Annotated in this window: 107 protein-coding genes, 1 pseudogene and 1 riboswitch (1 of these 109 running past the window's edge); of the genes and pseudogenes, 48 read left to right on the top strand and 60 right to left on the bottom strand. The window is 68.6% G+C overall.

What is annotated here, in order from left to right; genetic code table 11:
- The 5 genes from ACIBK0_RS24880 to ACIBK0_RS24860 form a co-directional block, all read left to right on the top strand.
- A protein-coding gene (locus ACIBK0_RS24880; protein ID WP_399083911.1) for a hypothetical protein crosses the window boundary here: on the top strand, positions 1-250 show its 3' end. It extends 887 nt beyond the left edge of the window; 250 of the gene's 1,137 nt are visible here — the last part of the coding sequence; its start codon lies beyond the left edge, outside the window; its stop codon occupies positions 248-250.
- 105 nt (positions 251-355) lie between these two features.
- On the top strand, positions 356-1,849 hold the full coding sequence (locus tag ACIBK0_RS24875) for an SCO6880 family protein (protein ID WP_399083908.1): 1,494 nt from the start codon (positions 356-358) through the stop codon (positions 1,847-1,849).
- A 14-nt stretch (positions 1,850-1,863) separates the two neighbouring features.
- Complete coding sequence (locus ACIBK0_RS24870; RefSeq protein WP_399083905.1) at positions 1,864-3,330, top strand: ATP/GTP-binding protein; 1,467 nt, start codon at positions 1,864-1,866, stop codon at positions 3,328-3,330.
- Between the two features lie 190 nt (positions 3,331-3,520).
- The gene (locus ACIBK0_RS24865; RefSeq protein WP_399083902.1) at positions 3,521-5,275 is read left to right on the top strand and encodes a type IV secretory system conjugative DNA transfer family protein; all 1,755 of its coding nucleotides are present in this window, start codon (positions 3,521-3,523) and stop codon (positions 5,273-5,275) included.
- Positions 5,272-5,724 (top strand): DUF4913 domain-containing protein, encoded by a 453-nt coding sequence (locus ACIBK0_RS24860; protein WP_399083899.1) that lies wholly within the window; start codon positions 5,272-5,274, stop codon positions 5,722-5,724. Before ACIBK0_RS24865 ends, ACIBK0_RS24860 begins: the two co-directional genes overlap by 4 nt.
- 17 nt (positions 5,725-5,741) lie before the next feature.
- On the opposite strand, the gene ACIBK0_RS24855 is transcribed toward ACIBK0_RS24860, so the two are convergent.
- Positions 5,742-5,978, bottom strand: coding sequence for a DUF397 domain-containing protein (locus ACIBK0_RS24855; protein ID WP_399083896.1), 237 nt, complete (start codon positions 5,976-5,978; stop codon positions 5,742-5,744).
- A 98-nt stretch (positions 5,979-6,076) separates the two neighbouring features.
- Here ACIBK0_RS24855 and ACIBK0_RS24850 point away from each other — a divergent pair, with 98 nt between their 5' ends.
- From ACIBK0_RS24850 to ACIBK0_RS24820, 7 genes are all read left to right on the top strand, one after another.
- The gene (locus tag ACIBK0_RS24850; RefSeq protein ID WP_399083893.1) at positions 6,077-6,373 is read left to right on the top strand and encodes a hypothetical protein; all 297 of its coding nucleotides are present in this window, start codon (positions 6,077-6,079) and stop codon (positions 6,371-6,373) included.
- Positions 6,370-7,515 (top strand): zeta toxin family protein, encoded by a 1,146-nt coding sequence (locus ACIBK0_RS24845; RefSeq protein ID WP_399083890.1) that lies wholly within the window; start codon positions 6,370-6,372, stop codon positions 7,513-7,515. Before ACIBK0_RS24850 ends, ACIBK0_RS24845 begins: the two co-directional genes overlap by 4 nt.
- Positions 7,516-7,586: 71 nt before the next feature.
- Positions 7,587-8,054: a hypothetical protein gene (locus ACIBK0_RS24840; RefSeq protein WP_399083887.1), complete on the top strand. Its 468-nt coding sequence runs from the start codon at positions 7,587-7,589 to the stop codon at positions 8,052-8,054.
- Positions 8,055-8,061: 7 nt separating this feature from the next.
- Positions 8,062-9,423, top strand: a complete 1,362-nt coding sequence (locus tag ACIBK0_RS24835; RefSeq protein WP_399083883.1) for a tetrahydrofolate dehydrogenase/cyclohydrolase catalytic domain-containing protein — start codon at positions 8,062-8,064, stop codon at positions 9,421-9,423.
- 82 nt (positions 9,424-9,505) lie between these two features.
- Positions 9,506-11,014, top strand: a complete 1,509-nt coding sequence (locus ACIBK0_RS24830; protein WP_399083880.1) for an amidase family protein — start codon at positions 9,506-9,508, stop codon at positions 11,012-11,014.
- Entirely contained in the window at positions 11,014-11,565 is a 552-nt protein-coding gene (locus ACIBK0_RS24825; protein ID WP_399083877.1) for an NUDIX hydrolase, read from the top strand. Before ACIBK0_RS24830 ends, ACIBK0_RS24825 begins: the two co-directional genes overlap by 1 nt.
- Before the next feature lie 130 nt (positions 11,566-11,695).
- The gene (locus ACIBK0_RS24820) at positions 11,696-12,289 is read left to right on the top strand and encodes a flavodoxin family protein (RefSeq protein ID WP_399083875.1); all 594 of its coding nucleotides are present in this window, start codon (positions 11,696-11,698) and stop codon (positions 12,287-12,289) included.
- A gap of 3 nt (positions 12,290-12,292) precedes the next feature.
- Here the strand turns inward: ACIBK0_RS24820 and ACIBK0_RS24815 are convergent, their stop codons facing one another.
- The 4 genes from ACIBK0_RS24815 to ACIBK0_RS24800 all read right to left on the bottom strand — a co-directional run bounded on the left by ACIBK0_RS24815 (position 12,293) and on the right by ACIBK0_RS24800 (position 16,674).
- On the bottom strand, positions 12,293-13,198 hold the full coding sequence (locus tag ACIBK0_RS24815; RefSeq protein ID WP_399083872.1) for an ABC transporter permease: 906 nt from the start codon (positions 13,196-13,198) through the stop codon (positions 12,293-12,295).
- On the bottom strand, positions 13,185-14,177 hold the full coding sequence (locus tag ACIBK0_RS24810; RefSeq protein ID WP_399083869.1) for an ABC transporter ATP-binding protein: 993 nt from the start codon (positions 14,175-14,177) through the stop codon (positions 13,185-13,187). The genes ACIBK0_RS24815 and ACIBK0_RS24810 overlap by 14 nt, the downstream gene beginning before the upstream one ends.
- A 33-nt stretch (positions 14,178-14,210) precedes the next feature.
- Positions 14,211-15,410, bottom strand: a complete 1,200-nt coding sequence (locus tag ACIBK0_RS24805; protein ID WP_399083866.1) for an outer membrane lipoprotein carrier protein LolA — start codon at positions 15,408-15,410, stop codon at positions 14,211-14,213.
- A 238-nt stretch (positions 15,411-15,648) separates the two neighbouring features.
- Entirely contained in the window at positions 15,649-16,674 is a 1,026-nt protein-coding gene (locus ACIBK0_RS24800; protein WP_399083863.1) for a CHRD domain-containing protein, read from the bottom strand.
- A 190-nt stretch (positions 16,675-16,864) separates the two neighbouring features.
- Between ACIBK0_RS24800 and ACIBK0_RS24795 the strand changes: the two genes are divergently transcribed.
- Positions 16,865-17,377, top strand: coding sequence for a hypothetical protein (locus ACIBK0_RS24795; RefSeq protein WP_399083860.1), 513 nt, complete (start codon positions 16,865-16,867; stop codon positions 17,375-17,377).
- Positions 17,378-17,577: 200 nt separating this feature from the next.
- On the opposite strand, the gene ACIBK0_RS24790 is transcribed toward ACIBK0_RS24795, so the two are convergent.
- Positions 17,578-18,588 (bottom strand): polyprenyl synthetase family protein, encoded by a 1,011-nt coding sequence (locus tag ACIBK0_RS24790; protein WP_399083857.1) that lies wholly within the window; start codon positions 18,586-18,588, stop codon positions 17,578-17,580.
- Between the two features lie 267 nt (positions 18,589-18,855).
- On the opposite strand from ACIBK0_RS24790, the pseudogene ACIBK0_RS24785 reads away from it, so the two are divergent.
- The 4 genes and pseudogenes from ACIBK0_RS24785 to ACIBK0_RS24770 all read left to right on the top strand — a co-directional run.
- Positions 18,856-19,342, top strand: a pseudogene (locus ACIBK0_RS24785) (hypothetical protein); the annotation flags it as partial.
- A 127-nt stretch (positions 19,343-19,469) separates the two neighbouring features.
- Positions 19,470-21,467 (top strand): CocE/NonD family hydrolase, encoded by a 1,998-nt coding sequence (locus tag ACIBK0_RS24780; RefSeq protein ID WP_399083854.1) that lies wholly within the window; start codon positions 19,470-19,472, stop codon positions 21,465-21,467.
- Positions 21,468-21,577: 110 nt separating this feature from the next.
- A complete protein-coding gene (locus ACIBK0_RS24775) occupies positions 21,578-21,907 on the top strand; it encodes a hypothetical protein (protein ID WP_399083851.1) in 330 nt (109 codons plus the stop codon).
- Positions 21,908-22,177: 270 nt separating this feature from the next.
- A riboswitch (cyclic di-AMP (ydaO/yuaA leader) is annotated at positions 22,178-22,334 on the top strand.
- Between the two features lie 3 nt (positions 22,335-22,337).
- Positions 22,338-23,087 (top strand): transglycosylase SLT domain-containing protein, encoded by a 750-nt coding sequence (locus tag ACIBK0_RS24770; RefSeq protein ID WP_399083847.1) that lies wholly within the window; start codon positions 22,338-22,340, stop codon positions 23,085-23,087.
- Here ACIBK0_RS24770 and ACIBK0_RS24765 read toward each other — a convergent pair.
- From ACIBK0_RS24765 to ACIBK0_RS24755, 3 genes are all read right to left on the bottom strand, one after another.
- Positions 23,081-23,920 (bottom strand): HAD family hydrolase, encoded by an 840-nt coding sequence (locus ACIBK0_RS24765; protein ID WP_399083844.1) that lies wholly within the window; start codon positions 23,918-23,920, stop codon positions 23,081-23,083. The genes ACIBK0_RS24770 and ACIBK0_RS24765 overlap by 7 nt on opposite strands.
- Before the next feature lie 308 nt (positions 23,921-24,228).
- Positions 24,229-25,443 carry an FAD-dependent oxidoreductase gene (locus ACIBK0_RS24760; RefSeq protein ID WP_399083841.1) on the bottom strand — a complete coding sequence of 405 codons (1,215 nt, stop codon included), beginning with the start codon at positions 25,441-25,443 and terminating at the stop codon, positions 24,229-24,231.
- Between the two features lie 28 nt (positions 25,444-25,471).
- Complete coding sequence (locus ACIBK0_RS24755) at positions 25,472-26,743, bottom strand: ATP-grasp domain-containing protein (protein ID WP_399083838.1); 1,272 nt, start codon at positions 26,741-26,743, stop codon at positions 25,472-25,474.
- A gap of 222 nt (positions 26,744-26,965) precedes the next feature.
- On the opposite strand from ACIBK0_RS24755, the gene fahA reads away from it, so the two are divergent.
- Positions 26,966-28,180, top strand: a complete 1,215-nt coding sequence (gene fahA, locus ACIBK0_RS24750; protein WP_399083974.1) for a fumarylacetoacetase — start codon at positions 26,966-26,968, stop codon at positions 28,178-28,180.
- Between the two features lie 432 nt (positions 28,181-28,612).
- Here the strand turns inward: fahA and recQ are convergent, their stop codons facing one another.
- The 15 genes from recQ to ACIBK0_RS24675 all read right to left on the bottom strand — a co-directional run bounded on the left by recQ (position 28,613) and on the right by ACIBK0_RS24675 (position 46,964).
- Positions 28,613-30,613: a DNA helicase RecQ gene (recQ, locus tag ACIBK0_RS24745; protein WP_399083835.1), complete on the bottom strand. Its 2,001-nt coding sequence runs from the start codon at positions 30,611-30,613 to the stop codon at positions 28,613-28,615.
- 414 nt (positions 30,614-31,027) lie between these two features.
- Positions 31,028-32,677: an NADH-quinone oxidoreductase subunit NuoN gene (nuoN, locus tag ACIBK0_RS24740; protein WP_399083832.1), complete on the bottom strand. Its 1,650-nt coding sequence runs from the start codon at positions 32,675-32,677 to the stop codon at positions 31,028-31,030.
- Positions 32,674-34,245, bottom strand: a complete 1,572-nt coding sequence (locus tag ACIBK0_RS24735) for an NADH-quinone oxidoreductase subunit M (RefSeq protein WP_399083829.1) — start codon at positions 34,243-34,245, stop codon at positions 32,674-32,676. The genes nuoN and ACIBK0_RS24735 overlap by 4 nt, the downstream gene beginning before the upstream one ends.
- 5 nt (positions 34,246-34,250) lie before the next feature.
- Positions 34,251-36,164, bottom strand: coding sequence for an NADH-quinone oxidoreductase subunit L (nuoL, locus tag ACIBK0_RS24730; RefSeq protein WP_399083826.1), 1,914 nt, complete (start codon positions 36,162-36,164; stop codon positions 34,251-34,253).
- Positions 36,165-36,178: 14 nt separating this feature from the next.
- Positions 36,179-36,478: an NADH-quinone oxidoreductase subunit NuoK gene (nuoK, locus tag ACIBK0_RS24725; RefSeq protein WP_399083823.1), complete on the bottom strand. Its 300-nt coding sequence runs from the start codon at positions 36,476-36,478 to the stop codon at positions 36,179-36,181.
- Positions 36,475-37,293 (bottom strand): NADH-quinone oxidoreductase subunit J, encoded by an 819-nt coding sequence (locus ACIBK0_RS24720; protein WP_399083820.1) that lies wholly within the window; start codon positions 37,291-37,293, stop codon positions 36,475-36,477. Before ACIBK0_RS24720 ends, nuoK begins: the two co-directional genes overlap by 4 nt.
- Positions 37,290-37,892 carry an NADH-quinone oxidoreductase subunit NuoI gene (gene nuoI / locus ACIBK0_RS24715; protein ID WP_399083817.1) on the bottom strand — a complete coding sequence of 201 codons (603 nt, stop codon included), beginning with the start codon at positions 37,890-37,892 and terminating at the stop codon, positions 37,290-37,292. The genes ACIBK0_RS24720 and nuoI overlap by 4 nt, the downstream gene beginning before the upstream one ends.
- Positions 37,885-39,258 (bottom strand): NADH-quinone oxidoreductase subunit NuoH, encoded by a 1,374-nt coding sequence (gene nuoH, locus ACIBK0_RS24710; RefSeq protein WP_399083814.1) that lies wholly within the window; start codon positions 39,256-39,258, stop codon positions 37,885-37,887. The genes nuoI and nuoH overlap by 8 nt, the downstream gene beginning before the upstream one ends.
- A complete protein-coding gene (locus tag ACIBK0_RS24705; protein ID WP_399083811.1) occupies positions 39,255-41,759 on the bottom strand; it encodes an NADH-quinone oxidoreductase subunit G in 2,505 nt (834 codons plus the stop codon). The genes nuoH and ACIBK0_RS24705 overlap by 4 nt, the downstream gene beginning before the upstream one ends.
- The gene (gene nuoF / locus ACIBK0_RS24700) at positions 41,756-43,105 is read right to left on the bottom strand and encodes an NADH-quinone oxidoreductase subunit NuoF (RefSeq protein ID WP_399083808.1); all 1,350 of its coding nucleotides are present in this window, start codon (positions 43,103-43,105) and stop codon (positions 41,756-41,758) included. The genes ACIBK0_RS24705 and nuoF overlap by 4 nt, the downstream gene beginning before the upstream one ends.
- Positions 43,102-43,911 carry an NADH-quinone oxidoreductase subunit NuoE gene (gene nuoE / locus ACIBK0_RS24695; protein ID WP_399083971.1) on the bottom strand — a complete coding sequence of 270 codons (810 nt, stop codon included), beginning with the start codon at positions 43,909-43,911 and terminating at the stop codon, positions 43,102-43,104. Before nuoE ends, nuoF begins: the two co-directional genes overlap by 4 nt.
- A 29-nt stretch (positions 43,912-43,940) precedes the next feature.
- Positions 43,941-45,281, bottom strand: a complete 1,341-nt coding sequence (locus tag ACIBK0_RS24690) for an NADH-quinone oxidoreductase subunit D (protein WP_369248454.1) — start codon at positions 45,279-45,281, stop codon at positions 43,941-43,943.
- Positions 45,278-46,039 carry an NADH-quinone oxidoreductase subunit C gene (locus tag ACIBK0_RS24685; RefSeq protein ID WP_399083804.1) on the bottom strand — a complete coding sequence of 254 codons (762 nt, stop codon included), beginning with the start codon at positions 46,037-46,039 and terminating at the stop codon, positions 45,278-45,280. The genes ACIBK0_RS24690 and ACIBK0_RS24685 overlap by 4 nt, the downstream gene beginning before the upstream one ends.
- A complete protein-coding gene (locus tag ACIBK0_RS24680) occupies positions 46,036-46,590 on the bottom strand; it encodes an NADH-quinone oxidoreductase subunit B family protein (RefSeq protein WP_003998928.1) in 555 nt (184 codons plus the stop codon). The genes ACIBK0_RS24685 and ACIBK0_RS24680 overlap by 4 nt, the downstream gene beginning before the upstream one ends.
- A 14-nt stretch (positions 46,591-46,604) precedes the next feature.
- Positions 46,605-46,964, bottom strand: coding sequence for an NADH-quinone oxidoreductase subunit A (locus tag ACIBK0_RS24675; RefSeq protein WP_007383963.1), 360 nt, complete (start codon positions 46,962-46,964; stop codon positions 46,605-46,607).
- 713 nt (positions 46,965-47,677) lie between these two features.
- Here ACIBK0_RS24675 and ACIBK0_RS24670 point away from each other — a divergent pair.
- A complete protein-coding gene (locus tag ACIBK0_RS24670) occupies positions 47,678-48,505 on the top strand; it encodes a C40 family peptidase (protein WP_399083801.1) in 828 nt (275 codons plus the stop codon).
- A gap of 89 nt (positions 48,506-48,594) precedes the next feature.
- Here the strand turns inward: ACIBK0_RS24670 and ACIBK0_RS24665 are convergent, their stop codons facing one another.
- The gene (locus ACIBK0_RS24665; protein WP_399083798.1) at positions 48,595-50,403 is read right to left on the bottom strand and encodes an FAD-dependent oxidoreductase; all 1,809 of its coding nucleotides are present in this window, start codon (positions 50,401-50,403) and stop codon (positions 48,595-48,597) included.
- Positions 50,404-50,495: 92 nt separating this feature from the next.
- Here ACIBK0_RS24665 and def point away from each other — a divergent pair, with 92 nt between their 5' ends.
- Positions 50,496-51,122 (top strand): peptide deformylase, encoded by a 627-nt coding sequence (gene def, locus ACIBK0_RS24660; protein ID WP_399083795.1) that lies wholly within the window; start codon positions 50,496-50,498, stop codon positions 51,120-51,122.
- A gap of 65 nt (positions 51,123-51,187) precedes the next feature.
- Here the strand turns inward: def and ACIBK0_RS24655 are convergent, their stop codons facing one another.
- On the bottom strand, positions 51,188-52,483 hold the full coding sequence (locus ACIBK0_RS24655) for a geranylgeranyl reductase family protein (protein WP_399083792.1): 1,296 nt from the start codon (positions 52,481-52,483) through the stop codon (positions 51,188-51,190).
- Positions 52,484-52,582: 99 nt separating this feature from the next.
- Here ACIBK0_RS24655 and ACIBK0_RS24650 point away from each other — a divergent pair, with 99 nt between their 5' ends.
- The gene (locus tag ACIBK0_RS24650; RefSeq protein WP_399083789.1) at positions 52,583-53,089 is read left to right on the top strand and encodes a GNAT family N-acetyltransferase; all 507 of its coding nucleotides are present in this window, start codon (positions 52,583-52,585) and stop codon (positions 53,087-53,089) included.
- 81 nt (positions 53,090-53,170) lie between these two features.
- Positions 53,171-53,506: a PASTA domain-containing protein gene (locus ACIBK0_RS24645; protein ID WP_399083786.1), complete on the top strand. Its 336-nt coding sequence runs from the start codon at positions 53,171-53,173 to the stop codon at positions 53,504-53,506.
- 226 nt (positions 53,507-53,732) lie between these two features.
- Here ACIBK0_RS24645 and ACIBK0_RS24640 read toward each other — a convergent pair whose 3' ends face one another.
- The 4 genes from ACIBK0_RS24640 to ACIBK0_RS24625 all read right to left on the bottom strand — a co-directional run bounded on the left by ACIBK0_RS24640 (position 53,733) and on the right by ACIBK0_RS24625 (position 58,738).
- On the bottom strand, positions 53,733-54,425 hold the full coding sequence (locus ACIBK0_RS24640) for a demethylmenaquinone methyltransferase (RefSeq protein WP_399083783.1): 693 nt from the start codon (positions 54,423-54,425) through the stop codon (positions 53,733-53,735).
- An 82-nt stretch (positions 54,426-54,507) separates the two neighbouring features.
- The gene (locus ACIBK0_RS24635) at positions 54,508-55,974 is read right to left on the bottom strand and encodes an acyltransferase family protein (protein ID WP_399083780.1); all 1,467 of its coding nucleotides are present in this window, start codon (positions 55,972-55,974) and stop codon (positions 54,508-54,510) included.
- Positions 55,975-58,320 (bottom strand): bifunctional polysaccharide deacetylase/glycosyltransferase family 2 protein, encoded by a 2,346-nt coding sequence (locus ACIBK0_RS24630; protein WP_399083777.1) that lies wholly within the window; start codon positions 58,318-58,320, stop codon positions 55,975-55,977.
- Between the two features lie 19 nt (positions 58,321-58,339).
- A complete protein-coding gene (locus ACIBK0_RS24625) occupies positions 58,340-58,738 on the bottom strand; it encodes a hypothetical protein (protein WP_399083774.1) in 399 nt (132 codons plus the stop codon).
- Between the two features lie 307 nt (positions 58,739-59,045).
- Between ACIBK0_RS24625 and ACIBK0_RS24620 the strand changes: the two genes are divergently transcribed.
- On the top strand, positions 59,046-60,077 hold the full coding sequence (locus tag ACIBK0_RS24620) for a chitinase (protein ID WP_399083771.1): 1,032 nt from the start codon (positions 59,046-59,048) through the stop codon (positions 60,075-60,077).
- Positions 60,078-60,239: 162 nt separating this feature from the next.
- Here ACIBK0_RS24620 and ACIBK0_RS24615 read toward each other — a convergent pair whose 3' ends face one another.
- The 4 genes from ACIBK0_RS24615 to ACIBK0_RS24600 all read right to left on the bottom strand — a co-directional run bounded on the left by ACIBK0_RS24615 (position 60,240) and on the right by ACIBK0_RS24600 (position 66,038).
- Entirely contained in the window at positions 60,240-60,692 is a 453-nt protein-coding gene (locus ACIBK0_RS24615; protein WP_399083768.1) for a hypothetical protein, read from the bottom strand.
- Between the two features lie 17 nt (positions 60,693-60,709).
- Positions 60,710-61,909, bottom strand: coding sequence for a cyclic dehypoxanthinyl futalosine synthase (gene mqnC / locus ACIBK0_RS24610; protein ID WP_399083765.1), 1,200 nt, complete (start codon positions 61,907-61,909; stop codon positions 60,710-60,712).
- A gap of 103 nt (positions 61,910-62,012) precedes the next feature.
- Positions 62,013-62,870 carry a prepilin peptidase gene (locus ACIBK0_RS24605; RefSeq protein ID WP_399083762.1) on the bottom strand — a complete coding sequence of 286 codons (858 nt, stop codon included), beginning with the start codon at positions 62,868-62,870 and terminating at the stop codon, positions 62,013-62,015.
- A gap of 180 nt (positions 62,871-63,050) precedes the next feature.
- Positions 63,051-66,038 (bottom strand): BTAD domain-containing putative transcriptional regulator, encoded by a 2,988-nt coding sequence (locus tag ACIBK0_RS24600; RefSeq protein WP_399083759.1) that lies wholly within the window; start codon positions 66,036-66,038, stop codon positions 63,051-63,053.
- Positions 66,039-66,389: 351 nt separating this feature from the next.
- Here ACIBK0_RS24600 and ACIBK0_RS24595 point away from each other — a divergent pair, with 351 nt between their 5' ends.
- The 5 genes from ACIBK0_RS24595 to ACIBK0_RS24575 all read left to right on the top strand — a co-directional run bounded on the left by ACIBK0_RS24595 (position 66,390) and on the right by ACIBK0_RS24575 (position 69,780).
- Positions 66,390-67,028 carry a hypothetical protein gene (locus tag ACIBK0_RS24595; RefSeq protein ID WP_399083756.1) on the top strand — a complete coding sequence of 213 codons (639 nt, stop codon included), beginning with the start codon at positions 66,390-66,392 and terminating at the stop codon, positions 67,026-67,028.
- Entirely contained in the window at positions 67,028-68,095 is a 1,068-nt protein-coding gene (locus ACIBK0_RS24590) for a hypothetical protein (RefSeq protein WP_399083753.1), read from the top strand. Before ACIBK0_RS24595 ends, ACIBK0_RS24590 begins: the two co-directional genes overlap by 1 nt.
- A gap of 235 nt (positions 68,096-68,330) precedes the next feature.
- Entirely contained in the window at positions 68,331-68,813 is a 483-nt protein-coding gene (locus ACIBK0_RS24585) for a SitI3 family protein (RefSeq protein WP_399083750.1), read from the top strand.
- A gap of 108 nt (positions 68,814-68,921) precedes the next feature.
- The gene (locus ACIBK0_RS24580; RefSeq protein WP_399083747.1) at positions 68,922-69,404 is read left to right on the top strand and encodes a SitI3 family protein; all 483 of its coding nucleotides are present in this window, start codon (positions 68,922-68,924) and stop codon (positions 69,402-69,404) included.
- A 49-nt stretch (positions 69,405-69,453) separates the two neighbouring features.
- On the top strand, positions 69,454-69,780 hold the full coding sequence (locus tag ACIBK0_RS24575) for a DUF6086 family protein (protein ID WP_399083743.1): 327 nt from the start codon (positions 69,454-69,456) through the stop codon (positions 69,778-69,780).
- A 118-nt stretch (positions 69,781-69,898) separates the two neighbouring features.
- On the opposite strand, the gene ACIBK0_RS24570 is transcribed toward ACIBK0_RS24575, so the two are convergent.
- The gene (locus tag ACIBK0_RS24570) at positions 69,899-70,150 is read right to left on the bottom strand and encodes a hypothetical protein (RefSeq protein ID WP_399083740.1); all 252 of its coding nucleotides are present in this window, start codon (positions 70,148-70,150) and stop codon (positions 69,899-69,901) included.
- A gap of 165 nt (positions 70,151-70,315) precedes the next feature.
- Complete coding sequence (locus ACIBK0_RS24565) at positions 70,316-70,705, bottom strand: ATP-binding protein (protein WP_399083737.1); 390 nt, start codon at positions 70,703-70,705, stop codon at positions 70,316-70,318.
- Between the two features lie 236 nt (positions 70,706-70,941).
- Here ACIBK0_RS24565 and ACIBK0_RS24560 point away from each other — a divergent pair, with 236 nt between their 5' ends.
- The 6 genes from ACIBK0_RS24560 to ACIBK0_RS24535 all read left to right on the top strand — a co-directional run bounded on the left by ACIBK0_RS24560 (position 70,942) and on the right by ACIBK0_RS24535 (position 75,166).
- Positions 70,942-71,793, top strand: coding sequence for a helix-turn-helix domain-containing protein (locus ACIBK0_RS24560; protein WP_399083734.1), 852 nt, complete (start codon positions 70,942-70,944; stop codon positions 71,791-71,793).
- 8 nt (positions 71,794-71,801) lie between these two features.
- Positions 71,802-72,005 carry a DUF397 domain-containing protein gene (locus tag ACIBK0_RS24555; RefSeq protein ID WP_399083731.1) on the top strand — a complete coding sequence of 68 codons (204 nt, stop codon included), beginning with the start codon at positions 71,802-71,804 and terminating at the stop codon, positions 72,003-72,005.
- A gap of 192 nt (positions 72,006-72,197) precedes the next feature.
- The gene (locus tag ACIBK0_RS24550; protein WP_399083728.1) at positions 72,198-73,688 is read left to right on the top strand and encodes a putative T7SS-secreted protein; all 1,491 of its coding nucleotides are present in this window, start codon (positions 72,198-72,200) and stop codon (positions 73,686-73,688) included.
- A gap of 2 nt (positions 73,689-73,690) precedes the next feature.
- Positions 73,691-74,065: a hypothetical protein gene (locus tag ACIBK0_RS24545; protein WP_399083725.1), complete on the top strand. Its 375-nt coding sequence runs from the start codon at positions 73,691-73,693 to the stop codon at positions 74,063-74,065.
- 216 nt (positions 74,066-74,281) lie between these two features.
- On the top strand, positions 74,282-74,800 hold the full coding sequence (locus ACIBK0_RS24540) for a hypothetical protein (protein WP_399083968.1): 519 nt from the start codon (positions 74,282-74,284) through the stop codon (positions 74,798-74,800).
- A 27-nt stretch (positions 74,801-74,827) separates the two neighbouring features.
- Positions 74,828-75,166 (top strand): hypothetical protein, encoded by a 339-nt coding sequence (locus ACIBK0_RS24535; protein WP_399083722.1) that lies wholly within the window; start codon positions 74,828-74,830, stop codon positions 75,164-75,166.
- Between the two features lie 164 nt (positions 75,167-75,330).
- Here the strand turns inward: ACIBK0_RS24535 and ACIBK0_RS24530 are convergent, their stop codons facing one another.
- The 12 genes from ACIBK0_RS24530 to ACIBK0_RS24475 form a co-directional block, all read right to left on the bottom strand.
- Positions 75,331-76,059: a hypothetical protein gene (locus tag ACIBK0_RS24530; RefSeq protein WP_399083719.1), complete on the bottom strand. Its 729-nt coding sequence runs from the start codon at positions 76,057-76,059 to the stop codon at positions 75,331-75,333.
- Between the two features lie 3 nt (positions 76,060-76,062).
- Positions 76,063-76,536, bottom strand: a complete 474-nt coding sequence (locus ACIBK0_RS24525; RefSeq protein ID WP_399083965.1) for a TadE/TadG family type IV pilus assembly protein — start codon at positions 76,534-76,536, stop codon at positions 76,063-76,065.
- A gap of 8 nt (positions 76,537-76,544) precedes the next feature.
- Positions 76,545-77,033, bottom strand: coding sequence for a TadE/TadG family type IV pilus assembly protein (locus ACIBK0_RS24520; RefSeq protein WP_399083716.1), 489 nt, complete (start codon positions 77,031-77,033; stop codon positions 76,545-76,547).
- Entirely contained in the window at positions 77,033-77,413 is a 381-nt protein-coding gene (locus tag ACIBK0_RS24515; RefSeq protein ID WP_399083962.1) for a TadE family protein, read from the bottom strand. Before ACIBK0_RS24515 ends, ACIBK0_RS24520 begins: the two co-directional genes overlap by 1 nt.
- A gap of 107 nt (positions 77,414-77,520) precedes the next feature.
- Positions 77,521-77,772, bottom strand: coding sequence for a hypothetical protein (locus ACIBK0_RS24510; protein WP_028805786.1), 252 nt, complete (start codon positions 77,770-77,772; stop codon positions 77,521-77,523).
- A 51-nt stretch (positions 77,773-77,823) separates the two neighbouring features.
- Positions 77,824-78,747, bottom strand: coding sequence for a type II secretion system F family protein (locus ACIBK0_RS24505; RefSeq protein WP_399083713.1), 924 nt, complete (start codon positions 78,745-78,747; stop codon positions 77,824-77,826).
- On the bottom strand, positions 78,744-79,724 hold the full coding sequence (locus ACIBK0_RS24500) for a type II secretion system F family protein (RefSeq protein ID WP_399083710.1): 981 nt from the start codon (positions 79,722-79,724) through the stop codon (positions 78,744-78,746). Before ACIBK0_RS24500 ends, ACIBK0_RS24505 begins: the two co-directional genes overlap by 4 nt.
- 7 nt (positions 79,725-79,731) lie before the next feature.
- Complete coding sequence (locus tag ACIBK0_RS24495; RefSeq protein WP_399083707.1) at positions 79,732-81,045, bottom strand: CpaF family protein; 1,314 nt, start codon at positions 81,043-81,045, stop codon at positions 79,732-79,734.
- Positions 81,042-81,896: a hypothetical protein gene (locus ACIBK0_RS24490; RefSeq protein WP_399083704.1), complete on the bottom strand. Its 855-nt coding sequence runs from the start codon at positions 81,894-81,896 to the stop codon at positions 81,042-81,044. Before ACIBK0_RS24490 ends, ACIBK0_RS24495 begins: the two co-directional genes overlap by 4 nt.
- Before the next feature lie 20 nt (positions 81,897-81,916).
- Positions 81,917-82,630 carry a hypothetical protein gene (locus ACIBK0_RS24485; protein ID WP_399083701.1) on the bottom strand — a complete coding sequence of 238 codons (714 nt, stop codon included), beginning with the start codon at positions 82,628-82,630 and terminating at the stop codon, positions 81,917-81,919.
- Positions 82,631-83,164: 534 nt separating this feature from the next.
- Entirely contained in the window at positions 83,165-83,647 is a 483-nt protein-coding gene (locus ACIBK0_RS24480) for a hypothetical protein (protein ID WP_399083698.1), read from the bottom strand.
- A 307-nt stretch (positions 83,648-83,954) separates the two neighbouring features.
- On the bottom strand, positions 83,955-84,548 hold the full coding sequence (locus ACIBK0_RS24475; RefSeq protein ID WP_399083695.1) for a hypothetical protein: 594 nt from the start codon (positions 84,546-84,548) through the stop codon (positions 83,955-83,957).
- Positions 84,549-84,669: 121 nt separating this feature from the next.
- On the opposite strand from ACIBK0_RS24475, the gene ACIBK0_RS24470 reads away from it, so the two are divergent.
- Together ACIBK0_RS24470 and ACIBK0_RS24465 are read left to right on the top strand one after the other, a co-directional pair.
- The gene (locus ACIBK0_RS24470; RefSeq protein WP_399083692.1) at positions 84,670-84,861 is read left to right on the top strand and encodes a hypothetical protein; all 192 of its coding nucleotides are present in this window, start codon (positions 84,670-84,672) and stop codon (positions 84,859-84,861) included.
- Positions 84,862-84,891: 30 nt separating this feature from the next.
- Positions 84,892-85,209, top strand: a complete 318-nt coding sequence (locus ACIBK0_RS24465) for a hypothetical protein (RefSeq protein WP_399083689.1) — start codon at positions 84,892-84,894, stop codon at positions 85,207-85,209.
- A 277-nt stretch (positions 85,210-85,486) separates the two neighbouring features.
- Here the strand turns inward: ACIBK0_RS24465 and ACIBK0_RS24460 are convergent, their stop codons facing one another.
- The 3 genes from ACIBK0_RS24460 to ACIBK0_RS24450 form a co-directional block, all read right to left on the bottom strand.
- Complete coding sequence (locus tag ACIBK0_RS24460) at positions 85,487-86,002, bottom strand: immunity 26/phosphotriesterase HocA family protein (protein ID WP_399083686.1); 516 nt, start codon at positions 86,000-86,002, stop codon at positions 85,487-85,489.
- A gap of 35 nt (positions 86,003-86,037) precedes the next feature.
- On the bottom strand, positions 86,038-90,525 hold the full coding sequence (locus tag ACIBK0_RS24455; protein WP_399083683.1) for a DUF6531 domain-containing protein: 4,488 nt from the start codon (positions 90,523-90,525) through the stop codon (positions 86,038-86,040).
- Between the two features lie 94 nt (positions 90,526-90,619).
- Complete coding sequence (locus tag ACIBK0_RS24450; protein ID WP_399083680.1) at positions 90,620-91,267, bottom strand: hypothetical protein; 648 nt, start codon at positions 91,265-91,267, stop codon at positions 90,620-90,622.
- Between the two features lie 189 nt (positions 91,268-91,456).
- Between ACIBK0_RS24450 and ACIBK0_RS24445 the strand changes: the two genes are divergently transcribed.
- The 11 genes from ACIBK0_RS24445 to ACIBK0_RS24395 all read left to right on the top strand — a co-directional run bounded on the left by ACIBK0_RS24445 (position 91,457) and on the right by ACIBK0_RS24395 (position 101,722).
- The gene (locus ACIBK0_RS24445) at positions 91,457-91,981 is read left to right on the top strand and encodes a hypothetical protein (protein WP_399083677.1); all 525 of its coding nucleotides are present in this window, start codon (positions 91,457-91,459) and stop codon (positions 91,979-91,981) included.
- The gene (locus tag ACIBK0_RS24440; protein WP_399083674.1) at positions 91,906-92,358 is read left to right on the top strand and encodes a hypothetical protein; all 453 of its coding nucleotides are present in this window, start codon (positions 91,906-91,908) and stop codon (positions 92,356-92,358) included. The genes ACIBK0_RS24445 and ACIBK0_RS24440 overlap by 76 nt, the downstream gene beginning before the upstream one ends.
- Positions 92,359-92,499: 141 nt before the next feature.
- Positions 92,500-92,628: a hypothetical protein gene (locus ACIBK0_RS24435; protein WP_399083671.1), complete on the top strand. Its 129-nt coding sequence runs from the start codon at positions 92,500-92,502 to the stop codon at positions 92,626-92,628.
- Positions 92,629-92,881: 253 nt separating this feature from the next.
- Complete coding sequence (locus tag ACIBK0_RS24430) at positions 92,882-93,538, top strand: hypothetical protein (protein ID WP_399083668.1); 657 nt, start codon at positions 92,882-92,884, stop codon at positions 93,536-93,538.
- 209 nt (positions 93,539-93,747) lie between these two features.
- Positions 93,748-94,569 carry a hypothetical protein gene (locus ACIBK0_RS24425; protein WP_399083665.1) on the top strand — a complete coding sequence of 274 codons (822 nt, stop codon included), beginning with the start codon at positions 93,748-93,750 and terminating at the stop codon, positions 94,567-94,569.
- Between the two features lie 348 nt (positions 94,570-94,917).
- The gene (locus tag ACIBK0_RS24420; protein WP_399083662.1) at positions 94,918-95,220 is read left to right on the top strand and encodes a hypothetical protein; all 303 of its coding nucleotides are present in this window, start codon (positions 94,918-94,920) and stop codon (positions 95,218-95,220) included.
- Positions 95,221-95,227: 7 nt separating this feature from the next.
- A complete protein-coding gene (locus ACIBK0_RS24415; protein WP_399083659.1) occupies positions 95,228-96,421 on the top strand; it encodes an enoyl-CoA hydratase/isomerase family protein in 1,194 nt (397 codons plus the stop codon).
- A 9-nt stretch (positions 96,422-96,430) separates the two neighbouring features.
- Positions 96,431-97,099: a hypothetical protein gene (locus ACIBK0_RS24410; protein WP_399083656.1), complete on the top strand. Its 669-nt coding sequence runs from the start codon at positions 96,431-96,433 to the stop codon at positions 97,097-97,099.
- A gap of 36 nt (positions 97,100-97,135) precedes the next feature.
- Positions 97,136-98,029 (top strand): hypothetical protein, encoded by an 894-nt coding sequence (locus ACIBK0_RS24405; protein WP_399083653.1) that lies wholly within the window; start codon positions 97,136-97,138, stop codon positions 98,027-98,029.
- A 314-nt stretch (positions 98,030-98,343) separates the two neighbouring features.
- The gene (locus ACIBK0_RS24400) at positions 98,344-100,467 is read left to right on the top strand and encodes a hypothetical protein (RefSeq protein ID WP_399083650.1); all 2,124 of its coding nucleotides are present in this window, start codon (positions 98,344-98,346) and stop codon (positions 100,465-100,467) included.
- Positions 100,457-101,722: a hypothetical protein gene (locus ACIBK0_RS24395; RefSeq protein ID WP_399083647.1), complete on the top strand. Its 1,266-nt coding sequence runs from the start codon at positions 100,457-100,459 to the stop codon at positions 101,720-101,722. The genes ACIBK0_RS24400 and ACIBK0_RS24395 overlap by 11 nt, the downstream gene beginning before the upstream one ends.
- 7 nt (positions 101,723-101,729) lie before the next feature.
- Here the strand turns inward: ACIBK0_RS24395 and ACIBK0_RS24390 are convergent, their stop codons facing one another.
- The 8 genes from ACIBK0_RS24390 to ACIBK0_RS24355 all read right to left on the bottom strand — a co-directional run bounded on the left by ACIBK0_RS24390 (position 101,730) and on the right by ACIBK0_RS24355 (position 107,961).
- A complete protein-coding gene (locus ACIBK0_RS24390) occupies positions 101,730-102,320 on the bottom strand; it encodes a hypothetical protein (RefSeq protein ID WP_399083644.1) in 591 nt (196 codons plus the stop codon).
- Positions 102,321-102,326: 6 nt separating this feature from the next.
- Complete coding sequence (locus ACIBK0_RS24385; protein ID WP_399083641.1) at positions 102,327-102,983, bottom strand: hypothetical protein; 657 nt, start codon at positions 102,981-102,983, stop codon at positions 102,327-102,329.
- Positions 102,980-103,801: a hypothetical protein gene (locus ACIBK0_RS24380; protein ID WP_399083638.1), complete on the bottom strand. Its 822-nt coding sequence runs from the start codon at positions 103,799-103,801 to the stop codon at positions 102,980-102,982. The genes ACIBK0_RS24385 and ACIBK0_RS24380 overlap by 4 nt, the downstream gene beginning before the upstream one ends.
- Positions 103,802-103,858: 57 nt before the next feature.
- Positions 103,859-105,268 carry a hypothetical protein gene (locus ACIBK0_RS24375; protein WP_399083635.1) on the bottom strand — a complete coding sequence of 470 codons (1,410 nt, stop codon included), beginning with the start codon at positions 105,266-105,268 and terminating at the stop codon, positions 103,859-103,861.
- Positions 105,265-105,561 (bottom strand): hypothetical protein, encoded by a 297-nt coding sequence (locus ACIBK0_RS24370; RefSeq protein WP_399083632.1) that lies wholly within the window; start codon positions 105,559-105,561, stop codon positions 105,265-105,267. The genes ACIBK0_RS24375 and ACIBK0_RS24370 overlap by 4 nt, the downstream gene beginning before the upstream one ends.
- A gap of 678 nt (positions 105,562-106,239) precedes the next feature.
- Positions 106,240-106,632, bottom strand: coding sequence for a hypothetical protein (locus tag ACIBK0_RS24365; RefSeq protein WP_399083629.1), 393 nt, complete (start codon positions 106,630-106,632; stop codon positions 106,240-106,242).
- Positions 106,629-106,910: an Arc family DNA-binding protein gene (locus ACIBK0_RS24360; protein ID WP_399083626.1), complete on the bottom strand. Its 282-nt coding sequence runs from the start codon at positions 106,908-106,910 to the stop codon at positions 106,629-106,631. The genes ACIBK0_RS24365 and ACIBK0_RS24360 overlap by 4 nt, the downstream gene beginning before the upstream one ends.
- Positions 106,911-107,652: 742 nt before the next feature.
- On the bottom strand, positions 107,653-107,961 hold the full coding sequence (locus ACIBK0_RS24355) for a WXG100 family type VII secretion target (protein ID WP_078629450.1): 309 nt from the start codon (positions 107,959-107,961) through the stop codon (positions 107,653-107,655).
- A gap of 323 nt (positions 107,962-108,284) precedes the next feature.
- On the opposite strand from ACIBK0_RS24355, the gene ACIBK0_RS24350 reads away from it, so the two are divergent.
- On the top strand, positions 108,285-112,847 hold the full coding sequence (locus ACIBK0_RS24350; protein ID WP_399083623.1) for an FtsK/SpoIIIE domain-containing protein: 4,563 nt from the start codon (positions 108,285-108,287) through the stop codon (positions 112,845-112,847).
- A 64-nt stretch (positions 112,848-112,911) separates the two neighbouring features.
- On the opposite strand, the gene ACIBK0_RS24345 is transcribed toward ACIBK0_RS24350, so the two are convergent.
- The coding region (locus tag ACIBK0_RS24345; RefSeq protein WP_399083620.1) for a PQQ-binding-like beta-propeller repeat protein at positions 112,912-114,381 on the bottom strand (1,470 nt) is incomplete at its 5' end.

The following is a 114,381-nucleotide window of genomic DNA, read 5'->3' as shown; positions in this document are numbered from 1 at the left end:
GGGCGGCGGAGGCGGCGCGGCCGGCCCGAAGGGCTCGCCGTCCGCGGGCGCCGGCGCTCCGGCCGGAGGCGCGGGTGGCGCGGGCGGGGCGGCCGCCGGAGGCGGTGCCGCCGCCGCGGGTGCGGCCACGGGTGGCGCGGCCCTCGCGGTCCAGGCCGCCGCGGTCGCCGTACAGACGGGCGTCGCGGCCGCCACGGAAGTCGCCAACTCTCTTGACGACAACGACGGCATGAAGGGCCACAACCAGTAGGCCGACAGGACCGTGCCCGGGGTCGGGGCGGCAACTGCCCGACAGGTGCCGCCCCAACTCCTCTACACCCCAAGCACTTTGAGCCGAGCCGGAAGAAGGAATTCCATGTCCACCGACGCCATGACGCGTCCCACGTACGGGAATTGGCGCAGGCCCCGCCGTCCCGGACTCGGTCCGCTGGGTCTGCTCGGCACCGTCGTCGCCTTCGGCGGTCTGCTGGTGGCGCTGCTTGCGTCGCTGGTCTCGCTGATGGCGGCGATCGCGGTGCTGGTGCCGGTCGGGCTGTTCCTCGCCCCGCTGGCCCTGCGCACGGTGGACGGGCGCAACGTCTACCAGGTCCTCGCGGTCCGGATCGGCTGGATGAAGCGCAAGGCGAACGGCTCGCACACCTATGTCTCCGGGCCGCTGTCCAAGCGCCCCGGCGGCCGCTTCCAGCCACCCGGCCTGCTCGCGCGCACCAAGATGTACGAGGGCCGCGACGCCTACAACCGCTCGTTCGGTGTGCTGCACCACCCGGGCCGCGGCCTGTACACGGTGGTCCTGGCCTGCGAGCCGGACGGTGGTTCGCTGGTCGACCCGCAGCAGGTCGACATCTGGGTGGCGTCCTGGGGCGACTGGCTCGCGCGGCTCTCGCACGAGCCGGGCCTGCGCGGCGCCCAGGTGGTCGTGGAAACCGCCCCGGACACGGGCACGCGCCTCGCGGCCGAGGTACTCCCCCGCATCTCGCCGGACGCTCCGGCCGCGGCCCGCGCCGTGATGGAGGAGGTCGTCGAGCGCTATCCGTCGGCGTCCTCCGAGATGCACACGTACATCGCGTTGACGTACGGCCCGACGGGCGGCCCCAAGCGCGACGTCGACGACATCATCACCGACCTGTCGATGCGCCTGCCCGGGCTGCTCTCGGGCCTGGTCGCCGCGGGCGGCGGCAGCGCCTACCCCCTCGCCGCCCAGCGGCTCGCCGAGATCGTACGAGTCGCGTACGACCCCGCCATCGCGCCCGACGTGCTCAGTGCCCGCGCCGAACACGCCACCACCGGCCTGGAGTGGAACGACGCGGGCCCGGCGGCCGCCGTCGAGACCGCCACGTCGTACCAGCACGACTCGGGGGTCTCGCGCACCTGGATGCTGACGCTGGCGCCGCGCGGCACGGTCAGGTCGAGCGTGCTGCGCGGCCTCCTCGAACCCGCGCCGGGCACCCGGCGCAAGCGGGTCTCGCTCATCTACCGGCCCATCGACCCGGCGACCTCCGCCCGCATCGTCGAGTCCGACCGGCGCTCGGCCCACTTCATGGCGGGCTCGCGGCGCGGTCTCGTCCAGGCGCGGGCGAGTTCGGAGATGCAGGCCGCCGAGCAGACCGCGGCCGAGGAGGCGGCGGGCGCCGGGCTCGTGGAGTTCTCGCTGATGGTGACCGTCACCGTCGACGACCAGGAGCAGTTGCAGGACGCGGGCATCGCCGTACGCAATCTCCAGGCGTCATCCCGCGTCCTGATGCGCCCCGCGGACCGCATGCAGGCCTCGGCCTTCACCTGCACGCTGCCGGTCGGCCTGCTGCCGTGGGAGCACACGCTCGTTCCGTACCAGATCAGGGAGGCGCTGTGAGTGCCGTGAAACCCATGCCCACTGCCCCGCCGCGCGGCTGGTACGGGCCCGGCGGCGGCCAGGTCGGGCACGTGGACCCGCCCTCGATGTGGCGCGCGACCACGGTTCAGGCGTGCGGGCTGTGGCCTTTCGCGGCGGGCTCCGGCGCGCCCATGACCGGGGTCCCGCTCGGCCAGCATCTGCACACCGGCGCGACCGTCTGCGGCGATCCCATCTCCTGGTTCACCCGCGCCCGTTACATCTCCAACCCGTCCCTGTTCATGCTGGGCATGCCGGGCCTGGGCAAGTCGACGCTGGTCAACCGCATGCTGATCGGCATGTCCGCCACGGGCATCACCCCGCTGGTCCTCGGCGACCTGAAGCCCGACTACGCCGACACCGTACGGGCGTTGGGCGGCCAGGTGATCTCGATCGGGCGGGGCGTCGGGGGCATCAACGTCCTCGACCCGGGCGCGATGGGCGAGGCAGCGGTACGGATCGGGGGCGAGCGGGGCCGCATCCTCGCGGCGGAGGCGCACGGCCGGGTCCTGAACATGGTCGCCGCGCTGATCACGATCGTGCGCGGCCGCCCGATGGACGACCACGAACAGTCCGTGCTGTCCGCCTGCCTCCACCATCTCGCGGAGCGTACGAAGCCGGGGCGGGCGCCGTTGCTGCCGGATCTGCTGAAGGTGCTGGACGAGGGTCCGGACCGGGTCCGGGCGGTGACGCTGGACCGCGGGAACGTCGCTCGCTACCAGGAGGCCGTGGACCCTCTCCACCGATCGCTCCTGGGTGTGCTGGACGGACCGCTCGGCGACACGTTCGCGTCCGAGACGTCGACGCGGATCAACCCGGCCTCGCCGGCGGTCTGCGTGGACATCTCGCGTATCGGCGAGGCGGATACCCAGCTGACCGCGGCCGCGATGCTCGCCGCGTGGTCGGACGGACTGGGCACGGTGGCTGCCGCCCATGCGCTCGCGGACGCGGGGCTGGCCCCCCAGCGGTGGTTCTTCACGGTCCTGGACGAGCTGTGGCGACCGCTGCGGGCAGCCTCCGGCATCGTCGAGCGGATCGACGCGCTGACCCGGCTGAACCGGTCGCTGGGACTGGGCGACGCGAAGATCACGCACACGCTGAAGGACGCGGAGGCGTTGGGCAGCGAGTCCGACCGCGCGAAGGCGCGCGGGTTCGTGGAGCGGGCCGGGATGGTCGTCTGCGCCGGGCTTCCCCGTACCGAGATGAAGGAACTCGGCGAGATCGTCGGCATGTCCGAGCGGGAGATCGAGCTCGTGTCGTCCTGGTCGTCGCCGCCCGGGTGGGCGAGCACGGGCGGGAACGAGGAGCCGCCGGGGCGCGGCCGCTTCCTGATCAAGGTGGGCGGGCGTCCCGGGATCCCGATCAAGGTGTCCATCACGGATACCGAGCGGGCGTTGCACAACACGAACACGCGCTGGTCGGAGGCGGGGAAGCCGAGCCTTTCCAAGGGGGCGGGGCTGTGAGCGCCGGCCCTGGACGGCCTTTTCTCGCCCTCTCCGCCCCTGCCCGTCCCGTACCCGGAGGGCTGCGCCCCCCGGACCCCCCGGGTGGTTCTTCGACCGCGGGTGGGTGGGGGCCGGTCGCGCCGTTCCCCGCGCCCCTGGCGGGGCGCACCACTCAGCCCGTCCGGCGTCACCTCGGGGGAAACCACAGATGAGCAGCACACGTAGGAGTCACAGCAGCGGGGAGGATCTCCTGCCCTGGATCGTGCCGGGCGCCGCCCTCCTCATCGGGACGCTCTTCTTCGGCGCCTGGCTGGGCGGCACCCTCGGGGCAGCGGCCGGCGGAGCAGGCTGGGACCCGCCCCCGTTCGGGCTGTCGACCCTGTCCACGCTGGTCAAGGACGGCCCGGCCACGGTATGGCCGAAGGCGTCGACGACCGCGGTCGCAGCAGGCATGGCCACGGTCTTCGGCGCAGTCGTGGCCCTTGTCGTCGTACTCATCACCCTCGTACGACGACGGACCGCCAAGCCCGGCGGACTCGCGGGCCGTAAGGAGCTCGCGGGCCTCCTCCCCAAGGGCGCCGCCCAGCGCGCACGTCAACTCCGTCCCTCGCTGGCCAAGTTGGGCAGGATCACCCCGGACGACACCGGGAACCTGCTCGGCAACCTGGAACCGGGCGGCCCGGAGCTCCGCTCCAGTTACGAGGACGTGGAGCTGGACCTGATGGCCCCCAGGGCCGGCAAGTCCACGAGCATCGCGGTGCCGCGCGTCCTGCGGGCCCGCGGCAGCGTGCTGCTGACGTCGAACAAGGCGGACGTCTACAGCGTGACCCGAGCGGAGCGCGAACGCATCGGCCGGGTGTGGACGTTCGACCCCCAGGGCATCGCCCACACCCCCCGCACCCTGTGGTGGGACATGCTCGCCGACGCCGCCACCATCGAGGGCGCCCGCCGGCTGGCAGGGCACTTCGTCGGAGCCGTCAACGACGACGCGTCCAAGCGCGACTTCTGGATCTCGGCCGCGCAGAACACCCTCACCGCCCTCTTCCACGCGGCCCATCGCGGCGAGCGGCAGATCGGCGAGGTGCTCGCCTGGCTGGCCGACCCGGCCGACCGCACCCCCGTCGACCTGCTGCGGGATGCCGGAATGGCGGCCCTCGCCGACCAGCTGCAGGGCACCACGCAGGGCGCCGTGGAGACCCGGGACGGCATCTACGAGACGGCCCGCCAGTGCGTGGCCTGTCTGCTGGACCCGAGCATCGCCGCATGGGTGACGCCCGACCCGGAGCTGCCGCAGTTCCTCCCGGAGCGGCACGTCCTGTCCACGGACACGCTGTACCTGCTCTCCAAGGACGGCGGCGGCTCGGCGGCCGGTGTCATCGCGGCGGCCGCGGACTCCGTGCTGCGTGCGGGAGTCGTGGCCGCGGAGCGGATGGGCGGACGCCTCGATCCGCCCATGACGGCCGTCCTCGACGAGGCCGCCAACGTCTGCCGCATCTCCGATCTCCCCGACCTGTACTCGCACTTCGGCTCACGCGGCATCAACATCGTGACGCTGCTGCAGAGTTACCGGCAGGGCGTCCGGGTGTGGGGCGAGGCCGGCATGGACGCGCTCTGGGGAGCCGCCACCGTCAAGCTGCTCGGCGCGGGCCTGGACGACGCGGACTTCGTGGAGAAGATCTCCCGGCTGGTCGGCGAGCACGACGTGTCCACGGTCAGCTGGTCCAAGAGCAAGGACGGGCGGTCCCGTTCGACCTCGTACCGCCTGGAGCGCATCCTGCCCGCCGACCGCATCCGCGCCCTGCCCAAGGGCACCGCGCTGCTCCTGGCCACCGGCATCAAGCCGGCGTTGGTCAGGCTGCGCCCCTGGTACGCCGAACCCGGCGCCGACCGTATCGCGACCGCGGCGCAGGCCGAGGTCAAGGCCATCACCGCCCGAGCCGCCGAAGGGATCATCAAACGATGACGATCATCACCGCAGAGCAGGTCCAGGAGGGGCCCGCCGCCCCGCCGTTCATCCTCTACCTCGACGGCGCGGAGTACGCCGAGGAGATGCGCCAACTCGCCGTCTGGGTGGCCGACCTGCTGCTTCCGGTGTACGGCCGTGAGGTCACCTCGCAGCAGCCGTGGTGCCCGCGCTGGTGGGAGCACCTGGAGGCGGTCGCCCGGCTGCACGGGCTGTGGCTGGCCTGGCAGGAGCACACCGACCCGGCCATGGGCGCGTCCGGGCCCGCCGTCTGGCACCGCGACCACCTCGGACCCGTGCTCACCGAACTCCGCTCCCCCACCGGCCCGTTCGCGGGCTGCAAGGCGGGCAGCCACCGCGCGAAGGCGGCGCCGACGGTCGAGGCGTACGAGGGTGCCGACGCGTCGGGGCGGCCGGGCCCCGATCCCTACGAGACGAGCCCGTGGTGAGCGGGACCCGTCCGGCCTCAGCCGGCAGCCCGCTCCGACTTCACACCGGCGAGGAATCCGCCCCAGGCCCGCGGCGAGAAGAACAGCACCGGGCCCTGCCGGTTCTTGGAGTCCCGCAGTCCGACCTTGACGGCGATGCGGGCCATCTCCACACAGGTGGCGTCGTGGTTGCCGCTGTAGGAGCTCTTGTCCCAGACGGGTTCTGCCGAGTACGGACCCGCCGAGTACACGGCGAGCGCCCTCTCCCTCTTCATTTCCCACCCCTCACCGCAGGTGAATCACCTGCCCTACGCTGAACCGACGCGCGGAAGATTACCCGGTCGGCATCGGACGGAAACGAGGCCCCGAAGACATGACGGACGAAAAGCGGACCAGCGGGATCGCACGCCTGGGACCCGCCGAGAAATTCACCGAGCGGGAATCCCAGGACTTCGTGCGCGCACGGGACTTGATCGGCTCGATCGTGGCCCACTACAGCGCACGTATTCACCGGGAAACCGATCCGCCGACCATTCAGCGACTCACGCGGGAACAGCGGGCTTACTGGACGGAGATGCAAAACCTTTCCGTCCGGGACCACGAGGAGATCAGCCGCGTCATCTCCGAGTATCCGGAAATCCTGCGGAAGGCCCAGGAGGGCGAGGAGTGACGAACACTCCGCCGCAAAGGGACGTCCTTCCACAGAACCAGGTCGAGGAGATATTCGAGCGTTCCATCAAACCCCTCATGTCGGGACCCGCCAAGGAACAGCCGGTCGCCGTGTTCATCGGAGGTCAGCCCGGCGCCGGGAAGAGCACGCTGGAGGCACAGCTCGTCGAGTCGAAGGGTCTGCGGGACGCGGTCCGGATCGACGGCGACGACCTGCTTCTCTTCCATCCCCGGTATGCGGAGCACGCCCGCGCGAACGACCGGACGGCGGCGGCCGTGTGCAGTGACCCGCGCTGGTGGAACATGGCCGTCGAGCACGTCCGCGAGCAGCGGGCCGATGTGGTCATCAGCTCTCCGCTCGCCGGTCCGGAATGGGCTCAGGAGCGCTTCAAGGACTTCCGGGACGCCGGGTACCGGGTGGAGACCGTGTTCGTCGCGGTCGACGACGCCCGCAGTCAGCTCGGCATCGTCGACCGCTATCAGGCCATGCGGGACGACCAGGGGTACGGCCGCTGGGTGGGGCCCGAGTGGCACGACACCGCCTATCAGCGCGTCCTGGAGACCGCGGACGCCATCGATCGCAATCAGTCCACGGACGCCGTCCACGTCGGCCTCAGGGGCGGCGAGATCGTGCACAGCAACGAGTCCACGCCGGACGGCGGTTGGCGCCTTGCGGTGCCGACGCGCGAGGTGATCGAGCGCGAGCGGGCCCGCCCCTGGACGGAGCAGGAACAGACCCGGTTCAACGCGCGCGTCGAGTCACTCGCCACCCGCGTCCCGGAGGACCTGAAGCCGCTGCTGGCCCGTACGGTCGAGCGCGCACAGACCCATCTGCCGGCCGCGCAGACCCAGACGGCGACCGCTCAGACCGCGCAGACCCAAACGAAGACCGCGCAGGCCAGAACGGGGGACGAACACACGCAGACGGCGCCCCCGCTCGCCGCGGCTTCCGCCGCCTCGGCAGCCGCGGCAACGCCCGGCGGGCTCACCGCGGCGGCGGCCTCCCGCAGCGGACCCCGAGTGTCGTCGCAGGCCGGCGGGGGTGTGCGCGGCACGGCCCTGCCGTCCTCGCCGACCCCGCCGGCCCCGCCCCGGACGCCACGTCCCGCGTCGAGTGGCGGAGCGGCATCGCGAAGCCGCTAGTTTCCGCTTCCGCGACAGCGCACGCTTCCGCGACAGCGCCAACTGCCCTGGAATCCCGAGGAGAAGCACGTATGAACCACCCGCACCCGTCTCACCCGCACGTCGACTACTTCGAGGACGTCGTCGACTGGCGCCACCACCGGGCCGGCCGGGCGCACACCCTGGTGCGCGCGGTCCGTTCCCCCGACGGCCACCGGGCGGTGGCCGTCGTGTCCGAGCTGGCGAGCAACCCCGACGACCGCGGGATCACGGACGACTTCGGTTCCGTGGCGAACGCCGTGCTGCCGACGCTGCGTCTGAGCTTCGGCGCACAGCTCGAACAGGTCGACTGGATCGCGCACTTCGGGGAGTTCTCGTACCACGATCCGACAGGCCCCGAGACCTTCACCCGGATCACCGTGACCGCCGGACCCGCCGGACACCACGACGACCTGAGCGGCGACCGGCCGCTGGCGGCGGGCGAGGTGGAGGAGCTGCTCGGCCGCAAGCTCGAACCCGTCGCCCAGGTGCTCGCGCGGATCCAGCAGCACGGCGGGTGAGGCAACGATGACCGAGCATGTGTCGGGACGGGACGTCCTGCGGCAGGCCAAGGAGCTATACCAGCCCTACCGGGACGCGGTGGAGCCCAAGGGACAGCGGGTGGCCATCATCCGGTTCGAGCCCGCCGCCACCGATCCGCCGGACTGGCGTGTGCGTCTCGAGGCCTCCAAGGTCTCCGCCGAGCAGAAGGTGAAGAGCTTCGAGCACCTGGGCTTCAAGGCGGACCACGTCGTGATGCCGCCGGGGACCACGCGTGCGCAGTTCGCCGAGGTCCTCGACCGCGCCAACCGGGATCCCGCGACCCGGGCGATCATCGTCCAGTTCCCGCCACCGGCCCAGCTGCGCCCGCTCGTCGAGCGGATGGACCCGGCCAAGGACATCGACGCCCTGCTCAAGGGGCGTTCGCAGTACACCGCGTGTGCGACGGCCGAGGGCATCTGCCGTGTGGTGGAGCCCTTCGCGCAGGACGACCCGACGATCGCCGTCGTGGGCAGCAAGGGCTTCGTGGGACAGGGAGTGGTGAACACCCTGCGGGAGCGGGGACACCGGCTGATGGAACTCGACGCCGGTGACGACCTGAAGCGGGTGCGGGACGCCGACATCGTCGTCTCCGTCACCGGCAACCCGGGCATCCTCGGCCCCGAGCACCTGCGGCCGCACCACCGGCTCGTCGTCGACTCCGGTTTCGTACCGCAGGCGGACGGGAGCGTGCGCGGAGACGTCCAGCGCGCGGCGTACGACATCCCGCAGCACCTCACCCCGGTGCCCGGCGGCATCGGCCCGGTGGAGATGGCGACCCTGATGGAACGGGTGGTCTGCAAGGAGGTCGACCCGGCGGCTCCGTCCTGGAAGGTCGAGCCGCGGCCATATCTGACGAAGGAACAGATGGCCCAGGGGCCGTCCACCACACCGGCGGCGCCGACGGCACCTGCGGCTTCGGTGGCGTCGACGGCCTCCGCGGCTGCGACGGCCTCGGCGGGTCCGAGCGCGTCGGCAGGTCCGGGCGCGTCCGCAGGTCCGGGCGCGTCCGCAGGTCCGGCCACGTCAACGGGTCCGGCCACATCAGCGGGCCCGGCCGCGCCAGCGGGTCCGGCCACATCAGCGGGCCCGGCCACGTCAGCGAGCCCGGCCGCCTCAGCAGGTCCGGCCACATCAGCGGGTCCGGCCACATCAGCGGGTCCGCAGTCGGCCGCGGCTCCGGGTAATCCCGTGGCGCAGGCCGCGAAGCTCCGCGGGGTCGGTGGCAATACTTCCGGTGCCGGAAGCGTGCCGGGACGACCTCCCGCCGCCGGCCCGTCGGCACCGCTCCGCCCGCAGCTCCCCCAGCAGCCGAAGCCACCGGGTCCCGGCGGGGGTCCCGCCCGCTGAGCCGCGTACGAGTCACCGCGCACGAGTCACCGCGCACGAGCCAACCCCGTACGAGTCACGCCGAAGGAGTCTGCGAGCGCCCATGGAACCGGATCTGTCGCCGGACGGCTATCCGTCCCTGTCGGCCGAGGACATCGCCGCCGCCGTCCGCGCGCGCACGGTCGGCGCCGTGGACGTGCTCGCTGCCTCGCTGGCGCGGATCGAGCGGGTGGAGCCGGCCCTCTCCGCGTTCGCCGAGGTGTGGGGCGAGGAGGCGCTGCGGCGAGCGGGCGAGGTGGACGCGCGGGTCGCCGCGGGCGAGTGGCTGCCGCTCGCGGGGGTTCCGATCGGCGTGAAGGGGCGTCGCGGGCTGCGTACGGCGGGCGCGCTGGTCGCCGCCGGGTGCGTGCCCGTGGGGGCCACGTCGGTGCCCGGCCCGGGTACGGCCTGGCAGACATGGGGGCTCGGGGCGCACGGACGGACCGTCAATCCCTGGCGCGCCGACCGGACCCCGGGCGGCTCCTCGGCGGGGTCCGCGGCAGCCGTCGCCGCGGGACTGGTGCCGATGGCCACCGGCAGCGACGGCGCGGGTTCCGTACGGATCCCCGCCGCGTGGTGCGGCGTCTTCGGCCTCAAGACCACGAACGGCCGACTTCCCTCCACCGACCGTACGGGCCTCACGGCGGCCGGCGTTCTCACGCGCAACGCGTCGGACGCGGCCGCGTACTGGCGGGTCGTGTCCGGCAGCACACCGCGGAGGCCGGACGAGGCACCGGACCAGAGGCCGGACCAGCCATCGGACCAGGGCGCGGACCGGGGTCCGGACTGGGGCGGCGCGAGCCGCTGTCCGAGCCCGGGTACGGGTACGGCGGCGGATCCGAGCCCGGTCTCGGACCCGCCCCGGAACCGCACCCCGAGCCCGGACTCGGACCAGTGCCATCGCCCGGGTCCGAACCGGGACCCGCGCCCGAGCCACGGCCCGGCCCCGAGCTCAGACGTACGCCCGAGCCATGCCCCGGCCCCCGGCCGGCATCCTGGCTCGAACCAGGAGTGGGACCAGAGCCGGAATCCGCACCCGGGCCGGCCCCCGCACCACCACCCGACCCAGTCCCCCATCCCGGCCGTCTGGTCCCCCGACCTCGGCTTCGCCGACACCGATGCGGACATCGCCGCAGTCGCTCACGGCGCGGTGGAGCGGCTCGTCGAGGCGGGCATCCTACGGCTGGTGTCCCGGGACGTGTGCCTGGACGACCCCGGCCCCGCCTGGCTGGCGCTGCGGACGCCGGGTGCCGACGCGGCCGTGGCTCAGCCGCTCCGGGAGGCGAACGACCACCTGCTCGCCGGGCTCTTCGCCGAGACTCCCCTGCTGCTGACCCCGACCACGCCCAACCCGCCGCACGGCCACGAGGGACCGGGCGACCGTTACTCCACCGCCCTGACCTGGGCGTTCAACCTGAGCGGCCACCCCGCGACGAGCATTCCCGCGGGCCTCGGCCCCGACGGCTGCCCGGTCGGTCTCCAGCTCGTGGCCCGGCACGGTGCCGAGCCGCTGCTCCTCCGGGTCGCGCAGCTGGACGAGCTCAACCGGACGAAAGAACAGGACCCCTTCTGATGCGATGGACCGTCCACGGCGAGCGCACCCTGCACGACACCCCCTGGGTCCGCCTGCGTTCCCTCGATGTCGAACGGCCCGACGGCACCCGCGGCGACTACCACGTCGTCAGGCTGCGGGACGTCGCCGTCACCGCGGCGGTGGACGGACAGCGGCGCGTACTGATGATGTGGCGCCACCGCTTCGTCACGGACACCTGGGGATGGGAGCTGCCCATGGGCCTGGTCGAGGAGGGGGAGCGCCCCGAGGACGCGGCGGCGCGCGAGCTGGAGGAGGAGACCGGCTGGCGCCCGGACTCGCTGCGGGAGTTGATCTACGCGCAGCCGGCCGGCGGGATAACCGACTCCCAGCACTTCGTCTTCCGCGCGGACCGGGCGACCCGGGTCGGCGAGCCGACCGAGCGCAATGAGTCGGACCGCCTCGAGTGGATCCCGCTGGCCGACATCCCCGGGATGATCGCCCGCCGGGAGATCGTCAGCAGCGCGACACTGGTCGGTGTCATGGCTCTCCTGCTGGACCTGAGAGCCTGGGCGGCCCTGCTCGAGGCCTGACGCCCGCACCGCTCCGCGCCGTGATCGTGGCAGCACTCTGGACAATTAAATGCGTGCGCATATATTGTCCATGCATGTAGTCACCGTTCGCCGCGCACTCACGCGCGCTCACGCGCTCCAAGGGGGACCCATGAACCGCCGCTTCCTGTTCGTGCTCGGCAGCAGCCGTTCCGACGGCAACACCGAGATACTGGCCCGCAAGGCCGCCGAGCAGCTGCCCGCGGATGTCGAGCAGCGCTGGCTGAGCCTCGCCGAGCATCCGCTGCCCGACTTCGTGGACCTGCGGCGCGACAGTGACCACGTGCGCTCCCCCGACGGGAGCAACCCGGCACTGCTGCTCGACGCCACGCTCGCGGCCACCGACATCGTGATCGCCTCGCCGCTGTACTGGTACTCGGTCTCCGGCCTCACCAAGCGCTACCTGGACTACTGGTCGGGCTGGCTGCGCACCCCCGGAGTCGACTTCAAGGCGACCCTGGCCGGTCGCACGCTCTGGGGTGTCACCGCCCTCGCGGACAAGGAACCGGAGGTCGCCGAGCCGCTGATCGGCACGCTCAACAACTCCGCCGCGTACCTGAAGATGCGCTTCGGCGGGGTGCTGCTCGGCAACGGCAGCGCGCGGGGCGACGTACTGAACGACACGGAGGCACTGGCGCGCGCGAAGACCTTCTTCGCACAGGACCCGCCGCTCGCCCGCTTCCCGCACGAGACCGCCGCCCGGTGAGTCCTACGCCGTGATGTCCTTCGCGGTGAACCGCGCCCACGCCGCCGACCCGAACACGGCGGCGTACAGCGCCTGAAGCCCGAGGTTGCGGACCAGGTCGTCCCAGTACACCGGGTCGCGCATGAGGTCGGCGAAGGACAGCCAGTAGTGGGAGAAGAAGTACGGCTGGAGCGCGTGGAGCTGGGGGATCTGGTCGAGGATCTGGATGGTGATGAGGAGGCCGACCGTCGTCGCCATCGCCGCGATGCCGCTGTTGGTCAGGGTGGAGATGAACAGGCCGAGCGCCGCGACGCCGACCAGTGAGGCGGCGACCACCAGCGCGATGAGCAGGGCCCGCCCGAGGCCCTCGGTGAAGCTGATCCGGGTCCCGGAGATCGTGGTCAGCTCGCCCAGCGGGAACAGCAGCGCGCCCACGATGAGCGCGGACGCCGCCACGACCAGGGTCGCGACCAGACAGAACGTCATCGTGGTCGCGTACTTGGTGAGGAGCAGGCGGGTACGGCCCGCGGGGGCGACCAGGAGATAGCGGAGCGTTCCCGCGTTGGCCTCGCCCGCGATCGCGTCGCCCGCGATGACACCGATCGCCATCGGCAGGAAGAAGGGGAGCGTCGCGGCCAGCGCCGTGAACACCAGGAACAGGCCGTTGTTGGTGATCTGCGAGATGAACGCCGGCCCTTCGCCGCCGCCGCCCGCCGCCGTACCGTCGCTCGTCTCGATCTTGATCGCGATGCCGATGAGGATCGGCACGGCCGCCAGCACGCCGAGCAGCGCGATCGTCCGCCAGCGCCGGAAGGTGGTGACGAGCTCACTGCGGAAGAGTCCGAAGGTCCACAGGGGGCTCGGTTTCCGTACCGCTGTGTTCTTGGCCGGCACCGTCTCAGCCCCCGGCGCCGCCTCAGCCCGCGACATCGAACCCCTCCCCCGTCAGCGCCACGAACGCGTCCTCCAGCGAAGCCCGTTCGACCCCGAAGCCGCGGACCCGAACGCCCGCCACGACCAACGCGGCGTTCAGCTCGGCGAGTTCGCGGTCCGGGGGCTCGGCGGTCACGCCCGTCTCGGTCACGACGAGATCCGTGACGCCCTGTTCCTTGAGTACACGCGCCGCGTCCCCGGGGTCCGGGGTGGTCACGACCAGCCTGCCCCGCGCACCCGCCGCCAGATCGCCCACCGCACCCTGAGTGATGAGCCGCCCCTGCGCCATCACGGCCGCGTGCGTGCACACCTGCTCGATCTCGTCGAGGAGGTGCGAGGAGAGGAAGACGGTCGCGCCGTCGGAGGCCAACTCCCTGACCAGGGAGCGGATTTCACGCATGCCCTGCGGATCCAGGCCGTTGGTCGGCTCGTCCAGAACGAGCAGCCGGCGGGGCTGGAGCAGCGCGGCCGCGAGCCCGAGCCGCTGCTTCATACCGAGCGAGTACGCCTTCGCCTTCTTGGCGGCGGCTGCGGTGAGCCCGACCCGGTCGAGGGCGGCCGCGACGCGCGTACGCCGGGTGCGCGGGTCGGCGGTCGGGTCGGCGGCGTCGTACCGGATGAGGTTGTCGCGCCCGGAGAGGAAGCCGTACAGCGCGGGTCCCCCGATGAGGGCGCCGACATGCGGGAGCACGGCGCGCGCGGCCCGGGGCATGGGCCGCCCCAGCACTCGTGCCGTGCCCGAGGTCGGCTCGATCAGGCCCATCAGCATGCGGATGGTGGTGGTCTTGCCCGAGCCGTTCGGCCCGAGGAAGCCGAAGACGCTGCCTGCCGGGACGGTCAGGTCCAGGCCGTCGACGGCGAGCTGTCCGCCGCGGTAGCGCTTGGTGAGCGCGCGGGTGGCGATCACGGTGTCCTCCGCGACCACTGCGCCTCCCGTGTCCACCATGTCCGGTTCCGCGGCGGACAGTTCCTCCATGAGCTCCCTCAATTCATGGTGCGCATACGGTGATTACCGGGCGGCGTTGGCAGCCTTCACCAGGGCGTCCTTGGTGACGGCACCGGCGTACACCTTGCCGTCGTCCGTGATCAGCGCGTTGACCAGACGGGTCGAGAAGACCGTGCCCGAGCCGAACTTGCCGGTGACGTGGTCGCCGAGGGAGTTCAGGAACCCGTCGACGTCGCCGTTGCCGGACGAGCCGGAGGGCACGCCCTGGCCGCCCGTGTCGAACACGGCGATGGAGTTCCAGCCCTTGCCGAGGGTCTTCAGGCCGTCCAGGCCCTTGGCGAAGTCCTCGCCGCCCTTCGGCTGCGCCTTCTCCTCGCTCTTCAGGTCGTCGCCCTCGGAGACCTTCGCGCCCTTGGGCGGCGTGAAGTCGAACGTCGACGCGGCCGGCCTGGCGAAGTCGACCTTGGTGAAGCCCGCGTCCACGACGGCGGCGCCACCGCTCGCCGGAGTCAGCGTGAACTTCAGCGGCAGCCCGGTCTTCGCGTCCACCGCGATACTGATCGCGCCGACCGTGGAGCCGGACTGCTTCGGCTTGATGAGCAGCTTGTACGCGTCGCGGCCGGCGACCTGCGCGGTGCCGTCGACGGTCACGGAGGTGGTCTCGTCGACCGACTTCAGGGCCTCGTCGGCGAAGTCCTTGGGCGTGGAGGGGACGTCCTCCTTCTCCTTTTGGCTCTCGGACTTGGGCGCGGTCGCGTGGTAGGCCTCGTTCGACTTGCTGTCGTACGCCCATACCTCGTTGCCGTTGTGGATGACGCTGTACTCGGCGGCGCTGTCCAGCAGGGAGACCTTGCCCTTGTCCGGGCCGTCGGCCGCGACGCGCAGCGTGTGCGTGCCGGAGGCGAGTTCGAGCAGCTTGGACTGCGGGTCGGCGGAGGAGCCGCCGTCGCCCTGGGCGGCGCCGGACGCGAAGCTGCTCTCCAGGCCGCCCAGGTTGGGCAGTCCGAGATCGGTGCTGATCTTGACGGTGCCGGACATCTGCTGGACGTCCGACTTGGCGATCTTCTCGATGAGCTGCTGTGCGGTGATCTTCGGCAGGTCGGGGTCGCCGGAGTCGGCGAGCGCCGGGACGAGCCCGATGGTCGCCGCCGCCACCCCCACCACCGCGACCGGGACGACGTACCGCGCGGCTTTGCGTCGCCCGGCGCGCACGTCCTCGGCCTCGTCGGCCTTCGTGCTGTCGTCGGATTCGTACGGTGCCATGTGTGCCTTACCTCCGTCGTCGGCGGCGGCCTACCGTCCTCACGCTGTTCCACCCCTGAGCCGCCATTCTCACCCGAACCGGTGAGGAGTGGTGTACTCAATCTGACCAAATCGGCCAGGGAGAAGCGTCAGACCCCGGGCTCAACTCCACGTACTCCTGCGGTATGACGTGAGGAGGCGGCGCCTCCCCCGACCCGTAAGGGTCGACGGAGGCACCGCCTTCGATGCGCTCGGTCGGTCAACGCTGCACGAACACGTAGTCCGCCTGGTAGGGGACACCCACGATCGTCCCCGGCGAGCAGGACCCGGCCGGGGCGACACCGCCGACGGTGTTGAGGCGCAGGATCTCCTGCGTCCCTGCCAGCAGGCCGCGGTGCTTGCCGGACTGGGTGGCCTTGAGGTCGAGCTCGGGGATGTTCTTGTCGCCGTTCGGGGTCTTGGAGATCAGCGCGCCGGTGACCGCGCTGCGGTCGGGCGCAACCCACTGAGGCGTACCCGAGTTGGGCTTCACGAACGAGTGTGCGATGTTGCCGCCGAGCAGGGCCGCGACGTCACGCTGGGCGAAGGCGTACCCGCCCCCCTCGACGGGCTTGCACTCGTAGATCTGCTTGCCCTTGACGACCGACGCCTGGAAGTTGTTCAGGGCGTGCCGGAAGTCGAAGGAGCTGGTGACCTTGTGGAGCTGACCGCGGACGGCGCCGCCCGGGAACTCGGCGGTGTGCAGATTGGCGTAGAAGGAACCGGGGTCGGCCTTCAGGGCGGCGAGCAGAGCCGCGTCCTCGACCTTGACGGTACCGACGACGCTGTGTCCCTTGATCTTGTCGAGCAACTTGCTGAAATCGACCTTGACGCCGCCGTTGGTGCCCTTGGCGCCCTGGTGGATGTGGAGCAGGGTCGGCCTGCCGGTGCCGCGCCAGGTCACGGCGACGGACACCTTGTTGCCCTTGACCTTGATGAACTCCAGCGCCGCGCCGTCCTTGTCGCCGACGGCGGGGCCGCCCTGGACGGGCACCTCATTGGTGCCGCGGAGGCTGGTGGCGAGGATGGTGCCACCGCTGCCGCCCATGACGCCGCTCTGCGTGACGATGGTCTGGTCGCCGTGCGCGGAGTGGCTCATGCCGGCCGTGTCGTTACTCGTGCCGTGGCTGCCGCTGTCGGCGACCGCCGGGATGACGGCGGCGGCGACACCGGCCGCGGCGGCCACCGCGACGCCGGTCAGGATCAGGCTCTTGCGACGCGTGGTGAACGTGGCGTTCGATCCCATGATTCTGTTTTCTCCCCGTATCTCAGCTGACACCCCCTGCGTCAGCTTCTGGGCATGAGTACGGACTGAATCCGACCCTGGACTCAATCCAACTATGTGACCCCCGTCACATTATTTGAGGGGCAAGCGAAAACTCACCCAAATCCGTACATCTGGGTGTCAGCAATCGGCATCGGCCAAGGGGGTCGCCATGCGGCACATCATTGGTTACGCGGCCACGGGCACCGCGCTGGTGGCGCTCACGCTCGCCGGGTGCGGGAGCGGAGGGAACGGTGGCGGTGGCGCCACGAAGGCCGGCACCTCGACGGCGTCGAGGACCACGCTGACAGCCGCTGACGTCAAGAACGTCGGCACGGTCGTGACCGACAGCAAGGGCTACGTCCTCTACCGCTTCGACGCGGACTCCGCGAACCCGACCAAGGTCACCTGCTACGCCGCGTGCGCCATGCTCTGGCCCGCCGCGACCGCCCAGGGCGCCATCACGACCAAGGGCATCGACAAGAACCTCGTCACCACCGTGAAGCGCACCGACGGCACCACCCAACTCACCCTCGCCGGCTGGCCCCTCTACCGCTACAGCAAGGACGACGAACCGAAGGAGGCGTACGGCCAGGGAGTCGACGGAACGTGGTTCGCGGTGACACCCACAGGAGCGAAGGCGTCGGGCGAGCCGGCGACGAACACGGGAGGATCGGGTTACTGAGACAGCCGCCGCAGCAGTAGACATGCGCGCCGGGGGCCTGGGCGCTGCGTGCCGTGGCGCCGGGTGCCGTCACCCGTCCCAACGGTGGGCAATCGTGCCGCCGGGGCGGTACAGGTGGGCACAGCGGCACCCCGTACAGCCCCGGGCCGCGCGCCCCACCCCGACGGCAACCCCACCGCCGGGCACCCGGAACGCAGACCTCACCCGGCCCGGTGGACCACCGCGTCGACAAGCTCCGTCAGCGCGGCCTTCGCATCACACTCCCGAAGCGGAGCCAGCGCGGCCCGCGCATCCTCCGCGTACCGCACGGTGTCCCGCCGAGCCTGCTCCAGCGCAGGGTGGACCCGCAGCCGGGAGAGCGCCTCGGCGTGCCGGGCGTCATCCGTCAGGTCGGAGTCGAGCAGCTCACACAGCGCGATGTCCTCGGCGAGACCCAGCCGCTCCGCCCGCTCCCGGAGCCGCAGCACGGGCAGCGTAGGAATCCCCTCGCGCAGATCCGTCCCCGGCGTCTTCCCGGACTCGTGCGAGTCGGACGCGATGTCCAGCACGTCGTCCGCGAGCTGGAAGGCGACACCCAGCCGCTCCCCGTACTGCGTCAGGACGTCCACCACCGTCTCGTCGGCCCCCGACATCATCGCCCCGAACCGGCACGCGACCGCGACCAGCGAGCCGGTCTTCCCGCTGAGCACATCCAGGTAGTGGTCGACCGGGTCACGCCCGTCGCGCGGTCCCGCGGTCTCCAGGATCTGCCCGGTCACGAGCCGTTCGAACGCCTCGGCCTGGATCCGGACGGCCTCGGGCCCGAGATCGGCCAGGGTGTGCGAGGCGCGCGCGAAGAGGAAGTCACCGGTGAGGACGGCCACCGAGTTGCCCCAGCGGGTGTTCGCGCTGGGCACCCCGCGTCGCGCGTCCGCCTCGTCCATCACATCGTCGTGGTACAGCGTGGCGAGATGGGTCAGCTCGACGACCACGGCGGAGGGCACGATACCCGGCGCGTACGGATCACCGAACTGCGCGGCGAGCATCACGAGCAGCGGACGGAACCGCTTGCCACCGGCCCGGAGGAGATGCTGCGCGGCCTCCGTAATGAAGGGGACCTCGCTCTTGGTGACTTCGAGCAAGCCCTCCTCCACAGCCGCCAATCCGGCCTGGACATCGGCTTCGAGAGCCTGGTCCCGCACGCTCAGCCCGAACGGCCCGACGACGGTCACGAGAGGTTCTCCTGTCTGCTGACGATCACATGGCGAACTCGGTCGATCATTCGGTCGATGACACGGTTTGTCGATGTGTCGCTGCCATCACTCAAGTCAGCGTATCCGGTCACGTTTCGATCACCACGAGCGCCCACCGTCCCCCCGCCCGACTTCGCTCCAGCAGCAGGTACCCCGCTCGCCCGGGCGATATCGGATTACGGGCGGTATGTTCTTGATCAGCTGATACGACCGGACATGCCACGCCCCATCCGGAGGGACCCCACCGTGTCCCGAAGCGCCGTCGAGACCGCCCCCGGCAGCCGGGAGCCGCCGGGTGACGACCAGGCCTTCCTCGGCGGGCCCAGGGGCCTGCCGGCCCTCTCCGGCCCGAAGGTCCCGGAGCGCTTCTCGTTCCTCGGCATGCAGGCGATCCCGATCCTGATTCTCTGCCTCTGCGCCAACCGTCGCCCACGGCGGTATGGGCGTGGCCGCGGGCACGACGGCGCCCGTGTCGGCGGCGTACGGAACGCTCGCCCACCTGGCCTCGGTCGCCGGCGGCCGGCTCACCGACGGCGACGGGGGATTCTCGGCGGCGGCCATCGGAATGATGTTCGGTCTCCTCCAGTACGTGGCGGGCCGCCGTCACCCGGCCGGACGCGGACACGCGGCGGAGCCCGCCGTCGGGCCCGGCGCGATGCGCCGCGCGGTCCGCCCGATCGTCCTGGGGCTGCCGGCGGCCGCCGCTGGCGCGGTGCTCCGCGCCGCCGCCGGACGGCCGACAGCGCGCTCCGGCCTCAACGGCACGATCGCCGACGCCCCGGGCCCGGCCGTGACGGCCCTCGCCCCCTGGCTGCGCCGCACGATGCACCCGGTCCACTGAAGCCACTGGGGTGACACTCATGCACATCCGTACGTCCTTCCCGTACGAGACCACTCACGAGGACCTCTGGATCCCGCTTCCGGACGGCACCCGCCTCTACGCCCGCGTCTGGCGCCCACTGACGGACGAGCCCGTGCCCGTCCTCCTCGAATACCTCCCGTGCCGCCTCACGGACTGGACCGCGCCCCGCGACTGGCAACGCCATCCCTGGTACGCGGGCCACGGCTACGCCTCCGTCCGGGTGGACGTCCGCGGCCACGGCAACTCGGAGGGGTTGCCGACGGACGAGTACTCGGAGGTGGAGCTGGCCGACGGGGTGGAGGTCGTCAACTGGCTCGCGTCCCAGCCCTGGTGCACCGGCAAGGTCGGCATGTTCGGTATCTCCTGGGGCGGCTTCAACTCCCTCCGGATCGCGGCCCTCGCGCCCGAGCCGCTCAAGGCGATCGTCACGGTCTGCTCGACGGACGATCGCTATGACAACGACGTGCACTACATGGGAGGTTCCGTCCTCGCCGTCGACATGCACGCCTGGGCGGCCACCATGCTCGCCTTCGCCTCCCGCCCGCCCGACCCGGTGCACGTGGGCCAGGTGATGTGGCGCGACATGTGGGTGAAGCGCCTGCAGGCGGTGGACCCGCTCATCCACACCTGGCTGTCCCACCAGTCCCGGGACGCGTACTGGCGGCACGGCAGCGTCCGCGAGGACTATGGCGCGATCCGGGCGGCGGTCCTCGCGGTCGGCGGCTGGCACGACCCGTACCGCGACACGGTGCTGCGGCTGGTGGAACACCTTCCGCGGGATCGCGTACGCGGCCTGATCGGTCCCTGGTCGCACCAGTACCCCGACCGCGGCCTGCCGCCGGGCCCGGCGATCGGTTTCCTCCAGGAGACCCTGCGCTGGTGGGACCACTGGCTCCGGGACAAGGACACGGGCGCCCTGTCCACCCCCGTCCTCCGCTCGTACGTGATGGACGCGCACCTCCCGGCGACGGTGTACCCGGAGCTCCCCGGCCGCTGGGTGGGCGACCCGGCCTGGCCCTCCCCCTCCGTCACCCCCGTTTCGTACGCCCTCCAGGGCGACCCGGTGGTGATCCGCTCTCCCCAGCACACGGGGGCGGACGCGGGCCGCTTCTTCCCTCTCGGGAACGACGCGGACCTGCCCCCGGACCAACGGGAGGAGGACGCGAGATCCGCCTGCTTCGAATTCGAAGTACCGGAAGAGACCTGGGTTCTGGGCCGTCCGAGAGTCCGGCTGCGGCTGACGTCCTCGGTTCCCCGGGGTCAGGTGATCGCCCGCCTGTGTGATGTGGCCCCCCACGGAGCCTCGACACTCGTCACCCGGGGTGTACTGAACCTGTCAAAGCGTCACGGCCGTGACCAGGCGGTTCCCTGGAAACCGGGTGCTACGGAAGAGGTGGTTTTCGACCTGAACGGCATCGGCTACGCGTTCCCGCCGGGCCACCGCATCCGCCTCGCCGTCTCCTCCGCGTACTGGCCCTGGATCTGGCCGCAGCCGGGCTCGGAGGCCGGTTTCACCCTGGACCCGACGGGCAGCCTGCTGGAACTCCCGGTAAGGACACGGGAGTCGACGCCCTCCATCACGTTCGAGGAACCGGAGCAGTCCGAACCGCTCGGGGTCATCGTCCCGACGACGCTGGACGAACCCCGCCCGGAACGCCTGGTGGTCCGCGACGTGGCCGCCAGCGCCTGGCGCCTGGAGGTCGACCCACGCTACGGCGGCACCCGCGTCTACCCCGACGGCCTCGAATTCACCGAGAACGCGCTGGAGACATACACCATCAACGACTTCCACCCCCTCTCCGCTCGCGCCCGCTCGACGTGGTCGATCCGACTGCACCGCCCGGACCTGCCCTGGGACGCGCGTATCTCGACGACCTCCGAAATCACCTGCGACACCGAGGACTTCACCACCTCCAACGAGGTCATCTGCAAGGACGGCGACGAGGTGGTCTTCCACCGCACCTGGGAGAAGCGGATCCCCCGAACGGCGGGCTAGGTCCTGTCGTCGAACTCCCGCCTGCCCCGCGGCGCCCGCCCTCCGGGCGGACGACGGGAGTTCGACGACAGGATCTAGAAGGCCGGGGTGCCGTAGGGAACCCTGAGCCCATGGCGCAGACGCGGACCGAGGAATTCCTGATGGACCTCGACGAGGGCATGCTCGCCTACTTCCGCGAGATGGCCCACGAGATGGTCACGCGCTTCGGGATCTCACGGGCGGAAGCCGTCGCGAGGATCAACTGGGCATACCAGGGACGGGAGTTCGGGCCGTACCCCGACCTGATGTGCCACGAACTCCCCGAATACTGGGGCTACGGCCTCTACTTCAAGCCCAACGCGGGCCGCCTCCCCGACGACGACCGCGACACGGGCCTCTCCGTGTGGGAAGTGCGCCCGGCTCCTCCCCGGCATTCCCCGGCCTGGACACTCGATGCGTAATGTCCGAATTAAAAGCATTGCCGCTTTGATGGGCCTTGGTCGCGTGAATTGGGTCACGTCCGAGTTGCCCCGGCGTCGCACCCCATGACCTCGATTCCCCCTTCGCGAAAGGCAAGTTGAGGATCACATTCCGCCATAATCGGGCAATTCATCCCTCCCTTTTCCGAGGTTAAAGCGGACTGAGCCATGAATTCGGGTCTTGTTCCCGACATGTGCTCTCGCATACGTTCGCCCCGATCCGAGCGGATCGCCGAATCCTGCCGCCGCTCGGAAACCCACCCACCCACGCACGGCAGGAGCGGGGGACCCAGGTAAGCCGCCGGTCCGTACTTCGGAACGGCTAGGGGTGAAGCCGCGCCCAGCGCGCGGCCGGGCACCTCCCGCCCGAACCCGACAGCTCACCTCGCAGGCGCCGGAGAGGAATGTCGTCATGCCCGCACCAGGCAAGCACTGCCGCCGCAAGACCAGCAGCCCGTTCACCCGCGGCATGATCGCCGCCGGCGCGAGCGGAGCCGCGCTCGCCCTCCCCCTCGTGTGCGCGACCAGCGCGCACGCCGCCCAGCCGACGCAGGCGCCGCAGGTCACGAAGGCTGCCGCGGTCACGATCAACGACGTCCAGCTCGTCACCTACAAGGTGGTCGCGGGCGACACCCTGTCCAAGATCGCGCAGAAGTTCCCGCAGAGCGGCGGCTGGCAGAAGCTGTACGACGCCAACCGCGCGGTGATCGGTGCGAACCCGGCGGTCCTCCCCCCGGGCCTGACGCTGACGGTGGGCACGAAGACCGTGAAGCTGGGCTCGGCGCCCAAGGCGAGCACCACGTCCGCGACGCCGGCCGCCCCCGCCTCCACGAAGACATACGCCAACAATCTGGACGGCTGGATCAAGCAGTCGCTGGACATCATGGGCAAGGCGCACATTCCGGGCACCTACAACGGCATCCACCGCAACGTCATGCGCGAGTCCTCCGGCAACCCCCGAGCCATCAACAACTGGGACTCCAACGCCGCCGCCGGCATCCCGTCCAAGGGTCTCCTCCAGGTCATCGACCCGACCTTCAAGGCGTACCACGTCCCCGGCACCTCGATGGACCCCTACGACCCGGTCGCGAACATCACGGCCGCGTGCAACTACGCGGCGGCGAAGTACGGCTCGATCGACAACGTCAACGGCGCCTACTGAGACACGCTCTCGCGGGCCCTCCCCTGGGCCCCGAAGAGCCGCTCCAGCACCACCGCGATCCCATCCTCCTCGTTCGACAGGGTCACCTCGTCGGCCACCGCCTTCAGCTCCGGGTGGGCGTTGGCCATGGCGACGCCATGGGCGGCCCAGTCGAACATGGGGATGTCGTTGGGCATGTCGCCGAAGGCGAGGGTGGTGGCGGGGCTGAGACCGAGGTGGGCGGCGGCGAGGGCGAGCCCCGTCGCCTTGGTCACGCCGCATGGCTGGAGTTCGACGGTACCCGGCCCCGACATGGTGACCGTCGCCAGCGAACCGACCGCTCCCCGCGCCGCCGACGCCAACTCGTCGTCGGACAGCGAAGGGTGACGGAGCAAAACCTTGCTGATGGGCTCCGACCAGAGGTCGTCGCGGCGCGGCACCCGCACGGCCGGCAGCGTCGGATGCGGCATGACATACCCCGGCTCGATGAGCGTCAGGCCGTCCACACCGTCCTGGTCCACCGCCGCGTAGAGCAGCCCGACCTCCGCCTCGATCTTGCCGAGCGCGGTTTCCGCCAGTTCCCTGTCCAGGGTCACCGACCAGAGCAGACGGTGCGCCCCGGCGTCGTACAACTGCGCCCCCTGTCCGCACACCGCCAGTCCCTGGCCGCCGAGTTCGTCCAGGAGCGGTCGGACTCTCGGCGCCGGCCGTCCCGTCACCACCAGATGCTGGGCACCCTCGGCCGTGGCTCTCGCCAACGCGGCGCGCGACCGGTCGGAGAGTGTGTCGTCGCCGCGCAGCAGCGTTCCGTCCAGGTCAGTGGCGATGAGTGAATATGCAGTCGGAGCGGCCATGATCCGAAGAATACGGATCGAACGTCTCATCGGCCCGGCGCGAACCGGACGACGTCCGGTATCCCGTCAGCAACGCCGTTCACCGCACGGACGGTATGGGTGGTACGGGCCTTATCTGCCGTACTGACCGCGGGTGTTCCACTCCCGTCCACACCGACGCAGGCCACCGTGTCTACGTCCAACGACCGTTCCTGGATGCGGAGTTGGCCTGCCGCGAGCCGCGGGCGGGACGAGAGCCCCGAGCCGCACCGATGTGATGCGACGGTCAGGGGGCGCACCCATGGGCAAGGGCGCCCCCTGCCCCCGACTCACCCGTGCGCAGCCACCAAGTGCTTGGCCAGCCGCGGTGAAGCGAGCTCCGTCCCGCACACGAACCGCATCACCGGCCCGTACGAGGCCGCCGCCGGCAACCCCGTGAAGTACAACCCGGGCACGGACGACCGATACCCCGCGCCGAGTTTCGGCGTCCCCCGGCTGACCGCGAGCGCGGTACGGAGCTCGTGTCCGAGGAAGTCCATCGCGGCGATGTCGACGCGATAGCCGGTCGCGGCAATGACGTGGTCGGCCGGCAGCTCCTCGGTCCGGCCGCCGTGGGTCTGGACGGAGAGGACGGGGTGGCCACCGCGGGCGTCGGCGCGGACGATCCTGGACACCTCACGGACATCGACCTTGCCCTCGAAGCGGTCGCGCAGCCACCAGGCGCCGAGCGGACCGAGCACACGGCGGACCAGGTAGTGCCGGGCCTGCGCGGGCAGATAGCGGTAGGGCTGTGGGTAGTAGCTCAGCGCCCACAGGGACCAGGCGCGACCGAAGGGCGACTCGGGACGCAGCCTGGGCTGCTGCCACGGGGGTGCGCCGAAGTCGACGGCGCCCTTGCCGCGGGACACCACCCGTACCTGCGCTCCCGCCTCCGCCGCGAGCGCGGCCGTCTCCAGCGCGGACTGGCCGGCGCCGACGACGATGAGCTCCTTGCCCGAGAACCGGGTCAGGTCATGGTTCTGGGAGCTGTGGGAGACAGGGCCCGTGGGGGTGGGTCCGTCGGCCGCCGCTGCCGCGAGCTCGGCGGGAAGATGGGCGAGTCCGGACAGACCGGTGGCCACCACGACCGCCCGCGCCGTGAACAACTCCCCTGAATCCAGCTTGAGTTCGAAGCCGCCGGAGCCATTACGGCCGTCCTTGCGGTCGACCGAGACGACCCGCACCCGCTCCAGCTCGGGCACCAGCTTCTGCTGGAACCACTCCCCGTACGCGATGAACGTCTCGACCGGGATGATGTCCTCGTCCGTGACCAGCCGCCGTATCCCCGCCGCGTCGCAGTAGTCGACGAGCGTGTGCCCGCGCTGCGGGGCGTCGATGCTGGAGGCGACCGGGGTCGACTTGAGGAGCATCCCCTCGGGCATGTGATCGCGCCAGCTCACCATGGGCTCGCCGAAGACACGCACCGGGACACCGCGCGCCCGCAGATGGGCGGCGGTGGACAGGCCGAATGGCCCGGCACCGATGACTGCTACCGGATGAATCACGAAGTCCCCTCCCCAGGACGTACTACGTCTACTTCGCGGTGGAACTGTTGGTGCTGCCACGGCGGTTGGTCCGCCACAGCTGATACAGATGCTTCGCGCCCGGCCGCACGAAACGCGCGAGCATCGTGAAGAACGGCCGCAGGTCGTCACCCGCGAGCCACGCCAGCTCCGTACCGCTCGCGCGAGCCGGCGCGTGCGGTGTCGTATAGCCGCTGCGCCGGTAGGCGAGCAGGGCCGGCAGGTCGATGTTCTCCACGATGTAGCGGTGACCGGCCCGCTGTTCCCCCTCTGGAACGGTGCGCCCGGTCAGATCCAGATGCATGGCACGGACGACGTCGATCCCCGACTCGTTCTCGAAGAGCCGGAACTGCGCGCCCATCCGCGGGTTGAAGTCAAGCAGCTTGTACTGTCCGTCGCGCCTGTCGAAGCGCAGGTCGAGGTCGATGACGCCGCTGAAGCCGATCTGTTTGATGAAACGCGCGGCGAGGTCCGCGAGTTCCGGATTGTCGACGACGTACGCATTCGCCGTCATTCCCGCGTGCGGCGGCCAGGAGCGGACTTTCACGCCCGTGAACATCGCGAGCGGCGTCGAGTCCGCGTCGAAGTACGCGTGCACGATCCAGTCCTCGGCCTCCTCTCTCGGCAGGTACTCCTGGAGGATCACACCCGGTTGCGCGCCCCAGTCCCGGGCGAGTGTCAGCAGCCCCTCGCGGGTCGTGATCCGCGTCGTCCCGTTCACCGCAGGCCGACTGCGGCGCACGAACGCCTCGCGGTTCTTGGCGACGAGCGGGAAGCGGGCGCTCTCGGCGAACGCGAGGATCTCCTCGTACGACTGGGGAAAGGCCGCCTGCGGGCTGGGGATACCGTGTTCCGCGCACAGTTCGTGCAGCCCCTGCTTGCTGGCGAGGCGGCGCGGCAGCTTGGCGTCGACGCGCGGAAAGAGAAAACGGTCCCCCAACTCGTCCTGGTGCTCGGCGATCAGCACGGCGGCCTCTTCGTCCGTCGGGACGAGCACCGTCGGCCGCCCGATCCGCTGCCCGATCCGCAGTAACCCCTCGACGAGCCGCTCCGGTTCCTCCGTTCCGGTGGTCGGCCAGACGAAGGCACGCCGCAGATAGCGTGAGGCCGCAGCGGGCGTGTAACGGTCCTCGGTGATCGCATACATCGGTATGCCGAGCCGGCCCAGACTGCGGATGGCGCCCACTCCACCGTGGTGCAGCGGGTAGTCGCCGAACTTCACGATGAGGCCCGGAACCTCCCGGTCGGCGTCGACCGGCACACTGCTGGAGCTCCTGGCCACGGGTCCCCCCACGCGTCCCCCCTACGGACCGGACCCACCCCGTCCGTGTCCCCCAAAGGGACGCTAAGCCGGAATTGCCGCGTCCGACAAGACCAATTCGGACATTGCAAACTCTTTAGGCACTGCCACAGGGCACGGTCACTCCCCCGTAACGTGTGCCCCGACCACATGGAACACATGAATCACATGGCGAGTACAAATCCGAAAGTGAGGCAGCACCCGATGCCCCCCTTCGATGTCCCCGAGGGCGATCCCTTCGGCCCGCACAACCTTCCGTACGGCGTCTTCAGCCGGGTGGACTCGTCCGAGCGAACCGTCGGCGTCCGGCTCGGCGACCACGTGCTCGACGCGGGCGCGGCGGCCCGTGCCCTCGGCTCCCCGTACGCGGAGCTGCTGGCACAGCCGACCCTGAACCCGCTGCTCGCGGCGGGCCGCACCGCCTGGTCCGACGTACGGCGCGCGCTCACGGCCTGGGTGACGGTCCCGGCCCACCGGGAGACCCTCGCACCCCACCTCCACCCCCTCTCCGAGGTGACCCTGCACCTCCCCTTCGAGGTGGCGGACTACGTCGACTTCTACGCCTCCGAGAACCACGCCCGGAACGTCGGCCAGATCTTCCGTCCCGACGCCGCCGACTCCCTCACCCCCAACTGGAAACACCTGCCGATCGGATACCACGGCCGCTCCGGCACGGTGGTGGTGTCCGGCACTGAGGTGGTCCGCCCGTCGGGGCAGCGCAAGCCTCCCTCCGACACCGCTCCCACCTTCGGCCCTTCCCTCCGCCTGGACATCGAGGCGGAGGTCGGCTTCGTGGTCGGCACCCCTTCGTCCATGGGCTCCCCCGTGCCCCTCTCCGCCTTCCGCGACCACGTCTTCGGCCTCTGCCTCCTCAACGACTGGTCGGCCCGCGACATCCAGGCATGGGAGTACGTCCCCCTCGGCCCCTTCCTCGGCAAGTCCTTCGCCACATCGGTGTCGGCGTGGATCACCCCGCTCGACGCACTCGAAGACGCCCAGGTGGCGCCCCCCACCCGCACGCACCCCCTGCTCCCCTACCTCGACGACTCCTCCGAAGACCCCGGCGGCTACGACCTCCGCATCTCCGTCGCGATCAACGGCCACATCGTCTCCGAACCCCCCTTCTCCACCATGTACTGGACCGCCGCACAGCAGCTGGCCCACATGACGGTCAACGGCGCCTCGCTGCGCACCGGCGACCTGTACGGCTCCGGCACCGTCAGCGGTCCCGCCGAAACCGAACGCGGCTCCCTCCTCGAACTCACCTGGAACGGCCGCGACGCCCTCGACCTCCCCGACACCAAGCGCACCTTCCTGGAGGACGGCGACGAGGTCACCCTGACGGCGTGGGCTCCGGGGCCGGGCGGCACGCGAGTAGGCCTCGGCGAGGTGACGGGTCGGATCACGCCGGGCGCCTGAAGGGGACACAGCCTTTACGCCTGGGGGCCAACAGGGTGGTCATCGCGGCGGCGCACGGGAAGCGCTGGGCCCCGGCCCGAGCCCCGCGGGAGGGGGCGCCGGGGTCTCAGCGCCCACGGGTGCAGTAGTCGCCGAGGTCTGAGCGTCAACGGATCCGGGAGACGCCAGGACCTCAACGCCCACAAGCCCGGGTGACGCCGGGGGCCCGGCCACCGCGCACCCGTACGCGGACGTCAGGGCGTATGCGTCCTGGGCGCTCTGACCGCCGCCGCCGTCGCTGCGGGCAATGGTGTGCCGCGGCGGCGGCCCCGGTGGGCGCTGCGGCACCCCGTGAGCGCCGCGTTGCACGCCCCGCCCTCACGTCGGCAGCGATGCCGAGCGCCCCTGCGCGGTGCTGCGACGGCACCCGGCGTCCAAGGGGACGCCGCGCCCCTATATCCAGTCCTCCGGCTCCGGTTCCGCGTCCATCTCGGGCCAGTCCGGATCGGGTGCCTCGCCGGTCGCCGGAGCCGGAGTCGCCCCGGGAGCGCCGCCCAGTCCGGCAAGCACCCCCAGCACCCCTTCCCCATACGTCGCCAGCTTCTTCTCTCCCACGCCGCTGATGGTGCCCAGTTCGGCCACCGAGGTGGGCCCCACCGCGGCGATCTCCCGGAGTGTGGCGTCGTGGAAGATGACATACGCGGGCACGCCCTGCTCGCGGGCCTGTTCGGCGCGCCAGGAACGCAGGGCCTCGAAGGCGGGGACCAGCTCGGGAGGCAGTTCGGCCACAGCGCCCTTGGGTTTGCGCTCGCCCCTGCCCGAGCCCGAGCCGGACCCCGACCGGGAGGTCACCGGCTTCGGCGGCTCCTTGCGCAACGGCACCTCGTGCTCGCGCCGCAGCACCGTCCCACTGGCCTCGGTCAGCACCAGCGTCCCGTACTCGCCCTCGACCGCGAGCAGCCCCTGGGCAAGCAACTGCCGTACGACACCCCGCCATTCGGATTCGGACAGCTCCTCTCCGATGCCGAAGACGGACAGCTGGTCGTGGTCGAACTGGATCACCTTGGCGGTCCGGCGACCCAGCAGGATGTCGACGATCTGGACCGCGCCGAACTTCTGTCCCCGCTCACGCTGCAGCCGCACCACCGTGGACAGCACCTTCTGCGCCGCGACCGTGCCGTCCCAGGTCTCGGGCGGTGTCAGACACGTGTCGCAGTTGCCGCACGCGGGGGTGTGCGGGTCCTGGCCGAAGTAGGCCAGGAGCTGGGAGCGCCGGCACTGGGCCGTCTCGCACAGCGCGAGCATCGAGTCCAGGTGTGCGGCCGCCCGGCGGCGGAACGCCTCGTCGCCTTCCGAGCCCTGGATCAGCTTGCGCTGCTGGACCACGTCCTGAAGGCCGTACGCCATCCATGCCGTGGACGGCAGTCCGTCACGGCCCGCACGGCCCGTCTCCTGGTAGTAGCCCTCGACGGACTTCGGCAGGTCGAGGTGGGCGACGAACCGCACGTCCGGCTTGTCGATGCCCATGCCGAAGGCGATGGTGGCGACCACGACCAGTCCCTCTTCGCGCAGGAAGCGCGACTGGTGGGCCGCACGGGTGCCCGCGTCCAGCCCCGCGTGGTAGGGCACTGCCTCGATGCCGTTGCGGGAGAGGAACTCGGCCGTCTTCTCCACCGAGTTGCGCGAGAGGCAGTACACGATGCCCGCGTCGCCCGCGTGCTCCTCGCGCAGGAAGGACAGCAGCTGCTTCTTGGGGTCGGCCTTCGGGACGACCCGGTACTGGATGTTGGGGCGGTCGAAGCTCGCCTCGAAGTGCCGGGCCTTCGGCATGCCGAGGCGCTGGGTGATCTCCTTGTGCGTCGCGCGGGTGGCCGTGGCCGTCAGCGCGATCCGCGGAACCTCGGGCCAGCGCTCACCCAGCAGCGACAGCGCCAGATAGTCGGGGCGGAAGTCGTGGCCCCACTGGGCCACGCAGTGCGCCTCGTCGATGGCGAAGACGGAGATCTTCGCGCGCGACAGCAGGTCAAGCGTCGTGTCCAGACGGAGCCGCTCCGGGGCCAGGTAGAGCAGGTCCAGCTCCCCCGCCAGGAACTCCGCCTCCACCACCCGCCGCTCGTCGAAGTCCTGCGTGGAGTTCATGAACCCGGCGCGCACGCCCAGCGCGCGCAGCGCGTCCACCTGGTCCTGCATCAGCGCGATAAGCGGGGAGACCACGACGCCGGTACCCGGTCTGACCAGCGCGGGAATCTGGTAGCAGAGCGACTTGCCGCCACCCGTCGGCATCAGGACGACGGCGTCACCGCCCGTCACCACATGCTCGATGATCGCTTCCTGCTCGCCGCGGAAGGCGTCGTACCCGAAGACCCGGTGGAGCGTGGCCAGTGCCTCGCTGTCGCCCAGTGTCTCGGTCGTGTCCGCTCCGGTCATCGCACCTGCCCCGCCCATCCCGCTCATCGCCCGTCGTCCCCCGTATGTCGTGCTTCGCCCACGACAGCCACCATAGGGCCCCGCACCGACAGCCTCAGAGTTATCCACAGGCTGCGACCGGACGGCTTCGGTACGCACCGGCGCCCGGCCCCTCGCGCTGCCCCGGACGGGCCCCGTCGGCATTCAGCCCGTCGGCCCCTTCCGCATGGCGACCCCTCGCGACCGCGGACCGATGCCCGGCCATACCGCCACCACGCCGATCCACTACGACCTGCACGTCTGGCTCTACAACGACACCCCCCCGGCCTGTTCGACCGGTGGAATCCCACGGTGAAGCGCCCAGCCGACACAGCCCCCTCGACGCACTCCGCCCACGCAGCCCACTGAACGTGCTGCGGGCCCCGCTCCCGAGGGGGGAGCGAGGCCCGGCACCTGCGCGGTTCAGCGAACGAAGACCCCCGCCTGGCCTGCGAGGTCGAGGAAGTACTGGGGCGCCACACCCAGCACCAGCGTGACCGCCACGCCCACCCCGATCGCCGTCATGGTCAGCGGGGACGGCACGGCCACCGTCGGCCCTTCCGGCCGCGGCTCGCTGAAGAACATCAGCACGATCACTCGGATGTAGAAGAACGCCGCGATCGCCGACGAGATCACACCGACCACGACCAGCGGGCCCGCGCCGCCTTCCGCCGCCGCCTTGAAGACGGCGAACTTTCCGGCGAAACCGGAGGTCAGCGGGATGCCCGCGAAGGCCAGCAGGAAGACCGCGAACACGGCCGCCACCAGCGGGGACCTGCGTCCCAGCCCCGCCCACTTGGACAGGTGTGTGGCCTCGCCGCCCGCGTCCCGGACGAGCGTCACGACGGCGAAGGCGCCGATCGTGACGAACGAGTACGCACCCAGGTAGAAGAGAACGGACGAGACGCCGTCGGGCGAGGTCGCGATGACACCCGCGAGGATGAAGCCCGCGTGGGCGATCGACGAGTACGCCAGCAGCCGCTTGATGTCGGTCTGGGTGATCGCGACGATCGCGCCGCCCAGCATGGTGACGATCGCGACGGCCCACATGACAGGCCGCCAGTCCCAGCGCAGGCCCGGCAGGACGACGTACAGCAGACGCAGCAGCGCGCCGAAGGCGGCCACCTTCGTCGCCGCCGCCATGAAGCCGGTGACCGGTGTCGGCGCGCCCTGGTAGACGTCCGGCGTCCACATGTGGAACGGCACCGCGCCGACCTTGAACAGCAGGCCCATGACGACCATGGCCGCGCCGATCAGCAGCAGCGCGTCGTTGCCCATGGTGCCGGCCAGCGGCGGGTCGACATTCGTGATCGTGCCGTCGACGACCTGCGCGATCGTCGCGTACGACACCGAGCCCGCGTAGCCGTAGAGCAGGGCGATGCCGAAGAGCGTGAACGCGGAGGCGAAGGCGCCCAGCAGGAAGTACTTGACCGCGGCCTCCTGCGACATGAGCCGCTTGCGGCGGGCCACGGCGCACAGCAAATACAGGGGCAGCGAGAAGACTTCCAGGGCGATGAACAGCGTCAGCAGATCGTTGGCCGACGGGAAGACCAGCATGCCGCCGATCGCGAAAAGCAGGAGCGGGAACACCTCAGTGGTGGTGAACCCGGCCTTCACGGCGGCCTTCTCGCTGTCACTGCCGGGCACGGAGGCGGCCTGCGCGGCGAACGAATCGACGCGATTGCCGTGCGCCTCCGGGTCGAGCCGCCGCTCGGCGAAGGTGAATACGCCGAGGATGCCCGCGAGCAGGATCGTGCCCTGCAGGAACAGGGAAGGACCGTCGACCGCGATCGCGCCCATCGCCGCGATGTGCGCCTTCGTGGTGCCGTATCCGCCCGCCGCGAGCGCGACGACCGCGGCGAACGCGGCCGCGAGTGCGACGACGGAGACGAACACCTGGGCGTAGTAGCGCGACTTGCGCGGTAGGAACGCCTCGATCAGCACCCCGACGATCGCCGCGCCGATGACGATCAAGGTGGGCGACAATTGCCCGTATTCGATCTTCGGCGCGTCGATCTTGGAAATCGGATCGGCCGCCGTTGTCCACAGGCTGTGGACGGCTGCTGCGCTCACTTGGCCGCCTCCACCTCGGGCTTGGGGTCCTTCTGCTGGACGTCGGACATGGTCTGCTTGACCGCCGGATTGACGATGTCGGTGACCGGCTTCGGGTAGACGCCCAGGAAGATCAGCAGTGCGATCAGCGGGGCGACCACCAGGAGCTCACGCACCCTGAGGTCGGGCATCTCGGCGACCTCCGCCTTCACCGGGCCCGTCATCGTCCGCTGGTAGAGGACGAGTGTGTAGAGCGCGGCGAGGACGATGCCGAAGGTGGCGATGATGCCTACGGCCGGGTAGCGCGTGAACGTGCCGACCAGGACCAGGAATTCACTCACGAAGGGCGCGAGCCCGGGGAGCGAGAGAGTCGCCAGGCCGCCGATCAGGAAGGTGCCCGCGAGCACCGGGGCGACTTTCTGCACCCCTCCGTAGTCGGCGATCAGACGCGAACCGCGCCGCGAGATCAGGAAGCCCGCCACCAGCATCAGGGCGGCGGTCGAGATCCCGTGGTTGACCATGTAGAGCGTCGCGCCCGACTGGCCCTGGCTGGTCATCGCGAAGATGCCCAGGACGATGAAGCCGAAGTGGGAGATCGACGCGTACGCGACCAGCCGCTTGATGTCGCGCTGGCCGACCGCGACCAGCGCCCCGTAGATGATGCTGATGAGCGCCAGCACGAGGATGACGGGTGTCGCCCACTTCGACGCCTCCGGGAACAGTTGGAGGCAGAAGCGGAGCATCGCGAAAGTGCCGACCTTGTCGACAACTGCCGTGATCAGTACGGCTACCGGGGCGGTGGCCTCACCCATGGCGTTGGGCAGCCAGGTGTGCAGCGGCCACAGCGGCGCCTTCACCGCGAACGCGAAGAAGAAGCCCAGGAAGAGCCACCGCTCCGTGCTGGTCGCCATGTGCAGCGAACCGCTGGCGCGGGCCTGCACGATCTCCGGGAGCGAGAAGTTTCCGGCCACCACGTAGAGACCGATCACCGCGGCCAGCATGATCAGACCGCCGACCAGGTTGTAGAGGAGGAACTTCACGGCGGCGTAAGAGCGTTGCGTCGCCGCCGCCTTGTCGCCGTGCTCGTGGGCACGATCCCCGAAGCCGCCGATGAGGAAGTACATCGGGATGAGCATGGCTTCGAAGAAGATGTAGAAGAGGAAGACGTCGGTGGCCTCGAAGGAGATGATCACCATCGCCTCGACGGCCAGGATCAGGGCGAAGAAACCCTGGGTCGGCCGCCAGCGCCTGCTTCCGGTCTCGTGCGGGTCGGCGTCGTGCCAGCCCGCGAGGATCACGAAGGGGATCAGCAGCGCCGTGAGCGCGATGAGCGCCACCGCGATGCCGTCCACCCCGAGCTCGTACCGCACCCCGAAGTCCTTGATCCAGGCGTGGGATTCGGTGAGCTGGTATCGGTCGCCGTCGGGATCGAATCGCACCAGGGTGACGGCGGCGAGCACCAGGGTGCCGAGCGAGACGAGCAGCGCCAGCCACTTGGCGGCGACGCGCTGCGCGGCCGGCACGGCAGCCGTGGCGATCGCCCCGAGGGCCGGGAGCGCCGCCGTCGCTGTCAGCAGAGGAAAGGACATCGGTATCAGACCGCCCTCATCAGCAGGGTCGCGGCGACGAGGATGGCCGCACCGCCGAACATCGAAACCGCGTAACTGCGCGCATAGCCGTTCTGCAGTTTGCGGAGCCGCCCGGAGAGGCCGCCCATCGAGGCCGCCGTCCCGTTGACGACCCCGTCGACCAGGGTGTGGTCGACGTACACCAGGGAGCGCGTGAGGTGCTCTCCGCCGCGCACCAGCACGACGTGATTGAAGTCGTCCTGGAGCAGGTCGCGCCGGGCGGCCCGGGTGAGCAGGGAGCCGCGCGGGGCGACGACCGGAACGGGGTTACGGCCGTACTGGGCGTACGCGATTCCGGCGCCGACGACAAGCAGCACCATGGTGGCCATCGTGACCGTGAGGGCGCTGACGGGCGAGTTGCCCTCCGAGTGGCCGGTGACCGGCTCCAGCCAGTGCAGGAAGCGATCGCCGAAGCTGAAGAAACCGCCCGCGAAGACCGATCCGAAGGCCAGCGCGATCATGGGGATCGTCATGGACTTGGGCGACTCGTGCGGGTGTGGCTCGTGACCATCCGCGTCCGGCTGCCAGCGCTTCTCCCCGAAGAAAGTCATGATCATCACGCGTGTCATGTAGTACGCGGTGATCGCGGCGCCCAGCAGGGCGGCGCCGCCGAGGATCCAGCCCTCGGTGCCGCCCTTGGCGAAGGCCGCCTCGATGATCTTGTCCTTGGAGAAGAAGCCGGACAGGCCCGGGAAGCCGATGATGGCGAGGTAGCCGAAGCCGAAGGTGACGAAGGTGACCGGCATGTACGTGCGAAGGCCCCCGTACTTGCGCATGTCGACCTCGTCGTTCATGCCGTGCATGACCGAGCCGGCGCCGAGGAACAGTCCGGCCTTGAAGAAGCCGTGCGTCACCAGGTGCATGATCGCGAAGACGTAGCCGATGGGGCCGAGGCCCGCCGCCAGCACCATGTAGCCGATCTGCGACATGGTCGAACCGGCGAGCGCCTTCTTGATGTCGTCCTTCGCGCAACCGACGATCGCACCGAAGAGGAGCGTGACGGCGCCGACCACGGTGACGACGAGCTGCGCGTCGGGCGCGGCATTGAAAATCGCGGCCGAGCGGACGATCAGATACACGCCCGCGGTCACCATGGTCGCGGCGTGGATGAGGGCCGAGACCGGGGTCGGGCCCTCCATCGCGTCCCCGAGCCAGGACTGCAGCGGTACCTGGGCGGACTTGCCGCAGGCGGCGAGCAGAAGCATCAGGCCGATGGCGGTGAGCTTGCCCTCCGTGGCGCCTCCGACCAGCCCCGGATGCTCCTCGGTGCCGAGCACCGGCCCGAAGGCGAACGTCCCGAAGGTGGTGAACATCAGCATGATCGCGATCGACAGCCCCATGTCACCGACGCGGTTGACCAGGAAGGCCTTCTTCGCGGCGGTGGCGGCGCTGGGCTTGTGCTGCCAGAAGCCGATCAGCAGATACGAGGCGAGACCGACGCCCTCCCAGCCCACGTACAGCAGGAGGTAGTTGTCGGCGAGGACGAGCAGCAGCATCGCCGCGAGGAACAGGTTCAGATAGCCGAAGAAGCGGCGCCTGCGCTCGTCGTGCTCCATGTACCCGACCGAGTACAGGTGGATCAGCGAGCCGACGCCGGTGATCAGCAGCACGAACGTCATCGACAACTGGTCGAGCTGGAAGGAGACGTCGGCCTGGAAGCTGCCGACCGAGATCCAGGTGTACAGGTGTTGGCCGATGGCCCGGTGCTCCGCGTTCTTCCCCAGCATGTCGGCGAAGAGGACCACGCCGATCACGAAGGAGGTGGCCGCGAGGGCCGTACCGATCCAGTGCCCGATGGCGTCCAGCCGCCGTCCGCCGCACAGCAGTACGGCCGCTCCGAGCAGGGGCGCCGCTACCAGCAGCGCAATCAGGTTCTCCACGATTCAGCGACCCCTTACAGCTTCATCAGGCTGGCGTCGTCGACCGAGGCCGAGTGGCGGGAACGGAAGAGCGACACGATGATCGCGAGCCCGACCACGACCTCCGCGGCGGCGACGACCATCGTGAAGAAGGCGATGACCTGGCCGTCGAGATTGCCGTGCATACGGGAGAAGGTGACGAACGCGAGATTGCAAGCGTTGAGCATGAGCTCGACGCACATGAACACCACGATCGCGTTCCGCCTGATCAGCACGCCTGTGGCGCCGACCGTGAACAACAGGGCGGCGAGATAGAGGTAGTTGACCGGGTTCACTTCGACCCCTCTCCCGAGTTCGTGCGCTCCAGGCGCTCCTCGGCCCGCTGCTCCAGGGCCTTCAGATCGCTCAGCGCCTCGGTCGACACGTCACGGATCTGTCCGCGCTCACGCAGCGTCTTGCTGACGGTCAGCTCGGACGGGGTGCCATCGGGCAGCAGGCCGGCGATGTCCACCGCGTTGTGCCGGGCGTAGACGCCGGGGGCCGGCAGCGGCGGTACGTGCTTGCCCTCCCGTACGCGCTGCTCGGACAGCTCGCGCTGGGTCTTGGCACGCTCGGTGCGCTCGCGGTGCGTGAGGACCATGGCACCGACGGCGGCCGTGATGAGCAGGGCGCCGGTGATTTCGAAGGCGAACACGTACTTCGTGAAGATGAGGGCGGCGAGCCCCTCCACATTGCCGTTCGCATTCGCCTTGCCCAGGCCGTTGAAGTCCTTGATGGACGCGTTGCCGATGCCCGCGAACAGCAGGATGCCGAAGCCGAGCCCGCACACCAGGGCCAGCCAGCGCTGGCCCTTGATGGTCTCCTTCAGGGAGTCCGCCGCGGTGACGCCGACGAGCATGACCACGAAGAGGAAGAGCATCATGATCGCGCCGGTGTAGACGACGATCTGCACGATGCCCAGGAAGTACGCGCCGTTGGCGAGATAGAACACCGCCAGGACGATCATGGTCCCGGCGAGACAGAGCGCACTGTGCACGGCCTTCTTCATGAAGACCGTGCCCAGGGCGCCGATCACGGCGACGGTGCCGAGGACCCAGAACTGGAAGGCCTCTCCGGTGGAGGTGGAGTAGGCGGCGAGCTGCGCACTCATGCCTCCACCTCCTCTCCAGCGGGCTTCTCGCCCTTGGACAAGGCCACCTGGCGATCGGTGCCGGGCGCCGCCTCCGTCACCAGGCCCCGGTAGTAGTCCTGCTCGTCCATGCCGGGGAAGATCGCGTGCGGTGTGTCGACCATGCCCTCATCGAGACCGGCGAGCAGCTGCTCCTTGGTGTAGATGAGGTTGGCGCGGCTGCTGTCGGCGAGCTCGAACTCGTTCGTCATCGTGAGCGCGCGCGTGGGGCACGCCTCGATGCACAAGCCGCAGAGAATGCAGCGGGCGTAGTTGATCTGGTAGACGCGGCCGTACCGCTCGCCCGGCGAGTAGCGCTCCTCGTCGGTGTTGTCCGCGCCCTCCACATAGATGGCGTCCGCGGGGCAGGCCCAGGCGCACAGCTCGCAGCCGACGCACTTCTCCAGGCCGTCCGGGTGGCGGTTGAGCTGGTGCCGGCCGTGGAACCGCGGGGCGGTGGTCTTCTGCTGCTCCGGGTACTGCTCGGTCAGCCGCTTCTTGAACATGGCCTTGAAGGTCACGCCGAAGCCGGCGACGGGGTTCTGGAAACCGGGCTTGGTCTCCTTCGGCTCCTCAGCCATCGGACCCCTCCTTTCCGTCACGAGATCCGTCAATCGATCCGTCACTCGCAGTATCCGACCCACCACTGACAATCAACTCCCGCTCGCGGCGCGGGCGGCGCCGCGGTACCGGCGGAAGCTCCTGTCCCGGCAGTGGCGGTACGGGGAATCCGCCCGCCATCGGGTCGAAGGCGGCGGGTTCGGCGGGCGCCTCCTCGGCACCCTGCTTGTCGCGGAAGATGTCCGCGGCGAACGAGAGCAGCAGCAGGACGAGGACGCCTCCGCCGACGTAGAGGGCGATGTCCGCGAAGTCGTAGTTCTCGTTCCTCAGCGTCCGTACCGTCGCGACGAGCATCAGCCAGACCACGGAGACCGGGATGAGGACCTTCCAGCCGAGCTTCATCAGCTGGTCGTAGCGGACGCGCGGGAGCGTGCCGCGCAGCCAGATGAAGAAGAACAGCAGCAGCTGCACCTTCACCACGAACCAGAGCATCGGCCACCAGCCGTGGTTGGCGCCCTCCCAGAAGGTGCTGATCGGCCAGGGGGCCCGCCAGCCGCCCAGGAAGAGCGTGGTCGACACGGCCGAGACCGTGACCATGTTCACGTACTCGGCGAGCATGAACATCGCGAACTTGATGGACGAGTACTCGGTGTTGAAGCCGCCGACCAGGTCGCCCTCGGACTCCGGCATGTCGAAGGGGGCGCGATTGGTCTCGCCGACCATCGTCACGATGTAGATCAGGAACGAGACCGGCAGCAGGATGATGTACCAGCGGTCGTGCTGCTGCTCGACGATCGTCGACGTCGACATCGACCCGGAGTAGAGGAACACCGAGGCGAACGCGGCGCCCATGGCGATCTCGTACGAGATCATCTGCGCGCAGGACCTCAGGCCACCGAGCAGCGGGTAGGTGGATCCAGAACTCCAACCCGCGAGCACGATCCCGTAGATGCCCACCGAGGCGACCGCGAGGATGTAGAGCAGCGCGATCGGGAGGTCGGTGAGCTGCATCGTGGTGCGCTGGCCGAAGATCGAGATCTCGTTGTCGGCCGGTCCGAAGGGGATCACCGCGATCGCCATGAAGGCCGGGATGGCCGCGACGATCGGTGCGAGGACGTAGACCACCTTGTCCGCGCGTTTGACGATGACGTCTTCCTTGAGCATCAGTTTGATGCCGTCGGCGAGCGACTGGAGCATGCCCCAGGGGCCGTGCCGGTTGGGGCCGATGCGCAGCTGCATCCAGGCGACGACCTTGCGTTCCCACACGATGGAGAACAGCACGGTCACCATCAGGAAGGCGAAACAGAAGACCGCCTTGATGACGACCAGCCACCAGGGGTCGCGGCCGAACATGGAGAGGTCTTCAGCGGCGAGGTACGGGCTCATGCCTCCACCTCCTTGGGGGCCTCGGCGGGCAGGGTCGCCGGGCCGATGCGGACGAGGGCGCCGGACAGCGCCCCGGTGTCGGAGGCGACGCCCCCTCCGGTGGAGTTCAGCGGGAGCCAGACCACGCGGTCGGGCATCTCGGTGATCTGCAGCGGAAGTTCAACCACTCCGGTGGGACCGGCCACGGCGAGGACGTCGCCGTCCTTGACACCCGCCTCGGCGGCCGTGGCCGCCGACAGCCGCGCGCGTGCTGCGTGCCGGGTCCCGGCGAGCGCTTCGTCACCCTCCTGGAGGCGGCCCTGGTCGAGCAGCAGCCGGTGCCCGGCCAGTACGGCCTCTCCGGCGGCCGGGCGCGGCAAATGCGCCGCGACCTCCAGGGGCTCGGTGGCCCGCGCACCGTCCCAGGCACCGAGCCGGTCCAGCTCCCCGCGCGCGGTGCGCAGATCCGGCAGCCCCAGGTGTACGTCCATGGCGTCGGCCAGCATCTGCAGGACGCGCGCGTCGGTGGGCGCCAGTCGGCGGGTCATCTGGTCGGGCTTGAGCGCCGACTCGAAGGAGCGGGCCCGGCCCTCCCAGTTGAGGAACGTGCCCGCCTTCTCGGCGACCGCAGCGACCGGAAGGACGACATCGGCGTGCTCGGTGACCTCGCTGGGGCGCATTTCCAGCGACACCAGGAAGCCCACTTCGGAAAGTGCCGCACGCGCGCGTGCCGGGTCGGGAAGGTCGCCGACCTCCACGCCCGCGACCACCAGGGCCCGCAGTTCGCCACCGGCGGCGGCCTCGACGATCTGACCGGTGTCGCGGCCGTAGCGGTGCGGAAGTTCGGAGACTCCCCAGGCCGCCGCGACCTCGTCCCGCGCGCGCGGATCGGTGGCCGGACGTCCGCCCGGCAGCAGCGACGGCAGCGCGCCCGCCTCGATCGCGCCCCGCTCGCCTGCCCGGCGGGGAATCCACACCATCTGGGCGCCGGTCGCGGACGCGGCCCGCGCGGCGGCGGTGAGCCCGCCCGCCACGGCCGCGAGCCGCTCTCCGACGACGATCACCGCGCCCTCGGCGCGCAGCGCCTCGGAGGCCTTGGCCCCGTCGCCCTCCAGGCCGACACCGCTCGCGAGCGCGTCCAGCCACTCGGTCTCGGTGCCGGGCGCGGCCGGCAGCAGCGTGCCACCCGCCTTCTCCAGGCCACGCGTCGCGTGCGTGGCGAGCGAGAAGGTCTTCTGTCCGTGCCCCCGCCATGCCTTGCGCAGCCGCAGGAAGACGCCGGGCGCCTCCTCCTCGGACTCGAATCCGGCGAGCAGGACGGCGGGCGCCTTCTCCAGAGAGGTGTACGTGACGCCCGTACCGTCGAGATCCCGTCCGCGTCCGGCGATCCGGGCCGCCAGGAAGTCGGCCTCCTCGGCGCTGTGCACGCGCGCGCGGAAGTCGATGTCGTTCGTGTCGAGGGCCACGCGCGCGAACTTGCTGTACGCGTAGGCGTCTTCGACGGTGAGCCGGCCACCGATGAGGACGCCGGTGCGGCCGCGGGCGCCCGACAACCCCTCGGCGGCGATCGAGAGGGCCTCCGGCCAGGAAGCGGGCACGAGTTCACCGGACTCGTCGCGAACGAGCGGCGTCTCCAGCCGGTCCCGCTGCTGCGCGTACCGGAAGGCGAACCGCCCCTTGTCGCAGAGCCACTCCTCGTTGACCTCGGGGTCGGGAGCCGCGAGCCGCCGCATGACCTTGCCGCGCCGGTGGTCGGTGCGGGTGGCACAGCCGCCGGAGCAGTGCTCGCACACGGAGTGCGAGGAGATGAGGTCGAAGGGGCGCGAGCGGAAGCGATACGCCGCCGACGTCAGCGCGCCCACCGGGCAGATCTGGATCGTGTTCCCGGAGAAGTACGACTCGAAGGGGTCGCCCTCACCGGTGCCGACCTGCTGGAGCGCGCCCCGCTCGAGCAGCTCGATCATCGGGTCGCCCGCGATCTGGTTGGAGAACCGGGTGCATCGAGCGCACAGCACACACCGCTCGCGGTCGAGCAGCACCTGGGTGGAGATCGGCACCGGCTTCTCGTACGTACGCTTCTTGCCCTCGAAGCGGGACTCGGCGTTGCCGTGCGACATCGCCTGGTTCTGCAGGGGGCACTCGCCGCCCTTGTCGCAGACGGGGCAGTCCAGCGGGTGGTTGATGAGCAGCAGCTCCATCACACCGTGCTGGGCCTTCTCGGCCACCGGGGAGGTGAGGTGAGTCTTGACGACCATCCCGTCCGTACACGTGATCGTGCAGGACGCCATCGGCTTGCGCTGGCCCTCGACCTCGACGATGCACTGGCGGCAGGCGCCGACCGGGTCGAGGAGCGGGTGGTCGCAGAAGCGGGGGATCTCGATGCCCAGTTGTTCGGCGGCCCGGATCACCAGGGTGCCCTTGGGCACGCTGATCTCCACGCCGTCGATCGTCAGCGAGACCAGATCTTCCGGCGGAACCGCCGCCTCTCCTCCACCGGAGGGAGCGCTGGTGGTCACCGTCATGCGTTCACCTCCGTGCGGTCGGCCCAAGCCGTGGACTTGGCCGGGTCAAAGGGGCAGCCGCGGCCCGTGATGTGCTGCTCGTACTCCTCGCGGAAGTACTTGAGCGAGGAGAAGATCGGCGAGGCGGCACCGTCGCCGAGGGCGCAGAAGGACTTGCCGTTGATGTTGTCGGCGATGTCGTTCAGCTTGTCGAGGTCGGACATGACGCCCTTGCCCGCCTCGATGTCGCGCAGCAACTGCACGAGCCAGTACGTGCCTTCGCGGCACGGCGTGCACTTGCCGCAGGACTCGTGGGCGTAGAACTCGGTCCAGCGGGTGACGGCGCGGACGACGCACGTCGTCTCGTCGAAGCACTGCAGGGCCTTGGTCCCGAGCATGGAACCCGCGGCACCCACTCCTTCGTAATCAAGAGGGACGTCGAGGTGCTCGTCGGTGAACATCGGCGTCGAGGAGCCGCCCGGCGTCCAGAACTTCAGCCGGTGGCCGGACCGCATCCCGCCGCTCATCTCCAGGAGTTGACGGAGTGTGATGCCGAGCGGGGCCTCGTACTGGCCGGGATTGGCGACGTGTCCGCTGAGTGAGTACAGCGTGAAGCCCGGGGACTTCTCGCTTCCCATCGACCGGAACCATTCCTTGCCTTTTTGCAGAATTGCGGGAACTGACGCGATCGACTCGACGTTATTTACAACAGTTGGGCACGCATAGAGGCCCGCGACGGCAGGGAAGGGGGGACGAAGCCGCGGTTGACCACGGCGGCCTTCGAGCGAGTCGAGCAGTGCGGTCTCCTCACCACAGATGTACGCGCCCGCGCCCGCGTGCACGGTGAGCTTGAGGTCGAGTCCGCTGCCCAGGATGTTCTCGCCGAGGTAGCCCGCCGCGTAGGCCTCACGCACGGCCTCGTGCAACCGCCGCAGTACGGGGACCACTTCACCGCGCAGATAGATGAACGCATGCGAAGACCGGATGGCATAACACGCGATCACAATGCCCTCGATGAGGCTGTGCGGGTTCGCGAAGAGGAGCGGGATGTCCTTGCAGGTTCCCGGCTCCGATTCGTCGGCGTTGACAACTAGATAGTGAGGCTTGCCATCGCCCTGGGGAATGAACTGCCATTTCATCCCCGTCGGGAATCCCGCGCCGCCGCGGCCGCGCAGTCCGGATTCCTTGACATACGCGATCAGGTCGTCCGGCGACATGGCCAGCGCCTTGCGCAGCCCCTCGTACCCCTCGTGCCTCCGGTAGACATCGAGCGTCCAGGACTCGTCCTCGTCCCAGAAGGCCGACAGCACGGGTACGAGCAGCTTCTCGGGGCTCGTCTCGTTGATCTCGGGTGCCAAGGTCATCACTCCCCCTCCTCGGCTGCAGGACCCGCCGGGTGGGACGGATCGGAGGCCGATGTGTCCTGCGGCGCGTCGTGTGAGCTCAAGTGCTCGGCAGGCGACTCGTCCTGGGGTGCCTCTCCGCCGCGCGGATGCACCACGCGCGCGGGTGCGGTCTCGCCCTTGGCCAGACGAAGGCCGATCAGGGAGGCGGGTCCCGCGCTGCCGCCCGCTTCGACGGCCCCGGCACGCTCGTCGGGGAAGCCCGCCAGGATCCGGGCGGTGTCCTTGAAGGTGCACAACGGGGCGCCGCGGGTGGGCTCGACCTGTGCTCCCGCGCGCAGGTCGTCGACGAGGCTCTTGGCGGAGTCCACGGTCTGGTTGTCGAAGAACTCCCAGTTGACCATCACGACCGGCGCGAAGTCGCAGGCCGCGTTGCACTCGATGTGCTCCAGGGTGACCTTGCCGTCGTCGGTGGTCTCGCCGTTGCCGACGCCCAAGTGGTCCTGGAGGGCCTCGAAGATCGCGTCGCCGCCCATGACCGCGCACAGGGTGTTGGTGCAGACACCCACCTGGTAGTCGCCGCTCGGCTTGCGCCGGTACATCGAGTAGAAGGTCGCGACCGCGGCGACCTCGGCCGTGGTCAGGCCGAGCATGTCAGCGCAGAACTGCTGCCCCGTGCGCGTGACATGGCCCTCCTCCGACTGCACGAGATGCAGCAACGGAAGGAGCGCCGAGCGGGAGTCCGGGTAGCGGGCGATGATCTCGCCCGCGTCCGCTTCGAGCCGGGCTCGAACGTCGTCCGGGTATTCGGGCGCGGGCAGTTGGGGCATGCCCAGGCTGACGCCCTCGGGGGTGGTGGTCACCGGTCGACGCCTCCCATCACGGGGTCGATGGACGCGACGGCGACGATGACGTCGGCGACCTGGCCGCCCTCGCACATCGCCGCCATGGCCTGCAGATTGGTGAAGGACGGGTCCCGGAAGTGGACCCGGTACGGGCGGGTGCCTCCGTCGGACACGGCGTGCACCCCGAGCTCGCCCTTGGGCGACTCGACCGCCGCGTACGCCTGTCCCGGCGGGACGCGGAAGCCCTCGGTCACCAGCTTGAAGTGGTGGATCAGGGCCTCCATGGAGGTGCCCATGATCTTCTTGATGTGGTCGAGGGAGTTGCCGAGACCGTCGGGGCCGAGCGCGAGCTGGGCGGGCCAGGCGATCTTCTTGTCGGCGACCATGACCGGGCCGGGCTGCAGCCGGTCCAGGCACTGCTCGACGATCCGCAGCGACTGGCGCATCTCCTCCAGGCGGATCAGGAAGCGCCCGTAGGAGTCGCAGGTGTCGGCGGTCGGGACGTCGAAGTCGTACGTCTCGTAGCCGCAGTACGGCTGCGTCTTGCGCAGGTCGTGCGGCAGACCGGCGGAGCGCACGATCGGGCCGGTGGCGCCGAGGGCCATGCAGCCGGCCAGGTCCAGGTAGCCGACGTCCTGCATACGGGCCTTGAAGATGGGGTTCCCGGTGGCGAGCTTGTCGTACTCGGGAAGGTTCTTCTTCATCTTCTTCACGAACTCGCGGATCTGGTCCACCGCCCCCGGGGGCAGGTCCTGGGCGAGTCCGCCGGGACGGATGTACGCGTGATTCATCCGCAGGCCGGTGATCAGCTCGTAGATGTCGAGAATGAGTTCACGATCACGGAAGCCGTAGATCATGATCGTGGTGGCGCCCAGCTCCATGCCACCGGTGGCGATGCACACCAGGTGGGAGGAGAGCCGGTTCAGCTCCATCAGGAGCACACGGATGATCGTGGCCCGGTCGGGGATCTGGTCCGTGATGCCGAGGAGTTTCTCGACCGCGAGACAGTAGGCCGTCTCGTTGAAGAACGGCGTCAGGTAGTCCATGCGCGTCACGAACGTGGTGCCCTGGGTCCACGTGCGGAACTCGAGGTTCTTCTCGATGCCGGTGTGGAGATAGCCGATGCCGCAGCGGGCCTCGGTGACCGTCTCGCCGTCGATCTCCAGGATGAGCCGGAGCACACCGTGCGTGGAGGGGTGCTGCGGCCCCATGTTGACGATGATGCGCTCGTCGTCGGACTTCGCCGCAGACTGGGCGATCTCGTCCCAGTCGCCACCGGTGACCGTATATACGGTGCCCTCGGTCGTCTCCCGGGCCGCGGCGGACGCTGCAGAAGAAGGGGTCTGCGTGCTCATGAGTACGACCTCCGCTGGTCCGGAGCCGGGATCTGGGCGCCCTTGTACTCGACGGGGATGCCGCCGAGGGGGTAGTCCTTGCGCTGCGGGAAGCCCTGCCAGTCGTCCGGCATCATGATCCGCGTCAGCGCCGGGTGACCGTCGAAGATCAGCCCGAAGAAGTCGTACGTCTCGCGCTCGTGCCAGTCGTTCGTCGGATAGACGGAGACGAGCGAGGGAACGTGCGGGTCGGCGTCGGGGGCGCTGACCTCCAGACGGATCAGCCGGTTATGGGTGATCGAGCGCAGGTGGTACACGGCGTGCAGCTCGCGGCCCTTGTCGCTGAGGTAGTGCACTCCGCTGACGCCCGTGCACAGTTCGAAGCGGAGGGCCGGGTCGTCGCGCAGGGTCTGGGCGACGCGGACCAGGTACTCGCGTTCGATGTGGAAGGTGATCTCGTCGCGGTCGACGACCGTCTTCTCGATGACGTTGTCGGGGACGAGTCCCTGTTCCTCCAGGGCGCCTTCCAGCTCGTCGGCGACCTCGTCGAACCAGCCGCCGTAGGGCCGGGCGGCCGGACCGGGCAGCCGGATGGAGCGGACAAGGCCGCCGTAGCCGGAGGTGTCGCCACCGTTGTTGGCGCCGAACATGCCGCGCTGGACGCGGATCTCCTCGCCACCCTCGCCGCGCTGGCCGGGAAGGTTCTGGGCGCCGAGGTCCTTCTCGGGGTTGACGCCGTTGCCCGACGTGTTCGCCCCGTTACCGTTCGCGTCACTCACCGCAGCAGGCCCTTCATCTCGATGGTGGGGAGCGCCTTGAGCGCCGCTTCCTCCGCCTCGCGGGCCGCCTCCTCGGCGTTCACGCCGAGCTTGGAGGTCTGGATCTTCTGATGGAGCTTGAGAATCGCGTCCATCAGCATCTCGGGCCGTGGCGGACAGCCGGGCAAATAGATGTCGACCGGGACGATGTGGTCGACGCCCTGCACAATGGCGTAATTGTTGAACATTCCACCCGATGAGGCGCAAACCCCCATGGAGATCACCCACTTGGGGTTGGGCATCTGGTCATAGACCTGCCGCAGCACCGGCGCCATCTTCTGGCTGACCCGGCCGGCCACGATCATCAGGTCCGCCTGGCGCGGTGATCCGCGGAAGACCTCCATGCCGAAGCGGGCCAGGTCGTAGCGCCCGGCGCCGGTGGTCATCATCTCGATGGCGCAGCAGGCGAGTCCGAACGTGGCGGGGAAGACGGACGCCTTGCGCACCCAGCCCGCGGCCTGCTCGACGGTGGTCAGCAGGAATCCGCTCGGCAGTTTTTCTTCGAGTCCCATGTCTTAAAGGCCCCTCAGTCCCATTCCAGGCCGCCGCGCCGCCATACGTACGCGTACGCGACGAAGACGGTGAGCACGAAGAGCAGCATCTCCACGAGCCCGAAAACACCCAGGGCGTCGAAGGTGACGGCCCAGGGGTAGAGGAAGACGATCTCGATGTCGAAGACGATGAAGAGCATCGCCGTCAGGTAGTACTTGATGGGGAAGCGCCCGCCGCCGGCCGGCGTGGGGGTCGGCTCGATACCGCACTCGTAGGCCTCGAGCTTGGCGCGGTTGTACCGCTTCGGACCGATCAGCGTGGCCATGACCACGGAGAAGATCGCAAAGCCTGCCCCGAGGGCTCCCAGTACGAGGATCGGCGCATACGCGTTCACGCTCCTCGCTCCTCTCAGTCGGCACTGACTGCTGGCGGTTGCGTCGGGCGAGCACTTCTGCCCCACGTGTCCCACGAGCCCCGTGCGTCCCGGCGAAGATCGCGAACATGTGAAGCAGGTCACAAGCCCAACTGCCTCGCATCTTATGCCCGGCGGTCTGTGATCTGCGACACGGGGTATTACACAAGCTTTGTGATCTCCACCACCTGACGAACGATCATGAAGTCGGATGAGCGGTGATCTTCATACGCGAAGCGTCCGGGCGATCACCAGAGGTGACATTTCCGCTCGTCGCCGCAGGTCCGGGCGGCGTCTCCATATCAAGAGGGTTCCGCTGCATGCAAATTGGTGCTGGACGTGGCGCCTTGATAGAGGACCGCATTCACACCTCAGAGGGAGGCGTGTGGACGGGTGTGGACGCGTGCACACGTTCACGAGCGGAGAGGGCGGGGACTCCCGCGCGAGACGCCACCTTCGCGGTGACCGTTCCGTGACCTGCGCCACATCTACCTATGGGTCAGATAGGCGGGGCTTGGCCATCCGTTCCCACCAGTGGTAGGTGGCGGGCAATTCGGACGTAATACGGAAAGCCCTTGATCACGGCCTTGATGGGCCGTGTCCGCAATGCCCGTTACGGCGTCAATAAAGAGTGACGCGGGGCAAATTCGACCGGGGATTGAACAACTGTGGCGCACCACACGTTTCTTGAAGGTATGGAGGAGCCCCTGGTACCGCTTGTACCCATGTCCCACACCGCTCACATACGAAGCCACCGGAAGCCCCGTCGCAATGCGTCGTCGCTCGCGATGCGCGCCGGAGTTGCCGGTGGCGTTCTCAGCACCCTGGCAGTGGCCGGTGCGTCGGGTGCGGCGAACGCTGCCGAATCCACGACGCAGACTCTCGAACTGCCCACCCTGACGGCCGACCTGGCCACCCAGGTCGCCCAGTCGGCGGACGCCACGCAGCAGGCCGCGGCCAACTACGAGCTGCAGGCGGAGCGTGACGCGGCCGCCGCCAAGGCCGCCAAGCAGGCCAAGGCCGACCTCGCCGAGGCCAAGAAGAAGGCGGAGGCCAAGAAGAAGGCCGAGGCCGCTCGCAAGGCCGCCGCCGCCCAGGCCGCCTCGCGCTCCTCGGAGCGGACCACCCTGTCCGCCTCCACGAGCTCGAACGTCTCCGCTCCGGCCAGCGGCAGTGTCGCGACCGTCATCGCCTTCCTCAAGGCCCAGGTCGGCGACGCCTACGTCATGGGTGGCACCGGCCCCAACGCGTGGGACTGCTCCGGTCTCGTGCAGGCCGCGTTCAAGCAGGTCGGCGTCGATCTGCCGCGCGTCTCGCAGGACCAGTCGACGGCCGGTACGCCGGTCTCGCTGTCCAACGTCCAGGTCGGCGACATCCTGTACTGGGGTTCGGCCGGTTCGGCGTACCACGTGGGTGTGTACATCGGTAACGGGCAGTACCTGGACGCCGCCAACCCCTCCAAGGGTGTGGTGATTCAGGACCTTTCGGGCTACCCGGCGACGGGTGCGGTGCGGGTCCTTTAAGGCGCACGAGCAACACGGCCTGAGGGTCGCCGCCTCGGGGGCGACCCTTTCGCCGCATCCAGGGTGAATTGCCCTGGTACGAACTCGCTCTATCCGAGGTCGAATGTGTTGGGCAGGCCCAGCTTGTAGCGGAGTTCGTCCACGCGCTTGAGGGGCTCCATCTCCGGCGGCCGGTACAGCTCCCAGATCTCACAGCGCTCTGCGCCCGAATTGTCCGCATCCAGGAGTGCATTGACGGCCCGGCGTGCGGACTCGTTGGCGCCTTCCATGGTGGCCAGGTCCACGTCGGTGCGGACGTAGTCGCCCGCGAGGAAGAAGTTCGGCACCGCCGTGCGGGCGGACGGACGGTTGTAGAGGGTTCCCGTCGGGTGGATGAGGAGCGGCTCCCGGTTCTGCGGGTCCGGGCCGCCGAGCCCCGTCACCGCCGGGTCCATGAACCAGCCGAGCCGGTCGGCGTCCGTGAGCGTCGTCTTCCCGGAGTCGTTGAGGCCGTCCTTCAGCTGCGCCCAGGTCTCGGCGACGATCTCCTCCTTGGTGCACTCACGGGCCGTCTTGCCGTAGAGGATCCCCGGCTTGTCCCACTCCGAGACGATGGCCGAGAGGCAGTCGTGGGCGCTGCCGTCTCCGTAATCGGCCGAAAAGTCACGTACGTCCCAGAATTGGGCCTGGCCGATGCCTGTCACCGACCACGGTGAGTCGAGGCAGTTGATGTGTCCGTGCACCACGGGCGTCGGCGTGCGCAGATAGAACTGGATGCCCACCATCCAGTCCGTCTTCAGAGCATCGCACTTGGCCAGCTGCGGGTCGGCGGCACGCAGGGCCGGGCCCCAGGTCCCTCGCGCATGCTCCACCGGCATCGCCGAGACATAGTGGTCGGCGGTGATCGTGCGTTCCTGGCTTCCGTCGGGAGCCGAGACGCGTACACCGGTGACCCGTCCGCCCGCGTACAGGACCTCCCGCACTTGGGTTCGCATGACGAACTCCACGCCCAGCGAGCGCAGATATGCCTCCCACGGAGCGATCCACGCCTCGCTCGTCGGGGCGTTGAGGACGCGGTCGACGTCGGCGTCGCCGTCCATGCCGCGGCCGAGCAGACCCCACAGCAGCAGCGCCTCGATGATGACGCGGCCGACGGTGCGCGTGGAGGCGACCTCGGCGCGGGTGGCGACGAGGTTGCGGGTCTGGCCGATGCCGAGGAGCGTCCGGTACTCCTCGCTCATCTTCTCGGCGCGGATGAAGTCCCACCAGGAGGTCTTCTCCCACTGGTCCTCGCGGCGTGCGTCGCAGCTGGTGAGGTGGACGAGGAGGCGGTCGGCGAAGTACGCGGCCTCGTGGGCGGGCAGCCGCGTCCCCAGGTCCAGGACGGACAGGAGCTGGTCGCGGATCCAGGACGGGGTGACGTCGCCGGGCGCGGGCGGAGTGGTCACCCTCCGCAGCGGGAAGTGCAGATCGGGGCGGCCGGCTTCGCGGGCGAACAGGGCCTCGGTGCCGCCGCGGAGGTTGTCGTGGACGCCGTTCGCGTTACCGGGGAAGGGGATCCGGCGCATCACATTCGGGAGGTTCCGGTAGAAACCGGGGAAGAACCGGAAGCCGTGTTCGCCGGGCAGTGGCTTGCGGCCGCCGCCGGCCGTTCCGGGGACGTCCATCGACCGGGCCTTGCCGCCGAGGACGTCGTAGTACTCGTAGACGGTCACCGCGTAGCCCCGCTCGACGAGTTCATGGGCGGCGCTGAGGCCGGAGACACCGCCCCCGAGGACGGCGACACGCTTGCCTGAGGCGGCGCTCGCGCTCCCGGGCCATAAGGCGACGGCGCCGAGGGCGCCTCCGGCACCGGCCAGGAAGCGTCTGCGTGAGTGTCCGATGTGCTCCTGGGACTGTTCCGAGTGTTCTGTTGTCATGAGTACGGGAGGGTAGGGAGCGGCGCCGGAGGCCGGAAGGCCGCCGCCCGGCCACCCACAGCATCCACACACCGACCGAAGGAGAACCAGCCATGCCCCGTGTGTTCGTCCAGGGAAAGCCCGTCACGTCCTACCCCCGGTTGACGCCGGACGCCGCTCGCGGATCGGTGCGGCGGATCACCGAGGTGGGGGAAGAGGTGTTGCACAAGGCGTGCCGGGACGTGACCGAGTTCGGTCCCGACCTCGCCGCGCTCATCGACGACATGTTCCTGACGATGTACGTCGCCGACGGGGCCGGGCTCGCGGCCAATCAAGTGGGCGTCGACCTGCGGCTGTTCGTGTACGACTGCCCGGACGACGATGGGGTTCGGCACGTCGGCCACATCGCCAATCCGGTCCTGGACCAGCTCGACCCGGCCGGCCGACGCCTCCTCGACGAGGGCGAGGGGTGTCTGTCCGTACCGGGCGCCGTGATGGACGTGCCCCGCCCCGATCGCGCTGTCGTACGCGGCGTCGACCGGGACGGGAACGCCCTGGTCATCGAGGGCACCGGGTACTTCGCCCGCTGTCTCCAGCACGAGACCGACCACGTCAACGGTCGCGTCTACCTGGACCGGCTCTCCACGCGGGAGCGGAAGGACGCCTTGCGGCAGGTGGCCGATCGGCGCGAGCGGGTGCTCGCCCGCCGCGCCGTCAAGGAAGCCGAACTCAGCCGGTAGCCCGCGGAGCTACGCCTTCGGAGCCACCTTGGTAAGGCCGAGTCAGAGGTGGCCGCCTTGAATGATCAAGCTTTCGGAGCCACCTTCGACAGGCCGTTGATGATGCGGTCCATCGCGTCGCCGCCCGTCGGGTCCGTCAGGTTCGCGAGCATCTTCAGCGTGAACTTCATCAGCAGGGGGTGGGTCAGGCCGCGCTGGGCGGCGATCTTCATGACCTTCGGGTTGCCGATGAGCTTCACGAAGGCGCGGCCGAGGGTGTAGTAGCCGCCGTAGGTGTCCTTGAGGACCCGCGGGTAGCGCTGCAGGGCCAGTTCGCGCTGGCCGGGGGTGGCGCGCGCATGGGCCTGGACGATGACGTCGGCGGCGATCTGGCCGGACTCCATGGCGTAGGCGATGCCCTCGCCGTTGAAGGGGTTCACCAGACCGCCGGCGTCGCCGACCAGCAACAGCCCCTTCGTGTAGTGCGGTTGGCGGTTGAAGGCCATGGGGAGGGCGGCGCCGCGGATCGGGCCGGTCATGTTCTCGGGGGTGTAACCCCAGTCTTCCGGCATGGACGCGCACCACGCCTTCAGGACTTCCCGCCAGTCCAGCTCCTTGAAGGAGTCGGAGGTGTTGAGCACACCGAGGCCGACGTTCGACGTGCCGTCGCCCATGCCGAAGATCCAGCCGTAGCCGGGCAGAAGACGGTCCTCGGCACCGCGCCGGTCCCACAGCTCCAGCCAGGACTCCAGGTAGTCGTCCTCGTGACGCGGGGAGGTGAAGTACGTACGGACCGCGACGCCCATCGGGCGGTCCTCGCGGCGGTGCAGGCCCATCGCCAGGGACAGCCGGGTGGAGTTGCCGTCCGCGGCGACGACCAGCGGCGCGTGGAAGGTGACCTCGCGCTTCTCACCGGCGTCACCGAGCTTGGCGTGGACGCCGGTGATGCGGCCGGTGCGGTCGTCGATGATCGGGGCGCCGACGTTGCAGCGCTCGTACAACCGCGCGCCCGCCTTCTGTGCCTGCCGCGCCAACTGCTCGTCGAAGTCGTCCCGCTTGCGTACGAGGCCGTAGTCGGGGAAGGAGGCGAGATCCGGCCAGTCCAGCTGGAGGCGGACGCCGCCGCCGATGATGCGCAGGCCCTTGTTCCGCAGCCAGCCGGCCTCCTCCGAGATGTCGATGCCCATCGAGACGAGCTGCTTGGTGGCGCGCGGGGTCAGCCCGTCACCGCAGACCTTCTCGCGTGGGAACGCGGTCTTCTCGAGGAGCAGGACGTCCAGTCCCGCCTTCGCCAGGTAGTACGCGGTGGTGGAACCGGCTGGCCCGGCCCCGACGACGATGACATCGGCGGTGTTTTCGGAGAGGGGCTGGGGCTCGGTCACGGCGGGTTCTCCCCAAGATGCGAAATCAACGTGCCGACGGGCACTGGACATGGGCAGTCTATGCAGCGGTACTGATCACCTGGTTGAAGGGCTGCCCCCGTGAACCGAGCTCTGCCCGACGTACAGCTCCGTGTCCCCACCGACGAGGACGCCTTCGCCTGGCACCGAGTCTTCGCCGACCCGGAAGTCATGGAGTTCCACGGAGGCCGGGCGGCCGAGCTGTCCGTGTACGAGGAGCTCACCGCGCGGCAGCGGCGGCACGACGCGGAGCTCGGGTTCTGTCTGTGGACGATGGTCGACTCCGACGGCGAGGTGCTCGGTTTCACGGGCGCGCAGCCGTGGCCGAAGGAATGGGGCCCCACGGGCGAGATCGAGATCGGCTGGCGGCTCGGGCGGGCGCACTGGGGCAAGGGGTACGCGACGGCGGCCGGGCTCGCCACCCTGGACAGGGTGCGCGCGGCGGGCGTCTCCCAGGTCGTCGCCATGGTCAGAGCCGACAACGAGCGGTCCATCGCCGTGACCCGGCGCCTCGGCATGGAACTGGCCGAGCACTTCCCGCACCCGACGCTGGAGCAGCCCGCGCACTGCTACCGACTGGCCCTCTGACGGCTTCCGGCAAGCCACCCGACGGCTTCCGGAATGGCCCGGGCCCGGCTTACCCTGCCGGTACCGCTGGGGGTGACGTCTGTGCGCATAACACCCAAGACACCCGAAGTGCGCGTACCGCGGCTCGTGGGCCTGATGGCCGTGGACGCGCGTGAGACGGCCGAGGCGCGAGGTGTGATGCTCGCCGCGCCCGACCGGCCCGACTTCCATCTCACGGTCGTCGACTACGTCGTACGCCAATATCCCCTGCCCGGCGTCGAGATCCCGCGCGGTGCCGTGGTCACGGTGTGGTTCGACCTCGGTGACTCCGATGGCGGTGGCGCGGGGGTGCGCGAGCCACGGCTGCCGCGGCCGCCGTCGGGCGGGATGCGCCGCGAGCTCGACGAGCCGGGCGACCCGTTCGAGGTTCTCAGGTGATCGGTGCCGGGTGTGCAGGTGCTGGGCCCCGGTCAGGCCGTGAAGGGCCGCACGGCTGGGGCGCCGCACGGCCTTGAAGCACCCGTACGGGTTGAGGCGCCGCACGTCCTGAAGCCTCCGCACCGATTGAGGCGCCGCACGATTCGAGAGGCCGCACGGCTCCGGCTCGAGACGGCTCCGGCATGGAAGCGCCTCAGGCCTTGAAAGGCCGCACGGCTGACGCGCTTCAGGCCTTGAAGCCCCGGTGCAGCGCCACGACCCCGCCCGTCAGGTTCCGCCAGGCCACCTTCGACCAGCCGGCCTTGCGCAGCCGCTCGGCGAGCTCGGGCTGGTTCGGCCAGGCGCGGATGGACTCGGCGAGATAGACGTACGCCTCGGGGTTGGAGGAGACCGCGCGGGCGACCGGCGGCAGCGCGCGCATGAGGTACTCGGTGTACACCGTGCGGAACGGCGCCCAGGTGGGGTGCGAGAACTCGCAGATCACGACGCGACCGCCGGGCTTGGTCACCCGGTACAGCTCGCTCAGCGCGGCGTCGGTGTCCTGCACGTTGCGCAGTCCGAAGGAGATCGTGACCGCGTCGAAGGTGTCGTCCTTGAAGGGCAGCTTCGTCGCGTCGCCCGCGGTCAGGGGCAGCCAGGGGTGGTTCTTCTTGCCGACCCGCAGCATGCCGAGGGAGAAGTCGCAGGGCACGACGTACGCGCCCGTGCGGGCGAAGGGCAGGGACGAGGTCGCGGTACCGGCCGCCAGGTCGAGGATCTTCTGCGCGGGCCGCGCGGCGACCGCCTTCGCGACCTCCTTGCGCCATCGCCGGTCCTGGCCGAGGGACAGCACATCATTCGTGAGGTCGTACCGTTCCGCCACGTTGTCGAACATCGAGGCGACTTCGTGCGGCTGCTTGTCCAGGGATGCGCGGGTCACGAACCCATTGTGGCAGTACGGACCGGACGACTCTCCAGCGCCCGGCCCGTACGCCGGTCTCACACAACCCCGCGGGGCGTACTCAAGGCAGCAGCTTCGGCTTCTTCTTCGCGGCCACGTCCTCGACCCACCCGACGAGCGGGATGGCGACCCAGATCAGCACCCAGCCGATGCCGAACATGAACCACTGGCTCTCCAGCGGCAGCCACTTCTCGAAGGCGGGCACCTTCCAGAACTGGTCGATCAGCGGGACGGCGAGCACCAACGCGATCTCGTGCCAGAGGTAGATCGTCACCGCCCGCCCGTTGAAGATCGTCACGATACGGTCGAGCCGCTTGAAGCGGGCGAGCCAGGCGAAGTCGACGTCGTAGTACGCCTTGAAGTACATCAGCGGCGTCACGAAGCCTGCCGACCAGAAGGTCTGGGCGAGCGGCACCTCGTCCAGGTCGTACGTGCCGAACTCCGCCTGGTGCCCGAAGGCGTACCAGCCGCCGTACGCCAGCAGGGCCCCCGACGCCAGGATCACCAGGGCCGGTTTCATCCGCTGGAGCACGCCCTCGCGGTGCGCGAAGCCGACCAGCCAGCAGAACAGGAAGGTGGCGAAGTCCGTGAGACCGCTGCCGAAGCGGTTGTACGGCGGCTGCCAGCCGTACTGGAAGACCACGATCGGGACGAGGGAGAGGAGCAGGAGCGGAATCGGGGCCTTGCGGAAGACCTTCAGGAGCAGCGGGGACAGCAGGACGAACCAGAGGTACGTCCGCAGGTACCAGAGGATCTCCCAGGCCTGGACGCCCCACTGATTACCCGGCGGGTCGCCGACCGGCACGATCCAGAAGACGATCTGCCAGCCCGGCATCCAGTCGTGGATCAGCATCGCCAGCACGACGAAGAATCCCCAGAACCAGAAGGGCGGCAGCAGTCGTCGCATCCGGCTCTTGACCACCTTGAACGCGGGGCGCTCCAGGGACTTGGCCATCAGCGAGCCGGCGAGCGCGAACATCACGCCCATGGAAGGGAAGACCATGCCGGCCCAGGCCCAGCCGAAGGTGTGGTAGGCCACGACGCGGATCAGCGCGACGGCGCGCAGCGTGTCGAAGTAGCGGTCGCGGCCGGCCGCCGGCTTCACCTTCGGCGCGGGCTCCTCCGGAGGGGAGACCGGCTGCTCCCCGGCCTCAGGGCTCGACTCCGGTTCCAGAGCACCCGGCGCTGTCGGCTGTGCCCACCCTCCCCCGATCTCTCGGCTTCGCTCGACCGCGGGGGACCCCCATCGCCCCGCGGGACGACTGCCCTCAGTCGCGACAGCCTCAGGCTCCACCGTCGGAAGGGGCGTCGTGTCGCTCGCGTACCCCTGCCCGTAGTCGGCGTACGTCTGCTGCCCGTACTGGGAGTACCCCTGGGCATACTGCTGAGGCTGTTGCCCGTAGCCGTACGGATCGGGCTGTTGCCCGTACCCATAGACGTAGCCCTGCTGCCCCTGCTGCCCCTGCTGCCCTTGTTGCCCCTGCCCCCGCTGCCCCGTTTGTTCCGGTTGTTCCGCACCCCAGCTCATCTAGCTCACTCCTGCCGGAGTTCCGACCTCACCCGTGCGCTTGAGCTTCTGCCAGCGGAGGCGGCCGCCGGTCAGGGCCGTGACGCAGGAGTGGATCAGAACCAGGTACATCATCTGGCGGTACGCGAGTTGCTGCAGCGGCAGCATCGCGAGGTATCGGTACTTCTCCCGGTCGAGTCGGAACGCGTAGGCCGCGCAGACGAGTTGGACGGCGAGGACGGCCAGCCAGGCGAGCAGTGCCGCCTTGAAGTCCACGAAGATCATCGAGTAGACGGTGAACACGTCGATGAGCGGCGCGAAGACCGGCGTGACGATCTGGAAGAGCACGACCAGGGGCATGCCCACGCGGCCGAAGCGACCCGAAGAGCCCTTGTCCGTCAGGGACTTGCGGTGCTTCCACAGCGCCTGCATGGTGCCGTAGGACCAGCGGTGGCGCTGCGACCACAGCTGCTTCAGGGAGCCCGGCGCCTCCGTCCAGGCCTTGGCGTGCTCCTGGTAGACGACCCGCCGGCCCGCGCGGTGCATGGCGATCGTGATGTCCGTGTCCTCGGCGAGCGTGTCCTCGCTCATACCGCCGACCTCCAGCACCGCGTCCCGGCGGAACGCGCCGATCGCGCCCGGAATGGTGGGCATGCAGCGGAGCAGGTCGTACATGCGGCGGTCGAGGTTGAAGCCCATCACGTACTCGATGTGCTGCCAGGCGCCGATCATGGTGTTGCGGTTGCCGACCTTGGCGTTGCCCGCGACCGCGCCGATCTCCGGGTCCGCGAAGGGCTGCACGAGCTGATGCACGGCGTCGGGTTCGAAGACGGTGTCGCCGTCCATCATCACGACGATGTCGTAACTCGCGTTGCACACGCCGTTGTTGAGGGCGGCGGGCTTGCCCGCGTTCTCCTGCCGGATGACGCGGACATTCGGCATGCCGAGCGATCCGGCGATCTCGGACGTGTTGTCCTCGGAACCGTCGTCGACGACGATGATCTCGATCGGATGGGTGCTCCTCGCCAGCGACTTCAGGGTGTTGGCGATGCACTCCTTCTCGTTGTACGCGGGCACGATCACGGTCACCGGCCGGGTGACCGTCGGCCCCCAGCTGAACTTCCCGCCCCTGCCACGCTTTCTGTTGCGCTGTCTGTAGTGGCGGCGGGCGAGGATCAGCATCATCCCGAACCGGCCCATCACAGCGACACCGACGACGATCAGGAAGTAGGACAGCACCGGTACGACCCACTCGGCGACCGCGACCGCCCAGATGAGGGCCTTGCCCTCGTAGAGGGTGGCGCCGGTGGCCTTGCTGTGGGCGGCCTGCTCGACGCGGACCGTGCCGGCCGCGCTCGTGCCGCGCCCCTGTTTGGGCCCGCCGGTCGGCTGCGCACCGCCGGGCTGCTGTCCGGAACCGGTGGCCTGCCCGGAGGGCTGCCCGGCGGCACCCGCCTGCTGGGCGTTCTGCTGCCGGCTCTGGTTGTCGGCCTTGGCCATCGCACCGCTGACGGTGGTGAAGGTGTAGCCCTTCGCCTTCACCTTCTTGATGTACGTGCCGAGCGCCGTGACCGTCTCCGAACGGTCGCCGCCCGCGTCGTGCATGAGGACGATGGCGCCCTTGTTCTTCTTCGGCGTCGCCCACTGGACGATCTTCGAGACGCCGGGCTTCTTCCAGTCGTCGCTGTCGGTGTCGACGAAGACGCTGGTGTAGCCCAGGTTGCCGATCTGCTGGTAGACCGGCCAGCTGTAGTTGTCGACGGCGTTGATCTCCGACGAGTACGGGGCGCGGAACAGCGTGGTCTGGATCCCCGCGGCGCCCGCGAGCGCGAGCTGCGTCTGCTTGAGTTCGCGCTGGAGCCGCGCAGTGCTCTGGTAGGAGAGGTCGACGTGCGTGAAGGTGTGGATGCCGACCTCGTTGCCCTGCTCCACCAGGTCCTTCACCACGCCGGGGTAGCGCGAGACCATCGAGCCGACCATGAAGAAAGTGCCCTCGACGTCGTTGTCCTCGAGGACCTTGAGGACCTGGGGCGTCCAGGTCGCCGTCGGCCCGTCGTCGAAGGTGAGCACGATGGTCTTGTTCGGCACGGACTCGGTCTTCGCGGTGCCGTTGTTGAACGTCAGGAGGGGGCCGCCGTCAAGGATCTTCTGGGGGACCTTGTCGTAGGCCGCGCCGTCGCGCACGCGCGAGTCGTTGCCGATCTCGGAGCGCAGGTAGCCGTCGAGCAGCATCACGCTGACGAGCGCCAGCAGGAGCAGCAGGGCGAGGATGACGCGCGGTTTCTGCAGCGCCGCGGCCTTGCCGGCCGCCCGCTCCATCTTGGAGGGGGCACGCCGACGGCCGCGCGAGGGCGTGGTCGAAGTCATGGGTGTGGATGCGTCCCAGTCAGTTGGCGCCGGTGGAGGCGGACGCGGCGGGCGACGGAGGCTCGCCCGTGGCCAGGCCCGTGGGCGGGGTACCGGTGGGCCTCGCGGGCGGGGTGCCGGTGGCGGCGGCGCCACCCTGCGGCTGCAGGTTGCCCCCGGGAGCGGAGCCGGCCTGGCCGCCGCCGAAGGGGAACAGTGAGGACGGCGTCAGCGAGGTGCCCCAGCCCATGAAGGCCATACCGAGCACGACCGCGTAGCCGAGACAGACGACGCCGACGAGCATGCCGATTCTGCGCAGCAGGCGGGCCCGGCGCCCAGAGTTGTCAACGAACACGGGGCCGTCCCCGGCCCCGTTGCCGCGTTTGCGGCGGCGGCCGCGCACCTGGGCGCGGTTTTCGATGGCTGACTCGGATTGCATTCCCCGGATATTAGGGCGCCTTTATGTGGCCAATTCTCTGCTTCTCATGTGAGAGGACCATGAGAGTGCGCCCAAACTGTCCATTCCCTAAGAGAATGCGAGAACATCTGCGCAGCTCAGGCCGGGCAGATATAGCCCTTATGTCCCACTCTCACGCCTGACCCATCCGATTTGCACCCCCTTTCCTGCGCCCTTCCCATGCACTTCCTGTATTCACGAATCACCACCGGATGTGCCACCTTTGAACTCCGGAATCGCACTTTGTTTCCGTCCTGAGACAGAAATCACGAGAGCGGGTGCATGCGCAATGAGGAGTTTCCTGAAGCCGGCCGCCGGGCTCGTCTGCCTGGTGGCTCTGGCCTGTGCGGGGTGCTCCTCGGGCGGTGACGACGCATCGGACGCGGCACCCGCGCAGACCCCGCGGACCAGTGCGGCGCCCTCGGAGAGCGAGTCCTCGTCGACCACCTCGTACGCCCCGTACGTGAGCGCCACCACCGCGTCCGACACCGACTCCACCGGGTCGCCGACGACATACAACCTGGCCTTCGTGATCTCCGACGGCAGCGACTGCACGCCGAAGTGGAACGGGACGTACGCCCTCGGCAACGCGGCCGTGAAGACCCGGATCTCAGCGCTGAAGGAGTCCGGCGCGAGCGTGCGGGTCTCCTTCGGCGGCGCGTCCGGCAAGGAGCTGGCCGAGGTCTGCGACAGCGCGACCGAGCTCGCGGCGGCATACGGGGCTGTTCTGGACGCCGCCGGCTCGGCCCAGGCGGACTTCGACATCGAGGGGGACGCGCTGACCGACTCCGACTCGGTCGCGCTGCGCTCCAAGGCGATCGCGCTGCTCCAGAAGGAGCGCACCGACCTGAAGGTCTCCTTCACACTACCGGTGATGCCGTCCGGCCTCGACGACGACAGCCTGGCGCTCCTGGAGTCCGCCAACGACAACGCCGTGAAGGTCTCCACCGTCAACATCATGACGATGAACTACGGCAGTTCGTACACGGGCGACATGGGCGACTACGCCGAGACGTCTGCCAAGGCGGCCCACGATCAACTGCAGGATGTCTTCGGGCTGTCGAGCGCGGGCGCCTGGCAGGGGCTCGCCCTCACCTCGATGATCGGCGAACAGGACGTCTCGGGCGAGACGTTCACCCTCTCGGACGCGGCGCAGGTACGGGCATTCGCGGAGGAGAAGGGGGTGGCCTGGGTGTCGATGTGGTCGACCTTCCGGGACCAGCAGTGCGAGGACGACAACTCCGCGTCCGACGATGCGGCAACCAACTGCAGTGGAGTGACGCAGAGTTCGGGGGCGTTCGCGGTGGCGTTGGCCGGCTGAGCACACAAGCTGCGGACCGTCCTGGGCCGCTCGCGCCCACGCGGCGGAGCCGCATATGTCACGGCCCCGCGACCCTGAAGGGGAGCTGCGGACCGTCCTGGGCCACTCGCACAGTTCCCCGCGTCCCTGAAGGGGCGCTCCAGCGCGCGGGGCCGGCACAGCTCAGCGGCGTCTGTGCACCAGACGTCCCGCGCACACAGTGGCGATGCAGGCGCCGTCCTCAGTGAAGACGGCGAGGTCGGCGCGGCCGGTCTGGATGAGCGCGGGCCGCCGTGCCGCACTCCCGAGGACCACGACGTCGTTCCGCTCGGCGGCGGCCCGGAGTTCAGGCGTATCGACGTATTCCTCGAGGACTGCCACCGCACCGAGTTTCAACACCGCGTGAATACGTTCACGCGGTGTCGGCGCGTCAGGGAGCGGGCCTGCGTGGACGAGAGCGGGCCCCAGCGCGCCGGGCCACCGCCGTACGCGCGCGTCGGGAGCCCTCTCCCGCATCTCGGCGAAGGTGCCGACGGCCCCGACGCGGTCACGGCCCACGATCACCGCGCCGTCCTTGATCGGCTCTCCGGTGTGCCAGCTGATCCACAGCTCGTCGGCCGCGTGAATCGTCTCCAAGTCAGCTCCGTCCAACGCTAGTTGGATGCCAGCAGCTTCAGCTCGGGGTGGGCCGTGCCGCCCTCGATCGCCGTCGAGGAGATGTGGGACATGACCCGCTCGTCGACCGGGTCGTTCGCCGGGTCGTCGTGGACGACGATGTGCTCGTACGTCGTTGTCCGCTGGGCGGGCACGCGCCCGGACTTGCGGATCAGGTCGATGATCTCCATGCGGTTGGAGCGGTGCTTGGCGCCGGCCGAGGAGACGACGTTCTCCTCCAGCATGATCGAGCCGAGGTCGTCCGCTCCGTAGTGCAGGGAGAGCTGGCCGACCTCCTTGCCGGTGGTGAGCCAGGAGCCCTGGATGTGAGCGATGTTGTCCATGAACAGCCGCGCGATGGCGATCATCCGCAGGTACTCGAAGAGCGTGGCCTGCGTACGGCCCTTCAGGTGGTTGTTCTCGGGCTGGTAGGTGTACGGGATGAAGGCGCGGAAGCCGCCCGTCCGGTCCTGTACGTCACGGATCATCCGCAGGTGCTCGATGCGCTCGGCGTTGGTCTCGCCGGTGCCCATGAGCATGGTGGACGTGGACTCCACGCCCAGCCGGTGCGCGGTCTCCATGATCTCCAGCCAGCGCTCGCCGCTCTCCTTCAGCGGGGCGATCGCCTTGCGCGGCCGCTCGGGAAGCAGCTCGGCGCCGGCGCCGGCGAAGGAGTCGAGGCCGGCCGCGTGGATGCGCTGGATGGCCTCCTCCACGCTCACCTTGGAGATACGGGCCATGTGCTCGACCTCGGACGCGCCGAGGGAGTGGATGACCAGCTGCGGGAATTCCTTCTTGATGGCGGAGAAGTGCTTCTCGTAGTACTCGACGCCGTAGTCCGGGTGGTGGCCGCCCTGGAACATGATCTGCGTACCGCCGAGCTCGACGGTCTCGGCACACCGCCGCAGGATGTCGTCGAGGTCGCGCGTCCAGCCCTTGTCCGTGTCCTTCGGCGCCGCGTAGAACGCGCAGAACTTGCACGCCGTGACGCACACGTTCGTGTAGTTGATGTTGCGCTCGATGATGTACGTGGCGATGTGCTCGGTACCGGCGTACCGGCGGCGGCGTACGGCGTCGGCGGCCGCGCCCAGCGCGTGCAGCGGGGCGTCGCGGTAGAGGTCGAGCGCCTCTTCCGGAGTGATCCGCCCACCCTCGGCGGCACGGTCGAGGACGGACTGAAGGTCGGCCTTCTCGGTCACCGGGGCGTCCCTTTCGTAAGGGTTGTGGACGGACCGAACCAGCCTACGCCAGCCTGTTGCGGCCCCCGACGTCAGGCCGCGTGCGCCGTCGATTCCGCCCTGCTCAGGCCGCGTACGCCCCGATCAGGAGCCCGACGTACGCGCCCGCGATCAGGAACGGCCCGAACGGGATCGACGTCTTCCGCCCGGCGCGCCGCACCACGACGAGCCCCATCCCGTACAGCCCGCCGAACAGGAACCCGGCGAAGGTCCCCAGGAACACCACGCTCCACCCGTACCAGCCGAGCAGGGCCCCGAGCCCCAGCGCGAGCTTCACATCCCCGAACCCCATCCCATGGGGGTTGATGAGGAAGAGAAGGAAGTACGCGCCCCCCAGCGCGAGCGCTCCGAACAACGCCGTCAGCCACTCCCCCGCGTGCTCGGGCACTGCCGCGACGGCTGCGAGCAGCGCGAGCGCGGCGCCCGCGAGCGGCAGGGTGAGCACATCCGGCAGCCGCTGCACCCTGAAGTCCACGACGGCGAGCAGCACACCGAGCGGCGCGAGCAGCAGCCAGACCACCAGCTCCGGCCGCGTACCGGTCGCGAGCGCGAGCCCGGCACAGACGAGTGCGGTAGCGAGGGAGAGGAGGAGGGCACTGGGTCCGTACGAGGCGGGGGCGCGACCGGCGGCCACGTGTCCCGCATCGCCATGCACGGCCCCCGCCGCACGAGACGTAGGAGGCGTAGGAGGCGTAGGAGACGTAGGAGACGTAGGAACGGAGCCGGCACACCGACCGCACCGGGCAAGCCCGAGCCAGCCGCCCGCGACCCCGGCTATCGCGTGCCCCTCGGGACACCGGTCCCGCCACGCCTCGTCCGGCTCGACGGAGAACCGGTACGCGGCCCGCGGCACCAGCGACCCGGCCGCCGCGCCCCACAGGGCGGCGCCGCCTGTCAACCAGAGATCGAGATCCACGCGCACACCCTACGTAGGCGGTTCGAGCACTGTCGCCGCCGTTGCCGTTACCGCTGTGGGCAGTCGTTCCGCAGGGCGATGGGGGTTCCCCCTGGTCGAGCGAAGCCGAGAGATCGGGGAGGGTGGGCACAGCCTGCAGCGCCGGGCGTCCGGACAAAAGAGGTCCAGCCCCAGGGCCGGGGCAAGTCACCCGACAGCGGCCACCCCACTCCGCCACGTGGGCAGCAGTTCATCCAGCAACGCCTCCGTCCGCGGAGGCAACCCGCGCGCCCCACTGCGGGCGACGAGGTCGGCGGCGAGCCGCTTCAACCGCTCACTGTCCCCCGTGGCATGCGTCGCCCGAAGCAACTCGTTCCAGAGCCGTTCGTCCCCCGGGGCGGACCCCAACGCCGCGTTCAGCGCCTCGATCGCCTTCTCCGCCCGGTCCTTCTCCAGATGGAACGCGGAGAGCGCGAGCCCGATGTCCGCCACGAGCAGCGGAAGCTGGGCGTCGATGATCTCGTGCGTGAGCCAGCCGTACCGCCCCTGCGGACGATCGGCGAGCAGCGGCCCGCGTACGAGCACGAGCGCGTCCGTGAGCAACCGCCCGCGCACAGCACGGCTGTTGACGCCCTTGCCCTGCGTCGCCTCGTGGTAGAGCGAGCGCAGCACATCCAGGTCGGACACGACCGACTTGGCGAGCGTGAGCCGCCCGGTCGTGTCGGTGCCGAGGCGGGGCGTGCCGTCGGGGTCGTTGCCGAGCCAGTCGCGCAGCCGCTCGACGAGCGCGTCCCGCACGTCGTCGGTGACACCGCGCGGCCACAGCGCGGAGGACAGCACCCGCGGATGCACGCCTTCGCGGTGCAGGAGCAGCAGCGCCAGCGCCTCGTGCAGCAGCGGGCTGCGCTCGCCGTCGGGCGTCTCCAGACCGATGATCTCGTACGGGCCCACGAGGCGCGCGTAGACCGCCGGACGCCCCTGCTCGCTGACGTCGACGAGGAACGGCGGCGCGGAGGCATTGGTGCTCTCCCGCTCGGGGTCCGCCTCGACGAACAGCTCGACGACCGCCCGCTGCTGCGCCACCGGCAGCAGCTGCGCGTCGAGTTCGAGTCCGAGCAGCGGGGCGAGCAGCTTGCCCTGGCTGGTGATCTCCATCTCCCAGGCGGCGCCCGGCAGATCGCCGCTCTCGGTGCCGACGAGATAGCCGATGCCCAACCGGCTGGCGTCGGCGGCGAGTTCGGCGAGCTTGACGGCGTCCTCGCCGGACGGCTCGGCGGCGAGCAGCACGAGGTGGGGCGCCCAACGGGTGTGCTGGGCGGGGCCGGTGCGGCCGGTGAGCACCGAGTCGTGACCCGCGGCCCCCAGTGCACCGCGCCGCTGCCGCGTCTCCGCCTCCATGGTCTCCACCAGCGCCTCGATGTCGTCGAGGTGGCGCAGCCGGTTGGGCGCGAGCGGCGTCAGGTCCTGCCCGAACCCGACGAGCGTGATCGTCATGCGGTCCGACCATCCATTGGTCGCCAACTCCGCGGCTACGGAGGCGAAGACGCCCGCGCGGTCGCTCTCGCTGCCGCTGAGCGAGACGATGCCGGGGACGGACTCGAGGTTGAGAAGCAGCCGGGAGTCGTCCATGGCGCCCAGGCTGACCAGCCCGGGGTAAGGCGCGGCAGTGTCGACGTCCTCGTACCGTTCCGCGTCCGTCCGCGCCAGCATCCAGAACGTCTGGTCCTGCCCGAGCTGCCAGGGCGCGGGCGGCTTCCCGGCGGGCTGGGCGAGCTGCAGGTGCAGATCGCCGTTGCCGCTGAGCCAGGCCGCGTAGACGGTCGGCAACGGGCGCGACTCGGCCGCGAGCGCCGCCGCGAGGCCGCGCAGGGACAGGTCGAGCAGGCGTACGCCCTCGGGGTCGGCGCCCACGAGCAGCGCGTCCTGGGCGTCCGCGGCGGACCCGGTCGGAACAGGCGGCTCCATGCCGCGCCGCCCGCCGACCGCACCGAGCGCGGACTGCCACAGCGCCTGGCGGCGCCGGCGGCCGAGGGCGCCGAGAAGGCCGGCGGCGAGGAGAGGCGCGCCGACGAGGGCTTCGGGCAGCCCGAAGGAGAACCCGCTCTCCTCCGAACCGGCCTGCTCGTGCTGTTGGTTGCCGCTGCCCTGGTCGCTGCCGGCCTGGTCGCTGCTGGGCCGCTGCTGGGGCACGTGGATGTGCGCGGTGTCCCGGTCGCCGCCCTGCTGAGTTCCGCTGCCGCCCTGCTGACTGCCCCCGCCCTGCTGGTGATCCCCCGTCTTGGCGTAGTCGTGGATCTGCTGCTGGACCTGCTCCGAGACCTTGGGCGCCTCGTCGGGCATCTCCACGAGCTCGCCGCCGTGGGCGTCGCCGGGCATTTCGAGGATCCACCCGGGCCGGATCAGGCTGGCCTCGGAGAGCTTGGACCCGTCGGGCTGCGTACGGTCCTTGTTGAGCTGGTAGATCTCCTTGTACCGGCGCCCGTCCCCGAGATGCCGCTGGGCGATCTCCCAGAGTGAGTCGTGGTGGCGCCCCTCGGGCGGCTGGATCCGGTAGTACTTGGTGTCGCCCTGCTTGGCCGTACTGCCGCTGTCGGCATGCGAGGCCGCGTGAGCGGCCTGTTCGGCGATCGCGGCGGCCGTGTCGGCGGCGGCCTGCTCCTGCTGCTGCCCGAACAGCCCGCCGGGGGTCTGCTGCGCCGCGGCGACGGTCCCCTTCTGGTTCCCCTCCATGCTGTGCCCGAGCTGCGACAGCCCCGGCGTGAGGCTGGCCGCGGTGGCACCGACGAGCAGCAGCGCGGCGACGAGCTGCCGCGCCAGCAACTGGCTGGGTCCCGAACCCGGTACATGGCCCGGCATCCCCACGCCGGACAGCGCCGCCTTCACCTCCACGAGCACACAGGCCGTGAATTGCGCCCAGGCGAGCCAGACCACCACGGTCAGCACGTGGACGAACGTGCCGACGGTGATCTCCTGCTGCAGCCAGTCCAGCGACGGCACCCCGTGCGGCAACGGCCAGCCGACCATGACGGCGAGCGCCCCCGGCACGCCGACCACGAGCACGACGAGCGCCACGAAGGCAAAGAATGCCTTCAGGAAGTCCCCGAACGTCCGACGACGCCGGGGCAGGGGCTGCGGCGTCCGATTCCTCGGACCCGGCGAGCTTCCCGTCGAGCTGGAAGTGGTGCGTCGCGCCATGGCAGGTGTCCTGGTGTCGTGTGCGGAGGGAGTGGTCAAGTGGGGTGAGCTGAGCCTACTGAGATCTTAAGGAGGGTGTCGAAGAGCAGACAGGGGGCAAGGTCGGACGGTGCACCCGATTCCTCACCACCAGCCCCCTAAGCCCGAGTTGCCCCGCCCCCTTCCCGTGCAGTGTCCAGCTTCCACGGCATTCGCAACCGTCACGTCACAGTTCTCACGGTCCCCACACAATCCCCTTTTGCCGCCCCAATGCCCTTTACGGGCCCCTGGTAGCTTCGTTCTCTGCTGCACACAGCTGCGCACACACCGAAAGCCGCACATAGGGGGAGAAGGCCCGTGTCCCGTCGCGCCATGACCACCACCGCCGCCGCACTCACCGCGACAGCGGCACTGCTGCTCACTGCCTGCGGCGGAGGTGACGATTCGTCGTCCGGTGACATCAAGGGGGCGGATACGGGGTCGAGTACGCCGTCGGCTTCCGGCTCCGCGTCGGGTGCCTCGAACGTGAAGCGTCCGGAGATCACCCTCCCGAAGAACTTCGAGCTGACCTTCCAGGACTGGACGAGCAGCGACCCTGTCGAACAGGCAGTTCTCAGCGACGCCAGAGAGCAGCTGCGCGCAGGATATGCGGCGATCACCGCGAACAAGCCCGACGGCGGGGAGGCCCTGGCTTTCTACGACACCGACTCCGGCCTCTCGCAGGACCGGCGGTGGATCAAGACCTACACCGACAAGAACCTCACGGTCTTCGGCAAGTTGCCCGCGTTCGACGCCAAGGCCGCCCTCCTCGGAGACAACAAGACACGAGCGGTCCTCAATTACTGCACGGACGAGAGCAAGGCGTACACGAGGGATCGCAAGACGAGCAAGGTCGAGGGCAACCCCGCGGGCACGAACCCCCACGTGTTCTACACCGTGACGCTCCGCAAGAACTCCGAAGGCGTCTGGCAGAACGTCTCCACCGAGTCGAAGAGGGGCGGTTGCCAGTGATGAGGCCCCGGCACGGAATACCTGCCCTGACAACCGCGTCAGTGGCCGCACTCCTCCTCGCCTCCACCCCGGCCGGCGCGGTGGGAGGAGGGGGCACCAACGACTCCGGCGGCAAGACCGACGGCAAGGGCAACGTCTCCGCGTACGCCTCGGCCACGCAATCCCACATCAAGGTCCGTCAGGTGAAGGGCCCCACCAGCGGAAAGCGGGGCAACGTCACCTCCGCGGACACGGCTTGGAAGCCGCCCGCCTGCTGGTACGAACCCGTCTTCACGCCCGAAGGTCTGAAGGCGTTCGTGGACAAGTCGGACGGCAACGGCGACGTGGGCGTCCACGAGTCCTGGTTCGGCAAGCGCCTGTGGACCGACCACTACGAGGACGGCAAGCCGGAGACGAACTTCGACGACAAGCAAAGCGCCGCCGAGGGCTACAAGAACTACAACATCGGCAAGGGCGGCTACTTCTGGCGCAGCGTCGCACCCGACGACACCGACCCCGACTCCTGGGACTGCGGCCGGATCATGTTCTGGGAGCCCGCCGCGCAGATCCCGGAGATCCCGCACGCGCCGACCCCGAAAACGCTGGCCGAGTACGCCTACAACCAGGTCAAGGTCCCGGAGACCAAGATCGAGCTGAAGCCCGAAGATAAGTCGACAGTCAACCTGCCGACCTGGATCTGGCTCGACAAGGGCACGTTCCAGGACGTCACGGTCCGCGCCGAGCTCCCGAATACCGGTTTGTGGGCCGAGACCACGGCGAAGCCCGTCAGCCTCCACCTCGAGGCCGGTACGGAAGACGCCGAGACCTACCCCGCCTCCGGCGAGTGCAAGTTCAAAGAGGACGGCTCCATCGGCACCCCGTACAAGACAGGCGACGCCGACAAGACCCCGCCCTGCGGGATCACTTACCTCCGCGCCACGAGCGGAAAGCCGTACCAGCTGAAGGCGTCGGTGACTTGGCAGATCACCTGGCAGGGCACGGGCGGAGCCAAGGGCGACCTCCCCGACGGCACCTTCCAGACCACTCAGGACATCAACGTCCAGGAGATCCAGTCGATCAACCGGTAACACGCTCCGACGAAGGCCGGCCCGTTCCGCACGATGCGAGCGGCCCGGCCTTTCCGCATCCTCCCGAGGGGCAGGCAGATCGAATCGTATTGAACCTTGCCGACACTCCGGTCGATCCAGCAGTTCTCCGCGCACGACTGGAACGCCGCCCAATCGAGGGCCTCACGGAGATTCTGATGGTCGATAAAGGGGAAATGCAATTCCATTCCACCCCTAGCACATGGAGAACTGTGACATGGCTTTTTCGTACACGTTGGATATCGCGACATCAACACCGGCCATAGTTGTGGCGGAAAAGCTCATCCATGCAGCAACTGATGCACAACTGCTGCGATCTCCACTCTCCCCGGAAGATCTACTCGACGAGGGGGCCGTTACGGTGCATGGCACCTGGCTTCGGGTTATCGAGGAGGAAGATGAACCAGACCCCGACGACCCGCTCATCAAGAATTTGGGGATCACCTCCTCGACCACGGTGATCTTCAGATACAAGAAGAGTGTTTATGCACAGGAGCAAGACGACGACGTCGTTCTCCTCACATCTCGACTGCTCGAACAGGTCCCAGGAGATGCCGTGCTGCATCTTGATTACGAGACTGCAAAACTCGTGCGTCACGCTGAAAAGACGAGCCTAAGTGATGACACAGAGTTGTGGACGCCACACCGGCTCGCGCTGATCTCACAGGACTACGACCGCACCACTTACAAAATTGACTAGCAGTTCCAGGACTGGCCCCTCGACCGGCTGAAAGAGGTCCTGGTGATCGACCACCGCACAGGGAACGCGTTCCACCTCTATCCGTAGAATTCGAAGGAAATAACCTGCATGGCAATCGTTTACGACCTCGATTGCGCGACGCAATTGACCGTGGTCGAGGTTGCGAACCGACTGGAAGAGATCGGCAAAGACCTCGGTGTCTTTGATGCCTCGGTTACCTCCGAGCTGCTGGTAGAACAGGGGGTGAACGCCCGGCTGGACACATGGATTCGCGTGGCTCAGGAACAACCGTCTCTGTGGCCGCCCGTAATCAACGATCTACGCTTCATTCCGACCGTCGCCGTGGTGTTCCGCATGGCCAAGGGCGTCGAAGTGAGCGACCAGCAGGACGACATGCTCCGGCTCGTCGTGCCCCTGCTGGAACGAATCGACGGCGACGCGGTCCTGCATTTCCAGTTCGAGGAGATCTGGCTGCTCCGCAAGAACGGCGAGTTGAGCCTGAACGAGGACGACGACCTCTGGCGCCCTCAGCGCTTGGCTCTCATGGCCCAGCCCTACCGCCGGGAAACCCACACCATGGAAGTGGATTGAGCCACCCGTTCGGGTTCCACTCCAGCGACCTGCCCGGCTGGGACACCTGGTGCCCCGTACCGAGGTCGCCCACGCATTCGTACGGACTGCCGAGGTCTTCTCCGGGGTGTTCGGCGTCGACTCGGGCATCGGCTTGCCCGCCGACGGCGTATGCGTCATCGACTTCCGGGATTTCGGCGCGCTCTCCGCCGCGGCCGTCGACCGGTTCAGCACGTCGGATCAGGGGATCCTGCGGTCCCTGTCCCTCGGTTTCATCGCCACCTCTCTGGTGCTCATCGACCGGGCCGGTCATCCCCTTCCCGCAATGCCCGGTCATGCCCAGGAACTGGCCTGGAGGACGCAGCGGGACCAGCACGCGCGCGCCATGCCCGTCTGATGCGATGGAGGAGGGGCCTCCTCCCACTCGAAGGACGACCTGCCGAACGGCACCTCCAGACCACCCAGGAGATCCAGTCGATCAACCGCTGAGGCACTCCCGGCCCCCGGCGGCCGGATCAGGGACGGTCGTCGGCGAACAAGTCCTCCGCCTTCGCTGCGTGAACCGCCCTCTGAGCCCAGCTCTCCAGCTGGACCAGGTCGGAGCAGGCCTCAACCCGCTCCCGAACAGGGTCGGGTACCGGGAGTCCACGCCACTCCAGGATGCGCAGGGTCATCTCGGCACGATCCTTGACTCGCCCCTCTTCCCGGCCCTGCTCTCGGACCTGCTCTGCCAGCGGGTGCCGCCAGAAGTATTGGATCGCCGCCATCAGGTCCCTCCAGATCTACTTCGCCTGGGGCTCGGCCAGGCATGAGTGCAGTACGCGTTGCAGAGCGCGAGTCAGCAACGCCGGGTCCTTCTGGAAGATCCGGTGCAGGGCCTCGTGCGACGAGCTGACCATCAGCTCTCCTTTCCATACGACGTGATCAACGCGCTACGCCGCCTCGAGGTCACACCACACGTACTTGCCGAAGTCGCCGCCCTGCCGCTGCGGGTGCCAGCCCCAGTCGTCGGCGCAGGCCCGGACGAGAACAAGGCCGCGGCCCGCCCCCGCATCGGGGGTCACCGCCAGCTCGTACGGTGGCGGCTCGGGGCTCGCGTCCCACGCGCCGATGCGCAGGACTCCGTCCCGCCAGCACAGACGCAGGGCCGCCGGCCCCTTCGTATGCCGTACGGCGTTGGAGACCAGCTCGGCCGCCAACAGCTCGGCCACGTCGGCGAGCCGGATCAACCACTGCCGGGCGATCACCGTCTGTCGCCGCACCCTGCGGCTGATCCTCACCCTGCATGGCTCGGCCCTGGTTTCACCCTTGGAATCGGGCATGCGCGAACTCCATGTGATGTGTGGGGAGTTGGTGAGACACGGCGGGTGACGGGCGGTGACTCTGCCGCAGCCGTCATGGCATGACGGAGTGGTGCACTTCCGGGACCCCGGGTTCCGCAGCGTGTGCGTCGCGTCACTGACAGTAGGGCCACAATTTGGGACGCTGCAAGTCGTTGCCATAATCTGCCCCTCGAACGAGTCGCTGCCCCAAGGCAGTTGAGGCCAGGGAGGAAGCCATGGCGCGCAGGAAGCAGCCCACGGCACGCCAGGAGCGTCTAGGTGCTGAGCTGCGGAAACTGCGTGAGGCTGCAGGGCTCAAAGGGCGCGAAGCCGCCGCGCTGCTCGGGACGGACTCGGCCCAGATGAGTCAGATCGAGTTCGGGACCGCAGGCGTGAGCGAGGAGCGCGTACGACGAATGGCCGCTCATTACGCCTGCACGGACGACAAGTTGATCGAGGCGTTGGTTGCGATGGCAGCCGACCGAACACGCGGCTGGTGGGAGGAGTACCGAGGCCTGTTGCCCACGCCGTTCCTGGACCTATCAGAACTGGAGCATCACGCCGCCTACTACTGGGACGTGAACTTCCTGCATGTCCCTGGCCTTCTCCAGACAGAGGACTACGCACGTCGGGTCCTCGGCCACAGGGTCCCTGAGCTTCCTGCCCCGGACCTGGAGTTGCGCGTCCGGCATCGGATGCAACGGAAGGTCATCATCGAGGGCCTCACCCCCATCCCGTACGAAGCGGTGGTCCACGAGGCAGCCCTGCGCATCAGGGTCGGCGACCGTCCCGCCGCACGGGCTCAGCTCACCCGCGTCATGGAACTCTCCGAAGCGGACGACGTCACCGTGCGCGTGATCCCCTTCGACCTGGACGGTTTCGCCGGCGCGGACAGCACCATGGTGTACGCGGGCGGAGCAGTACCCAAACTGGATACGGTCGTGCGCGACGCTCCACACGGCACGGCCTTCATCGACTCCGAGGCCCAACTCAGCCGCTTTCAAACGCTTTTCCGTAGAATGGAGGCCGCGTCACTCGAACCCGGGCGGTCGCGGGACTTCATCCACAGGCTGGCGAAGGAACTGTGAGGCGCACCATGAGCACGCCCGACAACTGGCAGAAGTCGTCCTTCTCCGGCAGCGGGGATGGCAACGCCTGCGTCGAACTCGCCTCCACCCCCGCCACCATCCACCTCCGCGAATCCGACGACCCCACCACCGTCCTCACCGCCACCCGCACCTCCCTCGCCCAACTCCTGCACGGAATACGCTCCGGAGCTCTCATCACACCCCTCGCGTAGCTACTGCGACGGAACCACCCACACCACAGTCGGCGTCTCACCAGCAACAGGCGTGCGATAAGTTCGCAAGCGCGTCCTGTTACTGATACCGCTTACGTTGCAGGTGTTACGGGGGAACACGTGTCGTACAGGCCGACGGACTGGCACATACTCGACCTGGACCACGACCCGACTCCCGGCGACCCACAACGGGTGAAGAAACTCGCGGGCTCCCTCCACGACTTCGCCGACGACGTCTCCCATGTCCTGCGGGACATCAAGGGCATGGCGAACGAGGACGCGGTGCTGAAGTGGGCGGGCAAGACGGCGGATTCGTTCACGGCAGAGTTCGAGGACGTCCCCGGCAAGCTGAAGAAGCTCAAGAAGTCCTACGACATCGCGGGCGACGCGCTGGCCTCGTACTGGCCGGACCTGGAAGAAGCCCAGGGCAAGGCGGACAAGGCGCTACGGGACGGCCGCAAGGCCCACGCGGAACTCTCCACCGCGCAGACGGCATTGTCCGGCGCGAACGACTGGGTGCGCACCGCCACCGCGAAGGCCGACTCGTACGACCCGGACAAGAACCACGGCAAGGACGTCCCCAAGCCGGACGAGGCCGACGTGCGCCGCGCCACCCGCAATGCCCAGCACGCCAAGGAAAAGCAGACCGCCGCCCAGAACGACGTCGACACCGCCCAGCACGCCCTGGACGCCGCCAAGAAACTGGCCGCCCATGCCAAAGGCCTGCGCGAGGACGCCGCCCGTCGCACCGTGAAGAAGCTCCACGAGGCCTCCGACGCCGGCATCCACAACCGGCACTGGTGGGAAGAGGTCACCGACTGGGTCTCCGACCACTGGGACGAGATCGTCACGGTCTGCAAGTGGGTCGTGACCATCGTCGGCATCATCGTGATGATCGTGGGCGGGCCGCTGGGGTGGCTGGTCTTCGCGGCAGCCCTGGTCGTATTGGCCGACACCATAAGAAAAATGCTCAACGGCCAAGCAGGCTGGGGCGACCTCGTATGGGCTCTCCTTGACTGCATACCTGCCACCAAAGGCTTCACCAGTCTCGCCAAGATCGGCAAGCTTTGGAAGGCGGGTGGCCTGCGCGCCTTCGGCGCCGGTGCACTCAAAGGCATCGGCGGCGGCCTGAAGAACTTCGCCAATGGCATACGTAGCGGGTCAGCGAACCTCGTCTCCACCGTTAAGGGGCTTGCCGGCCGGGGCAATAGCCCCCTGAACTTCAAGATCTCGGCATTCAAGGATGGTCGTCCGGGAATGCTACTCTTCCGTCCAGACGACGTACTCCTCGACAGCTTCCAGAAAATCAAGAACCAAGGAACATTCGATGTGGGCGTGCATGGCGCGCCGGATCACGTCGGATACCAGATCAAGGACGGCCCGGCACACTTGGCCGAGAATTGGCACGGATTCAACCACAGGGAGATAGCATCACTGATGCGTGCCCACGGTTGGAACGGCGAGCCCGTCAGGCTACTGTCCTGCCAAACCGGCATGAAGGCCGATGGGTTCGCACAGAACTTGGCGAATACACTGGGCACCACCGTAGAGGCACCTAACGACTTCCTTTGGGTGTGGCCGACCGGCAAAACGGCCGTGGCACCCTTCAACGCAAGCGGAACCAGGATGCATCCTACGATTCGCGGTGGATTTGAAATTTTCCATCCTAACGGAGGTTCGTAGCCATGACGACAGTACCTGCACCGTACCGGATTGGGGATCCAGAGACTGAGGTCGAGTGCACCGTCGGATCGCTCTCCGAAGAGGTCGCCAACAGGCTCGCCCGGTTTCTGGAGACCGCGCAGCCCCTGCTTTTCTCACCCGGCACCATCCCCGATCCCTTTTCCGATTCTGAGGGCATGCGCGTTCGCGTCGGAGTCATGACCGACGGAATGTGGGTCTGGGACCTTTCCTGGGCTGACTACGTCCAGTATCACCGGGTTTCACCGCCATCCGAATTCATTCGCCATGTCGAGTCACTCAACTTTACGGCTCCCGAAATTTCCGAGGACCAAGCAATGCAAATCGCCGAAGCCGCGGGACTGCCGATGCCCGACTGACTTGTCGACTCAGGATCAAATCCATTCATCAGTACACGAGCAGAAGAGAGAGCGAGTGCGATGCCCTCCATTCCTGACCCTGTTGTCCATCCAGTAAGTCCGGTCGGGCAGGAGAGCGCTCAAGCCGACTTCAAAGGAATCTCGCTGTCCGTCCCCGAGTCCTGGTGGGAGTTCGACATCCGCCCCGAAGGCCGCGACGCGACCATCCGAGCCCTCATCGAAGAGCGGACCCGCGAGATTCCCGAACTCGCTCCCTACCGCGCCGACTTGACCAACATGCTCCGAAAGATGGCCAAGGACGCGCACGACTCCGGGGCGATCTACATGGGCTGCATGGCCGAGAACTTCGAGGGCGTTCCGCTGTCCGCGACCGTCACGGTGTCCGTGCTCGGGGCGAAGGACAAGCAGGGCGTGGCCCTGTCCACCGACCCGCGCGCCATCGCCGAGAGCCTGCGCACGATCACGCCGCGCCGCGAGGGCGACGCCTGGCGCACGGTGACGACCGTCGACATCCCCGAAGTCGGCCCCGCCGCCCGGACGTTCGGGGTCGAGGACGTGCCCGTCGCACAGGTCGACACCCGTACCCTTCGTATGGTGCTGACCCAGACCTACATTCCCGTCCCGGGAACCACCCACCAGGTGGTGCTCGTCTCCGGGGCCAGCCCGGTGCTGGATCTGGCGGAGGCGTTCCACGACATCTTCGACGCGGTGACCAGCACCTTCCGTTTCGTGTAACCGACAGAGCCAAGAGGGGGACCGGACATGGGCAGTGGCAAGAGCGACCTCGCGCTCCCGCTCAGCGAGCTGGAGGACTACGGCGGCCGGCTGCGCGACATCAAGACCCGCCTGAACCACACCAAGAAGCTCTTCGAGTCCTACAAGGACGACCTCGGCGACCACACCGTCTACGACGCCCTCGACGACTTCGAGTCCGGCTGGGAAGACGGCCGTGAGGACATCACCCAGGCCCTCGACGCCCTCGCCGACATGTCCGACGCCGTCGTCCGCGAGTTCAAGAAGCTCGACGACGATCTCGCCAAGCAGGTCTCGGAGGGCACGAAGACGGAGAAGAAGGGCGGGGGCAAGGGCGGCGACAAGTAGGGGACTTGTCGAAGCTACAGGGACGGGCGCCCTCAGAGATCCGGAAGTTCTTCGCCTGACGGAAGTTCTTTGCCTGACCCCGGAAGCGGCTCACGTCACCGGGAGGCGGCGATCCGCGCGCCCGGTAGAGGGCGTTTCCGGCTCCCCAGGCGCCTTTGCACGCCCTATGTCTCCCTCACCACCGCCAACGCGAAGGCCAGCCGCCGGTCCAGCCAATCGGCGTGCGGCTGGTACACCGTGACGCCTTCCAGGTGGCCGAGGGTCAGGACTACGGTCTCCTCGTCGCCCTCCGTCCGCCAGGTCACGGGCTTGGGGGTGTAGGAACTGGACTGGTCGCCGCCTTCGGCGCCGAAGCTGAGGACGGAGTCGACGACGCTGCCGACGAGTTGGCCTGCGGCGCGGACCGCCTTCTCCTTGCCGCGGGTCGCGATCTCCTTCGCGGTGCCCTTGGCCCAGTGGTAGCGGGCCACTATGTCCGGGTGCCCGGGCTGTTGCAGCCACCAGCCATGCTGGATCGTACGTTTGGCGGCGGGGGTGCGACAGACGAGGCCGAGTTCGTCGCCCTGTGCGTCCGTGACGCGGTAGCGTGCGCCGCCCTTCACCGGGGTGAGTGCGCACAGCAGGTTGCCTGGCTGTGCCGCCTCGTGCAGCTCGTACGAAGGGGGCTCGGAGTGCGCCCCGTCAGCCGACGACACCAGTGCCGCCGGGACGAAGTACCGTACCCCGTCCCGCATCGTCGGCACCCGTACCGCCCGCTCCCCCGTCAGCGCCTTGCGGCGGAACGTCGCGGGGCGCAGTACGTCGCCGATCGTGAACCAGTCGGGTCCGCCGGACCCGGCCCACGGCACCGGATCGATCGTCGGCTCGTCCTTCTTGCGTCCGAGGATCCCCACGGCTCAGCCGACCTCGTTCTCCGCGACCGCCTGGCCGTGGACCACGACATCGCCGCCGTAGAACATGCCCGTGAAGACCGGGGAGTACGTGAGCTGGACCTCGACCTCGACCTCCTCGGCGTTCGCCGCCACGCAGTGGGTCGCGGCGATGTCGGCGCCGGACATGCCCATCTCGCGGGCGAAGGCCTTCACACGGGCGCCGCAGTTCTCGTAGCGGATGGGGGCGCCGCCCTTGCCCTGGTTCTGGTACAGGGCTTCCTTGTCCACGTCCTGGGCGGCGTAGCGGGCGGCCTGCTCCGCTATGTCGGCGGCCCGCTCCCGCTTGGAGATGGACATGCCGCCATCGATGACGAAGGCGGAGAGCGAGAGAAACACGATCGCGAAGATGATGACCGCGCCGGCGCCCGAGCCGCGGTCGTCCAGGCGGGCGCGGCGCGCCTCCGCCCACGTACGGATCCGGAAGGCCCACGGCCCCATGTACGCCATCACGCCTTCCTCTTGAACGGGTCGAGCGGCGACGTGAACGTCCCCGTCAACCGCGTCGGCACGTCCAGGCCCAGCATGGCCAGGCCCCGCACCTCGCAGCTCACCTCGACCGTGAAGAGGTCGGCGTCCGCGAAACCGTCGCTGGTCTTGGTCACAGTCACCGGGCCGGAGCAGACGTCCGACAGGTCGGCGTCGGCCGCCTTCCGCGCCTCCGACATGGCCGTGCCCACCTCGCGCTGGAGGGAACCGGCGCGGGCGGCGTCCCGTGCCGCCCCGTCGATCGCCCCGCGTCCGTCGACCAGTTGCCCGAAGGCCACCAGGACGAGGATGAAGAGGATCATCACGGGAGCGAGGATCACGACCTCGATCGTGGACAGCCCGCGATCACAAGAAGCCCGGTCCCGTACACGGGACACGAGAGACACGCTAGGCACGACAGTCACGCGGGACACGGGAGATACACGAGACACGAGAGCGCGGAGAGCCATCAGTTCTCGCCCTCCTTCACGAACCTCTCCACCGGGCCCACCGACTGCGCGTGCACGGTCAGGTTCAGCCCCGGGAAGACCGTGGGGACCCGGGCCGTGATCTCCACCCCGACCTTGTTCTGCTCGGGCTGGAGCATCTTCACGTTCGGGCTCAGGACCAGCTGCGGGCCGAGTTGCCGGATGTAGCTGTCGACCACGTCCTGCGCCTCGCCGCGCCACGCGCCGGGCTGTTCGTCGGCCGTCGCGCGGGCCTTGCGCGCGCCCGCCTGGGCCGCCGCCTGGGCCACATGGTCCGCGAAGAAGTACAGCGCGAACTGCACGGTCGCGAAGATCATGAAGAAGAGCACCGGCGTGAGCAGCACGAACTCGATCGCGGTCATGCCGGAGTCGCCGCGGGTGGAGGCTGCCTCCACCCTGCGGCGCACCCAGCGACGTACCCTTCGGCGTGCGCGCACCCGTATCCCCGTATGAGAAGTGGACGAAGAACTCAGCAGGTCTTGCCCGCGTCCGCGCCCTTGATGCAGTCGCCCACCTTGTTGGCGCCGTCGCTCAGCGCGGCGTTGATGATCGCGGCGACCACGCCGACGATCGCGACCACGACCGCCGAGATGATGACCCACTCCACCGCGGACGCACCGCGGTCGAGCTCCCCGGAGCGGGCGCGCTGCACCCGGCCCTGGAGGAAGGTGATGAGGAAGTCCACCCCCGGGATCCCGGTGCTGAAGTTCCGTCCGTTCATGGTGAGTTGTCCTCTCAAAAAGAAAATCGTCGTCTTCGGGCCGGTTCGGAATCAGACCTGGAACACGCGCATCGCCGCCGGAAAGATCAGGAACACCAGGAAGCCGGCGCACAGCAGCAGCTGGGCCACGAGCATCGACTGCGACTTCTCGCCCGCGCTGCCCTCGATCTCGGCGAGTTCGCGGTGCCGCATCGTCTCGGCGCGTGAGGCGAGCGACTCGCGCACCTTCGCGCCGTCGTCCGCGACCAGCGCCAGCGAGGCCGACAGGTCCTTCAGTTCCTCGACGCCCAGTTCCTCGCCCAGCGAGCCGAGCGCCTGCCACTGGCTGATGCCGGTGATGCGGGCGTCGGCCAGCGCGTTGCGGATGCGCTGCGTCGCCCATCCGTCGGAGACTTCCGCGGCCGCCATCAGCGCCTCGGGAAGGCCGCGGCCACCGGCGAGGCTCATGGACACCAGGTCCAGATACGCGCCGATCACGCGCCGCAGGTCACGGCGCTTGTCGGCCGCGTCCCGCCGCACCTCCACGTCCGGGAGGATGAAGAAGATTCCCGCGAAGAGCAGCGCCAGCCAGACCGGGATGATCGGGCTGCTGCCGAAGCCCAGAGTCCAGACGATGGCGAAGAGGAACGGGCCGAAGAAGAGACCCGCCGCGGCCAGCAGGACCTTCGTCGCGAGGAACTTCTCCCAACTCCGGTCCAGTACAGCGAGGTCGGCACGGAGCGAGCGCTGCTCCCAGCCCTGCTGCATATAGAACTCGGCGACCCGCTGACCCACTTGGGCCCGTACGCTCCCGAGCCGCCCCGCGTCCGTCCCGCCGCGGTGCGCGGACTCGTACGCCGCTCCCCGGGCCCGCATCGCGTCGATGCGGGCGACCTGGGCGACCGCGCTCCGCTTCGAGGGCATGAGGGCACGTACGAGGGCGTAGATGCCCAGGCCCATGATGGCGCCGATCAGGATCGGCATGGTGAGGTTCACCGCCGCACCCCCTCTTCCTGCTGGGACGGCGTCCTGGGGCGTACGAACTGGACCGACGACTCGTCCCGTACGAGGAAGCGCTCGGGCGTCTCGATCGTCGACAGCTTGCGCAGCCACCAGAACCCGAGCGCGAACAGGCCGCAGACACAGGCCAGTACGAGCTGACCGACCGGCGTGCCGTACGGCTTGACGAACTCGCGGTTGAAGATCGACAGCCCGAGGACGAAGGCGATGGAGACAGCGACGACGATCTGGACCGAGCGGCGGGTGGAGGCGCGCTGTGCCATCACCCGCTGCCGCATGTCGACCTCCTCGCGCGCCGACTTGGCCAGGGCGCCGAGTACCTGGCGCAGACCCGGGCCGCGCAGGCGGGCGTTGAGGATGAGCGCGGCGACGATGATGTCGGCGGAGGCGTCGTTGATCTCGTCGGCGAGGTGCTGGAGGGCCTCGGGCAGCGGCGTGCGTGAGCGGAGCCGGTCCACGAGGGCGTCGAGGTGCGGGCGAAGCACCGGAGCGGACGCGCGCGCCGAGGCGGGAATCGCCTGTTCCAGGCCGACCGCGCCCGCGATCGTGTCGCGCAGCGATTCCGTCCACGAGGCCAGGGCCTCCACGCGGCGCATGGCTGCCCGCTCCTCCGAGGCGCCGCCGAAGAGCTTGTCCCAGAAGAAGACGAGGACACCGGCCGCGATACCCGCCACGGCCCAGCGCGTCAGCAGCAGCACGACGAGACCTGCACCGGCGGCGATGGAGCCGCGCTGTCCGGCGAACCGCACCAGCTCACTGGCCCGTTCGCTCGCCTTCTGCTTCTCGTGCTCGGGCTTGGCCGGCAGTCCCCGCACCGCGACGGCGAACAGCGCGAGGCCGCCGCCGACGGCGACACCGGACGCGAGCGCGTACAGGACGGTCGTCGAGAAGAGCCCGCCCATGGAACCGAGCGAGTCGAGAGCCGCGAGAGAAGTAACGGACGTGGACGTCATACGGTGGTCACCCCCAGCTTCCGCCACCGGGCAACCGGTAGCCGTGAGCGACGAGTTCGTCGAGACAGGCTATGGGTGCGTGCGGCACGATCCGGCCGTCGGGAGCCTCGGCGAACACCTCGCTGGACAGCACCCGTCCGTCCACGCCGTTGACCTCGCGGACGGAGGTGACCATGCGCTGGAGGCGGCCGCCCGACTCGTAGTTGTTGCGCCGCTGGATGAAGACGACGAAGTTCACCGCGCCCGCGATGAGCATCTGGCTGGCCTCGATGGGCAGCCGCTCGGACGCCTGGAGCGCGTACGTGGAAATACGGTTGAAGACCTCGCTGGAGCTGTTCGCGTGGATCGTGGACAGCGATCCGTCGTTACCCTGCGACATGGCGTTGAGCATGGTCACGATCTCGTCGCCGAGGACCTCACCGACGATGACGCGGGAGGGGTTCATACGCAGGGATCGGCGGACCAACTCGGCCATGGAGATGGTGCCCTGGCCTTCCGAGTTGGGAAGGCGCTCCTCGAACGCGACGACGTTCGGGTGGAGGTCGGTGAAGGTGTCGAGCCCGAGCTCCAGGGCGCGCTCGACGGTGATGAGGCGCTCCTGCGGCGGGATCTCGTTGGCGAGAGCGCGGAGAAGGGTCGTCTTACCGGCGTTCGTCGCGCCCGCGATCATGATGTTCTTACGGGCCCGCACGGCACATGCCAGGAAGTGCGCGACCTCGGGCGTGATCGTCCCGTTCCCGACCAGGTCGGAGACGAAGACCTTGCCCATCCGCGCGCGTCGGATGGAGAGGGCGGGCCGACGTGTCACGTCCATGACGGCGGAGAGCCGGGACCCGTCCGGCAGCCGCAGGTCGAGCTGCGGATTGGCGGAGTCGAAGGGCCGGGAGGACAGGCCCGAGTACGCGCCGAGGACCTGGATCAGCTCGATGAGCTCTTCGTCGTTCTCGGCGACGGGATCGCCTGTAACTTCCCGTCCGTCCGCGTACCCGATGAAGACCTGGTCGTACCCGTTGATGTCGATGTTCTCGACTTCCGGGTTGTCGAGCAGCGGCTGGAGCCGGCCGACGCCGAAGAGCGCCGCGTGCACGGCGGCCGCGTACTGCTCCTCGGTCTCGGCGTCGAGGGGGGTGCGGCCGAGATTGATCTCGGTGCGTGCGTAGTCCTCGAGTATCTGGGCGATGACGGCGCGCGCGTAGTGCCGCTCGTCCTCGTTGGACATCGGCGTGACGTTGCGGACCTGGTCCTCGCGGCGCTGCTCGGCGATACGGTCACCGGCGTCCTGCCGGAACCGCTTGACCAGCTGATGGTCGACGGCGCTCATCGGCCGGCTCCTGCATGAGGAGCTTGGGGACCCTGCGCTTGCGCGGGTACGGCCCAGGCGGCGCCGTACTGCTGGTACAGGTCCGCGGTGACCTTGCGGGCCGAGCGGATGAGCAGCGACTTGTCGAGCCGACCGCGCTTGCGCCCCGCCAACTGGTCGGCACCCGCCGGGTCGTCGGCGAGCGTGCCCACGACCCGCGCACCGGTCTGCGCCGCCACCAGCATGTCGTTGACCTGGTGGACGAGCTTCGCGGAGTCGCTCGGGTCGGCGATGAGGACGACGCCGATGAGGGGCGTGGCGAGCGTGGCGGCACCGCGCGGACCGCCGTGCAACTTGGCGCTCAGCGCCGCGGCCCGGTCGCGTACGCGCGCGATGGCCTCGGGCTCGGTGCGGGAGATCAGCAATACCAGGGCGGCCTGGGAGAACATCTCCACGGCAGGGGTGTCGCCGCTGATCCGCCCGCAGTCGGCGATGACGTCGGCGGGCGCGTGCGGGGAGTCCCCGAGCTGGGCGAAGGCACGGCCGAGGGTGGGCCACAGCCCGGCCAGCCCGGCGGCCTGCTCGGCGATACCGAGCCCGACGAGGACTTCGAGCCCTCCGCTCAACGGCTGGACGTGATCCCAGAGTTGATCGGGCACGAGGCCTCGGCGGGCGGTCGCCGCTATCGACAGCATGCCGGTGTTGGGGTTCAGCGGACCGCCGTGCGCCGCGGCGCTGCGGTAGACGAGGTCTCCGCCGGCCGGGTCGGTCTCGGCCAGCAGGACCCTGCGGGGCCAGACCGCCGACAGGGCCACGGCAGCGGTGGTGACGCCGGGCGAACCCTTGTCTGCGGCGAGGGCGATGAGCGCCATGTCTCTTTACTCACTCGCCTTTAGTTGCCGGGGACGAGAACGACGGAGACCTCGCCTGCGGCGGCGGCCGCGGTGAGGGCGGGGACGTCGCTCTGGTCGACGAGCAGGGTGATGGAGAGGTTGCCGGTGCTGATCGTGGCGTCGCTGTTGTCGCTCTTGGTGTTGACGCGAGCGTTGTCGACGATGAGGGAGTTACTGCTGGACGTACCAGACGAGCTGCTCTTGTCGGAACTGGAGCTGCTGCTGTCACCGACGCGGTAGGCGGCCACGACGTCACCGGCCTTGATGTCGGCCGGGTACTGGCCCTCCTTGAGAGCCAGGCCAACGGAGGCCTTGCCCGCCGGGAGGTCGCTCTTCTTGGCGAACATCTGCCCCATCACGACCGTGTCCTTGAAGATCGTGGACTTGGCCTTGAGGGTCTTGAGGGTGCCCAGCTGCGCCCACTTGACGTAGTTGATGCCGGCATCGTCCGCGACCATCACCGAGGTCACGTGGTCGCCCACGGACTCCCCGGCCTGGATTTCGCTGGTCACCTTCACGACCTCGACCCGATCCCCGGCGCGCAGCACGAGCATCGTGGCGCCCAGCGCACCGACGAGGATGAGGAGCACCGCGAGAGCGGCGAGCGCGGGTTTGCGCTCGCGAGGCGGCGTGGGAAGACGCTCACCCATCGCCGGCTGGGCCGACGTGGCGGAACGGTGGTTGGCCGCCCCCGTACGCTCTTGGATCTTCACGCAACCGCTCCCCGTACACCCAAGAAGATTTCTGCCAATTTACATGCCAATTGGGACACTTCACTCCGGTCCGCCCTTGCCGGACGTACCGCCCGACCTGGCCAAATAGCCAGCGCTGAAGCGAGTGTCAAGCCATGGCACCGTATCAGCCGCACATAAGCCCCTCAAGGCGCGTTACGGCTCGCGAAGCGCACGGGACTCGACGTTATCCACGCGCAATGGAGGCTGGATGGTTCCCAGTTGGGGACGGAGATCCCGGATAAGGGGTGCTGTGCGGGCGCGAATCCGTCACCGTCCTGGTCTCGGGGAACACCACGGAGGGTGCGCGAGGTCTGCACGAGGTGTTCACTCACCGGGTGGGCTGGGATGGTGATCTTTCAGCCGCACGGATGACGCGGGATCGCATGGGCGTGCCCTGGGCCGCAACTCAGATACGCAGGGACTGCTCGGCGAACTCCGCAGTTCATCGAGCCCGATCTCCCGAGGAGTCAATCCCACGGATCGGATGGTGAGTCCGAGGTCGCGCCCGGGCCCCTACCTCCAAGTGGCCGGGTTCTCGTTGGAGACGAGGGCAGCCGTAAAGTACAGGGGCAGTCCATCCTCCAAGGCCAGGGGAACGTCCTGCGAGGTCCAGCGACTGAAGGCGATCGTCAGGTCGAGCACCACCCGCTCTTCCGGGTTGGACTCGTCAACCCGGTATCCGGCGTCGACGAACATCTTGAGCAACTGACGGGCCGGTGTCCGGAAGACATCGACTCCGCGCCAGAGAACACGCAGATCGGAACCCTCTTCCTCCGGGGCCGAGACATCCACGGCATTGACCGTCTTCTGGTCCTTGAGGATCACAAGCACGTCGAAGTCATCGCCCAGGGCCTGCATCTTCACCGTGGGGTCATGGTCGAACGGCCCGGATACCCGCACTTCACCCCATGCGGCGACAGCCTGGGCGGCGTCTTCGAAGGACATGCCCATCCTCACCGGCGGAACGCCGTGCGGGGGATCCAGGACGATCTCCATGGCGGCTGCCTCACTTGAGCAGGTCCCATTTTGAGGTCCAGTTGTGTTCGGTGAGCATCTCCTGGAGCTTCCCGGCGTTGACAGTGCGTCCCTCCAGGACCAAGGCCAGACCTGAACGCCCTGATCAGCGTGTTCTCTTCGGGCGAGGCCGGAGCCTGTCACAGCGCCGCTTGATGCTCGATGAAGGCGGCGATCACCTCAGCAGGATTGGCTGCCTCGGTGGCCTCCAACTCCCAGCCGGGACGGTCCATGTCGAACAGCACGATCGGTACCGGTCGCCCGAGGGCCGGCCGCGTTGTCGGTCACCTCAGAACCCCCACGGATCAGGGTGCGCAACCAGGCCCGGATCCTCCGACCAGACCAGCCGGGCCTCAAGTCGGTCACCCAACAGGGCAGTCAGACGCTCAACCGCCCAGCCGTTCCAGCAGACGGCTGTGGGGAATCCCGTCGAACGGAAGGCCGGCACGTCGGCGGGCAACACGTCCGATCGGAACACCGACCTCTGCACCCTGCCGAGCCGATCGGGCGGCGACGACTCCTCCGTGTCGAGGCAGTCGGCCACCCGCTCCACGAGGTACAGCAGGTACTCGTCCGCCTCCGCGTTCTCGATGTGCACGGGCAGTAGACGCCCTGCCCTTTCGAGGTCGCTCCGCAGAAGATCCGCGATACGGCGGCTCACCACCGGAGAACTGGGGTCACCGGTGGGAAACTCGCTCTTCGTCCGGCGCAGGTGGCCTCCCCACTCTGCAGTGAACTCTTTCCGGTACTCCCCCGTCGAAACGCCCAACTGCCAACGCATCAAGTCCACGTGCGAGTTGTCGAAATGGAGGGTCTGGAACTCCCTCATGCTCGGCAGCAGGCGATACACGGAGAGAGACTCTTCGGGTTCTTCGTTGGGCATGTCACCTTCGCCTCATCCAACTTGTCTTTGCAGCTGAGGTGTTGGTTGTTCCCGGCCTCGCAGGAATTGGATGCGGGCGTACCACCGGATTCCGAGTCCAGACCAAGCGAGCCTCGAATTCGTGGAGTCGGCGCTCATCGGCATCGGCTATCTCGTCCTCGGCGCGCTCATGGACGGGATGGGCTCCAGTGTGGGCATGGCCACCTACGCCGCAGTCCCCCTGCTGGCATGTCTCCTGTGGCTCCCGGTGCTCTTCCGAGGGGCACGGGTGACCACCGAGTTCAAGAAGCCCGCCGACCAAAAGGCATCCTGAAACAGACCATCTCGCGCAACGTCCTGCCCGATGGCAGAGGCGCTGCTCGTTGACATGTCGCTCTCAGTCAGCGACGGAGCTGTCATCGCGACGATCACCGCCAAACGGGATGGGAAGAATCGCGCCACTGAGAAAACCTCACTCGCCGCCAAGTGGCCTGCGCTGGCCAGAGAGATACTGCGCGGCGAGACGGCCGCCGCTGACGCAGCCTGCCCTGATTGCGGCGCGCACGCAGTGACGTGCCGCGAGGTCGGGCGGCCGGACAGTCCCACCGGCTACGCCGAGGCACAGTGCGAGGACTGCGGCCACGGGATCTACGTGGTGCGCGTCCCGGGCCTGGAAGGCTAGCCTCCGCACCCCCTCACCGGGTCGAGGGGGTGAGAGTCAGGGCCGCCGCTCTACCTTCCCCCGCGACGTGCGCTGCGCTCGCCTTCCCGGCGACCATGATCCCGGAAGGTCACTCCTACCGCGTCGTCGGCCACGTCAGAACCCCCACGGATCAGGGGGCTCTCCCGCAACGTCCCCTTGTCCCCACGCCTGGCTGTCACGCCACGTTTCACGGCGAGAAGCCCAGCCGAGCGGGACTCGGACGACGATCTCATCGCTGGCTCGACAGCAGACCATGTCATGAGGCTTCCGGCGGCTCAGAGGCATTCCGTGCATACGCCCCATGCACGGGGCGCCCGGCAAGAGCCTCGTCCAGCTCGTGCTGAAAGTGCTCGAAGTTGGTCAGCGCGAACCAGCCGCAGGGTTCGGAACGTTCGGCAATGATGTTGTCGTTTTCGTCCACGTAGCCCTCAGTGCTGGCGTCGTAGAAGCAGTGCTGCTTCAACAGATGTGCGGCTTCCAGTTCCTCATGCGCGACGGTTCGGAAGTACCCCTTCTGCCACACCCAGTTCATCGTGAAGAACGGGGGGAGCAGCAACCGCTCTGGAGACAGCGAGGCGAGATCCGGCTCCGGGGCACTCGAAGCGACGTCGTAGATGTAGGCGAGGATACCGCCGGGAAACCGCCCCTGTGGCCCACTCTCTCCCATCTTGACAATTCGGCCGAACCGGTAACTGGAGTCGTCCAGTTGAAGCACGAACACGTCGCCCACTGCATGCTGGCGACGCTGGCCCTTCATCTTCTTCAAAGGCATAGCGAGAGCCGCCCCTTCCCTTGAGTTCCGCGAGGTCACGCGAGGAATATCCTGCCATACCGCAGGGCTGTTCCGTATATGGAACGCTTGGGGGATATGGAGTTGATCTGAGGAATGGATACGCCGTTCTTGATCCTGCTGAATCCCGACGCCCTGACATCCTCAATGAGACCCTGCTCGATCGCGCGGGCCTGCCATTTCTTGAGACCGGTTGCTCCTCGCACCTCCTGGAGCCTCACGATTCCATAGTTCTTCGCAATGTGTTGCCGTTCACGCCTGGCCAGCTTGTTAGTTATCCCGGCGTAGATCTTGTTTCCCTGGGCATCCAGTCCGTGGTAGACGGAGTAGCCTCCCTGGTTGTTCCGCGCCTTCCACAGCCTCAGGGCGATCACCTTGGCGCAAGGTGCCAGTCCCAGCGCGTCGAGCCACGACAGCGGGTTGCGCACGTACCCGTGGTGATTGTCTTCCGGCAGCAGCCCAAGCGGATCCGGAGAGGTGTACTGGGCTGTCTGTGGATCGTAGTAGCGGTAGAAGTTATAGTGCCAGCCGCTCTCGGCATCGTAGTACTGGCCGGGGAACCGCAATGGGCAGTCCGTGCCGCTGGCGGTTGTCCCCGCATCGCTTCCCCAGAGCGTGGTTCTGCTCTGCCACGAGATTTCCCCCTCCTCGGAAATCAACTCCGTGGGAGTACCGACCATGTTGGTCACGATTGCATAGAAACGCTGGTCGTAATCATCTTGTTCAGGGGTACGGTCAACCTGGAGGATCGGGCGGTGCGTCCCGGGTTCGTATTCCCATGTCCGCACTTCGCCGGAACGCATCACCTCTTCCGTCAGGTTCTCGCCGTCCCAGTCGAACAGGGAGTACTCTCCGGTCGTTCCGACGCCGTCCTCGCGCTCCTTTGATATGCGCCGACCAAGCGGGTCGTACCTGTAATGCCAATGAGCTCCATCAGGCGTGAACACGTCGGTGAGGCGGTTCTCGGAGCTCCACGCATACGTCCACACCTTCCGGATTCCGGAGAGTGTTCTCTTGATACGGCGGATGACACGGCCCTGTGTGTCATGCTCGTATGTCGAGTTGCCGGCCCGGCGAACCAGTGTCCCGCTGGTCTCCCGCTCGTCGGCGAAGTGGCCATCCGGGCCCGGCGCGGCGGCGCTCGAAACGTTCCCAGCCGCGTCGTAGGTGTAGCGCTCCATCCACTGTGAACCCACCACGGACGTCACGCGGCCGAGGGCATCGAACTGGAACTGCCGTGTGCCTGCCCCGAGTTCATCGATGGCCGAGACCTGGCCGCCGGATGCGTAGGAGAAACGACGCCGCCACAATGTCGACACACCTGTCGGGCCCTCGGTCAGGATCTCCTGGCCGCCCAAGAGGCCGGCCTGCTGCCAGGACTGGGAGAGAATGGCCCGCCGCCCGAGCCGTCGGCGCACTTCGTGACCCGTCGCGTCGTACTCGAACCCAAGAGTGTGGCCCTGCGCCTTGAGGCTCGTAGGGCGATCCTCCGAGTCGTACGTCCATTGGGACACCACGCCGGACGGAGTGACTCGCTCAGTGCGACGTCCCAGCGGGTCATAACCAGACGTGACGGTGCGTCCGTTGATGGACTCGTGGACTATGCGTCCCATCGCATCTCGTCGAAGCTCGACTTCGGCGTCGGCGTTGCGGGCCCAGACGAGCTGGCCGGTGGCATCGTGTCCGAAGGTGGAGATGCTGCCGTCGGAGAAACGGTGCTCGACCGTGTTCCCCAGCAAGTCATAGGAATAGTCGAGAGCCTCGCCGCTCTCGTTAGCTCGGCGTGTGAGTTGACCGGCCGAGTCATAGTGGTAGGACAGGTCGCTGCCGTTGAAATCACGCTCAGCGACCAGGCGCCCCGCCGCGTCGAAGTCATAGGTCCACGCTCGACCCTGCGGATTGGTGACTCGGCGCAGCTGCTGCTCCGAGTCATAGTCGAACTTGTAGACAGTCCCGTCAGGATTGATGCGTACACGCGGCAGATCAAACGGTCCGATCTCATGGAACGTTGTGCCGCCGGAGAGCTCCTGGTGAGCGATCTCGTTTCCTTCGGCGTCGTACTCCCAACTTTCACGTGAGCCATCCGGAGCTTCGCTGAAGGCCAGGAGACCCTCAACCGTCCAGCCCATGCGGGTGACTTGCCCCGCAGGATCCCGGAGCTCGACGACTCGCCCGAAAGCATCCCGAGTGCATCGCGTGGTGCCACCAAGCGAATCCGTCAACTCCAGAGGGAGGCCGGCCGCGTCAGTGGTGAGCGTGCGAGTGTGGCCCAGCGGGTCCGTGTGCGTGGCGAGTCGGCCCCCAGGAGCGTACGTGTACCGGGTGACGGCGCCGGTCGGGTCCACGGCCTCGACAAGGTTGCCGTGGGTGTCGTAACTCTGCCGCCACCTAGCACCGTTGGGTTCCACAACCATGACGGGGAGCCCGAGTTCACCGAATTCGGTCGTGGTGACCGAACCGTCCGGGAGCCGGATCCGTGTGAGGCGCCCGGCTGCGTCGTAGTCAAAACCAGTGAGGCGGCCCAGCGGATCGGTGAGCGAGAGCAGACTGTCGTAGCGGTCCCAGGTTCGGTGAGTGGCGTTGCCCAGAGCATCGGTCTCGACGACGAGTTGGTACGAGTCGTTGAACTGATAGTGGCTCGTGTGTCCCAGCGAATTGGTGGCAGTTGCCGTGCAGGCTTCGTCGTCGTACACATAGGTGTAGTCGAGAATTCCGTCGATACCCTGCGATGCGGCGCACTTGTCCACGTCGTCGTACGTGTAGCGATACCAAGTGCCGTTGCGGTCGTCCCAACCCGTGATGCGACGCCGATCGTCATAGATGAACTTCTGTGGAAGGCCGGAGGAGTTGTAGACCTCGGTGAGGTTCCCCCTGCTGTCATACGCGTAGCGCATCAGTGTCGGCTCGTCGGGATCGCTGACCAGGCGAAGCTCCGTAATGCGCCCAGAGCCACAGGTCACACCGATGCGATAGCCACCATGATGGACGACCTCGGTCGGCGTCCCCTCGCCGGAATACGTGATCGCGATGCTGTTGCCGTTGCGATCGCTGATCCCAGCGATCAACAGCTCGGCGGAGGCTGGGCCGGGCAGCGACGCGAACCGGAGTGTCTGGCCGGTCTCAGGTCGGCGCACGGTGATCCGCCCACTGTGGGTGCCGTCCCATTCCATCGGCCATCGCGGTCCCTCGACCGGAAAGACCGGCACATCCGGCTCGGGAACCGGGTAGTACAGCACCATTCCGTCGTCGTTGACGAACCGGACTCCGGTCGCGTCAAGCAACAGGCGCTGGTCCAGGGTCGAAGACCAACTCGGCCCGAAGAACCGGCCAGATCTCTGACCAGTGCGATGGTGTCTTTCAAGGACAAGGGGCAGGACACCAGGCAGGGTCACGTCGGTTTCCGACATGACCATCTGACCGGTGGCCATGTCGATCGGGTCACCACAGGTGAAGAGGTTCTTCATCTGGCGGCTGAGAGAGCGGGTGCTTTTGCCGAGCCCCTTCATGCCGAGGGCCATGCCTTTGAGGCCGGTCTTGCCGAGTCCTTTGAGGCCCTTGGCGAGCTTGCCGACGCTGGTGAGGCCCTTACCGCCGGGTATACAGTCGAGAGCGGCAAAGGCGACATCCCATAGGGACGCCTGGCCCTTCGCGTATTTGTTGAGGGTGTCGGCGAGCACGACGAGCGCGGCGACCAGCACGATCGCGCCGAGGATCGGCCCACCGATGATCATCGCGATGATCCCGACCACTGCCACGACGACCTTGCAGACCGTGACGATGGTGTCCCAGTTGTCGGAGAACCAGTCCCCGACCTCCTCCCACCACTTACGGTTATGGATCCCGGCGTCCGACGCCTCGTCGATCTTCCGCTTCGCCTCGCCGGCCGCCTCCTCCCGCATCTTGCGGGCGTCCTCGGCCATCTTCTTCGCCGCGTCCAGCGCGCTGTTCGCACTCGTCACATCCGATTGAGCAGATGTCTGCGCGGACTTCGCGTGCTGCGCGTCCCGCGTGGCGGCCCGCACCTTCGCCTCGTCCGGCTTCTCCTTGTCCTTGCTGCCGGTGGGGTCGTCCTTGTACTTGTCGGCTTCCTTGTTCGCCTTCGTCACCCAGGAATCGGCCGAGGAGAGACGGGACTTGGCCGAGGAAAGGTCGGACTGCGCCTCACGGCCCTTGGCGAGGGCCTTGTCGGCGAGAGCCTGGGCGCGCTCCAGCTTCGGCCAGTACGCCGCCAGCGCATCCCCCGCCATCTCGTAGGACTTCTTCAGCTTCTTCAGCTGCTTCGGCACACCCGAGAACTCGTCCTGGAACGCCTTCGCGGACTTGCCCGCCCACTTCAAGACCGCGTCCTCGTCCGCCATCCCCTTGATCAGGCGAAGAGCGTCCGATACGTCGTCGGCGAAGTCGTGCAGGTTCTTGGACAGATGACGGACCCGGTCCGGGTCGCCCGGCGTCGGGTCCTTGTCCAGGTCCAGGACATGCCAGTCCCCCGGCCGATTCCCCGCCATGCCGCAACCCCCGTCACGCCCGCATCACCAACAACCGTACGAGCGATCGAAGTTACTAGGGATGCACGGGTGACGGGAAGGCCGTTTGTTCGATCTAGTTCGCGAAGCGGAACGTCGACGTGATCGCGTCGAAGATGTCGAAGAACGAGTCGGCGAGGTCGAGGACCTGGCTGCTGCCGGCGACCAGGGCGACCTTGCCTTCCTGCCCCGGCACAGGGATGAACGTTTGCATGAGTACCGCACGGATGGTGCGGTTGAGGGCGTCGTCGGGTACGGCGATGTCCTCGATGCCGTACGTGCGCGCGGCCGGGCCGACACCCGGGATATCGACGGTGGTCACCTTGCGCCAGGCGTCGCCCTCCTTCTTCGCCTCGCGCACGGCGAGCTGGCCGGCGATCGTGGCGGGGTCGGTCGAGAGGGGCTCGCCGGACTGCGTACGCCCGCCGACGATCGAGACGGTGACCGAGCCGGTGATCGGGGTGTCGCCGCCGAAGCTCTCCGCCATGCAGCCGCAGTACAGGGCGCCGGACTTCCAGGCGTCGGCCGCCGACTTCTGGAGGAACGCGGCGTAGGTGTCGCGGTACTGCGCCAACTCCGGGCGCTGTCGTACCCGTTCGTCAACCATTCGCCGGATGGAGTCGTCACGGGACTCGGGCCGTACGTCGAACTCCCACCACGACTCTGGCACCTTGATCCGAAAGCCGCCGCGCTCGATGGTGAGCGTTTCCATGTAGCGGGCCATGGCGTGTCCCCCGTTGTTCGTCCCTCTGTTCGGCTCGGGTCAGCCTACGAGGTGAGGGGCGCCGTCATCCCGGGGCCCGGCCGCCACCTGTCCGGGCCACGCGCCGACAGGCGGCCGGTCATCACTCTTCCGGGCGACTCAACGGCATATGCCGGTCGCCCCCGGTGCGTGATCACTACCGTCCGCCACATGGTCAGCTCATCACACGAGGCGATGCACCGCATCTTCCAGGAGGACCCCGGCGCCTTCGCCCGGACCTTCCGCGCCCTCGACCTGCCCTTCCCGGACCCGGTCGCGGTGTCCCTCATGCCCGCCGATCTCACGGAGATCCAGCCGCTGGAACGACGGGTGGACACCCTCCTGAAGATCGACGCTGCCTCCGGCGAGAGCCATCTGTTGATCGTCGAAGCCCAGGGCAAGAAGGACCCGGGCAGGCCGTCCAGTTGGGCCTACAGCGTCGCCCACCTGTACGCCAAATACCGCATCCCGCCCGTCCTCCTGGTCACCTGCCAGGACAAGGCCACTGCGGCCTGGGCGCCGGAATCCATCACCATCGGTCCGCGGCAATGGCGCACACTCACGCTGCAGCCGCTCGTCCTCGGCCCCACAACGTCCCCGCCATCACCGAACCCGCCGTCGTGGCCCGCGATGTCCCCCTCGCCACGCTCTCGGCCATCACTCATGGCAAGGACGACAACGCCCCTGCCATACTGAAAGCGCTGGCCGCTGCCCTGAAGACCCTCGACGAGGAAAGCGAGAGGATCTTCGCCGAACTCACCGAACTCGGCCTCGGCGCCGCCCCGGCCGCCGAGATCTGGAGGTACCGGATGTCCGTCGACCTCTCCTTCTTCCGCTCCGAGACCTCACAACGGCTCCGCACCGAGGGCCGCGCCGAGGCACGCGCCGAGGGACGCCTCCAGGTGCGCATCGAAGACATCCTCTTGGTCCTCGGCGAGCGCCGCATCGAAGTCTCCGACGACGCACGCGAACGCATCACCGCCTGCACGGACTTCGACGTCCTCCGGACTTGGCTCCTCCGCTCCATCACGGCCACCACCTCCGAAGACCTCTTCGTAGACACCGAGGCATAGTCCCTTCCACCACAAGGCCCCCGCACGGCAGTTACGCAAGCACGGCCATCGTCCTTGCTCTCACCCCCACGCACGTCCCAGTCGACAGCCACTGCAACTGGACCGGCCACCCCGACGGCACGGTCCGAGGAGCTCCCCCACATGAAGCGCACGACCTCGCCCCAGGTCACCCGCGTCGGCGACTCCGTCGTCCCGTACTTCAGCCCGGACACCTCGGCCCTGGTCGGCGGGGGGGCGTTGGAGACGCCAAGGTGCCGGCGAACCTTGTAAAAGTGCAGAACGCGAAGTTGGGGTGAACTGCGAAGGGGAGTGAGCGACCCTACTGGCCCCCGTACGCTCCCCACACGCCCAGTGGCGAGCGTGTCTGCTCGGACACGATCTGGGCTCGGAAGTCGACCGGTTTGACCCACCGAACCATTGATTGTCCATACTCCCAGTCAAGTTCTGTCTGGCGAAACCGCGAGCCCCACGGATACCGTCATTGCTCTTGACTGAACTGATGTCTCACGGGGAGTCCACTGTGATGCGCCGCTCTTTGCCCGTTGCTGCCGCGTTCGCCGCGACCGCAGCCCTTCTGCTGACGGCGTGCGGCAGCGGGGACGACAACAAGACGAAGGACGGCGACAAGATCGCCGGTGCAGATACCGGCGACGCGAAGTCGTCCGCATCGCCCGGCGCGAGCGCGTCCGACGACATCAAGCGGCCGGACATCACGCTGCCCAGTGATGTCAAGGACGACTTCGAGAACTGGAAGACGGGCGACACGGCCAAGGACGCCGTTCTCGCGGATGCCGCTCGCGCGCAGACCGCCACCAACTACGCCATCATCAAGGGCAACCCGGACGAGCCGGCCCTCGCCTTCTACCGGCAGGGTGATGCTCTCGTCAGCGGCGCCCAGTGGGTCAAGTCGTTCGTGGACGCCGGAATCACCTACGTCGGCACTGTGCGGTACTTCGATGCCAATGTGACGCTCTACGGCAAAGCGTCGGCCGGGGTCACGTTCTGCACCGACGAAAGCAAAGCGTTCAACAAGAACCGAAAGACAAAGAAGGTCGACAGGACGCCCGCGGACAACGACTCGTACGTCTACTACAACACGCACCTGAAGAAGAGCAGGGACGGGGTCTGGCAGACCACCCAGCTCGTGTCCGACAGGGGGAACAAGAAGTGCACGCCGTGAGGTCACGCCGCAGGGGGCTCGTCATAGGCGGCCTTGCCTCCGTGTGCATGCTGGTCTCCAGCCCGGCTTTCGCGACGCGTGGTCCCGGAGGATCCGACGGTGACGCGAAGACCTCCGCCAAGCAGTCCGGGCACACCCTCGAATCGCGCATAACCTATTCCGGAACGACCAGCGGAGACGACGGTAAGTCGTCCGGAAACGTGACGCCTGTGGGCAATTGGACCCCGCCGGCCTGTTGGTACGAACCGGTTTCGGCACAGGAATTCCAGAAGCAGGTCGAAGGCGATTACGACGACATCGTCAACGACCCCCAGCAGCCCAACTACGCCAAGTCGGCAACGGGCCAGTTCCGGGACATCTACAAGGACGGCAAGTACAAGAACTACAACCTCGACAAGGCCGACGAGGGCAATTTTTGGGTCGCCGTCCAGGATCCGAACCGACTCGACGACCCGGATGCGTTCACCTGCAGCGACCTGCCCTTCTGGGTCGAGAACGGCGACACCCCCGAGGTGAAGAACGCCGTCACTCCGGAAGTGCTGGCAGAACTCGCCTACAACAGGATCACGCTCCCCGACACGAAGGTCACACTCGCTCCCGAGGACATCACCAAGGTCAACCTCCCCACGTGGGCGTGGCTCGACAAGGCCAAGTTCAAGGAGGTCTCCGTGACCGCGGCTCTCAACGTCGCCGGTCTCAACATCCAGGCGACGACCACGGCGAAGCCCGTCTCCCTCAAGCTCGAGCCGGGGACGAGTGACGCCGAGACCTACCCGGCCTCCGGTGAGTGCACGCTCAACGCGGACGATTCGATCGGCGAGCCGTACGCCGAGGGCAAGGCCGACGAGACCCCGCCCTGCGGCATCAAGTACCTCCGCTCCTCCGGGAACGGCACGTACAAGCTTCGGGCCACCGTCACCTGGGAGATCACCTGGACCGGCACCGGCGGTGCGGGCGGCAAGCTGCCGAACGGCACCTTCGGCAACACCCAGGACATCACTGTCCAGGAAATCCAGTCCGTCAACCGCTGACCAAGGCAGCTGACCCCGACGACAAGAGGTGTGCAACTACCTGTAGTTGCACACCTCAAGCGCCGCGTCCTTCGCATTACGAAATCTCGGGAACATCACCGGACCGCCAAGACATGGCAAACGCAACCCCAAAGGCCCCTCAAGCAACAATCATCCCCTTACCCTCCAGCGTGCTGCGTCCGTCGACTGCGTAGGATCACTCGGGCGGTCTCCGCGGCCAGGGGCCACATCATGCCCGTCGGCCCCAACTTCACTGTTTCTTCACTGAAGTGAAGAGGGAACGCTCGGGAGATCCGACCGCACCGTCCGTCATCCACGCGCAACAGCTGAGGCAAACCGGAACGCATCGTGAGTGATCTACGGCTCGACGGCACGATCTTCGAGGATCTGCGGAAGACGTTCTCCACCGTCACCGACCGCATGGACAGCGCCCGTCGCACCCTGCGCGGCACCGACGGCTCGGCCGTCGGGGACAAGGGCCTCGTGGACGACGTACACGACTTCGCCGACGACTGGGGTTACGGGATCAAGCAGCTCGGCAAGCACACGCAGGGTGCGATCAAGATGATCGACAAGATCGGGAAGTCCTTCGAGAAGCTGGACCTCGATCTCGCCGAGTCGCTCAAGGCCCCGAAGAAGAAGGGGCATTGAGGTAGACATGGGACGTCCGGCATTCCCGAACATAGGCTGGGACCCCACCCCTGGCGACGTCGAGCAGACGCGGGAGCTGGCCAAGAAGCTCGGCAGCCTTGCGAGCGAACTGGGGACGGCGCTGCGGGAGTTGCAGCAGATCGAGTGCGGGGCCTGGAAGGGCAAGACCGCGATCGCCTTCAGCGAGCACATATCCACGGATGTCACGCCCCTCATCAAGAAGAGCCACGAATCCTTCGACAAGGCGTCGCGCGCCCTGCACCGCTGGGCAGGACAGCTCTCCGACTTCCAGGACGAGGCCGACCGGCTGGAGAAGACCGCCGGCGAGAAGCTCGCAGCCGAGGACAAGGCCGAGCAGAAGGCCGAGGGCAAGGGAAGCGAAGCGCTCGGCAAGGCCTCCGGCGCGGTGGACAAGGTCACCAGCGACGTCCATGACCTTGAAGACCGCTACAAGAAGGCTGCCCACCTCATCAGCAAGGACCTCGACAAGGCGGCGGACATCGCGCCGGACGAACCCGGGTTCTGGGACAAGTTGGGGCATGGGATCGCGGATGCGTGGGACGCCACCGGCGACTGGATCAAGGACCACGCAGATGTCATCAAGGCGATCGGAGACATCCTCAGCCTGGTGAGCGGTGTTCTGGGCGTCCTCGCCATCATCACCGCGCCCTTCGAACCGCTGGGTGCCATTTTCGCCGCCGGGGCGATGATCGCGAGCGGGGCGGCGCTGCTGACGCACCTGGTCGCCAAAGCGGCCGGAGCCGACGTCAGCTGGACGGAGATCGGGTTCGACGCCCTGGGCATCCTGCCTGGTGTCAAGGGCCTCACGGGCAGTGCCGAACTCGCGAAGGGCGCCAACGCGGCGGCACGCGCCGCCGAGCTGGGCGAGGGATACCGCGGAGTCACCAGCGTCGGGAAGACATTCCTGCTTTTCGGCCCGCTGAAGGCAGCTCCCGCGGTCAAGCTCGGCGAAGGCGGCAGCCGACTGACACTGGCGGTCGAGAGCGGGCTCCAGAACATCCGCCAGGGACAGTGGCTCGGAACGCAGGGAATCAACCTCGCGACCAAACTGCCGTTCATCAAGAGCGCCGAACTGGTGGCTCCGATGGGCAAGGCGGGCCGCACCATCGACGCCACGATCAAGTCCGGTCTCGCGGCCTTCAAGGGATACACCATCGCGACGAACGACTTCGGGGGCTGAGCGCACCTCATGGGCAGCACCGACCTGCTCCAGAACCTGTCCGTACAGGGCACCCACCTGCCACCCATGGCCTTCCGGCTTCCGACCGGCATGCACGCGATCGAGGTCTCACTCGACTCCGGCGAACGTGCCGAGGCAGCACAGCGTCTGGTCCGGGACATCTATCCGCAGGGTGAAGAGTCCTTGTGGAATGCCATGGGATCCCTCTACAGCGCAATGGCCGACGAAATGCTTGCGGGCGGAGTCGGCTTCTTCGGCATCGGCCTGTACGACATCGAGGACGGCGGCGGGGTGGCGCACTGCTCACTCACCATCGCGGTCTACGAGTCGGGCGAGACGGATCAGGACGTCGTCGCCCACGGAATTCAGACACTTCTGCTGGGCGATCCGCTGCACGAGGTGACCTGGCTCGACCTTCCCTGCGGTCCGGCGGTTTGCGGGGTCACGTTCCGCAAGCTGCTCGTGGACGGCGCGTATACGCAATCGGGGAAGGACGAGGAACTCGTCATGGGGCAGATCCAGGTGCACATCCCGTTCTCGACGGGCCCCTACACGGCGGTGGTCACCCTGGACAGCGCTTCCGTGGAACAGTGGGACGAGTTCTCGCATGCCGTCGCAGGAATCGTCGGCTCGGTGGAATTCCCGTCGCCGGCCTTCATCGACGGCCGGCCCGACTGACCGGATCAAGTTCCTCCGTAGAGAAATGACGTACTGATGGACTGGTATCCCCGCGCCGATGAGGATCTGCTCCTCCGAACCTCGGCCAAGCTCGCCACTGGCATCGCACCCGCCGTCGCGGGCTCCCGGTGGTTCCGGGACCCCGAACGCAAGGACATCCAGGGCGAGCTGACCGGCTGGCCCGAAGGCCCGGACTACTCACTCCGGACCGCCGGCGACCGCGCCGCACGGCGCACCGGCCGCGCCTTCTTGGTCGGGATCCCCGTGATCGCGAACATCATCGCGAACATCGGAGGAGCCTCCGGCTCACCCTTCGGCGACGTTCCCGTGCGAGGCAAGCCGCAGGAGCCGGAGAACGAGGTCGAGGACTTCCCCGTCATGTGGGCAGCACCGGGCACCTTGGCGCGTACCGTCCCCTGGCAGCTCGACCCGGCCCGCCGTCCCGAGGGCTACGCCACCGACCTCGTCCTGACCAGCCGACGGCTGCTCTTTCTAGGCGCCCGGACGGGCACCCTGGACAAGGCCGACGTGCTCGGCGAGTACCCACGGGAATCCATCGCCGGGGCGACACGGATGACGTACAGCGAGGTCGAAGCGGATGTGCGCCTGACGTTCGCCGACGAGTCCTGGGTGCGCCTGTTCACCGGCAATCCCGACAGCGCCGAACGCCTCGGCCAGTTGCTCTCCGGAACGATCCGAACCGTTCCCGAAGGGGAGCTCTCCAGTGGGCAGAGTGATCGCCTGTGTCGTTTCCTCGCCGACTTGCCGGACAGCGCCGAGGCTCCGCTGCTCACGCGTCTGCCGAGCGGCGTCGTCATGGTCGAGGTCCAGGTCCCCACGAAGGCCGGAAAGGACGTCCACGAAACGCACTCGATCCTGATGGGCCCATCCGGTGAACCGGCCAAGCCACAGCCGGGCGATCTGCCGTGACAGCGATGTACCCCGTTACTCAGGAGGCCCAAGAACCTGACGCACCACCCTCGTAGCAATCGTCTCGGGTGCCGTCAGCGGCCGTCGCAACGCCCTGCTGGACCACCCGCGGGACCGGCCCAAGGCGTCACGGACAGCCAAGTGCACTGTCTCCGCAGCCAACTCCTCATCACAGAACACCGTTTCGCACTAGTGAAGCGCCCAAGTACAGTGCCGCAGGTGACAGTAATCGGGTGGCGGGGAATCCATCGATGAAATCGGTCGTGAGGCAGGGTACGGACCGGGCGGGCAGACGGGCGCGGCGCGTTCCATGGGTGAGTGTCACGCGCGCACTCCTTGCCCTCTTCGCGCTCAGCGCCCTGTTCGCAACCGCCACCCCTGCCAACGCCGCCGGCTCCCCCACCCCCTCCACCCAAGCCGCCTACTTCGCCGCCCACCTCAGCACCAACCCCGTCTACGTAACCGACCAACTCCCCCGCGAGATCCCCCGCTCCCAAGCCCCCGCCTTCGCCAAGCTGGCCAAGCGCACCGGCATCCCGACGTACGTCCTCGTCCTGCCCGAACAGGACTTGGGTGGCAAGGGACTGCTCGGTGCGGTGCACGACCGGCTCGGGCGGGACGGGCTCTATGTGCTGGTCGACACGTCGGGGGTCACGGACGCCGTGGCGTACGGGGTGCGCGCGCCCGCCGACGACGCGGCGACCGTCGCGCTCTACGAACTCCCTTACGACGCGGGACCCTTGCGCAGCTTCGGGCGCTTCGTGGATATCGTCGCGCAGGGCAGCGAAAAGGCCGCCGCGCGGGCAGAGGCAGCGCGCGAGAAGTACGCGGAGGGCGACGCCGAACCCGACCTGATGTACATCGACCGCACCGACCGTAAGAACCAGTCGTTCCTCACGGGGGTGTTGCTCGTCGGCCTACCCCTGTTGATTCTGCTGCTGGTCACGTACGTACGGCGCTGGCGGCACGTGCTCCTCAAAGCAACCGGACGGGCGAAACCGGACAGACGTCGCGCACCGGAGTGGCTCGCCTCCGTCCTCGCCCTCGTCACCGCCGCCGCGATCGTCCTGGCCGCCGCGTTCACCTTCGACCAGACCCGGTCGGGCGCGGCCTCGCCGCCCACCGCGGCCGATCTTTCCTCCCGCGTCGAGCGGGTCGCGGCAGGGCTGAAGCAGGACTCCGTGTACCTGGATCCGGAGAGTCCGCGAGTGCTGGACTCCCATCAGCTCTCCCACCTGCACCAGCGGATCCAGGAGTTCGCTCGTACCGACGGCGGGGGTCCGGTCTCCGTCCTCCTCGTCCCCCAGCTGTCCGCAGACGAATCCGCCGGCAGCCCCGAGGCGTTCGCGGACGCCGTGCACGCCAAGCTCGGCAAGGACGGCAAGGACAGCAAGGACAGCGGCGGCCGTGAGGACGGACTGTACGTCGTCGCCGACCCGCTCCGCGGTGACATCGACGTCTTCAACTACGGTCTGCGGCTGGACAGCAGCCGCGTCTTCTACGACCTGCCGGAATCCATCGGCTTCGGTGACGACACGGCGCGAGAGGCCGACGACCATCTCCTTGGCGACCGGCTCGAGGACCTCATGACGTTCCTGGACAAGTCCCCGCGTACGGACGAACCGGGTACGCCTTCCGGCCTCAGCACCAAAGCCGAGCCCATCGAGGACCACGCACTCCCGCCGCTCTTCTCCGGGGACTTCTGGCCGGGGCTGCTCGTCGGCGGCCTGGGGGCACTGCTGGTCCTCGGCCTCGTGACGGGCGTCTTGGGGATCGTGGGCTCGGTGCTGCGGCGGCGCCATCCGGTACCGTCCGGCTCGGAGTCGGCGTATCTCCAGGAACCGTCTGATCCATCGGTGTCGTACCTGCGGACCACCGCGTACGACGAACTCGGCGCTCTGTCCGAAGAGTTCCTGGACGCCGACGACGCGGATGCCGACGGCCTCATCGGCCGTGCCCGTGCCTGGGACTGCCTCGACGCCGCGATGCTCCTCGTCGACGGCGACCGCGACCGGCTCACCGCAACGAGCCACGCGGATGATTCGAACGTTGCGGACGCCCCGGACATCGATCCCGCGACGCTGGTCACGGTCATCGTCCTCGCCCGCGCCGGGCGCGCCGCGCTCAAGGGCGAGGCGTACGACCTGTGCTGCGGCCTCAATCCGCTGCACGGGCCCGCGGTCGACCGCCATCCCGTACGGGTGTCGGCCGAGGACCGGCGGCGTCGCCGGTTCCCCGTGTGCGACGGCTGCCGCGCCAGGGCGAGCCGTGAACCGGGCGCCGCCCACACACTGTTGATGACCTTGCCCGCACCGGGCCCGGTCGACGGCGAGCGGGACCGTGTTCCGTACGCCGTACTCGAGAGCCCGCTCTCCGCCGTGCCCGACGGCATTCCCCGACTCATCGACGCGGTAAGGGAGCTGGCCGGTGTTGAGTGACCGGAAACGTGTGATCACCGCTCTGCTGGCGGTGCTGCTGGCCGTCGCCCCCGCCGCCTCGGCCCGGGCGACGGGTTCCACCAGCCCCGGCGAACGCATTGCCAACGCTCTGCGCACATCGCCCGTCTACGTCGACGACGCGTATGCAGACGCCGTATCACCCACCCGCCGGAAGCAACTGGTGGCACAGATCGAGAAGACGGGTCTGCCGATCAAGGTGGTCCTGGTGCCGCTGACCAAGGGCGACGGCTTCGACGGGGACTCGGACGTCCTGGCCAGGGTCGTCCACGACCGTCTCCCCCAGCACCATCTCATCCTCATCACGACCGACAGCGACTTCGCGGACTCGCTGAACGGCTATGAGTGGCCGAGTGACACCCACCAGACCCAAGACGCGGTGGGCGCCGTCGGTTTCCTCGACGAGATGAACGACGCGGGCCTGGCAGACCGGACGGCCAAGGCCGTGCAGCTGGTGGCGGAGGGCGACGGGAAGAAGGTGTACAAGGAGGCGACGAAGGGCCTACGAGACTCCAGCTCCACGCCTCCTACCGCCACGTCGGGCTCGGACGGGGCCGATTGGTGGCTCTGGCCCCTCGTCGCCGTACCGGCACTCGCGCTGATCACCCTCGTCGGCCGCTCTCTCGTGCACTCGCGCCGATCCCGCTCTCGTACGGACAACGCCGCCTTCCCCCAGGTCGTGTTCGCCACGGCCCGCGCCGCCGACGAGGCGGAGCTGCGCCGCCGGGCGGAGGACGAAGTCCTGGCCCTGGGCGAGGAGACACAAGCAGCCGACGCGGACGGGACCCCCGGTCTGCACCACGCCCTCGACGCCTACGCCGCCGCCGGCACCGTCCTCGACGCCGCCCGCGGCATCCCGGACCTGGCGGGTGTACTGGCCCTGGTGGCGGAGGGGCGGGACGCCCTCATCGGCACCCCGTCTCCCCTCCCCCTCTGCTTCTTCAACCCCCTCCACGGCCGCGCCGCCCAGCGCACCACCTGGCGTCCGCTGGGCCGCCGCGAGCGCCTGAAAGTGGCCACCTGCCAACCGTGCACCGATGCCCTGCGCACCCGCCGGGCCCCGGAGGTCCTCACCGACACGACGGAGGACGGCCGCGAGGTCCCGTACTTCGAGATTCCGGGCGAGCGGAGCGTGTGGGCTGCGACCGGGTACGGAGCGCTGGTGCGGGACAGGGAGGACGGGCTGGCGGGGCGGGTGACCCGGGGTGACTTCACACGTTCCCTGAAGTCACCGTGACGATCTGTCAGTTCACCGAGACCGTCCGCGCCAGATCGTCCGTCAGCGCGCACAGCGCGTCGGTGTGTGCGAGGGCGCGCCACGAGGTGAGCAGCACAAGGGCCCACTTCTCGTCCGGGCAGATGCCGTACGCGCAGGTCTCCAGGACCGTGCCCGTGCCGTCCCGGTCGGCGTCCTGGACGTACGCATGCCGTACCCGGACGGCGGGGCCGGCGGGCAGGGTCCGCAGCTCGGCCTCGGGCGGGCGGAAGGAGATGTCCGTGGGAGTGGTCAGGTAGCGCTGGAGGAGGTCGACGGTCACCGTGGGGTAGGTGTCGTCGGCCACCAGCGCCGACAACTCGATGCGGGCCAGCTCGCCGAGGCGCGGCTCGGGGACGTACGAGAGCGCGATGACCGGGCCGCGGCCACGTACGTCCTCGGCGGCCTCGCGCAGTTCGTCGGCGAGCGCCTCGATCAGCCGCTGGTCCCCGTCGGCGCCCGCACGCTGCCGTGCCGCGTCGGCGGCCCACGCATCCAGGTCGACCAGTTCACGCACCGGCAGCGAGACGGCGTCGTCCGGCGCCTGCATACGGACCGTGGACGCGGAGAACTCGGGCATCAGGGATCAGGCCATCCATTGCAGAGTGCGGGCGATCGAGTCGAAGAGGGTGACCAGCGCGTCCGCCAGGGGTTCCATCGACGACGGCGTCGGGGTGGAGAAGGAGAGCAGCAGCCGCTGGTCGCTCTGCGGCACCGCGAGGTAGGCGTCGAGGTGCGTGACGGGCACCTTGTTGCCGTCCGGGTCGTCGGGCGCGGGGCGGCGGCGGTAGAGGTGGCGTACGGCCGGGCCGGCGGGCAGGTCGACCATGGTGACGTCGGCGTCCGCGTCGGTGTCGCCTGTCCCCAGGGACAGGGCTATGTCGGCCAGGTCTCCCGCCGCGGAGCCCGGCGGGGGCTGCAGGACGGTGACGACCAGGCCCGCGGTCACCGGTACCTGGCCGATGACCTGGTTGACGAGGTACATCTCCACCCCGCCGTTCGCGTGCGCGTCCTCCGCCTGCTTCCGGAGCCGGTCGGCGAGCGCGGCCTTCAGCTGCGGGGTGGCCTTCGTACGGCGCAGGCCACGGTTGACCAGCTTGTCGATGCGGTGGGGCCAGCGGTCCGGGTCGAGGACCACTCGCTCCCAGCCCTCCGGTACGGCGATTCGGTAGTCGGAGGGGGGTACGGGCGGTGCCTCGGGGTCGCCGGTCGCCGTGGCTTCCGTATCCGTCTTGTCGGTCATGCCGCCGTTCCGTTCAGCCGACCGCCTCGACCACTGCGCGCCTCATTCGCACGGCCCAAGGTCACGGCGGTCAGCGGGGCGAGGACGAGAACAGCGGCGGCGCCCAGGCAGAGATAGTCGGAGAAACCGCCACCGATATCCTCCTTGTGCCCCAGAACAGGCCGGTAGTGGCCTGCGGGATCAATCACCGCGGTCGCTTTCGAACCGAGATGGTCCACACACCGCTTGTCGTTCTGGAACACCTCACGGACCGATCCGTCCGGAAGCTTGACGCGGCAGTACGGAGAGCTGACCCCGTGGGACTCCGAATGCTTGGGCTTCGCGTACGTGACAGCGGTCTCCTGCCCGCGCACCTGCAAATACCACTCGTCGGCGGACTGTGAACCCGCCCAGATCAGGACGACATAGGCAGCCCCCGTGAGCCAGCGCGCGACGAGCCCGCCACGCGACAGACGAGTCCTGAACAGCGCCCAGAGCACCGCCAGTCCGCCGGCCGCACCGACGAACAGAGCTTCCTTGTTGATGAGGTACGTGGACAACAGGCAGACGATCACTCCCGCGACAGCGACCAGGAGGAGCCGTATCCACGGCCACACCGCCGCGCTGTCCTCCGACCAGCGGTCACCATCGAAGTCCCACCAGCTCGAGGAAGGGGCGTACTCGGAGAGGATGTGCCGCACGCGCCGCTCACCGCCGTCCTCCGCCGCGATCCGGCGCAGTTCCGGCAACCCCAGCCCGTTCTCCTCGAGCGCGCGTTGCTTGCTTCTCGAGAGTCGGGCGAACTGTTCGTCGACGGTCTGGCCGTCTCCGTGTGCCACGTGCTTCGCTCTCTCCTCGCCCTTGCGGGCCTCGTGGTGGTCCAGCCTCTCCAGGGCTCAGCCCGCGGGCAGAGCCCAATGCCAGTTGTAGAAGGGGATTCCGTTCGCGCCCGCACCGGGCGTGTGCTTGAGACCGTCGAACAGATTGGCCTCGAGCTTGCCTGGCTCCCAACTCTCGGTCGGTGCCAGGTTCAGAATGCCCGCTGCCGTCGGCAGCGTCTGGCTCGCCAGGTAGAGGCGATTGGCGGAGTGCGCCATACCCTTGAATACGGAGTCGGAAAGGTCGCCCAGCTTGGGCAGCTTGCCCGCGGCAAGGATTCCGTCCTCGCCGGCCCCCTTCGTCACGGCTACGCGAATGTCATTGGCGTACGCCTTGAAGTTGAGGGAATCCTTGACGATCGACCGCATCTTCGGCAGGAGGCTGCTCGGGCCCTTCGCCAGCGCTTCGCCGATCTTGCCCGCCTTGACCCCCGAGAACTCCTCCGCGAGCCCGCTGGCCAGTTCCTTGCCCACGCCCACTTCGCGCAAGGCCTGGAAGTCCTTCAGGGCTGAGGACCCCCTCGCGGCGATGGCCGCCTCCTTCGCCGTCGTTCCCAGGATCCGCCCAGCACCGAAGGACAGCACGCCGACCACGTCGATGGCGACGTCCAGCCAGGTGCCCTTGCCGTCCAGGGCGGAGATGGTGTCGCAGACCAGAGCGACCACCGAGGCCACCAGAGCCAGCGCGGCGAGCACCTCACCCAGGACGGGGACCCAGCTCAGCACGAGGGCCAGGACACAGAGCACGCCGGCGATCAGCCCCGCCACATGCCCGATCCTGGCAACCCAGTCCTTCCAGTTGTCCCACCAGTGATGCTTGGGATCCTTCAGCCCGTCGTGGTCGACGGCGTCGTGGATGGCGGACTTGGCGTAAGCGGCCTGGGTGTCCCGGTAGGACAGCGCGTGCCGGAGGTCCTTCTTGGCGTCCTCGAGGTCCGCGTCAGCCGATTCCTTCTGCTTCTTCAGCTTCTGCTTGTCGGGGTGGTCGTCCTGGCCGGGGTGCTGGTCGATCTGGTTCTGGTAGTGGCTGCCGTCCGCGTCAGCGGCCTTGGCCTTATTCAGCGCGGCGCGAACCAGGTTCTGCGCGTGGTTGAGGGCCGTGGCCCAGTTCTCCCGCGCCTCGTCGGAGACTGGTTCGTAGCCCACCGAGGAGCCGAGGGCATCGGCGGCTGCCGCGTATCGCTTGTGCGACTTGGTGAGCAGTCCGACCGTGTCCTCGGTCTTCTTCTGGAACTCGCGGCCGGCGTCCGAGTCCCACCCATTGCCGTCGACCAGGTTGTGCAGCTTGGTGGCCTGCTCCTGGATCAGGGCGGCCGTGTCCGCGATGCGCTTGCCGAGCCGGGCCACCTCGTAGGGGTCGCCCGGGGTGAATTCCTTGTCGGTGCAGCGGGCGGTCTGCCAGTCGACGCCGGAGAAGTCGTCGCTCACTTGCCCTTGCCGTCCTTCCCCGGCTGAGACTTCAGCAGGGCCTGGGCGAGATGCTGGTCGAGGTCGTCGTACGCCTTGGCTGCCGTGCCCGCTGTCTTGCCGAGGAACTCCAGCCCGTCACAGAGCTGCTTGCGCTTCTTCTTCCAGTCGTCCGCGAAGTCGTCGAGCGCGTCGGCGACTTCCCCGGATCCGATTTCGGCGTCGTAGGAGTCGACGACGTCCTTGGCCTGCTCGAAGTGCGTCTTCAACTTCGCCACCGACCTGCTTATTTCCCGCAGCTCCGATGTGGACACGGCTATGTGCTCCGCCACTCCGACCCCCGTACGATTGCTGTACCTCCGACCGCCGCGTACGCCTCTTCCGACTCATCCGCCGCAGCACGGCCACGCCCACCCTTCTGCAGGGTTTTCGGTCCAGCAACCAACGGACAGCAAAGGGAGGGTCCAGAACGAGTAGTCGGGCCGGCCGCTCGGTCCGGCCCAGGCCCTGTGTGGTGTGGGCGCGCCGCACGGCGCGGCGCGAGGGCCGCACCCTTCTGATCGGAATACTTGATCGCAAACGTCATCCAATCCGCAAGGCCGGGCCGTCGCGGTGGCCCGGCCGGATTACGGCCCCCGTCCCTCCTGTTGACCGTGCTTTCGGCCTCGCGCTCCCGCGAAGACGCACAGATGCGTCTCGCTCCGGAGCCCAAGTGCTCTTTATCTGACGGTCGACTACCGCTTCCTCGCGGATTCCGAGCGGAAACTGAGCCGGTTCCAGAGGACGTTCAAGGACATCGAGAACCGTCGCAACACCATGCAGGAAGCTCCAGCCCCCGGTAGGGAAGACGGACTCAAGGGTGAATACGTGGAGTGCCTCCGCGAGGACTCCTCCGTGCTGGAGAAGCACGTGCCGGAGGTGACCCGTCGATATGAGCGCACCCCGGCCATCTCGTCCTGTGCCAACGTTCAGGTCTCGCTGGGATCAACGCCTCAGCGGTTCAGGTCCATGACCCCGACTCCGAGCCCCTCGTAGGACTCCGGCGCCACAGTGGCGACGAGCGCCCCCTCAGGGAGCATGTGGTTCGGCCTCGCCGTGTGCACGGCGGCGCCGACACCGAACGGGACACCGCCACGGCACAGTCCAGCGATGGTCACGGCCATCGCGTAGTCATCGTCGATCACGTGCAGTACGTCCACCAGCACACCGACATGACCGACAATCCCCGCACGCTCGCGCTCCGCTTCAAGAAGGCACATGACGGGCACCCACAGGCGGATTTCGCCACTGGCCGCCGCGGCGTGAATGAGACCGGAGACCTGCTTGTTGCCCCCCATCGCCACGAGGGTCGGAGCATCCAGGACGTAATGCTCGGTCTCGATCAACGGGACGACTCCGCCTCTGCCAGAGCAGCGCGGTGAGCCGCGGCGGCTTCGCGCATCTTGCGCCGCATCTCGGCAGACTCCTCATCCGTCACGTAGTGCCCGAAGCGTTCGGCGAGCAGGGCACGGGTGCGATCGCCCCGTTCCTTGATCTGGTCAGGAGTAAGCGTCTGAGCAGCTATGTCCTGCATGAGGGCGCGGAGGCTGGTACCACGAGCCTCCGCCACGGCGGCGAGCTGGTCTCGGACTTCGGCGGGCACGCGGATCATGACGTCGGACATATGGAAAGTATACATGCCGTATACGCCGCACGTCGTCGGCTTTCGGTTGTCGCGGCGAACCCGATCAAAGCCACCGGTCGGCGACGAAGGAACCTGCGGCAAGCGAATCAAACCCATCGCAGAGAGTGGGCCATGGCATCACACAGATTGCCCATGGAGCTCTTGGCGCCACTGAGCGGCATGGAGAGGCAAGGTGCAGGTGGCCCACGTCGCCAGGCATACGGACGTGGAGGTCCATGGTTGCCTCGGCGAGTATCCCGACCGTCCGGCCCGCCGGCAGGTCAATGACCTCTACTTCGGCTTCCACCCCTGCGTACTGAGCCAGCTTCTGGGCGAACTCGGCAGGAGCCGGTGCCAGTCCGCGGGGCATCGGTGCCATGGAGATCAGCAGGGAGGCGGGCAAGGCCGAGTGGTCCGGCGACTCCGTCTTGAGGAAGAACTCCAACGCCCCCTGCGCGAGGCCGGTTTCGGCGGTATTACGCAGGGTTGTCCAAATGCTTCGAGCAACCTCCGCCGGGACGCGGCTGGCAGAAGCTCCGGGTCGAAGCCGTTCGCCGGGAGCTCGATCTTCGTGATGCCCTTCTTGGAAAGGAACCGGGAGCTAGGACATGGCCCGTCAGCCATGCGGCGGCTGCTCGCCTTTCAACGGACTCGATGCCTGCGGTACCTCTAGGGAAAACCACGGTGCGACGGGACACCCCTTGTGTCCCGTCGCACCCAAGTCGCGCATGGGCGGCGGACTTTACTTGCCCTTGACGCCCTTGGCCAGCTGGTCGTCCAGGTCCTCGTACGCCTTCGCGGCGTCGTCGAGGAACTTGGCCATGCCCTTGAGGCCCTCGAGGGTGTCCTTCATGCCCTTGGTGAACTCCTTGAAGGAGTCATCGAAGGCCTGCGAACCCTTCGCGGTCGTGTAGCCGTCCGCGACCAGGCCGTCGATGTAGCTGTCGAGGCCGTGGAGCTTGTCCTCCATCTTCTCCTTCTCGTGGCCCAGTCGCTTAGCAGCGTGCCGCATCTTCTCGTATGTGATATCTGCGTCTTTGCCGCCGGCCATGTGGCGTCCTCCATAGTCCAACTCGCCGCAGGGCCAACCCCCGTGGCTCCTGATGCGGATGATGCGATCGTCCGCTTGAGGCAGCAGCTTACTTACGGCGCTTGCAGGCGCACACCCCGGTTCTGTCACGAGAGGACCCTGGTTGTGTCCGGGGACGAACGGGGGCGCCCGCGTGCGCGGGCCCGCAGGACCCCATATCCCGCCGGAGGCCTCCAGAGACCTCTCACACGGGCCGTTGCCTGCGGGAAGGGGGAAGCGGCTATCGTCGAGGTCACTGTGGCCCGCGTTCCGGAAGCGGCCTCAGGTGCCTGGGGAGGACGAGCGTGCGCCTGACTCTGACCGTCGTCGACCCGCTCGGCGGCGCCACCGCCGACGTGGTTCTTGATGCGGATCCTGAGTCCTCGGTCGGGGACATCGCCAAGGAACTGGCGGCGCACGTCGGGTACAGCGGGGGTGCGCAGATCATCCCGATCGGGCAGCACCAGGCGGCACAGAGCGGTGCGCCGATCGCCTACGTCGACGGATATCCCGTCGATCCCTCCGCTACCATCGGCACCTCGCCGTTGCGTGAAGGCGCCGTCGTCAGCCTGCACGACCCCGCCGGGTGTCTGCCGGGCGAGCCGACCGGGCTCGTCGAGCTCAGGGTCGCCGGCGGTCCGGCCGCCGGTGCCGTGCACCGACTCGGGATCGGGCGGTACGACATCGGCGCCGGCGCCTCCTCGTACATACGGATCGACGACCCCGAACTCCCGCAAAGAGCCCTGACGTTGTCAGTCGCAACGGACGGGACCTGTCGTGTCGCGATACACGGGGACAAGGAAGGCGTCACCCTCGATGGCGAAGCCATCGAGAAGCGCGACGACGACGAGTGGCCCCTCGGCAGTCAGATCGCCGTCGGGAACACGCTTCTCGAGCTCGACCGTTACTCGCCTCCCAACGCCGCGCTCAAGTGGTCCGACGACGGCGCGGGGCTCGACTACAACCGGCCGCCGCGACTTCATCCGCCGGAGCGTGAGACGAAGTTCCGGCTGCCCAGCCCCGTACGGGACTACGAAGCCCGGCCGCTGCCCTGGCTGATGGCCGTGACGCCGCTGGTCGGTGCGGTCGTATCGGTGATGATCTTCGGGCGCTGGTACTACCTGATCATGGCGCTGCTGAGCCCGCTCATCATGTTCGGCAACTTCTTCATGGACAAGAAGCAGGGGCGCAAGTCCCATGCGAAGCAGGTCAAGGAGTACAACGAGCACAAGGAGCGGATCGAGAAGGACGCCCAGGACGCTCTCGTCGCCGAGCGGCTCGACCGACGGCAGGCCATTGCCGACCCCGCCACCGTGCTGTCGCTGAGCACCGGGCCGCGTACCCGGTTGTGGGAGCGCCGGCGAACCGACGCGGACCATCTGCTGCTGCGGGTCGGTACCGGACAACTGCCCTCCGAGGTCGTGCTCGACGACCCGGAGCAGGACGACCACAAGCGCGAGGTCACCTGGACCATCGAGGACGCTCCGGTCGCGCTTCCGTTGCGGGAACGGGGCGTCATCGGAATCGCCGGACCCGGCGACTCGGCGCAGGCGCTGGGGCGTTGGGCCGTCGCGCAGACCGCCGTGCTGCACAGCCCGCTCGACGTCCAGTTCTACGTGCTGACCGAGAACAGCGGGCGGGAGAACTGGGACTGGGTGCGCTGGCTGCCGCACAGCCGCCCGGCCGGCGCCCAGGACGCCAACGTCCTCATCGGTACGGACGCGGAGACCGTCGGCGCCCGCATCGGCGAGCTGACCCAACTGCTCGACGCCCGCCAGAAGGCCGCCAAGCAGAACGGCAACAAGGCCTCCTTCAGCGATCCCGACATCATCGTCGTCTGGGACGGTTCACGGCGGCTGCGTTCCATGCCGGGTGTGGTGCGGCTGCTGCGCGAGGGGCCGGCCATGTCGATGTACGCGATCTGCCTGGACGCCGAGGAGCGGTTCCTGCCCGGCGAGTGCCAGGCCATCGTCATCGCGGAGCCCAAACCCGAGGAGCACGCGACTGGGCAACAGGTCGCCCAGGCCGCGCCCGCGGCCCCCGGTGGTTTCCCCTCCTTCCACGCCTGGCACGCCGCCGAGGCCGCCGACCCCCACTCCGGCCCGCAGAAGGCGCTCGAACTGCGGCTGCGCGTCCAGCAGACGGGCGTCGCCCGCGTACGGAACGTACGGCCGGACTTCGTGTCGGCTGCCTGGTGCGCGCGGCTGTCGCGTGCCCTGTCCCCCCTTCGCGACATCAGCGGCGAGACCGAGGACTCGGCACTGCCGGGCGCCAGCCGGCTGCTCGACGTGCTGCAGTTGGAGCCGCCGACCCGCGACGCGATCACCGCGCGGTGGCGGATGGGCGGGCAGTCGACGATGGCGGTCATCGGTGAGTCGTACGACGGGCCGTTCGGCATCGACATGCGCCGGGACGGGCCGCACGGTCTGATCGCCGGTACGACCGGTTCGGGTAAGTCGGAGCTGCTGCAGACCATCGTGGCGTCGCTGGCCGTGGCCAACACGCCGGAGAACATGACGTTCGTGCTCGTCGACTACAAGGGTGGCTCGGCGTTCAAGGACTGTGTGAAGCTCCCGCACACCGTGGGCATGGTCACCGACCTCGACGCCCATCTCGTCGAACGGGCCCTGGAGTCGCTCGGCGCCGAGCTGAAGCGGCGCGAGCACATCCTCGCCGCCGCCGACGCCAAGGACATCGAGGACTATCAGGACCTGGTGCGCAGGGATCCCTCCCACGCTTCCGTGCCCCGACTCCTCATCGTCATCGACGAGTTCGCCTCGATGGTCCGCGACCTCCCCGACTTCGTCACGGGTCTCGTCAACATCGCCCAGCGAGGCCGTTCGCTCGGCATCCACCTGCTGCTGGCCACCCAGCGGCCGAGCGGTGTCGTCTCCCCCGAGATCCGCGCCAACACCAACCTGCGGATCGCGCTGCGCGTGACCGACGGCGGCGAGTCGAGCGATGTCATCGACTCTCCCGAGGCCGGACACATCTCCAAGAGCACGCCCGGTCGCGCCTACGTCCGTCTCGGGCACGCCTCGCTGGTGCCGTTCCAGTCGGGCCGGGTCGGTGGCCGGCGCCCGGGTGCCGCCGATCCGACGCTGCTCGCCCCCTGGGCGGGACCGCTCGGCTGGGAGGACCTGGGCCGGGCTACGCTGGTGAAGCCGAAGGCCGAGGCACGCCAGGAGGAGGAGATCACCGACCTCAAGGTGCTCGTGGACGCGGTACGCGAGGCCAACCAGATCCTCGGCATCCCGGCCCAGCACAGCCCCTGGCTGCCCGCGCTCTCCGAGACACTGCTGCTCGACGAGATCCAGCTGCCCGCCTTCGCCGGCGGGCCGGGCAAGCTGCCGCCCGCCCCGTACGGCATCGAGGACCTGCCCGCCGACCAGGCCCGCCGCCCGGTCGTCGTGGACTTCGCCTCCTTCGGGCACCTCCTCATCGGCGGTGCGCCGCGCAGTGGCCGTTCGCAGATCCTGCGGACCATCGCGGGCTCGCTGGCGCGCACGCACTCCGCGGCGGACGTCCACCTCTACGGCATCGACTGCGGCAACGGCGCGCTCAACGCGCTGACCCGGCTGCCGCACTGCGGTGCCGTCGTCAGCCGCAACCAGACCGAGCGCGTGGTGCGCCTCATCGCCCGTCTGAAGGGTGAACTCACCCGCCGTCAGGACCTGTTGGCCGACAAGGGCTTCGCCGACATCGGCGAGCAGCGGGCCGCCGCACCGGAAGAGGAGCGGCTCGCGCACATCGTCGTACTGCTCGACCGATGGGAGGGCTGGCTGCCGACGCTCGGCGAGTACGATCACGGCGATCTGACGGACCAGCTGACCGCGATGATGCGGGAGGGCGCGAGCGTCGGCCTGCACATGGTGATGACCGGTGACCGCCAGATCCTCTCCACCCGCATCGGCTCGCTCACCGAGGACAAGTACGGTCTGCGGCTCGCCGACCGCTCGGACTTCTCGCTGATCGGCATCAACGCCCGCAAGGTTCCCGAGGAGATCCCGCCGGGCCGCGGCTACCGCAACGAGCACGGCACCGAGACCCAGTTCGCCCTGCTCACCGAGGACGCCACGGGTCAGGGGCAGGCCGCGGCGATCGCCACGATCGGCGAGGCCTCGACCGCGCGGGACGCTCAGCTTCCGCGCAGCCGCCGCCCGTTCCGCGTCGATGTGCTGCCCACCCGGATCAACTTCAACGACGCCTGGGAGATGCGCGACCCGGATGCCTCACGCTCCAAGCTGTGGGGTCTGGCGGGCATCGGCGGCGACGACATCATGGGCTTCGGCCCCGACCTCTCACAGGGCGTGCCGACGTTCGTCATCGCGGGTCCGGCCAAGTCGGGCCGCAGCACGACGCTGATGAACCTGGCCCGGTCCTATCTGGCGAAGGGCGTACGTCTCGTCATCGCCGCGCCGCGCCCGTCCCCCCTGCGTGAACTGGACGGCCGGGAAGGAGTGTTGAAGGTCTTCGACGAGGATGACATCGAGAGCGACGACCTGCGCGAGGCCATCGACTCGGCCACGCCGGAGGAGCCGATCGTGGTCCTGGTCGACGACGGCGAGGTCCTGGAGGACTGCGACGCCGAGACCGTCTTCAAGCGGATCGTCCAGCGCGGCGGCGAGCGCGGCCTCGCCCTGGTCATCGCCGGTGACGAGGAGGACGTGTGCAGCGGCTTCTCCGGCTGGCAGGTCGAGATGAAGAAGGGCCGCAGGGGCATCCTGCTGTCCCCGCAGGACTCCTCCGCGGGCGAGCTGATCGGTATCCGCACGAACCGGAGCATGGTGGGCGGACCGGTGGCGCCCGGCAAGGGCCTGCTGCACCTCGGGGACGGGGAACCGCTCACGGTCACGACACCGATGTAGTACGGCCTGCGCAGTAGACGATCGCGCCTCGGCCCCCGGCAACTCCGGGGGCCGAGGCGTGTGTTCACACGGCCGGCAGCGCGTAGATCTCGAACCCGTGCGTCGCGAGCAGGCGGTTGCCGGAGAGGGCCACCCGCCAGGGCTCACCCGGCGCCTTGTTGTCGTTGTACACCCAGCGCGACTTGCCGGTCTTCGCGTCCATGGCGAAGATGCCGCCCTCGTCCCAGTAGGACGCGCCGTACAGGGTCGCTCCCGCACGCAGGAACGTGGTGGGCGCGCGGCGGGCTCCGGGGTCCTCGCAGAGCCAGATCTTCTTGCCCGTCCTGACATGGACGGCCCAGACCCCGCCGTCGAAGTCGCTGACGTACACGACGTCGCCGATGACCGTGGGCTCGTGGAAGCCCCGGCGGCCGTTCGGGGACAGCGTCCACGCGACCTTGCCGGTCTTCGCTTCGAGGGCCGTCAGCTTGTCGCCCTGGAGGAAGATGAGGCCCGCCCCGACGGAAGGCGTCCAACTCCAGTCCTCGCCCAGCTTCTTGGTCCACAGCTGGTCGCCGGTGGCAGTGTCACGGACGGTCAGGTTGTACTTGGAGTCGGCGTAGACCAGGTACTTCCCGGAGGCGGTGCCCTGGACGTCCCAGTTGTCGGTGCCCCAGTCGCGCATCTGCGCCCACACCTGCTTGCGCGTGGTGTGGCTGATCGCGGCGACACCCACGCGGTAGTCGGTGGCGCTGTGCGAGTCGCCGTAGTCCGTCACCGTGACGTAGACGTTCTCGTTGTCGACGGCGATGGTCTCGTCGAGGTCCAGCTTCTTGCCGAGGCGGCTGCGCCAGGCCTCCTTGCCCGTGGTCACGTCCAGGGCCACGAGTACGCCGTCGTAGTCGCCGTCGGCCAGAAACAGTTTCCCGTCCACGAGCAGCGGCAGGGCCTCGGACCTGCACACCCCCTTGCGGGACCACTTCGCCTTCCCCGTCTTCACGTCGTACGCCACCAGCGGGTCACCGATGATCAGCAGCGTGCCGTCGTGGATCATCAGCGGCACGTCGTCGCTCGTGCTGTCCTCCGTCACCGACTTGTGCCACAGCGCCTGCGGCGCCGTCCCGGCCGGAGGCCTCGTGAAGTTCTCCGTGGCAGGCTCGGTCGAGCCGCCGTGAGCCCCCGTGGCCGTACCGGGGGAGCCGTCGTCCCGGGACAGCCACCAGGCGGTGCCGCCGCCGAGCACCGCGACGCCGGCGACACCTGCCGTCAGGCCGAGGAAGCGGCGCCGGGAAGGCGCCGGGGTGGGGGCGGACGTACCGAGGTGGACGGTGCCGGGGAGGGGCGTGCCCGTGCCGTGCACCGGCGCCGACGTACCGCCCGGCGGGGTGCCGTGCACCGGCGCCGACGTACCGCCCGGCGGGGTGCCGTACGCCGGTGCCGGGGTACCGCCCGGCGGAGTTCCGTACGCCGGTGCCGGGGTACCGCCCGGCGGAGTTCCGTACGCCGGTGCCGGGGTACCGCCCGGCGGAGTTCCGTACGCCGGTGCCGGGGTACC

The sequence above is a fragment of the Streptomyces sp. NPDC050564 genome (genome assembly GCF_044457265.1).
Taxonomy (GTDB): Bacteria; Actinomycetota; Actinomycetes; order Streptomycetales; family Streptomycetaceae; genus Streptomyces.
This window is presented reverse-complemented; position numbering and strand designations above follow the sequence as displayed.

Coding starts and splice junctions, on each gene's coding strand:
- ACIBK0_RS24520 (WP_399083716.1), bottom strand. CDS start 77,033: ATGGCTCTCCGCGCTCTCGTGTCTCGTGTATCTCCCGTGTCCCGCGTG.
- ACIBK0_RS24475 (WP_399083695.1), bottom strand. CDS start 84,548: ATGCCCAACGAAGAACCCGAAGAGTCTCTCTCCGTGTATCGCCTGCTG.
- ACIBK0_RS24585 (WP_399083750.1), top strand. CDS start 68,331: ATGGCTTTTTCGTACACGTTGGATATCGCGACATCAACACCGGCCATA.
- ACIBK0_RS24825 (WP_399083877.1), top strand. CDS start 11,014: ATGCGATGGACCGTCCACGGCGAGCGCACCCTGCACGACACCCCCTGG.
- ACIBK0_RS24680 (WP_003998928.1), bottom strand. CDS start 46,590: ATGGGACTCGAAGAAAAACTGCCGAGCGGATTCCTGCTGACCACCGTC.
- ACIBK0_RS24830 (WP_399083880.1), top strand. CDS start 9,506: ATGGAACCGGATCTGTCGCCGGACGGCTATCCGTCCCTGTCGGCCGAG.
- ACIBK0_RS24410 (WP_399083656.1), top strand. CDS start 96,431: ATGGGCAGCACCGACCTGCTCCAGAACCTGTCCGTACAGGGCACCCAC.
- ACIBK0_RS24630 (WP_399083777.1), bottom strand. CDS start 58,320: ATGACTTCGACCACGCCCTCGCGCGGCCGTCGGCGTGCCCCCTCCAAG.
- ACIBK0_RS24415 (WP_399083659.1), top strand. CDS start 95,228: ATGGGACGTCCGGCATTCCCGAACATAGGCTGGGACCCCACCCCTGGC.
- ACIBK0_RS24635 (WP_399083780.1), bottom strand. CDS start 55,974: ATGAGCTGGGGTGCGGAACAACCGGAACAAACGGGGCAGCGGGGGCAG.
- ACIBK0_RS24835 (WP_399083883.1), top strand. CDS start 8,062: ATGACCGAGCATGTGTCGGGACGGGACGTCCTGCGGCAGGCCAAGGAG.
- ACIBK0_RS24545 (WP_399083725.1), top strand. CDS start 73,691: ATGACGACAGTACCTGCACCGTACCGGATTGGGGATCCAGAGACTGAG.
- ACIBK0_RS24385 (WP_399083641.1), bottom strand. CDS start 102,983: ATGACCGACAAGACGGATACGGAAGCCACGGCGACCGGCGACCCCGAG.
- ACIBK0_RS24795 (WP_399083860.1), top strand. CDS start 16,865: ATGCGGCACATCATTGGTTACGCGGCCACGGGCACCGCGCTGGTGGCG.
- ACIBK0_RS24560 (WP_399083734.1), top strand. CDS start 70,942: ATGGCGCGCAGGAAGCAGCCCACGGCACGCCAGGAGCGTCTAGGTGCT.
- ACIBK0_RS24600 (WP_399083759.1), bottom strand. CDS start 66,038: ATGGCGCGACGCACCACTTCCAGCTCGACGGGAAGCTCGCCGGGTCCG.
- ACIBK0_RS24430 (WP_399083668.1), top strand. CDS start 92,882: ATGCGCCGCTCTTTGCCCGTTGCTGCCGCGTTCGCCGCGACCGCAGCC.
- ACIBK0_RS24870 (WP_399083905.1), top strand. CDS start 1,864: ATGCCCACTGCCCCGCCGCGCGGCTGGTACGGGCCCGGCGGCGGCCAG.
- def (WP_399083795.1), top strand. CDS start 50,496: ATGCCCCGTGTGTTCGTCCAGGGAAAGCCCGTCACGTCCTACCCCCGG.
- ACIBK0_RS24850 (WP_399083893.1), top strand. CDS start 6,077: ATGACGGACGAAAAGCGGACCAGCGGGATCGCACGCCTGGGACCCGCC.
- ACIBK0_RS24620 (WP_399083771.1), top strand. CDS start 59,046: ATGAGGAGTTTCCTGAAGCCGGCCGCCGGGCTCGTCTGCCTGGTGGCT.
- nuoH (WP_399083814.1), bottom strand. CDS start 39,258: ATGAGCCCGTACCTCGCCGCTGAAGACCTCTCCATGTTCGGCCGCGAC.
- nuoE (WP_399083971.1), bottom strand. CDS start 43,911: ATGCCCCAACTGCCCGCGCCCGAATACCCGGACGACGTTCGAGCCCGG.
- ACIBK0_RS24625 (WP_399083774.1), bottom strand. CDS start 58,738: ATGCAATCCGAGTCAGCCATCGAAAACCGCGCCCAGGTGCGCGGCCGC.
- ACIBK0_RS24360 (WP_399083626.1), bottom strand. CDS start 106,910: ATGTCCGACGTCATGATCCGCGTGCCCGCCGAAGTCCGAGACCAGCTC.
- ACIBK0_RS24460 (WP_399083686.1), bottom strand. CDS start 86,002: ATGCCTTTGAAGAAGATGAAGGGCCAGCGTCGCCAGCATGCAGTGGGC.
- ACIBK0_RS24480 (WP_399083698.1), bottom strand. CDS start 83,647: ATGGAGATCGTCCTGGATCCCCCGCACGGCGTTCCGCCGGTGAGGATG.
- ACIBK0_RS24495 (WP_399083707.1), bottom strand. CDS start 81,045: ATGAGCGCCGTCGACCATCAGCTGGTCAAGCGGTTCCGGCAGGACGCC.
- ACIBK0_RS24510 (WP_028805786.1), bottom strand. CDS start 77,772: ATGAACGGACGGAACTTCAGCACCGGGATCCCGGGGGTGGACTTCCTC.
- ACIBK0_RS24765 (WP_399083844.1), bottom strand. CDS start 23,920: ATGGCCGCTCCGACTGCATATTCACTCATCGCCACTGACCTGGACGGA.
- ACIBK0_RS24595 (WP_399083756.1), top strand. CDS start 66,390: ATGACCACCACCGCCGCCGCACTCACCGCGACAGCGGCACTGCTGCTC.
- ACIBK0_RS24450 (WP_399083680.1), bottom strand. CDS start 91,267: ATGGCCCGCTACATGGAAACGCTCACCATCGAGCGCGGCGGCTTTCGG.
- ACIBK0_RS24390 (WP_399083644.1), bottom strand. CDS start 102,320: ATGCCCGAGTTCTCCGCGTCCACGGTCCGTATGCAGGCGCCGGACGAC.
- ACIBK0_RS24800 (WP_399083863.1), bottom strand. CDS start 16,674: ATGGGATCGAACGCCACGTTCACCACGCGTCGCAAGAGCCTGATCCTG.
- ACIBK0_RS24455 (WP_399083683.1), bottom strand. CDS start 90,525: ATGGCGGGGAATCGGCCGGGGGACTGGCATGTCCTGGACCTGGACAAG.
- ACIBK0_RS24805 (WP_399083866.1), bottom strand. CDS start 15,410: ATGGCACCGTACGAATCCGACGACAGCACGAAGGCCGACGAGGCCGAG.
- ACIBK0_RS24515 (WP_399083962.1), bottom strand. CDS start 77,413: ATGACCGCGATCGAGTTCGTGCTGCTCACGCCGGTGCTCTTCTTCATG.
- ACIBK0_RS24860 (WP_399083899.1), top strand. CDS start 5,272: ATGACGATCATCACCGCAGAGCAGGTCCAGGAGGGGCCCGCCGCCCCG.
- ACIBK0_RS24690 (WP_369248454.1), bottom strand. CDS start 45,281: ATGAGCACGCAGACCCCTTCTTCTGCAGCGTCCGCCGCGGCCCGGGAG.
- ACIBK0_RS24465 (WP_399083689.1), top strand. CDS start 84,892: ATGGCAGAGGCGCTGCTCGTTGACATGTCGCTCTCAGTCAGCGACGGA.
- ACIBK0_RS24720 (WP_399083820.1), bottom strand. CDS start 37,293: ATGAGTGCGCAGCTCGCCGCCTACTCCACCTCCACCGGAGAGGCCTTC.
- ACIBK0_RS24590 (WP_399083753.1), top strand. CDS start 67,028: ATGAGGCCCCGGCACGGAATACCTGCCCTGACAACCGCGTCAGTGGCC.
- ACIBK0_RS24490 (WP_399083704.1), bottom strand. CDS start 81,896: ATGGCGCTCATCGCCCTCGCCGCAGACAAGGGTTCGCCCGGCGTCACC.
- ACIBK0_RS24435 (WP_399083671.1), top strand. CDS start 92,500: ATGAAGCGCACGACCTCGCCCCAGGTCACCCGCGTCGGCGACTCCGTC.
- ACIBK0_RS24735 (WP_399083829.1), bottom strand. CDS start 34,245: ATGTCCTTTCCTCTGCTGACAGCGACGGCGGCGCTCCCGGCCCTCGGG.
- ACIBK0_RS24865 (WP_399083902.1), top strand. CDS start 3,521: ATGAGCAGCACACGTAGGAGTCACAGCAGCGGGGAGGATCTCCTGCCC.
- ACIBK0_RS24580 (WP_399083747.1), top strand. CDS start 68,922: ATGGCAATCGTTTACGACCTCGATTGCGCGACGCAATTGACCGTGGTC.
- ACIBK0_RS24780 (WP_399083854.1), top strand. CDS start 19,470: ATGCACATCCGTACGTCCTTCCCGTACGAGACCACTCACGAGGACCTC.
- ACIBK0_RS24535 (WP_399083722.1), top strand. CDS start 74,828: ATGGGCAGTGGCAAGAGCGACCTCGCGCTCCCGCTCAGCGAGCTGGAG.
- ACIBK0_RS24875 (WP_399083908.1), top strand. CDS start 356: ATGTCCACCGACGCCATGACGCGTCCCACGTACGGGAATTGGCGCAGG.
- fahA (WP_399083974.1), top strand. CDS start 26,966: ATGCCCCCCTTCGATGTCCCCGAGGGCGATCCCTTCGGCCCGCACAAC.
- ACIBK0_RS24665 (WP_399083798.1), bottom strand. CDS start 50,403: ATGACAACAGAACACTCGGAACAGTCCCAGGAGCACATCGGACACTCA.
- ACIBK0_RS24555 (WP_399083731.1), top strand. CDS start 71,802: ATGAGCACGCCCGACAACTGGCAGAAGTCGTCCTTCTCCGGCAGCGGG.
- ACIBK0_RS24500 (WP_399083710.1), bottom strand. CDS start 79,724: ATGACGTCCACGTCCGTTACTTCTCTCGCGGCTCTCGACTCGCTCGGT.
- ACIBK0_RS24525 (WP_399083965.1), bottom strand. CDS start 76,536: ATGGGGCCGTGGGCCTTCCGGATCCGTACGTGGGCGGAGGCGCGCCGC.
- ACIBK0_RS24705 (WP_399083811.1), bottom strand. CDS start 41,759: ATGACGGTGACCACCAGCGCTCCCTCCGGTGGAGGAGAGGCGGCGGTT.
- ACIBK0_RS24810 (WP_399083869.1), bottom strand. CDS start 14,177: ATGGAGGAACTGTCCGCCGCGGAACCGGACATGGTGGACACGGGAGGC.
- ACIBK0_RS24445 (WP_399083677.1), top strand. CDS start 91,457: ATGGTCAGCTCATCACACGAGGCGATGCACCGCATCTTCCAGGAGGAC.
- ACIBK0_RS24355 (WP_078629450.1), bottom strand. CDS start 107,961: ATGGCCGGCGGCAAAGACGCAGATATCACATACGAGAAGATGCGGCAC.
- ACIBK0_RS24565 (WP_399083737.1), bottom strand. CDS start 70,705: ATGCCCGATTCCAAGGGTGAAACCAGGGCCGAGCCATGCAGGGTGAGG.
- ACIBK0_RS24670 (WP_399083801.1), top strand. CDS start 47,678: ATGGAGGAGCCCCTGGTACCGCTTGTACCCATGTCCCACACCGCTCAC.
- recQ (WP_399083835.1), bottom strand. CDS start 30,613: ATGAGCGGGATGGGCGGGGCAGGTGCGATGACCGGAGCGGACACGACC.
- nuoI (WP_399083817.1), bottom strand. CDS start 37,892: ATGGCTGAGGAGCCGAAGGAGACCAAGCCCGGTTTCCAGAACCCCGTC.
- ACIBK0_RS24840 (WP_399083887.1), top strand. CDS start 7,587: ATGAACCACCCGCACCCGTCTCACCCGCACGTCGACTACTTCGAGGAC.
- ACIBK0_RS24405 (WP_399083653.1), top strand. CDS start 97,136: ATGGACTGGTATCCCCGCGCCGATGAGGATCTGCTCCTCCGAACCTCG.
- ACIBK0_RS24820 (WP_399083875.1), top strand. CDS start 11,696: ATGAACCGCCGCTTCCTGTTCGTGCTCGGCAGCAGCCGTTCCGACGGC.
- ACIBK0_RS24855 (WP_399083896.1), bottom strand. CDS start 5,978: ATGAAGAGGGAGAGGGCGCTCGCCGTGTACTCGGCGGGTCCGTACTCG.
- ACIBK0_RS24815 (WP_399083872.1), bottom strand. CDS start 13,198: ATGTCGCGGGCTGAGGCGGCGCCGGGGGCTGAGACGGTGCCGGCCAAG.
- ACIBK0_RS24775 (WP_399083851.1), top strand. CDS start 21,578: ATGGCGCAGACGCGGACCGAGGAATTCCTGATGGACCTCGACGAGGGC.
- ACIBK0_RS24770 (WP_399083847.1), top strand. CDS start 22,338: ATGCCCGCACCAGGCAAGCACTGCCGCCGCAAGACCAGCAGCCCGTTC.
- ACIBK0_RS24570 (WP_399083740.1), bottom strand. CDS start 70,150: ATGGCGGCGATCCAATACTTCTGGCGGCACCCGCTGGCAGAGCAGGTC.